General features: G+C 63.9%; 108 protein-coding genes, 1 tRNA gene and 1 pseudogene (2 of these 110 cut by a window edge). 67 read left to right on the top strand and 43 right to left on the bottom strand.

All coding sequences use genetic code 11. The annotated features are described in order from the left end of the window. The 6 genes from rplT to QWY79_RS14575 form a co-directional block, all read left to right on the top strand. A protein-coding gene (rplT, locus tag QWY79_RS14600; protein WP_013332273.1) for a 50S ribosomal protein L20 crosses the window boundary here: on the top strand, positions 1-242 show its 3' portion. 112 nt of this gene lie to the left of the window's left edge; the window shows 242 of its 354 coding nt (coding positions 113-354); its start codon lies beyond the left edge, outside the window; it ends in the stop codon at positions 240-242. Between the two features lie 178 nt (positions 243-420). Continuing rightward, on the top strand, positions 421-1,440 hold the full coding sequence (pheS, locus tag QWY79_RS14595) for a phenylalanine--tRNA ligase subunit alpha (protein WP_141319907.1): 1,020 nt from the start codon (positions 421-423) through the stop codon (positions 1,438-1,440). A gap of 94 nt (positions 1,441-1,534) precedes the next feature. Continuing rightward, on the top strand, positions 1,535-3,928 hold the full coding sequence (pheT, locus tag QWY79_RS14590; RefSeq protein WP_290274332.1) for a phenylalanine--tRNA ligase subunit beta: 2,394 nt from the start codon (positions 1,535-1,537) through the stop codon (positions 3,926-3,928). A gap of 62 nt (positions 3,929-3,990) precedes the next feature. Further along, positions 3,991-4,293, top strand: coding sequence for an integration host factor subunit alpha (gene ihfA / locus QWY79_RS14585; protein WP_290274330.1), 303 nt, complete (start codon positions 3,991-3,993; stop codon positions 4,291-4,293). A gap of 164 nt (positions 4,294-4,457) precedes the next feature. After that, positions 4,458-4,922, top strand: coding sequence for a flavodoxin (locus tag QWY79_RS14580; RefSeq protein ID WP_141319913.1), 465 nt, complete (start codon positions 4,458-4,460; stop codon positions 4,920-4,922). Between the two features lie 2 nt (positions 4,923-4,924). Next, a complete protein-coding gene (locus QWY79_RS14575; protein ID WP_290274327.1) occupies positions 4,925-5,296 on the top strand; it encodes a hypothetical protein in 372 nt (123 codons plus the stop codon). 255 nt (positions 5,297-5,551) lie between these two features. Here the strand turns inward: QWY79_RS14575 and ppnN are convergent, their stop codons facing one another. Continuing rightward, positions 5,552-6,913 (bottom strand): nucleotide 5'-monophosphate nucleosidase PpnN, encoded by a 1,362-nt coding sequence (ppnN, locus tag QWY79_RS14570; protein ID WP_290274324.1) that lies wholly within the window; start codon positions 6,911-6,913, stop codon positions 5,552-5,554. A 190-nt stretch (positions 6,914-7,103) separates the two neighbouring features. Between ppnN and QWY79_RS14565 the strand changes: the two genes are divergently transcribed. Further along, complete coding sequence (locus tag QWY79_RS14565) at positions 7,104-8,000, top strand: LysR family transcriptional regulator (RefSeq protein WP_290274320.1); 897 nt, start codon at positions 7,104-7,106, stop codon at positions 7,998-8,000. A gap of 45 nt (positions 8,001-8,045) precedes the next feature. Here the strand turns inward: QWY79_RS14565 and gcvP are convergent, their stop codons facing one another. Both gcvP and gcvH read right to left on the bottom strand, forming a co-directional pair. Continuing rightward, positions 8,046-10,940, bottom strand: coding sequence for an aminomethyl-transferring glycine dehydrogenase (gene gcvP / locus QWY79_RS14560; protein ID WP_290274316.1), 2,895 nt, complete (start codon positions 10,938-10,940; stop codon positions 8,046-8,048). 101 nt (positions 10,941-11,041) lie between these two features. Next, complete coding sequence (gcvH, locus tag QWY79_RS14555; protein ID WP_290274313.1) at positions 11,042-11,434, bottom strand: glycine cleavage system protein GcvH; 393 nt, start codon at positions 11,432-11,434, stop codon at positions 11,042-11,044. Between the two features lie 568 nt (positions 11,435-12,002). On the opposite strand from gcvH, the gene QWY79_RS14550 reads away from it, so the two are divergent. Both QWY79_RS14550 and gcvT read left to right on the top strand, forming a co-directional pair. Continuing rightward, positions 12,003-13,382 (top strand): alanine/glycine:cation symporter family protein, encoded by a 1,380-nt coding sequence (locus QWY79_RS14550; protein ID WP_290274312.1) that lies wholly within the window; start codon positions 12,003-12,005, stop codon positions 13,380-13,382. 66 nt (positions 13,383-13,448) lie between these two features. Then, entirely contained in the window at positions 13,449-14,558 is a 1,110-nt protein-coding gene (gene gcvT / locus QWY79_RS14545) for a glycine cleavage system aminomethyltransferase GcvT (RefSeq protein WP_290274309.1), read from the top strand. A 100-nt stretch (positions 14,559-14,658) separates the two neighbouring features. On the opposite strand, the gene QWY79_RS14540 is transcribed toward gcvT, so the two are convergent. The 9 genes from QWY79_RS14540 to QWY79_RS14500 all read right to left on the bottom strand — a co-directional run bounded on the left by QWY79_RS14540 (position 14,659) and on the right by QWY79_RS14500 (position 23,619). Next, on the bottom strand, positions 14,659-15,282 hold the full coding sequence (locus QWY79_RS14540; protein ID WP_290274306.1) for an alpha-ketoglutarate-dependent dioxygenase AlkB family protein: 624 nt from the start codon (positions 15,280-15,282) through the stop codon (positions 14,659-14,661). A gap of 37 nt (positions 15,283-15,319) precedes the next feature. Further along, a complete protein-coding gene (locus QWY79_RS14535; protein ID WP_290274303.1) occupies positions 15,320-15,868 on the bottom strand; it encodes a phosphatase PAP2 family protein in 549 nt (182 codons plus the stop codon). Beyond that, complete coding sequence (locus tag QWY79_RS14530) at positions 15,840-16,997, bottom strand: glycosyltransferase family 4 protein (RefSeq protein ID WP_290274300.1); 1,158 nt, start codon at positions 16,995-16,997, stop codon at positions 15,840-15,842. The genes QWY79_RS14535 and QWY79_RS14530 overlap by 29 nt, the downstream gene beginning before the upstream one ends. 106 nt (positions 16,998-17,103) lie before the next feature. Further along, complete coding sequence (locus QWY79_RS14525; RefSeq protein WP_290274297.1) at positions 17,104-18,042, bottom strand: murein hydrolase activator EnvC family protein; 939 nt, start codon at positions 18,040-18,042, stop codon at positions 17,104-17,106. Then, positions 17,991-18,860 (bottom strand): 1-acylglycerol-3-phosphate O-acyltransferase, YihG family, encoded by an 870-nt coding sequence (gene yihG / locus QWY79_RS14520; RefSeq protein WP_290274294.1) that lies wholly within the window; start codon positions 18,858-18,860, stop codon positions 17,991-17,993. The genes QWY79_RS14525 and yihG overlap by 52 nt, the downstream gene beginning before the upstream one ends. A gap of 112 nt (positions 18,861-18,972) precedes the next feature. Then, a complete protein-coding gene (locus QWY79_RS14515) occupies positions 18,973-20,922 on the bottom strand; it encodes an acetoacetate--CoA ligase (protein WP_290274291.1) in 1,950 nt (649 codons plus the stop codon). Between the two features lie 499 nt (positions 20,923-21,421). Continuing rightward, positions 21,422-22,183, bottom strand: a complete 762-nt coding sequence (locus QWY79_RS14510; RefSeq protein ID WP_290274289.1) for a VOC family protein — start codon at positions 22,181-22,183, stop codon at positions 21,422-21,424. 172 nt (positions 22,184-22,355) lie between these two features. Further along, positions 22,356-22,628, bottom strand: coding sequence for a GrxA family glutaredoxin (locus tag QWY79_RS14505; RefSeq protein ID WP_290274285.1), 273 nt, complete (start codon positions 22,626-22,628; stop codon positions 22,356-22,358). A gap of 169 nt (positions 22,629-22,797) precedes the next feature. Further along, positions 22,798-23,619 carry an inositol monophosphatase family protein gene (locus tag QWY79_RS14500; protein ID WP_290274282.1) on the bottom strand — a complete coding sequence of 274 codons (822 nt, stop codon included), beginning with the start codon at positions 23,617-23,619 and terminating at the stop codon, positions 22,798-22,800. Positions 23,620-23,772: 153 nt separating this feature from the next. Between QWY79_RS14500 and QWY79_RS14495 the strand changes: the two genes are divergently transcribed. After that, the gene (locus QWY79_RS14495) at positions 23,773-24,543 is read left to right on the top strand and encodes a 3-hydroxybutyrate dehydrogenase (RefSeq protein WP_290274279.1); all 771 of its coding nucleotides are present in this window, start codon (positions 23,773-23,775) and stop codon (positions 24,541-24,543) included. Between the two features lies 1 nt (position 24,544). Further along, positions 24,545-25,315 (top strand): TatD family hydrolase, encoded by a 771-nt coding sequence (locus QWY79_RS14490; protein ID WP_290274276.1) that lies wholly within the window; start codon positions 24,545-24,547, stop codon positions 25,313-25,315. A gap of 5 nt (positions 25,316-25,320) precedes the next feature. On the opposite strand, the gene ygfZ is transcribed toward QWY79_RS14490, so the two are convergent. Continuing rightward, entirely contained in the window at positions 25,321-26,358 is a 1,038-nt protein-coding gene (ygfZ, locus tag QWY79_RS14485; protein ID WP_290274274.1) for a CAF17-like 4Fe-4S cluster assembly/insertion protein YgfZ, read from the bottom strand. Positions 26,359-26,544: 186 nt separating this feature from the next. Here ygfZ and QWY79_RS14480 point away from each other — a divergent pair, with 186 nt between their 5' ends. The 6 genes from QWY79_RS14480 to QWY79_RS14455 all read left to right on the top strand — a co-directional run bounded on the left by QWY79_RS14480 (position 26,545) and on the right by QWY79_RS14455 (position 33,605). Next, positions 26,545-26,742, top strand: coding sequence for a hypothetical protein (locus tag QWY79_RS14480; protein WP_141319176.1), 198 nt, complete (start codon positions 26,545-26,547; stop codon positions 26,740-26,742). Next, positions 26,743-27,147 (top strand): OsmC family protein, encoded by a 405-nt coding sequence (locus QWY79_RS14475; RefSeq protein ID WP_141319178.1) that lies wholly within the window; start codon positions 26,743-26,745, stop codon positions 27,145-27,147. It begins immediately after the preceding gene. Between the two features lie 79 nt (positions 27,148-27,226). Continuing rightward, positions 27,227-29,248 carry an excinuclease ABC subunit UvrB gene (gene uvrB / locus QWY79_RS14470; protein WP_141319180.1) on the top strand — a complete coding sequence of 674 codons (2,022 nt, stop codon included), beginning with the start codon at positions 27,227-27,229 and terminating at the stop codon, positions 29,246-29,248. Between the two features lie 289 nt (positions 29,249-29,537). Next, positions 29,538-31,043 (top strand): fumarate hydratase, encoded by a 1,506-nt coding sequence (locus QWY79_RS14465; RefSeq protein ID WP_290274270.1) that lies wholly within the window; start codon positions 29,538-29,540, stop codon positions 31,041-31,043. Between the two features lie 121 nt (positions 31,044-31,164). Continuing rightward, on the top strand, positions 31,165-32,583 hold the full coding sequence (gene cls, locus QWY79_RS14460) for a cardiolipin synthase (RefSeq protein WP_290274267.1): 1,419 nt from the start codon (positions 31,165-31,167) through the stop codon (positions 32,581-32,583). A 104-nt stretch (positions 32,584-32,687) separates the two neighbouring features. Continuing rightward, the gene (locus QWY79_RS14455) at positions 32,688-33,605 is read left to right on the top strand and encodes a LysR substrate-binding domain-containing protein (protein WP_141319186.1); all 918 of its coding nucleotides are present in this window, start codon (positions 32,688-32,690) and stop codon (positions 33,603-33,605) included. 14 nt (positions 33,606-33,619) lie between these two features. Here QWY79_RS14455 and QWY79_RS14450 read toward each other — a convergent pair whose 3' ends face one another. After that, complete coding sequence (locus QWY79_RS14450) at positions 33,620-34,714, bottom strand: bifunctional nicotinamide-nucleotide adenylyltransferase/Nudix hydroxylase (protein WP_141319188.1); 1,095 nt, start codon at positions 34,712-34,714, stop codon at positions 33,620-33,622. A gap of 127 nt (positions 34,715-34,841) precedes the next feature. Between QWY79_RS14450 and QWY79_RS14445 the strand changes: the two genes are divergently transcribed. Both QWY79_RS14445 and QWY79_RS14440 read left to right on the top strand, forming a co-directional pair. Beyond that, a complete protein-coding gene (locus QWY79_RS14445; RefSeq protein WP_353960376.1) occupies positions 34,842-35,930 on the top strand; it encodes a YihY/virulence factor BrkB family protein in 1,089 nt (362 codons plus the stop codon). Positions 35,931-35,990: 60 nt separating this feature from the next. Beyond that, a complete protein-coding gene (locus QWY79_RS14440; protein WP_290274262.1) occupies positions 35,991-36,266 on the top strand; it encodes an acylphosphatase in 276 nt (91 codons plus the stop codon). Between the two features lie 14 nt (positions 36,267-36,280). Here QWY79_RS14440 and QWY79_RS14435 read toward each other — a convergent pair whose 3' ends face one another. The 3 genes from QWY79_RS14435 to QWY79_RS14425 form a co-directional block, all read right to left on the bottom strand. Continuing rightward, entirely contained in the window at positions 36,281-37,222 is a 942-nt protein-coding gene (locus QWY79_RS14435; RefSeq protein ID WP_290274260.1) for a nucleoside hydrolase, read from the bottom strand. A 21-nt stretch (positions 37,223-37,243) separates the two neighbouring features. Further along, on the bottom strand, positions 37,244-38,143 hold the full coding sequence (locus tag QWY79_RS14430; RefSeq protein ID WP_290274257.1) for a ribokinase: 900 nt from the start codon (positions 38,141-38,143) through the stop codon (positions 37,244-37,246). Between the two features lie 165 nt (positions 38,144-38,308). Then, a complete protein-coding gene (locus QWY79_RS14425; RefSeq protein ID WP_290274253.1) occupies positions 38,309-39,256 on the bottom strand; it encodes a D-2-hydroxyacid dehydrogenase in 948 nt (315 codons plus the stop codon). A 222-nt stretch (positions 39,257-39,478) separates the two neighbouring features. On the opposite strand from QWY79_RS14425, the gene QWY79_RS14420 reads away from it, so the two are divergent. From QWY79_RS14420 to QWY79_RS14360, 13 genes are all read left to right on the top strand, one after another. After that, entirely contained in the window at positions 39,479-39,739 is a 261-nt protein-coding gene (locus tag QWY79_RS14420; RefSeq protein ID WP_290274250.1) for an FmdB family zinc ribbon protein, read from the top strand. A 108-nt stretch (positions 39,740-39,847) separates the two neighbouring features. Further along, positions 39,848-41,629, top strand: coding sequence for an aspartate--tRNA ligase (aspS, locus tag QWY79_RS14415; RefSeq protein WP_290274247.1), 1,782 nt, complete (start codon positions 39,848-39,850; stop codon positions 41,627-41,629). Positions 41,630-41,716: 87 nt separating this feature from the next. Next, complete coding sequence (locus QWY79_RS14410; RefSeq protein WP_290274243.1) at positions 41,717-42,475, top strand: YebC/PmpR family DNA-binding transcriptional regulator; 759 nt, start codon at positions 41,717-41,719, stop codon at positions 42,473-42,475. 60 nt (positions 42,476-42,535) lie between these two features. Continuing rightward, complete coding sequence (ruvC, locus tag QWY79_RS14405) at positions 42,536-43,078, top strand: crossover junction endodeoxyribonuclease RuvC (protein ID WP_290274239.1); 543 nt, start codon at positions 42,536-42,538, stop codon at positions 43,076-43,078. 145 nt (positions 43,079-43,223) lie between these two features. Beyond that, positions 43,224-43,835 (top strand): Holliday junction branch migration protein RuvA, encoded by a 612-nt coding sequence (gene ruvA / locus QWY79_RS14400; RefSeq protein WP_290274235.1) that lies wholly within the window; start codon positions 43,224-43,226, stop codon positions 43,833-43,835. A 77-nt stretch (positions 43,836-43,912) separates the two neighbouring features. Beyond that, on the top strand, positions 43,913-44,935 hold the full coding sequence (gene ruvB / locus QWY79_RS14395) for a Holliday junction branch migration DNA helicase RuvB (RefSeq protein WP_290274232.1): 1,023 nt from the start codon (positions 43,913-43,915) through the stop codon (positions 44,933-44,935). 28 nt (positions 44,936-44,963) lie between these two features. Beyond that, a complete protein-coding gene (gene tolQ / locus QWY79_RS14390) occupies positions 44,964-45,653 on the top strand; it encodes a protein TolQ (RefSeq protein WP_290274229.1) in 690 nt (229 codons plus the stop codon). A gap of 12 nt (positions 45,654-45,665) precedes the next feature. Beyond that, positions 45,666-46,106 (top strand): protein TolR, encoded by a 441-nt coding sequence (tolR, locus tag QWY79_RS14385; protein ID WP_290274227.1) that lies wholly within the window; start codon positions 45,666-45,668, stop codon positions 46,104-46,106. A gap of 9 nt (positions 46,107-46,115) precedes the next feature. After that, complete coding sequence (gene tolA / locus QWY79_RS14380) at positions 46,116-47,177, top strand: cell envelope integrity protein TolA (RefSeq protein ID WP_290274224.1); 1,062 nt, start codon at positions 46,116-46,118, stop codon at positions 47,175-47,177. Further along, the gene (gene tolB / locus QWY79_RS14375) at positions 47,177-48,466 is read left to right on the top strand and encodes a Tol-Pal system beta propeller repeat protein TolB (RefSeq protein WP_290274222.1); all 1,290 of its coding nucleotides are present in this window, start codon (positions 47,177-47,179) and stop codon (positions 48,464-48,466) included. Before tolA ends, tolB begins: the two co-directional genes overlap by 1 nt. A gap of 28 nt (positions 48,467-48,494) precedes the next feature. After that, positions 48,495-49,049, top strand: coding sequence for a peptidoglycan-associated lipoprotein Pal (gene pal / locus QWY79_RS14370; RefSeq protein WP_290274220.1), 555 nt, complete (start codon positions 48,495-48,497; stop codon positions 49,047-49,049). A gap of 339 nt (positions 49,050-49,388) precedes the next feature. Beyond that, positions 49,389-50,168, top strand: coding sequence for a tol-pal system protein YbgF (gene ybgF / locus QWY79_RS14365; RefSeq protein ID WP_290274218.1), 780 nt, complete (start codon positions 49,389-49,391; stop codon positions 50,166-50,168). Positions 50,169-50,189: 21 nt separating this feature from the next. Beyond that, a complete protein-coding gene (locus tag QWY79_RS14360; protein WP_290274216.1) occupies positions 50,190-50,957 on the top strand; it encodes a YciK family oxidoreductase in 768 nt (255 codons plus the stop codon). Between the two features lie 17 nt (positions 50,958-50,974). Here QWY79_RS14360 and QWY79_RS14355 read toward each other — a convergent pair whose 3' ends face one another. After that, on the bottom strand, positions 50,975-51,652 hold the full coding sequence (locus QWY79_RS14355; protein WP_290274214.1) for an HAD family hydrolase: 678 nt from the start codon (positions 51,650-51,652) through the stop codon (positions 50,975-50,977). After that, complete coding sequence (gene ubiG / locus QWY79_RS14350) at positions 51,649-52,377, bottom strand: bifunctional 2-polyprenyl-6-hydroxyphenol methylase/3-demethylubiquinol 3-O-methyltransferase UbiG (RefSeq protein WP_290274211.1); 729 nt, start codon at positions 52,375-52,377, stop codon at positions 51,649-51,651. The genes QWY79_RS14355 and ubiG overlap by 4 nt, the downstream gene beginning before the upstream one ends. A gap of 140 nt (positions 52,378-52,517) precedes the next feature. Here ubiG and galU point away from each other — a divergent pair, with 140 nt between their 5' ends. Further along, positions 52,518-53,411 (top strand): UTP--glucose-1-phosphate uridylyltransferase GalU, encoded by an 894-nt coding sequence (gene galU, locus QWY79_RS14345; RefSeq protein WP_290274209.1) that lies wholly within the window; start codon positions 52,518-52,520, stop codon positions 53,409-53,411. Positions 53,412-53,414: 3 nt separating this feature from the next. After that, entirely contained in the window at positions 53,415-54,707 is a 1,293-nt protein-coding gene (locus QWY79_RS14340) for a nucleotide sugar dehydrogenase (RefSeq protein ID WP_290274207.1), read from the top strand. On the opposite strand, the gene QWY79_RS14335 is transcribed toward QWY79_RS14340, so the two are convergent. Next, positions 54,708-55,289: a Fe-Mn family superoxide dismutase gene (locus tag QWY79_RS14335; protein ID WP_290274204.1), complete on the bottom strand. Its 582-nt coding sequence runs from the start codon at positions 55,287-55,289 to the stop codon at positions 54,708-54,710. It lies immediately after the preceding gene. A gap of 238 nt (positions 55,290-55,527) precedes the next feature. On the opposite strand from QWY79_RS14335, the gene QWY79_RS14330 reads away from it, so the two are divergent. The 4 genes from QWY79_RS14330 to msrA are packed head-to-tail and all read left to right on the top strand — an operon-like array spanning position 55,528 to position 62,958. Beyond that, positions 55,528-56,337: a hypothetical protein gene (locus QWY79_RS14330; RefSeq protein ID WP_290274201.1), complete on the top strand. Its 810-nt coding sequence runs from the start codon at positions 55,528-55,530 to the stop codon at positions 56,335-56,337. A gap of 32 nt (positions 56,338-56,369) precedes the next feature. Then, positions 56,370-58,226: an autotransporter assembly complex protein TamA gene (gene tamA / locus QWY79_RS14325; protein ID WP_290274198.1), complete on the top strand. Its 1,857-nt coding sequence runs from the start codon at positions 56,370-56,372 to the stop codon at positions 58,224-58,226. Positions 58,227-58,237: 11 nt separating this feature from the next. Then, positions 58,238-62,296 carry an autotransporter assembly complex protein TamB gene (tamB, locus tag QWY79_RS14320; protein WP_290274196.1) on the top strand — a complete coding sequence of 1,353 codons (4,059 nt, stop codon included), beginning with the start codon at positions 58,238-58,240 and terminating at the stop codon, positions 62,294-62,296. Between the two features lie 44 nt (positions 62,297-62,340). After that, positions 62,341-62,958, top strand: coding sequence for a peptide-methionine (S)-S-oxide reductase MsrA (gene msrA, locus QWY79_RS14315; protein WP_290274193.1), 618 nt, complete (start codon positions 62,341-62,343; stop codon positions 62,956-62,958). Here the strand turns inward: msrA and QWY79_RS14310 are convergent. From QWY79_RS14310 to can, 8 genes are all read right to left on the bottom strand, one after another. Further along, positions 62,948-63,943, bottom strand: a complete 996-nt coding sequence (locus tag QWY79_RS14310) for a hydrolase (RefSeq protein ID WP_290274190.1) — start codon at positions 63,941-63,943, stop codon at positions 62,948-62,950. The genes msrA and QWY79_RS14310 overlap by 11 nt on opposite strands. Then, positions 63,940-64,869, bottom strand: coding sequence for a LysR family transcriptional regulator (locus tag QWY79_RS14305; RefSeq protein ID WP_290274187.1), 930 nt, complete (start codon positions 64,867-64,869; stop codon positions 63,940-63,942). The genes QWY79_RS14310 and QWY79_RS14305 overlap by 4 nt, the downstream gene beginning before the upstream one ends. A 161-nt stretch (positions 64,870-65,030) precedes the next feature. Next, a complete protein-coding gene (locus QWY79_RS14300) occupies positions 65,031-66,071 on the bottom strand; it encodes an ABC transporter ATP-binding protein (protein WP_290274185.1) in 1,041 nt (346 codons plus the stop codon). Beyond that, positions 66,071-67,090: an ABC transporter ATP-binding protein gene (locus QWY79_RS14295; protein WP_290274183.1), complete on the bottom strand. Its 1,020-nt coding sequence runs from the start codon at positions 67,088-67,090 to the stop codon at positions 66,071-66,073. The genes QWY79_RS14300 and QWY79_RS14295 overlap by 1 nt, the downstream gene beginning before the upstream one ends. A gap of 5 nt (positions 67,091-67,095) precedes the next feature. After that, a complete protein-coding gene (locus tag QWY79_RS14290) occupies positions 67,096-68,037 on the bottom strand; it encodes an ABC transporter permease (protein WP_290274181.1) in 942 nt (313 codons plus the stop codon). After that, complete coding sequence (locus tag QWY79_RS14285) at positions 68,034-69,080, bottom strand: ABC transporter permease (protein WP_290274179.1); 1,047 nt, start codon at positions 69,078-69,080, stop codon at positions 68,034-68,036. Before QWY79_RS14285 ends, QWY79_RS14290 begins: the two co-directional genes overlap by 4 nt. A gap of 163 nt (positions 69,081-69,243) precedes the next feature. After that, positions 69,244-70,821, bottom strand: coding sequence for an ABC transporter substrate-binding protein (locus QWY79_RS14280; RefSeq protein WP_290274177.1), 1,578 nt, complete (start codon positions 70,819-70,821; stop codon positions 69,244-69,246). Between the two features lie 190 nt (positions 70,822-71,011). Continuing rightward, entirely contained in the window at positions 71,012-71,665 is a 654-nt protein-coding gene (gene can / locus QWY79_RS14275; RefSeq protein ID WP_290274175.1) for a carbonate dehydratase, read from the bottom strand. A 150-nt stretch (positions 71,666-71,815) separates the two neighbouring features. Here can and gorA point away from each other — a divergent pair, with 150 nt between their 5' ends. The 11 genes from gorA to yidD all read left to right on the top strand — a co-directional run bounded on the left by gorA (position 71,816) and on the right by yidD (position 82,199). Further along, the gene (gorA, locus tag QWY79_RS14270; RefSeq protein WP_290274173.1) at positions 71,816-73,177 is read left to right on the top strand and encodes a glutathione-disulfide reductase; all 1,362 of its coding nucleotides are present in this window, start codon (positions 71,816-71,818) and stop codon (positions 73,175-73,177) included. Positions 73,178-73,444: 267 nt separating this feature from the next. Then, on the top strand, positions 73,445-74,023 hold the full coding sequence (gene ectA / locus QWY79_RS14265) for a diaminobutyrate acetyltransferase (RefSeq protein WP_290274171.1): 579 nt from the start codon (positions 73,445-73,447) through the stop codon (positions 74,021-74,023). An 82-nt stretch (positions 74,024-74,105) separates the two neighbouring features. Continuing rightward, the gene (gene ectB / locus QWY79_RS14260; protein WP_290274169.1) at positions 74,106-75,371 is read left to right on the top strand and encodes a diaminobutyrate--2-oxoglutarate transaminase; all 1,266 of its coding nucleotides are present in this window, start codon (positions 74,106-74,108) and stop codon (positions 75,369-75,371) included. 86 nt (positions 75,372-75,457) lie between these two features. Beyond that, positions 75,458-75,847 (top strand): ectoine synthase, encoded by a 390-nt coding sequence (locus tag QWY79_RS14255; protein ID WP_290274165.1) that lies wholly within the window; start codon positions 75,458-75,460, stop codon positions 75,845-75,847. A 98-nt stretch (positions 75,848-75,945) separates the two neighbouring features. After that, entirely contained in the window at positions 75,946-77,151 is a 1,206-nt protein-coding gene (locus QWY79_RS14250) for a DNA glycosylase AlkZ-like family protein (RefSeq protein WP_290274163.1), read from the top strand. A gap of 348 nt (positions 77,152-77,499) precedes the next feature. Beyond that, a complete protein-coding gene (locus tag QWY79_RS14245) occupies positions 77,500-78,348 on the top strand; it encodes an ATP-dependent zinc protease family protein (protein WP_290274159.1) in 849 nt (282 codons plus the stop codon). Between the two features lie 43 nt (positions 78,349-78,391). Continuing rightward, the gene (locus tag QWY79_RS14240) at positions 78,392-79,903 is read left to right on the top strand and encodes an inactive transglutaminase family protein (protein ID WP_290274156.1); all 1,512 of its coding nucleotides are present in this window, start codon (positions 78,392-78,394) and stop codon (positions 79,901-79,903) included. A 4-nt stretch (positions 79,904-79,907) separates the two neighbouring features. Further along, positions 79,908-80,885 (top strand): alpha-L-glutamate ligase-like protein, encoded by a 978-nt coding sequence (locus tag QWY79_RS14235; RefSeq protein WP_290274154.1) that lies wholly within the window; start codon positions 79,908-79,910, stop codon positions 80,883-80,885. A gap of 70 nt (positions 80,886-80,955) precedes the next feature. Next, positions 80,956-81,408 carry a transcriptional repressor gene (locus QWY79_RS14230; protein WP_141319439.1) on the top strand — a complete coding sequence of 151 codons (453 nt, stop codon included), beginning with the start codon at positions 80,956-80,958 and terminating at the stop codon, positions 81,406-81,408. A gap of 16 nt (positions 81,409-81,424) precedes the next feature. Next, positions 81,425-81,862, top strand: coding sequence for a phosphoribosyl-AMP cyclohydrolase (gene hisI / locus QWY79_RS14225; RefSeq protein ID WP_290274152.1), 438 nt, complete (start codon positions 81,425-81,427; stop codon positions 81,860-81,862). 16 nt (positions 81,863-81,878) lie between these two features. After that, the gene (yidD, locus tag QWY79_RS14220) at positions 81,879-82,199 is read left to right on the top strand and encodes a membrane protein insertion efficiency factor YidD (RefSeq protein ID WP_290274150.1); all 321 of its coding nucleotides are present in this window, start codon (positions 81,879-81,881) and stop codon (positions 82,197-82,199) included. A 215-nt stretch (positions 82,200-82,414) separates the two neighbouring features. Here yidD and QWY79_RS14215 read toward each other — a convergent pair whose 3' ends face one another. The 3 genes from QWY79_RS14215 to QWY79_RS14205 all read right to left on the bottom strand — a co-directional run bounded on the left by QWY79_RS14215 (position 82,415) and on the right by QWY79_RS14205 (position 85,745). Further along, positions 82,415-83,812 carry a Fic family protein gene (locus QWY79_RS14215; RefSeq protein WP_290274148.1) on the bottom strand — a complete coding sequence of 466 codons (1,398 nt, stop codon included), beginning with the start codon at positions 83,810-83,812 and terminating at the stop codon, positions 82,415-82,417. Between the two features lie 245 nt (positions 83,813-84,057). Beyond that, complete coding sequence (locus QWY79_RS14210; protein ID WP_290274146.1) at positions 84,058-84,480, bottom strand: SufE family protein; 423 nt, start codon at positions 84,478-84,480, stop codon at positions 84,058-84,060. Positions 84,481-84,509: 29 nt separating this feature from the next. Further along, entirely contained in the window at positions 84,510-85,745 is a 1,236-nt protein-coding gene (locus QWY79_RS14205) for a tyrosine-type recombinase/integrase (protein WP_290274144.1), read from the bottom strand. A gap of 311 nt (positions 85,746-86,056) precedes the next feature. Between QWY79_RS14205 and QWY79_RS14200 the strand changes: the two genes are divergently transcribed. After that, positions 86,057-87,103 carry a DNA-binding protein gene (locus tag QWY79_RS14200; RefSeq protein ID WP_290274141.1) on the top strand — a complete coding sequence of 349 codons (1,047 nt, stop codon included), beginning with the start codon at positions 86,057-86,059 and terminating at the stop codon, positions 87,101-87,103. A gap of 67 nt (positions 87,104-87,170) precedes the next feature. Here the strand turns inward: QWY79_RS14200 and nfuA are convergent, their stop codons facing one another. Continuing rightward, a complete protein-coding gene (gene nfuA / locus QWY79_RS14195; RefSeq protein ID WP_290274138.1) occupies positions 87,171-87,758 on the bottom strand; it encodes a Fe-S biogenesis protein NfuA in 588 nt (195 codons plus the stop codon). 257 nt (positions 87,759-88,015) lie between these two features. On the opposite strand from nfuA, the gene metH reads away from it, so the two are divergent. From metH to QWY79_RS14175, 4 genes are all read left to right on the top strand, one after another. After that, a complete protein-coding gene (gene metH / locus QWY79_RS14190; RefSeq protein ID WP_290274135.1) occupies positions 88,016-91,717 on the top strand; it encodes a methionine synthase in 3,702 nt (1,233 codons plus the stop codon). Then, complete coding sequence (locus QWY79_RS14185) at positions 91,717-93,081, top strand: MATE family efflux transporter (RefSeq protein ID WP_290274131.1); 1,365 nt, start codon at positions 91,717-91,719, stop codon at positions 93,079-93,081. Before metH ends, QWY79_RS14185 begins: the two co-directional genes overlap by 1 nt. A gap of 171 nt (positions 93,082-93,252) precedes the next feature. Further along, positions 93,253-94,905: a nitrite/sulfite reductase gene (locus QWY79_RS14180; protein ID WP_290274128.1), complete on the top strand. Its 1,653-nt coding sequence runs from the start codon at positions 93,253-93,255 to the stop codon at positions 94,903-94,905. After that, positions 94,898-95,413: a DUF934 domain-containing protein gene (locus QWY79_RS14175; protein ID WP_290274127.1), complete on the top strand. Its 516-nt coding sequence runs from the start codon at positions 94,898-94,900 to the stop codon at positions 95,411-95,413. Before QWY79_RS14180 ends, QWY79_RS14175 begins: the two co-directional genes overlap by 8 nt. 92 nt (positions 95,414-95,505) lie before the next feature. Here QWY79_RS14175 and smrA read toward each other — a convergent pair whose 3' ends face one another. Further along, on the bottom strand, positions 95,506-96,099 hold the full coding sequence (gene smrA / locus QWY79_RS14170) for a DNA endonuclease SmrA (protein WP_290274125.1): 594 nt from the start codon (positions 96,097-96,099) through the stop codon (positions 95,506-95,508). A 142-nt stretch (positions 96,100-96,241) separates the two neighbouring features. On the opposite strand from smrA, the gene QWY79_RS14165 reads away from it, so the two are divergent. The 6 genes from QWY79_RS14165 to pdxH all read left to right on the top strand — a co-directional run bounded on the left by QWY79_RS14165 (position 96,242) and on the right by pdxH (position 99,580). Beyond that, positions 96,242-96,664, top strand: a complete 423-nt coding sequence (locus tag QWY79_RS14165) for a gamma-glutamylcyclotransferase family protein (protein WP_290274122.1) — start codon at positions 96,242-96,244, stop codon at positions 96,662-96,664. 107 nt (positions 96,665-96,771) lie between these two features. Then, positions 96,772-97,233, top strand: coding sequence for an MgtC/SapB family protein (locus QWY79_RS14160; RefSeq protein ID WP_290274120.1), 462 nt, complete (start codon positions 96,772-96,774; stop codon positions 97,231-97,233). 84 nt (positions 97,234-97,317) lie between these two features. Next, positions 97,318-97,659 (top strand): arsenate reductase (glutaredoxin), encoded by a 342-nt coding sequence (gene arsC, locus QWY79_RS14155; RefSeq protein ID WP_290274117.1) that lies wholly within the window; start codon positions 97,318-97,320, stop codon positions 97,657-97,659. Positions 97,660-97,700: 41 nt separating this feature from the next. Continuing rightward, positions 97,701-98,318: an NAD(P)H:quinone oxidoreductase gene (gene wrbA, locus QWY79_RS14150; RefSeq protein ID WP_290274115.1), complete on the top strand. Its 618-nt coding sequence runs from the start codon at positions 97,701-97,703 to the stop codon at positions 98,316-98,318. Beyond that, the gene (locus QWY79_RS14145; RefSeq protein WP_290274112.1) at positions 98,315-98,722 is read left to right on the top strand and encodes a DUF2069 domain-containing protein; all 408 of its coding nucleotides are present in this window, start codon (positions 98,315-98,317) and stop codon (positions 98,720-98,722) included. The genes wrbA and QWY79_RS14145 overlap by 4 nt, the downstream gene beginning before the upstream one ends. Positions 98,723-98,938: 216 nt before the next feature. After that, positions 98,939-99,580 carry a pyridoxamine 5'-phosphate oxidase gene (pdxH, locus tag QWY79_RS14140; protein WP_290274109.1) on the top strand — a complete coding sequence of 214 codons (642 nt, stop codon included), beginning with the start codon at positions 98,939-98,941 and terminating at the stop codon, positions 99,578-99,580. Between the two features lie 10 nt (positions 99,581-99,590). Here the strand turns inward: pdxH and QWY79_RS14135 are convergent, their stop codons facing one another. Then, positions 99,591-102,359, bottom strand: coding sequence for a bifunctional acetate--CoA ligase family protein/GNAT family N-acetyltransferase (locus QWY79_RS14135; protein WP_290274107.1), 2,769 nt, complete (start codon positions 102,357-102,359; stop codon positions 99,591-99,593). A 297-nt stretch (positions 102,360-102,656) separates the two neighbouring features. Between QWY79_RS14135 and QWY79_RS14130 the strand changes: the two genes are divergently transcribed. The 5 genes from QWY79_RS14130 to QWY79_RS14110 all read left to right on the top strand — a co-directional run bounded on the left by QWY79_RS14130 (position 102,657) and on the right by QWY79_RS14110 (position 106,451). After that, positions 102,657-103,592, top strand: coding sequence for a histone deacetylase family protein (locus tag QWY79_RS14130; RefSeq protein WP_290274104.1), 936 nt, complete (start codon positions 102,657-102,659; stop codon positions 103,590-103,592). Positions 103,593-103,719: 127 nt separating this feature from the next. Beyond that, positions 103,720-104,352: a helix-turn-helix domain-containing protein gene (locus tag QWY79_RS14125; protein ID WP_290274101.1), complete on the top strand. Its 633-nt coding sequence runs from the start codon at positions 103,720-103,722 to the stop codon at positions 104,350-104,352. A 47-nt stretch (positions 104,353-104,399) separates the two neighbouring features. Next, positions 104,400-104,723 carry a DUF1244 domain-containing protein gene (locus QWY79_RS14120; protein WP_141319313.1) on the top strand — a complete coding sequence of 108 codons (324 nt, stop codon included), beginning with the start codon at positions 104,400-104,402 and terminating at the stop codon, positions 104,721-104,723. Beyond that, entirely contained in the window at positions 104,720-105,241 is a 522-nt protein-coding gene (gene moaB / locus QWY79_RS14115) for a molybdenum cofactor biosynthesis protein B (RefSeq protein ID WP_141319315.1), read from the top strand. The genes QWY79_RS14120 and moaB overlap by 4 nt, the downstream gene beginning before the upstream one ends. Further along, positions 105,234-106,451, top strand: coding sequence for a molybdopterin molybdotransferase MoeA (locus QWY79_RS14110; RefSeq protein WP_290274094.1), 1,218 nt, complete (start codon positions 105,234-105,236; stop codon positions 106,449-106,451). The genes moaB and QWY79_RS14110 overlap by 8 nt, the downstream gene beginning before the upstream one ends. Before the next feature lie 14 nt (positions 106,452-106,465). On the opposite strand, the gene QWY79_RS14105 is transcribed toward QWY79_RS14110, so the two are convergent. From QWY79_RS14105 to QWY79_RS14080, 6 genes are all read right to left on the bottom strand, one after another. Beyond that, positions 106,466-107,020 (bottom strand): acyl carrier protein phosphodiesterase, encoded by a 555-nt coding sequence (locus tag QWY79_RS14105; RefSeq protein WP_290274091.1) that lies wholly within the window; start codon positions 107,018-107,020, stop codon positions 106,466-106,468. Between the two features lie 91 nt (positions 107,021-107,111). Beyond that, positions 107,112-107,468, bottom strand: a complete 357-nt coding sequence (locus tag QWY79_RS14100; protein WP_290274088.1) for a TusE/DsrC/DsvC family sulfur relay protein — start codon at positions 107,466-107,468, stop codon at positions 107,112-107,114. Beyond that, entirely contained in the window at positions 107,468-107,758 is a 291-nt protein-coding gene (gene tusB, locus QWY79_RS14095; RefSeq protein ID WP_141319321.1) for a sulfurtransferase complex subunit TusB, read from the bottom strand. The genes QWY79_RS14100 and tusB overlap by 1 nt, the downstream gene beginning before the upstream one ends. A 102-nt stretch (positions 107,759-107,860) precedes the next feature. Beyond that, complete coding sequence (tusC, locus tag QWY79_RS14090; protein WP_290274085.1) at positions 107,861-108,253, bottom strand: sulfurtransferase complex subunit TusC; 393 nt, start codon at positions 108,251-108,253, stop codon at positions 107,861-107,863. Positions 108,254-108,266: 13 nt separating this feature from the next. Further along, positions 108,267-108,659: a sulfurtransferase complex subunit TusD gene (tusD, locus tag QWY79_RS14085; RefSeq protein WP_141319325.1), complete on the bottom strand. Its 393-nt coding sequence runs from the start codon at positions 108,657-108,659 to the stop codon at positions 108,267-108,269. A gap of 71 nt (positions 108,660-108,730) precedes the next feature. Continuing rightward, the gene (locus QWY79_RS14080) at positions 108,731-109,399 is read right to left on the bottom strand and encodes a Bax inhibitor-1/YccA family protein (protein ID WP_141319327.1); all 669 of its coding nucleotides are present in this window, start codon (positions 109,397-109,399) and stop codon (positions 108,731-108,733) included. Positions 109,400-109,613: 214 nt separating this feature from the next. On the opposite strand from QWY79_RS14080, the gene QWY79_RS14075 reads away from it, so the two are divergent. After that, positions 109,614-109,703, top strand: a tRNA-Ser gene (locus tag QWY79_RS14075). A gap of 543 nt (positions 109,704-110,246) precedes the next feature. Here the strand turns inward: QWY79_RS14075 and QWY79_RS14070 are convergent. The 3 genes and pseudogenes from QWY79_RS14070 to QWY79_RS14060 all read right to left on the bottom strand — a co-directional run. Then, the gene (locus QWY79_RS14070; RefSeq protein ID WP_290274079.1) at positions 110,247-110,753 is read right to left on the bottom strand and encodes a hypothetical protein; all 507 of its coding nucleotides are present in this window, start codon (positions 110,751-110,753) and stop codon (positions 110,247-110,249) included. Between the two features lie 93 nt (positions 110,754-110,846). Beyond that, complete coding sequence (locus QWY79_RS14065) at positions 110,847-111,131, bottom strand: hypothetical protein (protein WP_290274076.1); 285 nt, start codon at positions 111,129-111,131, stop codon at positions 110,847-110,849. 238 nt (positions 111,132-111,369) lie between these two features. Further along, a pseudogene (locus QWY79_RS14060) lies at positions 111,370-111,693 on the bottom strand (integrase core domain-containing protein); the annotation flags it as partial. Between the two features lie 139 nt (positions 111,694-111,832). Between QWY79_RS14060 and QWY79_RS14055 the strand changes: the two are divergent. Beyond that, positions 111,833-112,058 (top strand): IS3 family transposase gene (locus QWY79_RS14055; RefSeq protein WP_290274073.1) (it continues 1,000 nt past the right edge of the window). Within the gene, positions 111,833-112,058 belong to an annotated coding region that runs on past the window's edge; the region does not span the whole gene.

Below are 112,058 nucleotides of genomic sequence, written 5' to 3'. Positions count from 1 at the left end.
CCGTGATCAAGGCCGGTCAGTATGCCTATCGTGACCGTCGCCAGCGCAAGCGTCAGTTCCGTGCCCTGTGGATCCAGCGCATCAACGCCGGTGCTCGTCAGCACGGCCTGTCCTACAGCCGTTTTGTCGGTGGTCTGAAAAAGGCCGGGATCGAGATCGACCGCAAGGTGCTGGCCGACCTGGCCGTCAACGAGAAGGCAGCCTTTGCTGCCATCGTCGAGAAGGCCAAGGCTGCCCAGTAAAGAGGGTCGAGAGGGTGCGCGAGCTGACACGCTCAGCACCGCCCCGATGATCGTCACAGGGGAAGAGCAGCCGCTCTTCCCCTGTTTTTTTGCATGTCACACCCGGCAGCGATGAGCCCCACCATGTGTCGCCTGGAAGCTGCCGCCCTGCCGGGTCCAAGATATGGAGCATCAACGGATGGACCACCTTCCCAAATTGGTCGCCGAGGCCCGCGACGCCATTCAGGCCGCCGACACGATGACGGCGCTGGAGGAACTGCGTGTCCACTACCTCGGCAAGAAGGGCGAGATCACCGCGCTGCTCAAGGGGCTTGGCCAGTTGCCCGCGGACGAACGCCCGGCCGCAGGGGAGCGAATCAATCAGGCCAAGCAGGCGCTGGCCGCCGAACTCGATGAGCGCAAGCAGACGCTCGAGAAGGCCGCGCTGGAAGCCCGTCTGAGCGCGGAACAAGTCGATGTCACGCTGCCGGGGCGTGGCCAGCCCGGGGGTGGACTGCACCCGGTCACGCGGACCCTGGAGCGCATCGAGGGGCTCTTTACGCACGTCGGTTATGATGTGGCGGTCGGGCCGGAAATCGAGGATGACTACCACAACTTCGAAGCCCTCAATATTCCGGCGCATCACCCGGCCCGGGGCATGGCCGATACGTTCTATTTCGATGCCAGCCGCCTGCTGCGCACGCATACCTCGCCGGTGCAGGTGCGGACCATGAAAAGTGGCGAGCCCCCCATTCGTATCGTCTGTCCCGGCCGCGTCTACCGCAGTGATTCCGACCTGACCCATACCCCGATGTTTCATCAGGTAGAAGGCCTGCTGGTCGACGAGGACGTGCGCTTCTCGGATCTCAAGGGCACCATCCAGGATTTCCTGCACGCCTTTTTCGAGCGGGAGGATCTGGCCGTGCGTTTCCGTCCCTCCTATTTTCCGTTTACCGAGCCATCCGCCGAGGTCGATATAGAGTGCGTGATGTGCGATGGCAACGGTTGCCGGGTCTGTTCCCAGAGCGGCTGGCTGGAAGTCATGGGCTGCGGCATGGTGCACCCTGAAGTGTTCCGGCATTCGGGCATCGACAGTGAACGTTACACCGGCTTTGCCTTTGGCATGGGCGCCGAGCGCCTGGCCATGCTGCGCTATGGCGTGAATGATCTGCGGCTGTTCTTCGACAACGATCTGCGCTTCCTGCAGCAGTTCGCCTGATTGTCACCAACACACAGCCAGGGAGCATTGTCGACGGCCCGTCTGCGCGTCGCCGACGGCGATACTCCTGGAGAGCACAGCGATAGGATTTGTCATGAAATTTTCCGAACAGTGGCTGCGTGAATGGGTCTCTCCGGCACTGACGACCCAGGAACTGGCCGATCAAGTCACCATGGCCGGCCTCGAAGTCGATGGCATCGAGCCCGTGGCCGCCGCCTTCCATGGCGTGGTGGTCGCCGAGGTGGTCGAGCTGGCGTCGCATCCCGATGCCGACAAGCTCAGCGTGTGCCAGGTGGATGATGGCGTCGAGCGCCTGCAGGTCGTCTGCGGCGCTCCCAATGTCGCCTCGGGCCAGAAGATTGCCTTCGCGCGCGTCGGTGCCGTGCTGCCGTCCGAGGATGGCAAGGGCTTCACGATCAAGCAGGCCAAACTGCGTGGCGTCGAATCGCGGGGCATGGTCTGTTCTGCCTCCGAACTGGGACTCGACAGCGAAACATCCGCGGGCATTCTGGTGCTGCCCGCTGCGGCACCGGTCGGCGACGATCTTCGGGACTACTTGTTGCTCGACGACAGCACCATCGAGGTCGATCTGACGCCCAACCGGGGCGACTGCCTGAGCGTACAGGGCATGGCGCGCGAGGTCGGCGTGCTCAATCGTCTGCCGATTCAGGCACCGGATCTCGAGGCCGTGCCTGCCGAGCACGACGAGACCTTCACGGTACGCATCGAGGATGGAGACGGCTGTCCGCGTTATCTGGGACGTGTCATCAAGGACGTCGATGTCACCGCCGAGACGCCGTTGTGGATGGCCGAGCGGCTGCGTCGCGGCGGTGTCCGGACCATCGATCCCGTGGTCGACATCACCAACTACGTGATGCTCGAGCTCGGGCAACCCCTGCACGCCTTCGACCGTGACAACCTGAGTGATGCCATTGAGGTGCGTCGTGCGCGACAGGGCGAATCCCTGGTGCTGCTCGACGGTCAGAGCGTCGAATTGAGCCAGGACACCTTGCTCATCGCCGATAGCAGCGGCCCTCTGGCGATCGCCGGGGTCATGGGCGGCGAGCACTCGGGCGTCAGCACCGATACCCGCGATATCTTTCTCGAGGCAGCCCATTTCTCACCCTTGGCCGTCGCCGGTCAGGCGCGTAACTATGGTCTGCACACCGATGCGTCGCACCGCTTCGAGCGCGGCGTCGACCCCGAACTGGTCCGCCAGGCCGCCGAACGCGCCACTGCATTGTTGCGGGACATCACCGGTGGTCGGCCCGGGCCGCTGACCGAGGTCTCGGCGACTGCATCGGGCAGTGCCCCGCACGAAGCCGTGGTGTTGCGCCGTTCGCGCCTCGATCAGGCCCTCGACAAGGTCCTGGCCGATGACGAGGTCAGCGAAATTCTCGAAAGGCTGGGCATGACGGTGGTCGAAGTCGAGCAGGGCTGGCGGGCCGGTATTCCCAGCTGGCGTTTCGATATCGCCATCGAGGAAGACCTGATCGAGGAAGTCGCGCGTATCCATGGCTACAACCGCTTGCCGGCGCGTCATCCGCGTGCGCACCTGGGCCCGCGTCCGGACAACGAGGCGCGTCGCCCGCTGGCCGCGTTGCGCAACCGCATGGTATCGCGTGGCTACTTCGAGGCCGTGACCTACAGCTTCGTTGCCCCCGAGCTGCAGCAGACGCTGCTGCCGGGAGCCGAGTCCCCGGAACTCGCCAACCCCATCTCCAGTGATCTCTCGGTGATGCGGGCGAGTCTCTTCCCCGGCCTGATTCGTGCCCTCGAACACAATCTCAACCGTCAGCAGTCGCGTGTGCGCCTGTTCGAGACCGGTCTGGTGTTTCGCGGCAAGCTCGATGAGCTGGAGCAGATTCCCATGCTCGGAGCCCTGGTCTGTGGCTCCCGTGAACCCGAAGGCTGGAGCAGTGGCAACCAGGATGTCGACTTCTTCGACCTCAAGGGCGATCTGGAAAGCTTGATCGCTCTGGGGGACGATGCCGCTGCCTGGTCCTTCGAAGCGGCCACTCATCCATCACTTCATCCGGGCCAGTCGGCGCGTGTTCTGCGGCAGGGGAAGGAAGTCGGCTGGATCGGCAAGCTGCATCCGGCCGTGCGGGCGCAACTGGGCCTCAAGACCGAAGCGCTGCTGTTCGAAGTGCAGATCGATGCCCTGAGTCAGGGGCATATCCCGGCCTTCAAGCCACTGTCTCGTTACCCGGAAGTGCGCCGGGACCTGGCTTTCCTGGTCGATGCCGGTCAGCCGGTTCAGGCACTGCTGGATATCCTCCATGCTCAGGCCGGGGAATGGCTGGTGGACGCGCATCTCTTCGACGTCTATCAGGGCAAGGGAGTCCCCGAAGGGCGCAAGAGTATCGCCCTGGGCTTGACCTGGCAGCATCCTTCGCGCACGCTTAATGACGATGAAATCAACCAGTTGGTCGATTCCATAGTCGAAGCGTCGCGTTCGAACCTCGGGGCCGAGCTGCGTGGCTGACTCTTGCGAAGCGACTCTCGGTGTTGGCACCGGATCGATCGACAAAGCGTGAGGAAAGCGGCATGGGGGCGTTGACCAAGGCTGAACTGGCGGAACACTTGCACACTGAACTCGGTCTCTCCAAGCGTGAGGCCAAGTCCATGGTGGAGTCCTTCTTCGAGGAGATTCGCGGTTGCCTGCGCGAGAACGAGCAGGTCAAGTTGTCGGGGTTCGGCAATTTCGACCTGCGCGACAAGCGTGAACGGCCGGGCCGCAATCCCAAGACGGGAGAGGAGATACCGATTTCCGCCCGACGCGTCGTCACCTTCCGTCCGGGCCAGAAGCTCAAGACCCAGGTAGAGGCCTATACCGGCGACAGTGGTTGATCGGCCCGGCCTTCCGGCCCCGGCAACATGCGCCACCCTGCGTTCGCGCCGGGTGGCGCTTTGCGTTTGGCTGGCGGCATCCCGTCATGCACGAGCAGGGCGGCGTGCGGCGCAAGGCTTCAGATGTTAGCATCGTGCTGAACTTTTCAGTGAAAAATCATGACATGCCGAAACTCAAGATTTTCGTGGGAACCGTCTACGGCGGTTCACTGGACGTCGCCGAGCAGGTTGCGCCCTTGTTCGAGCAGGCGGGTTACGAGGTAGCGATCTTCGATCAGCCGACGCTGAACGACCTGATCGAATCACCGACCGACCTGGCACTCTTCTGTACCTCGAGCACGGGGAGCGGGGACTTCCCGGGCAACCTGGTGGCCTTCGTGCGTGATCTCCAGGCCAAGAGTCCGGGCCTCGCCGGCCTGCGCTATGGCCTGATTGCGCTGGGCGACAGCTCCTACGTGGATTCCTACTGCGGTGCCGGTCGTCACCTCGACGAGCTGCTGCAGGAGCAGGGCGCCCAGCGATTGGGCGAGCGACTCGAGATCGATGCCATGGAAACCTTCATGGCCGACGACGAGGCCTTGCCCTGGGTCGATGAGTGGATCGAGTCCCAGCAGCTCAAGGTTGCCTGACCATGCACGCCTCATCCGCGCGGTGCAGCCTGCTGGTCGGCCTCCTGGTGCTGATGCTGGCCAGTGCGCCGCGTTATTATCTGGACGGTCACGACACCCACCTGATCATGCTGTCGTTCGGCGGCATCGCCGTGGCCGCCCTGGCATTCTTCCACTGGTGGCAGCTGGCGAGTGAGTGGCGTGCCAATCTGAAGGTACTGATCCGGCGACTCGCGGCCCTGATGATCGGCGGTATCGTCATCATGGGCCTGTGGCACGCGCTCTTCGGCGCCTGGAGCGGCTGGCCCCTGCTGCTCTCCCACGGCGCCACCCTGGGCTTGCTGCTTCACGCCCTGGGGTTGTGGTGGAAACCCCCGGCTGCGCCGGGAGCTTGAAGCCATAAGCTTGAAGCTGGAAGAAAAAACCACCCGGGCTGCGCCCGGAGCTGGAAGATCGTCCGCTTCGCGGCCGTAAGCTTGAAGCTGGAAGAAAAACCCTTGACTCAGGGGCTTTGGGGATCATGCTGCCTTCCAGCTTCCAGCTTCCAGCTTCCAGCTTCCAGCTTCCAGCTTCCAGCTTCCAGCTTCCAGCTTCCAGCTTCCAGCTTCCAGCTTCCAGCTTCCAGCTTCCAGCTTCCAGCTTCCAGCTGGTCAGCCCAACGTATAACAGGGCTCGTATTCGCCGGCGAGCTTCATGCGTCCCTGGGCGACGAAGGATGTCAGCAACTCGTCCAGGCGTGCCATCAGCTGCGGTTCGGCGTTGAGGCGGAAGGGGCCGTGGGACTCGATGCGGCGGATGCCGCGCTCCTTGACGTTGCCGGCGACGATCCCCGAGAAGGCGCGGCGCAGATTGGCCGCGAGTTCGTGAACCGGTTGCTCGCGATGCAGGGCGAGGGCGGCCATGGAAGCGTGGTCCGGCTCGAAGGGTTCCTGGAAGTCGCGGTCGACATTGAGACGCCAGTTGAAGTAGAAGGCATCCTGCCGGTTGCGGCGATAGGCGGTGACATCATTGATGCCCGCCCGCATGGTGCGCGCGACCTCCACCGGGTCGTCGATGATGATGCGATACAGGTTGCGCACGGATTCGCCGAGGGTATAGACGAGAAACTCGTCGATGCGTTTGAAGTAATCCGCGGAATCGGCCGGACCGGTGAAAATCACGGGCAACTCCATGTCGTCGTTGTCCGGATGCAGCAGGATGCCCAGCAGGTAGAGGATCTCCTCGGCCGTGCCGACACCGCCGGGAAAGACGATGATGCCGTGGCCCAGGCGCACGAAGGCTTCCAGGCGCTTCTCGATGTCCGGCATCACCACCAGCTCGTTGACGATCGGATTGGGAGCCTCGGCGGCAATGATGCCGGGCTCCGAGACGCCCAGGTAGCGTCCCTCGCTGCGACGCTGCTTGGCATGCGCCACATTGGCACCCTTCATCGGCCCCTTCATGGCACCTGGACCACAGCCGGTACAGATGTCCAGCTCGCGCAGCCCCAGGTGGTAGCCCACGTGCTTGGTGTAATCATACTCTTCGCGCGAGATCGAGTGGCCGCCCCAGCAGACCACCAGGCTGGGGTCACTGCTGGGCTTGAGGGTGCCGGCCTTGCGCAGTATGTGGAAGACCGCATTGGTGGTGCCTTCGGCCGTGGCGAGGTCGAACCGCTGGCGGGTCTGGATCTCGTTGTAGACATAGACGATATCCCTCAGCACCGATGACAGGTGTTCGCGAATACCGCGAATCATGCGACCGTCGACGAATGCCTCGGCAGGCGCATTCGAGAGCTGCAGGCGCACACCACGGTCCTGCTGGATGACCTCGATATCGAAATCCGGGTAGGTCTCCATCAGGGCCAGGCCGTCATCGGTCGGGTTGCCCGAGTTCAATACGGCCAGGGCACAGCTGCGCAGCAGGTCATGGAGGCCGCTGCGCGAGGTATCGTGCAGGCGATTGACCTCTTGCTGAGAGAGAATTTCCAGGCTGCCTTCCGGCGAAATGGTACTGGAGATGGTATCGGCCATGCAGGGCTTCCGTGTCGCAGAACAAAAGGGCTGTCGATTCGCTCGGTGCCGAGTCGTCATCGCCGGACTCGATCGAAGCGAGAGTTTTCGATGCTACCACGGCCCCCTGGCCTGTGCAGCGCTGCGGCGATCGCGTCGAGCTGATAGAATCCCCATAAAGCCGGATTCCTGTACAGCGATGTCATGCGCCATGTTCAATGCCCAATACTTCCGCACTTTCATCACGCTGGTCGAGACCGGTAGTTTCACGCGTACCGCGCGCCGGCTGGAAATGACCCAACCGGGGGTCAGTCAGCATGTTCGCAAGCTCGAGCAGTATCTGGGGCGCTCCCTGCTGGAGCGGCAGGGCCGGCGTTTCGCATTGACCGAGGCGGGGCGCCGGGCCTATGACTATGCCCTCAAGCTGTTCGCCGAGCATGAGCAGTTCCGTCACTCCCTGGATGACGAAAGCCTGGACAGCGGCGAATGCCGGCTGGCCTCACCGGGCAGCGTCGGCCTGATGCTGTACCCGTTCATTCTCGGTCAGCAGCAGATGTATACCGGCCTGACGGTGAGCTACAGCTTCGCCTTCAACAACGAGATCGTCTCCGATGTCATTGCCGGTCGCCATGACCTGGGCATCGTCACCGAAGCGGTGCGCCATCCGGACATCGATTGCGTGCACTGGCACCAGGAGCCGCTGTGCCTGGTGGTGCCGGCCGACTTTGCCGGCAGCGGGCTCACCGACCTGATGGGCATCGGCTTCATCGCCTATGCCGACGGGGTCTATCACGCGGATAGCCTGCTGCGCGGCAACTTTCCCGACGAATTCCGCTCCATGAGCCACTTCCCGCGTCAGGGCTTCACCAACGAGGTCTCCATGGTACTGGATGCGGTGGCGCGTGGCCTGGGGTTCACTGTGGTCTCGCGGCTGGTACTCGAAACCTCGCCCTGGCGTCGCCAGGTCAAGGAGTTTCCGTTGGCGCAGTCGGTGGACGAGAGCCTCTACCTGGTAACGCGACGCGGCAGTCGCATGCCCAGACGTTATACGCGATTGCTCGATGCCTTCCGTGAACATCGCCATCAGGAACGCTACGGTCACGGCTGAAGGCTGCCTGGCCCCGACAGACGGGGCCAGGCGGGAGGGTGGCGTTCAGTCCCGGTAGGCGTCGATGCTCGGGCAGGAGCAGATCAACTGGCGGTCCCCCTGCACATTGTCCACGCGATTGACCGACGGCCAGTACTTGGCGGCCTTGACCGCGGTGGTGGGGAAGGCGCCGATTTCCCGGGAGTAGGGGCGATCCCAGTGGTCCTGCATGATGTCGGTCATGGTGTGCGGTGCCTTGACCAGGGGATTGTTGTCGGCCGGCCACTCGCCGGATTCGACGCGCGCGATTTCCTCGCGGATATGGATCATGGCGTCGCAGAAGCGGTCCAGCTCATAACGCGACTCGGACTCCGTCGGCTCGATCATCAGGGTGCCGGGCACCGGGAACGACATGGTCGGCGCATGGAAACCATAGTCCATGAGACGCTTGGCGATATCCTCTTCGCTGATGCCCGAGCTGTTCTTGAGCGGGCGAATGTCGATGATGCATTCATGGGCCACCTGGCCGTTGGCCCCCTTGTAGAGCACCGGATAGTGCGCCGACAGCCGACCGGCGATGTAGTTGGCGCCCAGGATGGCCAGCTGCGTGGCTTCGCGCAGCCCCCGGGCGCCCATCATCTTGATGTAGGCCCAGGAGATCGGCAGGATCGAGGCGCTGCCGAAGGGCGCGGCGGCGACAGCCCCGGCGTCGGCTGCCACGCCCTCCAGGCTGCGCACGCAGTGGTTGGGGACATGGGCCGCCAGGTGCGCCTTGACGCCGATCGGCCCCATGCCGGGACCACCACCCCCATGCGGGATGCAGAAGGTCTTGTGCAGGTTGAGGTGGGAGACGTCACCGCCGAAATCCCCGGGGCGTGCCAGCCCCACCTGGGCATTCATGTTGGCGCCATCGATGTAGACCTGGCCGCCATGCTGGTGAACGATCTCGCAGGCCTCCTGGATGCCTTCCTCGAAGACACCATGGGTCGAGGGGTAGGTCAGCATGATCGCCGAGAGGTCGTCGCCATGCGTCTCGGCCTTGTGGCGCAGGTCGGCCAGATCGATGTTGCCATTGTCGTCGCACTCGACGACCACCACCTTCATGTGTGCCATGGCCGCGGAGGCCGGGTTGGTGCCGTGGGCCGAGCTGGGAATCAGGCAGACATGACGCTGGCCTTCCCCCTCGGCCTGTTGATAGCGACGAATGGCGATCAGGCCCGCATACTCCCCCTGGGCCCCGGAGTTGGGCTGCATGGCGATGTGGTCATAGCCGGTGATTTCCTCGAGAAAGGCCGCCAGCTCGCCGATGATCTGCTTGTAGCCGGCCACCTGGTCCTGGGGCGCGAAGGGATGAATGCGCGCCAGTTCGGGCCAGGTGATGGGCATCATCTCCGCCGTGGCATTGAGCTTCATGGTGCATGAGCCCAGCGGGATCATCGCATGCGCCAGTGACAGATCCTTGTTTTCCAGACGCTTCAGGTAGCGCAGCATCTCGGTTTCGCTGTGATAACGCTGGAAGGTCGGGTGGGTCAGAAAGTCGGAGTCGCGCTCACAGGCTGCCGGGATGCCGGCAAGGCCCTGGTTGACGACGGCCTCGTCGAGCACGGCAACGGCCAGCCCGTGTTCTTCGCCGAGCAGTACATCGAAGAGTTCGGCGACATCGTGGGCGGTGGTGGTCTGGTCGAGGCTGAGCCCGACATCGCCATCGGCGAAGTAGCGCAGGTTGACATCCTGCGCCATGGCGCGCCCGTGAATCTTGCCGGCATCCACGCCGGTGAGGCGAAGGGTGTCGAACCAGCTGTCATGGACCAGCTTGACCCCCGCCTGTGCGAGGCCGGTAGCGAGGATGGTGGTCAGGCGATGAATGCGCCCGGCGATGGTGCGCAGGCCCTCTGCGCCGTGGTAGACGGCATAGAAGCCGGCGATATTGGCCAGCAGCGCCTGGGCGGTGCAGATGTTGGAGGTCGCCTTCTCGCGCCGAATATGCTGCTCGCGGGTCTGCATGGCCATGCGCAAGGCGGTGTGACCGTATTCGTCCCGCGACACGCCGATGATACGCCCGGGAATCGAGCGTTTGAGCTTGTCGGTGGTGGCAAAGAAGGCCGCATGCGGCCCACCGAAACCCATGGGTACCCCGAACCGCTGAGCCGAGCCGACTACCATGTCGGCGCCCATGGCCCCCGGTTCCTTGAGCAGCACCAGCGACATGATATCGGCGCTCACGCAGGTCATGATGCCGGCCTGCCCGGCGGCGTCGATCAGCGGCGTCAGGTCATGCACGCGGCCGCTCTCGCCGGGGTATTGCAGCAAGGCACCGAACACCTCGTGCTCGGTAACCTCGGCGGCCGGGCCCACCACCAGTTCGAAGCCGAAGTAGTGAGCCCGCGTGCGCACCACGTCCAGGGTCTGCGGGAAGACATCCTCGGCGACGAAGAAGGCATTCGATTTTGCCTTCTTGTTGGCGCGGCGACACAGGGCCATGGCTTCCGCCGCCGCAGTGGCTTCGTCGAGCAGCGAGGCATTGGCCAGGCTCATGCCGGTCAGATCCATGACCATCTGCTGAAAGTTCAGCAGTCCCTCGAGGCGCCCCTGGGAAATCTCGGGCTGGTAGGGCGTGTAGGCGGTGTACCAGCCGGGGTTTTCCAACACATTGCGCTGGATGACGGCGGGCAGCAGGGTATCGTAATAGCCTTGTCCGATATAACTCTTGGCGACCCGGTTCTGGCGTGCCAGGCGATAAAGGTAGTCGAGGGCCTCGGCTTCGCTGCGCGGTGGGTCGAGGTCCAGCTCGCGCCCCAGGCGTATACCCGCCGGGACAGTGCGATCGATCAGACTGTCCATGCTGTCGATTTCCAGACTTTCCAGCATGGCGGCGATGTCGTCTGCATCGGGGCCATTGTGGCGCTGGAGAAAGGCATCGTGATTGGCCAGCTGGGCCAGGCGGCGATTGTCGAAAGCCATGACATACCTTTTGTGACGTCCGGCACGCGAGCCGTGGCCTCGGGTACCGGTGACGAGAGGAGGGCAGGCCCGGTCGTCTACCGGGCTGCAGGGAAAGCGACTTATTCTTCGGCGGCGGCGATGGCCTGATAGGCATCGGCGTCGAGCAGGTCCTCGAGCTCGGCTGCGTCCTCGAGGCGCAGCTTCATGATCCAGGCATCTTCATAGGGCGACTCATTGATCGACTCCGGAGCATCCTCCAGCGACTCGTTGACCGCCACGACTTCACCGGAGACCGGCGCATACAGATCGGAGGCGGCCTTTACCGATTCGACCACGCCGAATTCGTCACCCTTGGCCAGCGAGGCCCCCACTTCGGGCAGTTCGACGAAGACGACGTCGCCCAGGGATTGCTGGGCATGATCGGTGACGCCGATGGTCACGGTGCCATCACCATTATCCAGGATCCATTCATGGCTGTCGGCGTAGCGTAGATTGGCAGGGATAGCGCTCATGCTGGTTTCCTATATGAAATATGTTGATTGAGTTGCTGCAGATCCTAACGCCATCTCGGCCGTTTGGCGAGCCTGAAGGCGTTCGAGGGTGGCTGGATATCCTCTTTTACTGCCCATCATAGAAAACCCCGCGGGAATTGCCTATGCAAAAGGGCGGAAGAATTTGTCGTTGCGGGTCGAAGCGACTCAGGGGAGTGGCGTGGTGTCGGCCAGGCCCTGGCTGGTTGCCGGAAGCTCGCGCGCCTCGGGGTCATGAGGCTTGTCGACGGGGCAGGGGCTGGCTTAGAGTACATGCTGTTTCTTATAGGAAACACCGGTCTCGGCGGCATGCACACTGCGCCGATGGCGAGATCAGGACGATGCGGTGCTCAGAAGGTCAGTGGCTATACTTTGTCCTGTCTGGATGCAGAATCCCGATATTTTCCCATACGGGGCTGGAGCGCCAACGGAAGGATTCGCTATGGTAGGCGCGTTCGTACCATCGCGGTTCAAGCCGCCATGTCAGGCCATGCATCGGGTACATGACAATACCCCGAGTGCATAACAAGAAATCTGAGGGAGACGTAACGTGGAAACCTTGACCAATATACTGACGTCGATCGAGAGCGTCGTCTGGGGCCCCTTGATGCTGCTGTTGCTGCTGGGGGTCGGCCTCTATCTGCAACTGGGGCTCAAGCTGTTGCCCATCCGCAAGCTGGGCATGGGCTTCAAGTTGTTGTGGGGCGGGCGCACGACACCCGCGGATGACCGCAAGGATGGTGAGGTCTCGCCGTTCAATGCCTTGATGACGTCGCTGTCGGCGACCATCGGTACCGGCAACATCGCCGGCGTGGCGACCGCCATCTTCCTGGGCGGCCCGGGTGCCGTGTTCTGGATGTGGATCACGGCACTGGTGGGCATGGCCACCAAGTTTGCCGAGGCCGTGCTCGCCGTGCGTTATCGCGAGGTCGACGAGGCCGGCGATCACGTCGGTGGCCCCATGTATTACATCCGCAATGGCCTGGGCAAGAAGTGGGGCTGGCTCGGCATGGCCTTTGCGCTGTTCGGCGCCGTGGCGGCCTTCGGCATCGGCAACACCGTCCAGTCCAACTCGGTTGCCGATGGTCTCGGCGAGTCCCTGGGCATTCCCCACTGGGTCACCGGGCTGGTGATCATGGTGCTGGCCGGTGCGGTCATCCTGGGCGGCATCAAGCGTATCGCCAAGGTTGCCGGCAAGCTGGTGCCCGTCATGGCCGTGGCCTACATCATCTGCGGTCTGCTGGTGCTGTTCATCAATGCCGATCAGATCGGCGCGGCGCTCGGCATGATCTTCACCCATGCCTTCACGCCGATTTCCGCTGCAGGTGGTTTCGCCGGTGCGGCGGTCGCCAAGGCCATCCAGTTCGGCGTGGCACGTGGTGTCTTCTCCAACGAAGCGGGTCTGGGCAGCGCGCCCATCGCGCATGCGGCGGCGCAGACCAAGAACCCGGTGCGTCAGGGCCTGATCGCAATGCTCGGCACCTTCATCGACACCATCGTGGTCTGCACCATCACGGCGCTGGCCATCCTGACCACCGCCTGGACGTCCGGCGAGACAGGGGCCGCGCTGACCGCGATGTCGTTCAATGAGGCACTGCCCGGCGTCGGCCAGTACGTGGTCTCCTTCGCGCTCGCCGTCTTCGCCTTCACCACCATCCTTGGCTGGGCCTTCTATGGCGAGAAGTGCTTCGAGTTCCTGTTCGGTGTAGGCGCCATCAAGTTCTATCGAGTGGTCTACATCCTGGCGATCTTCGCCGGCTCCGTGCTGCCGCTGGGCTTTGTGTGGCTGCTGGCCAGTGTCTTCAACGCCATGATGGCGATTCCCAACCTGATCGCTCTGGCGCTGCTGTCACCCGTGGTCTTCAAGCTCAGTCGTGACTACTTCGACGGCAAGGAAGTCCTGCCGGGCGAGGATCTCGACAAGTCATGATGACGACGACATGGCCGGCTCGAAGCCGGCCATCTTCTTTGCGTCACGAAAAAGGTTTGCCAGGCGATGAACGAACAACGCAAGACTCCGCTCCATGACCTGCATGTGGAACTGGGGGCCCGGATGGTGCCCTTTGCCGGCTATTCGATGCCGGTGCAGTTTCCCCTGGGGGTCAAGAAGGAGCATGAACACACACGCCAGGCCTGTGGCCTGTTCGATGTCTCCCACATGGGGCAGGTGGTATTGCGCGGTCCGAACCCGGCCGAGGCCCTGGAGACCCTGGTGCCGTCCGATCTGGTCGGCCTCGCCGAGGGTGGCCAGCGTTACGGCCTCCTGACCAGCGAGCAGGGCGGCATCCTGGATGATCTGATGATCGTCAATGGCGGCGATCATCTCTATCTGGTCGTCAATGCCGCCTGCAAGGACCAGGACATCGCTCACCTGAAGCGCGGCCTGGCGGATCATGACATCGAGGTGCTGGACCGCGGCCTGCTCGCGCTCCAGGGGCCGCAGGCGGCGGCCGTCATGCAGCGGCTCTGCCCGGCGGCCTGTGAGCTGGTGTTCATGCAGCATGCCCGCTGCATGATCGATGGTATCGAGGTCTGGGTCAGCCGTAGTGGCTATACCGGGGAAGACGGCTTCGAGATCTCGGTTCCCGCGGATGCCACCGAGACGCTGGCGAGGCGCCTGCTGAGCGAGCCGGAAGTCGAGGCCATCGGGCTGGGCGCTCGCGATTCGTTGCGGCTCGAGGCTGGTCTGTGCCTTTACGGCCATGATCTGGATACCTCGACCACGCCGGTGGAAGCCGGACTCATCTGGGCCATCGGCAAGCCGCGCCGGCGTGGCGGCGAACGTCCCGGTGGCTTCCCCGGTGCCGATATCATCCTCCATCAGGTAGCCGAGAAGGATCATCGGCGCAAACGCGTCGGCCTGCTGGGTGAGGGCCGGGCTCCGGTCCGCGAAGGGGCCGAACTCTTCGATGATCAGGGGCAGTCGGTCGGCGTCGTCTGTTCGGGTGGTTTCGGGCCGAGTGTCGGCCGGCCGGTGGCCATGGGCTACGTGTCCATCGAGCAGGCCGAGCTGGGGCAGGTGGTGCAGGCGCAGGTCCGCGGCAAGCGCCTGCCGATGACCGTGACGCGGATGCCTTTCGTGACCCCGGGGTATCATCGAGGCTGATTTATACCGTTATCTGGTCTGCGACGGGAAACCAGCAACGGCTGCCTTCGGGCGGCCGTTTTTCGTCAGTGGGGCACTACAGGGCAGACGCCTTCGGCTCCTACAGATGAATGGCGCGAAAGGTCAGGCTGATGCGCAGTCCCCTGTGGCGCCGGTCGGGCAGGCAGTGCTCGAGCAGTGACTGGACCCCCGCGCCCATCAGCAGGAGGCTGTCATCCGGCTGGTCGACGTTGAAGGCGCTCGCCCGCCGGTCCTTCCAGCGAAAGCGCAAGGGCCTGTCACTGCCCAGGCTGACGGCGGCAATGACGGGCTCCGGGCCGAGCTCGGGCTCATTGTCGCTGTGCCAGCCCATGCGATGCTGTCCATGTGCGTAACGATTGATCAGCACGCTGTTGAAGTCGGTTCGAATGCCTTCCTGCTCCAGCCTCGCTTCCAGCGTCCGGCGAATCGCCGTGACCCAGGGGTGCCAGGCCACCGGAGCAAACTCCTGGCCCGAGTAGCGATAACGGGCATCGCCCATCCACACCTGATGGCGCGGTATGGGGTGCTCGCGCCCGAAGAGTCGCAGCCCGGGCTGCTGCCAGTCGAGTTCGGCATCCAGGCAGGCCAGTGCGCGGGCGGCTTCATGCTGGCCCAGCAACCCGGGGTATCTGGTCAGGGGCGGCGAGTCCAGCAGTGACACGCCGCCATGCGCAGGGTCGAGGAGAGACATGTGCGACAGCATGCCATCCGCCCGGGTGGCGCGGCCAGCCGCTGGCCTGTCAGCCCTGACCGGTGAGGCTGAGGCTGGCGAGGGCGAAGGCATAGCCGATGAAGCCGCCGGCGACCACATCACTGATGTAGTGCAGGCCGAGGCCGACCCGGGAAATGGCGATCAGAATCACGATCGGCAGCAACCAGGGGACCAGCCAGGCGCTATGCGTGAGGGTCAGGGTCAGAAACATCACGGCGTGCATGGTATGGCCGCTGGGGAAACTGTAACGATCCCGGGCCGGTTCGTTGCAGGCAATGGTCTGGAAGGTGATGAAGGGGCGCTCGCGACACAGGCGTGTCTTGACCAGACGATAGAAGACGATCGCCACCAGTGCGGTGACGCTGTATTGCAGCATCAGCCGCCAGGCCGCGGACCCTTCATGAAACAGCGGCTGGGCGGCAATCAGGACCACCCAGATCGGCCAGTCGCCGGCGCGGCTGGCCAGGCGCAGGCTGGCCAGCCAGCGGCGATGGATACTGAAGCCGGCCGTCCACTGGCACAGCTGCCATTCGAGCAGGTCGAGTCGTTCAAACACGGCAGTGCTGCGTATTTTCATCACTTGCCTCCCGAGCGAGGTAGAGCGCGGCGAGAAAATCATCGCTGATCGCCGACCAGCGGTACTCCAATGCACGCTCGCGCGCGGCCCGTCCGAGGCGTGCATATCGCGCCGGTTGCTGACTGAGTGCCACCGCGGCATCGCGAAAGCCGTCTTCGTCGCCGACGGCCAGATTGATGCCATTGACGTCGTCGTCGATGAGTTCGCTCCCGGCGGCATGGCGGTAGGCGACCACGGCCAGGCCGCTGGCCATGGCCTCGAGCACCACATTGCCCCAGGTTTCGGATAGCGAGGGAAAGATGAAGATGTCGGCGCTGGCATAATGCTGTGCCAGGCTCCGGGCATCGATGAAACCGGTGAAGTGGACGTCCGGCAGGGCCTTCTCCAGGCTGGCGCGGCCCGGGCCATCGCCGACTACCACGATGCGCATTTCCGGGCGCGCGGCCAGCATGGCGGAAAAGGTGTCGCGCAGCAGGTCGAGGTTCTTTTCCGGCGCCAGACGGCCCACATACAGGGCCACCGGGCGGTGCTCATCGCTGCCCCAGTGCTCGCGCAGGTCGGGGCGGCGGTGGGCCGGCGAGAAGGCATCGCCGTGAATGCCCCGGGCCATGACGCTGACCCGCTCGAAGCCTCTGTTCGTCAGCTCGCCGGCCTGTTGGTGGGTCGGCACGAGGGTGGCGGAACAGCGGTTGTGGAAGTGACGCAGACGACGAATGACCAGTGGCTCCAGCCATCCGATGCCGTAATCCCGGCAGTAATGGTCGAAGTTGGTGTGCCAGCCGCTGACCACCGGGATCGCCAGGGCTTCGGCGATGCGCAGCGCCGACCAGCCCAGGGGCCCCTCGGTGGCGACATAGATGACATCGGGCCGCTCGGCCTGCCAGAACTGCTTGAGGCGACGATCCGCCGGCAGGCCCAGGCGGACATCGCGATAACCGGGCATGGAAAAGCCCCTGACCTGCAGCTCGGCGCTCATGCCCTCGGCGCGATGTGCCTCGCCGGCGGGAGCCGGCCGCACCAGCTGCAGTGTCGTGTCACGCTGCAGGAGTTCGCGACTCAACTGATGGAGCGTATGGGCGACACCGTTGATATCCGGTGACCAGGTTTCGCTGACCAGGCAGATGCGCATGTCGATCCTCGTGCCGACCGGTGCCGGAGTGGCACCCTTCGGCACAGAGGTTGCGCTTCATCGATGACAGTCGCGCGACAAGGTAGTGAACGAGTGATGACACCCGTTAACGCAGTACCCTGGCGGGGTCCATCGGCTTGCCGCCGTGGCGCATGTCGAACAGTAGCTCATGGCCGCCGCTGTTGGCCTTACCCGGCTCGCAGAGGGGCGTTCCCCGGCTGACATCCTGGCCGCTGTCGACCAGCAGGCGCCGGCAGCGGGCGTAGACGCTCTGCAGGTTGTCCGGGTGGTGAACGATCACGACCTTACCCAGTTGGCGCATCTCGCTGGCGAAGCGAACCTGGCCGTCGGCCACGGCGCGGGCGCGTTCATCTGCCCGGGTGGTCAGCAGCATGGGCTGCAGGGTGCCGTGCTCGTCCTTGCCGAAGTGACGGGCAATGGTGTAATCCTCGAGTGGCCAGGGCCAGCTTCTGGACTCTGAACTGGCCTCGGAACTGTCGGAGGCCGTCTGACGAGATGGACTGGCGGGCGCGGGGTCCGACGTCCGGCTCTGGCTCGTGCGGCTATCTTGCCCGCCGTCGATGGGCAGCTGAATCAGGCGGCCGACGTCCAGGTCGGTCGCTTCGACGCCCGGGTTGGCCGCCACCACGGCTTGCGGGTTGACGCCGAAGCGTCGCGCCACCGACGAGAAGGTATCGCCGGGGCGAATCTGGTAGCGGTAGGGTCCACCGGAGGGCGCGCGTTCGCGTTGACCGGGAACCAGCACACGCTGACCCACGGCCAGACCACGCGGGTCGACACCGGGGTTGAAGCGCTGCAGCCTGACCAGGGGCACACCGGCCCGCTGGGCGATCTTGCCCAGCGTATCGCCGCGACGAATGGAGACCCAGTCACCGGCGATGCCCTGCTGCGCCTCGTGCTGGTTCGCGGAGCTGTCTCCCCGGGGGCTATCGGGCTGAGCGGCACAACCGCCCAGCATGACGGTCAGGAGTATCAGGCTGAGTCCAGAGCGGCATCCTTTGCCTGCCACAGCGCATTGAGCCATGAGTGAAAGCGTTCCTTGTAGTTCGAGTCTTGATGGTAATTGCCGGCCTGCATCCAGTCGGGCACCGCGATGTGGCGTGCCTGCAGGCGGATGGTGCCTTCTCGGCCGCAGAGAAAGCGCCAGAAGCTGGGATCGGGGTCATCATAATTCAAGGTGACATCGAGAATGCCGCCGAGCCGGTCGCCCAGCAGGCCGACCACCTGGGCGATGCCGCCGGCTCTCGGCGGCAGCAGGTGTCGATAGGGGCTTTGACGCGCCGCGTGCTTGGCGGGGGTGAAGCGCGTCCCCTCGACGAAGTTGTAGATGGCGATGGGACGCTCGCGGGCATGTCGACACATGCGCTCCGTGGCTTCCTGGTCGCGGCGCGCCAGGTGCGGTCGCTTTTCGCGCTGTTCACGGGTCAGGCGGCGCAGCATGGGAAATTCCAGGGCCCAGAAGGCCAGGCCGACCACCGGGATCCAGATCAACTGGCGCTTGACGAAGAAATGCGGCATCGGAATGCGACGGTGCAGCACCATCAGCAGGGCGAAGATGTCGGTCCAGCTGCGGTGATTGGACAACACCAGCCACCAGTCATCGGATCTAAGATCATCGGGCAGACGCGCCTCGATGCGTGGCGACAGCCACAGGCGCATCCACCACAGATTGACATCCAGCCACCAGCGCGCGATGGCATTGAGTCCCATGAGCACGCCGCGTCGCAGGGGGCGGCCCGGCGTGATCACCTTGACCAGAGTGAGCGCAATCAGCGGCACTCCCCAGAACAGGGTGTTGAGCGTCAGCACCAGCAGGCTGACGATCCCTTTCAGGGTCGACATGCCGATCTCCTTGATGGTTCTTTCCTTGACGAGGCGCCTCGATGGCTCCTGCCGGACGTCATGCTAATGGATCAGCCGGGGTGTGCCCAGTCACCCCGGTCCCGACAAGCTGTCACTCGCGCAGTTCGGGCAGGTCCTCGAAGAGTGCCAGGGCCTCCGGGTTGGCCAGGGCCTCGCGGTTGCGAACCGGTTCACCGTGCACCACATTGCGCACCGCCAGCTCGACCAGCTTGCCCGAGAGGGTTCGCGGGAGGTCGGCGACCTGAAGGATGCGCTGGGGCACATGGCGAGGTGTGGTGTGGGTTCGAATGGTGGACTTGATGCGTTGGCGCAGGTCGTCATCCAGTGTTCGGCCATCGCGCAGCCTGACAAAGAGCACGATGCGCATGTCATCGCCCCAGGTCTGGCCAATGCACAGCGACTCCAGGACTTCTTCGACCTTTTCGACCTGACGGTAGATCTCGGCGGTGCCGATTCGCACGCCCCCCGGATTGAGGACGGCATCGGAGCGGCCGTGAATGATCAGGCCGTCTTCCGCGGTGATTTCGGCATAGTCGCCATGCGCCCAGGTATTGGCGAAGGTCGCGAAGTAGGCATCGTGATAGCGCTCGCCATCCGGGTCATTCCAGAAGCCGATCGGCATGGCGGGAAAGGGCGCGGTGCAGACGAGTTCACCTTTTTCGCCCCGCAGCGGTCGGCCGTCATCGTCGAAGACATCGACGGCCATGCCGAGCCCGCGGCATTGCAACTGACCGCGGTACACAGGCCGGATCGGACAGCCCAGCGCGAAGCAGGAAACGATGTCGGTGCCCCCCGAAATGGAGGCCAGCAGCAGGTCCTGCTTGATGTCGTGATAGACATAATCGAAGGATTCGTGGGTCAGCGCCGAGCCCGTCGAGAGGATGGCACGCAAGGCACCGAGGTCATGGTCACGACCCGGCAGCATGCCTTCCTTCTCGCAGGCGGCGATGTAACGGGCACTGGTCCCGAAGACGCTGATGCCTTCCTGCTCGGCAATCCGCCACAATACACTCGGGTCAGGCGCGAAGGCGGCGCCGTCGAACAGCACCAGGGTCGTGCCATTGGCGAGCCCGGAGACCAGCCAGTTCCACATCATCCAGCCACAGGTGGTGTAGTAGAAGAGCCGGTCCGAAGCATCGAGGTCGGTATGCAGGCGGTGCTCCTTGAGGTGTTGCAGCAGGGTGCCGCCGGCGCTGTGGACGATGCACTTGGGCGTGCCGGTGGTGCCGGAGGAGTACAGGATGTAGAGGGGGTGGTCGAACGGCTGGGCACGAAAGTCGATGTCCCGGGCCTCGTTGTCCAGGTAGTCCTCCCATGCCACGGCACGTGGCAGGCCTTCCAGGGAGGGGGCATCCTCGAGAAACGGAAAGACCACCAGGTGGGTCAGGTCGTCGAGGGAGCGCACGATGTCGGCGAGACGTGACCGGGTGTCGATGGCCTTGCCGTTCCAGGTGTAGCCGTCCGCCGCGATCAGCACCTTGGGACCGATCTGGCCGAAGCGGTCGAGCACGCCCTGGTGACCGAAGTCCGGGGAGCAGGAAGACCACACGGCCCCGAGGCTGGCGGCTGCCAGCATGCCGATCACCGCATGTTCGCTATTGGGCACGAAACCGGCTACCCGGTCACCGGCTTCGACGCCGTCCTTCTGCAATGCCCGGGCCAGTCTGGCGACCTGCTGATAGAGCTCGGCGTGGCTGAGCTCCCGGCGTCGTCCGCGTTCGTCGTGGACGATCAGGGCAGGGGCGTCGTCGCGCCTGCGCAGCAGATTGGCGGCGAAGTTCAGGCGGGCCTGTGGAAACCATCGCGCGCCAGGCATGGCCTCGGCATTGTCGAGTACCGAGTCGCCCTTTTGTTCGCTGATGATGTCGAACTCGTCCCAGAGCAGTGACCAGAAGGCCTCGGGGTGTTCGATGCTCCAGGCATGGAGGTCCGCATAGTCCGTCAGGCGTATGCCGGCCGTTGCTTCGATGCGACGCATCAGGGCGGCCATCTGAGTGGCTTCAACGGTCTCGGGGGCAGGTTGCCAGAGTGGAGCGTTCATGGTGGGGATCTCCAGGTCTGTATCCAGGGTTAGGGAAACACTGCGTAAATGCCTGCGCATGCAAATCGATGCGTTACCCGGTGCTCGAAAGCTCGCCTAACTATTTGTTATGTCTCGCTTTCTGTGCTCCGTGCGCCTTTCGCTTCACTATGCTCGGCAATTTATACAGCGTTTCCTTAGCGAGGCGCCTTGCAGTGACCGATGCGGCGGGTGGGCCCATCGGGGTCCGGCTGTGCTGCCAGTGTAACGTTTTCGCGCCGTACGTCACCCTCTCGGCGGGGCCGTCATACAGCCGGCGCCACTGCGCAGCGGAATCTGCAGGCAAGTTTCGCGGGGTCGGGCGATCGGCCTGTGTCGAAAAACTGACCATTTCGTGACAGGCGGGCGAGCTGCCTGGCCTGAACGGCTTTCTACCGGGATGGTTCACAGCGTTATCCACAGAATCTGTGGATGATCGCCACTGAGCCGATGGAAGGCCTCGAGCCGGCGATGGAGCGCCTCAGCCCAGTTCGCACAGGGCATGCTGGGGCAACAGCAATTCGACGCCGCGCTCCTGATTGGTGTTGACCCGCTGCTGGATGAGCGCCAGGCCGCCCAGGGGGACATCATGGCGGTCTCCGCCGGCGAAACACAGGCGTTGCGGACGCCCCTGGTAGAAGCGATAGTCGAGCAGCGGCGAAACGGGAAAGACTCCATGGCGGCGGTCGGCATTGCCGACGTAGCCGAGCCGGGCAAGCTCACGGTCGAACGCTTCGAGAGGGCCGTCCAGCTGGTGGCAATCGAAACCGGCATGGTGAACGCGGGTGCCCATGATGGCCAGCCAGCCGGCCAGCGGATCCGCCTGCTCCAGCAGTCGATACTCGTTCCAGGCGGGCATGGGCCAGGGGCGCCCGCCGATGGGCAGGGAGTCGCTGCCGGGGGCGGTGCGGTCGACGAGTCGTTGCATCAGATCGCGCGGTCGGCGGGCCAGGGTGGCCACCTGAAACTCTACCAGCACCAGCCAGGTGTCGTGCGGCATGTCGGTTGCCAGCAGGGTCAGCAAGAGGCCGCGTTCCGGCATGGCATAGCGATGCCTGGGTCGGTAGCCGTGCTCGGCCAGGCGCGGCATCATCGCCTTGGCCGAGCATGGGCCCTGACTCAATGTCAGCAGCGTGAGATATTCAGCCCTGATCGTCTCGGGCCAGAGCTTGAGTTCCGCGATATCCGGCTGACGATTTGCATGGTCCAGCCATAGTGCCTGGACGAGGGTGTCCCGTTGCATCCGTGATCCCCAGTGTCGACGCCCTGTGCCGATTTTCCTTTTGTCATATTGTAAACGGGCGGGGTGTGGGCGGATTCAACGAGACGCGCTTCGGTGTGGTGTAGTGCAGGTGGCGAAGAACCAAAAAAACCGCCCGCAGGCGGTCATTTCGGCAGCAGGCTGGCCGCAGGGCTCATTGAGCGGCCGCGGACAACAGTTCGTGATCGGCCACATACTGGTTGAATTCGGTAAAGCCGCCGATGTGCGTCTGGTCGGCGAAGATCTGGGGCACCGTGTGCACCGGCTTGCCGATGGTCTTGGCCATGTCGGCCTTGCTGATGCCTTCCTCGATGATGTCCACGTAACGATAGCCTTCGATGGCGCCGGCGTTTTGCAGTTGTTCGGCGAGTGCTTCGGCGCGCACGCAGAATGGGCAGGCGGGGCGACCGAAAATGACGATGAACATCGGGTATCTCCTTGTGATGGGGATGCCGCAGGGGCGTGAAGAGAGGTGGTGTCAATATCATCATTCTGACCGAGCGCGACGCCCGTGGCCAATAGAGGTCCCAAAGCGCTGTCATTGTCATTGACTATCCAGTGGGGCCCGGGACGCTGTCGGTTCGGCGCGGGCCTGCCTACCAGTCGGCCAGCTCACTGGCGTCGGCACGCCGCAACAGCTCGCCGAGGTCATCATGCAGGCCCGGGCTGGTGACCAGCAGGTTCTCGCCATAGAGATCCTCGGGGATACCGCCGGGCCCGGGATACAGATGACCGGCGCGGGCACCGGCTTCCCGGGCGATCAGCAGCCCGGCAGCGAAATCCCAGGGGGCAACGCTTTCGTAATAGGCGTCCAGACGGCCACAGGCGACATCGCACAGGTCCAGTGCCGCCGAGCCATTGCGGCGGATGTCCTGGCAATGGGTGAGCACCGCCATCAGCCGGCGCATGAGGGGCGGACGGCTGTCATGCCGGTAGGGAAACCCGGTGCCCACCAGGGCGCGGTTCAGGCGGCTGGAGCGGCTGGCCTGGATGGTCTCACCGTTGCGCCGGGCGCCGCGGCCCGACAGGGCCGTGTAGGTCTCGTCGAGGAAGGGCGCGTGCACCACGCCCAGGTGCAGGTGCCCGCCGCTGGCCCAGCCGATGGAGACCGCCACATGGCGAAGGCCGTGGGCAAAGTTCACGGTGCCGTCGATGGGGTCGACGATCCATAGCGCACTGGGGGCTTCCAGACTTTCGCGGTCGGGGGCGAGCTCTTCGCTGAGTCGATGCTCGTCGGGGAAGGCATCCTCGAGGCGTTGCCGGATATAGGTATCGACATCCACGTCGGCATCGGTGACCAGCTCCTGGCCATCCTTGTAGCGCTGCTGAAAATCCTGGTCGGTACGTGCATCGAGAATCATGCGGCCCGCCTGGCGAGCAATGTCCTCGGCGATCTCCAGTCGTTGTTCCGGTGTCATGATGATTCCTCGGCATGGTTGAAGCGACTCCGCCCAGTGTCCGGCATCCGCCTTCCGGTGTCGATTCCTCGGACTGTCGGCGGATAGGCATGGCGACCGGCTTCCCTTATGCTGAAGGCGACTCATCTTTCCGCATCCCACAAGGAGTCGAGAATGAACGACAAGGCTCAACGCCCGCGTGTCGCCCTGGTGACGGGTACCGGCAGCGGCATCGGCGAGGCCGTGATGCGCCACTTCTGCGCGCAGGGACACCAGGTCCTGGCGGTGGACTTTCAGGCGGAGGCTCGCCAGGCCGCGGAGCATGCCGGTGCGGCCTTCTTTCAGGCCGATCTGACCGATGGCGAGGCCTGTCGCGCGGCCGTTCAGGATGCCGTCCAGCGCTTCGGTCATCTGGACATACTCGTCAACAATGCCGGTATCCAGCATGTCTCGCCCATAGAGACGTTCGCGGAAGACAAGTGGCGCCATATCATCGACCTGATGCTGACGGCTCCCTTCCTGCTGACCCAGGCGGCATGGCCGCACATGCGGGCCGCCGGCTGGGGGCGGATCGTCAATATTGCCTCGGTGCATGCCCAGGTGGCCTCCCCGGGCAAGGCGGCCTATGTCAGTGCCAAGCACGGCATGATCGGCCTGACCAAGACGGCAGCCCTCGAGGGCGGCAGCCAGGGTATCACCGCCAATGCGCTGTGCCCGGCTTATGTGAAGACGCCGCTGGTGGACAACCAGATTGCCGATCAGGCGCGCATGCATGACATGCAGGAGCAGCAGGTCATCGAACAGATCATGCTCAAGAATGCCGCCGTCAAGCGCCTCATCGATCCGGATGAGGTGGCCTCGCTGGTCGGCTACCTGGCTTCCGACGCGGCTGGCGCCGTGACCGGGGCAAGCTGGAACATCGACCTGGGCTGGACCGCCCAATAGCATGTCGCGCCTCGTCGACGCCCATTGTCATCTCGATTTCAGTGCCTTTGCCGCTGATCGGGCCGGTGTCTTCGAGCGAGCCAGGGAGGCCGGCGTCGAGGGCTTCGTGGTGCCCGGCACGACGCGGGACCGCTGGCCGGATGTCGTGGCCATGGGGGCGCGAGAAGATGTCGCGGTATGTCTCGGCCTGCATCCGTGTTTCATGGACGCCCATGATGATCCGGGTGACATCGCGGCGCTGAGCGAATGGCTCGACCGCCATCCCGAAGTGGTGGCGATAGGCGAGTGCGGGCTGGATGCTCGCTTCGCGGACAGCTGGCACGCCCAGTGGTCCCTGCTCGAGGCCCAGCTGCGTCTGGCCAGGGCGCGTCGCCTGCCGCTGGTACTGCACTGCGTGCATGCCAATGATGTGCTCGCCCGGCGCCTGCGTCAGCTGGCACCCCCGGCGGGTGGTCTGATTCATGGCTTTGCGGGTTCGCCCGAACAGGCCATGGCCTTCTATCGGCTCGGCTTTGTGCTGGGGCTGGGCGGCGCCACGACCTATCCCCGGGCGCAGCGCCTGCGGCGCACGGTGGCCGCCTTGCCCGATGACGGTTATGTGCTGGAGACCGACAGCCCCGACATGCCGCTGGCCGGCCATCAGGGCGAACGCAACGAGCCGGCACGGGTCGCCGAGGTCTGCCGGATCGTGGCCGAGCTGCGAGGGCAGACGGAGTCGCGGGTGGCGGCGGACAGTACTGCCACGGCCCGCCGCCTGTTCGCTCTGGACTGAGTGGTTTAGAGCGCGCCCGCCAACTGCTCGGGATCCAGTCGTTCAATGGGGTAGGGCAGTTTCAGCAGCTTGAGTTGCTGGCCATCCACGCTGAGCGGCTCGGCCGGCTCGCGGGTGCTCATCACCGCCAGTATCTCGGCCTGGCCGTAGGCGTCGAGTTCGGCGCTGACGACTTCGCCCAGGCGCTTGTCACGGGCATCGACAATGCCGCTTCCGGGGGCGGGCAGCTGTCCGCCCTCCAGCTGGGCCCGCATCAGGCGCTTCTTGACCTGGCCGCGGAAGTGCGCCCGCGCCACGACCTCCTGGCCGGTGTAGCAGCCCTTCTTGAAGCTGATGCCGCCCAGCGCTTCCCAGTTGAGCATCTGGGGCAGGTAGGTGTCGCCCTGACTGGCGTCGAGCCAGGCCAGCCCGGCCTGGATGTCCTGCAGCCGCCAGGTGGCGCTGTCGACCGCCGTCACCTTGTCGGCCAGGCGGGACCACAGGCTACCCGCCTGATCCTCGGGCACGCTGATCAGCAGCCTCGGCGTCGGCCCTGGGTGGCCGAGCAGCTGGCCGGCATCGTGGGCCGCCTGATGCCAGGGGCCGGGCGCCGTGACGCCGAGCAGGGCCTCGGCGACCGCCGGTGCCTCGCGCCCGAACAGGCCAATCAGGGCGAGATCCTGGCGATCGGTGAGCTCGACCTTGTAGAAGGGGGCGAACTTGGCCAGGTGCTGGCGCAGGGAGTCGACCAGCTCATGGTGCATCAGCAGTCGATAGTGGCCTGTATCGACGCGCCAGATCTGTACATTGGCGAGGATCCGCCCCTTGGGCGTGCAGAAGCAGCCCAGTGGCGCGAAGCCGCCATCCACCAGGGACATCTGGGCGCTGGTCTGGCCCTGGAGAAAGCGTTCGGCGCCTTCGCCCGTCACATCGAGCATGCCGAGATGCGCCAGCGGCGTCATCACCGGTCCCTCGAGGGCCTGGCGGGCCGCTTCGGGGGTGTCGAAGACGATGCGTGTCTCGTTCTCGCGGCGACCGCCGGTCTGCGCGATCCAGTCAGTCATGTCGGATCCTTTTGCTCTGCCTTGCCGGATTGGCGTTCACGGGACTCTGTCTGATAGTCAAATGAGGGTGACATGGCCGGAATACAAGTGTCGTGACGGCGTCAGCGGGCCATCATGCTAGACTTGGAACCCTGATGAGGGTGGCCGAGTCCATCGTGTTGCACAGAGGATAAGGGAGCTGCTGGCATGGCGCAGGTATCGCTGAATTTCCAGGGGGTCGACAACGCCGACCAGGTCAATCGTATCACCACGGCGCTGATGATGATGGATGGTGTCGAAAGCGCCGAGGTGGGGCGTCATGGTGCCGAGGTGGATGGCAAGGTGCCCCGGCAGGCGCTGATCGAGACCATCCAGTCCCTGGGGCTGGATATCGAGGTGAACTGAATGAGCATACAATTGCGCAGCGAGCGCGACGGCAAGTTGCGTCAGCGCGCCATGATCGAGTCCTTCGAGGATCTGCTCGTCGATGTGCCCGAGGCCTATGGCGGGGATGGACAGGCGCCGGATCCGCATGATTATTTCGACCTGTCGCTGGGCGCCTGCAAGGCCATCACGGCCCAGATGTATGCGCGTCGCAAGCAATGGCCGCTGGAAGGCGTCGAGGTCAGGATCGTGCGCGACGAGCAGGACGAACCGCGCGGCGTCTATTGCCTGGAGGTCATCATGACCTTCCTGGGAGACCTGGATGACGCCCAGCGCGAGCGACTCGAGGAAATCAGTCACAAGTGCCCGATACATCGTCTGATGACGACCTCCGAGGTCCGCATCAACACCCGTCAGCCGTCCTGATGCCGGCAGAGGCGGCGCCGATCACCAGCTTTCGTCACCGCCGTCGTGGCTGTCGGCCGGGCCACAGCAGGGAGAACCCATGAGCAAGTCGTTTCGCCTGGAGTCCAGGTTCCAGCCCGCCGGCGATCAACCCTCGGCCATCGAGGGCCTGGTGAACGGTCTTGAAGCCGGCCTGGCCCACCAGACGCTGCTTGGTGTCACCGGCTCGGGCAAGACCTTCACCATGGCCAACGTGGTCGAGCGCCTGCAGCGACCGACCATCGTCATGGCACCCAACAAGACTCTGGCCGCTCAGTTGTACGGCGAGTTTAAGGCATTCTTCCCCGACAATGCGGTGGAGTATTTCGTCTCCTACTACGATTACTATCAGCCCGAAGCCTATGTGCCGTCCTCGGATACCTTCATCGAGAAGGATGCCTCGATCAACGATCACATCGAGCAGATGCGGCTGTCTGCCACCAAGGCACTGCTCGAGCGTCGCGATGCCCTGATCGTGGTCTCGGTGTCGGCGATCTATGGCCTGGGCGACCCGGATGCCTACCTGAAGATGCGACTGCACTTCAATCGTGGCGAATTGATCGACCAGCGCGCCTTCCTGCGGCGACTCGCCGAGCTGCAATACACGCGCAACGACATGGACTTCAAGCGCGGGACCTATCGGGTGCGCGGTGACGTCATCGATATCTTCCCGGCGGATGCCGAGGATGAGGCCGTGAGGGTCGAGCTGTTCGATGACGAGATCGACAGCATCAGCCTGTTCGACCCCCTGACCGGCGAAGTGCGCGGCAAGGTGCCGCGCATGACCATCTACCCCAAGACGCACTATGTGACGCCGCGGGAAACCATCATGGGCGCCATCGACTCGATCAAGGAGGAACTGGCCGAGCGCCTGGCGTGGATGCGGCAGAACGACAAGCTGGTCGAGGCCCAGCGTCTCGAGCAACGCTCGCTGTACGACATCGAGATGATGCTGGAACTGGGCTACTGCAACGGCATCGAGAATTACTCGCGCTATCTGTCGGGGCGCGAACCGGGCGAGCCACCGCCCACCTTCTTCGATTACCTGCCGTCGGATGCGCTGCTTTTCATCGATGAGTCCCACGTCAGCGTTCCCCAGGTGGGGGGCATGTACAAGGGGGATCGCTCACGCAAGGAAACCCTGGTGGAATACGGCTTTCGTCTGCCTTCGGCCCTCGACAATCGCCCCATGAAGTTCGAGGAGTGGGAACGCATCTGCCCCCAGGCGGTCTTCGTCTCGGCCACGCCGGGGCCCTACGAGGCCGAGCATGCCGGCCAGGTCGTCGAGCAGGTAGTACGTCCCACCGGCCTGCTCGATCCCGAAATCGAGGTCCGGCCGGCCTCGACCCAGGTGGATGACCTGCTTTCCGAGGTACGAACCCGGAGCGCGGCCGAAGAGCGCGTGCTGGTGACCACCCTGACCAAGCGCATGGCCGAGGATCTCACCGAGTACCTGGATGAGCACGAAGTGCGGGTGCGCTATCTGCACTCGGACATCGACACCGTGGAGCGTGTCGAGATCATTCGTGACCTGCGCCTCGGCAAGTTCGACGTGCTGGTCGGCATCAACCTGCTCAGAGAGGGCCTGGACATTCCCGAGGTGTCGCTGGTGGCCGTGCTGGATGCCGACAAGGAAGGCTTCCTGCGCAATGAGCGCTCGCTCATCCAGACCATCGGCAGGGCGGCGCGCAACGCGCATGGCAAGGCCGTGCTCTATGGTGACCGGGTCACGGACTCGATGCGCCGTGCCATGGACGAAACCGAGCGACGGCGGACCAAGCAGTTCGCGCATAACGAAGCACATGGCATTACCCCCGAAACGATTTCCCGCTCTGTGGCGGATATCCTCGAGTCGGCCCAGACTCCGGGCCGCAAGAGCAAGGGGCGCAAGGGCGAGCGCAAGGTGGCGGAAGATTCGGGCCTTTATGATCCGCAGACCCTGTCGCCGGAAGAGATTCGCAAGGAAATCTCGCGACTCGAGGATGCCATGCTCGAGTCGGCGCAGAACCTCGAGTTCGAGGAAGCCGCTCGCTTGCGTGACCGCTTGCATGAACTCAAGGAACGCCAGCTTGCGCTGGGCTGAGTGGCAATGCGGCGCAGAGGCGTTGCCTTGTGCCGAGAACAGACTCGTTTTTTATACCGTTATCCAGCATCGAATCGAACACCCGCGAACCGAAGCGTGAGCCTTGACCTGTTCGGCCAAGCGATGCAGGAGTCGCGGCACTCGGCAGGCCCGGGGCAACTCGAGCTGCCCCGGGCGCTCGGGTGCGCTATGATGGTCGACCTGGTAGCCCGCCGCCGGCCAGGACCGAATTTCGGAGCCCTGGTCGGAAAAGAAGCGGGACGTCGATCCACCAAGGAGCTCGCTGCTCATGACCGTGATTCGCCAGGACGACCTCATCCAGAGCGTCGCCGATGCCCTTCAGTATATTTCCTATTACCACCCCAAGGATTTCATCGATGCCATGGCCGAGGCTTACGAGCGGGAGGAAAACCCCGCCGCCCGCGATGCCATCGCCCAGATTCTGATCAACTCCCGCATGTGCGCCATCGGCCACCGTCCGATCTGCCAGGACACCGGTATCGTCACGGTCTTCGTGCATGTCGGCATGGATGTGCGTTTCGAGGCCGACATGAGCCTCGACGACATGGTCAATGAAGGCGTGCGCCGCGCCTACCTGCTGCCCGACAACGTGCTTCGCGCCTCCGTGCTGTCCGATCCCGATGGCAAGCGTCAGAACACCCGCGACAACACCCCGGCGGTGATTCATCACAAACTGGTCCCCGGCGACAGGGTCGAGGTCCATGTTGCGGCCAAGGGAGGCGGCAGCGAAGCAAAATCGAAGTTCGCCATGCTCAACCCCTCGGACAATGTGGTCGACTGGGTCCTCGAGCAGCTGCCGAAGATGGGCGCCGGCTGGTGCCCGCCGGGCATGCTGGGCATCGGCATCGGTGGCACGGCCGAAAAAGCCATGGAGCTGGCCAAGGAATCGCTGCTGGACCCCATCGACATCCAGGATCTGCAGGCACGCGGTGCGGCAAACCGGGCGGAAGAGCTGCGCCTCGAACTCTATGACAAGGTCAATCGTACCGGTATCGGCGCCCAGGGGCTTGGTGGCCTGACCACCGTGCTGGATATCAAGGTCAAGGATTACCCGACCCATGCGGCCAACAAGCCGGTGGCCATCATCCCCAACTGCGCGGCCACTCGCCACGCACACTTCACGCTGGATGGCTCCGGTCCGGCGGCATTGCCGGCCCCGAAGCTCGAGGACTGGCCGCAAATCACCCGTGAAACCGGCGACAACGTCAAGCGGGTCGATCTGGACGCCATCACCGCCGAGGAAATCCGCAGCTGGCAGCCGGGGGACACCCTGTTGCTCAACGGCAAACTGTTGACCGGTCGGGATGCGGCGCACAAGCGCATGGTCGAGATGATCGGCAAGGGTGAGTCGCTGCCCGTGGATCTCAAGGGGCGCTTCATCTATTACGTCGGGCCGGTGGACCCGGTCGGCGATGAGGTGGTCGGACCCGCCGGACCGACCACTGCCACCCGCATGGACAAGTTCACGCGCACCATGCTCGAGGAGACGGGGCTGCTGGGCATGGTCGGCAAGGCCGAGCGCGGCGAGGCGGCCATCGAGGCCATTCGCGACAATCGCGCCGTCTACCTGATGGCCGTGGGCGGTTCCGCCTACCTCGTCGCCCAGGCCATCAAGCAGGCTCGGGTGGTCGGCTTCGAGGATCTCGGCATGGAGGCCATCTATGAGTTCGAGGTCGAGGACATGCCGGTCACCGTGGCCGTGGACAGTGCCGGCACCTCGGTGCATCAGACCGGCCCGGCCCAGTGGAAGGAAATCATCGCCGAGCGCGTCTGAAGGCAGTGATGCGTTCCGGCCGGTTGACGACGCCCCTGCCTCTGGCGGGGGCGTCGGCGTTACCGGTATGCTGGCCCGCATTCATTATTTGCCGACGCTTTCATCTTCAAGGAAACAGTGCATGGCATCCTGGCTCTTCGGCCTGCTGATACTGGTGATTCACGTGCTCGGCGTCCTGTCGGCGGTCCAGGCCCTGATGTCGAGCCGTACCTCCCAGGGGGCCATCGCCTGGATGATCTCCCTGGTGACCATTCCCTATCTGGCCGTGCCGCTTTACTGGGTTTTCGGGCGGCCGCGCTTCTATGGTTATGTATCCGCCCGGGGCGAGCGGGATACCGTCCTGCGGCGGGTTCTGGCACGCTACCGCAACCTGGTCGAGCCCTATCTGGCCGGCGCCAAGGAAGCGGACGTCAAGGCCGTGGAAAAGCTGGCCATGATGCCCTTGACCAGTGGCAACAGTACCCGGCTGCTGGTCGATGGCAGGGCCACCTTCGACAGCCTGTTCGCGGGAATCGAACGGGCCGAGGAATATATCGTCGTCCAGTTCTTCATCGTCCGCGAGGATGCCCTGGGGCGCGAACTCAAGCAGCATCTGCAGGATGCCGCCCAGCGTGATGTGCGCGTCTACTTTCTCTACGACGAGATCGGCTGCCACCAGCTATCCGAGCGTTACCTGAATGACCTGCGCGAGGCCGGGGTGCTGGTCACTGCTTTCCATTCCTCCAAGGGCTTTCGTCACCGCTTTCAGTTGAATTTTCGCAATCATCGCAAGGTGATGGTCGTCGACGGCCGGGAAGGCTGGATCGGTGGTTCGAATGTCGGCGTCGAGTATCTGGGCGAGAGTCCGCGGCACGGACACTGGCGGGACACCCATCTGCACCTGATCGGTCCCAGCGTGCTGGGTCTGCAGGAAGCCTTCTGGGAGGACTGGCACTGGGCCACCGGCGAGGTGATCAGCCTCTCCTGGAAGCCCTGGATTCACCCCGATGAATCGCGCAATGTGGTCATCGTGCCCTCCGGGCCGGCCGATCCCCAGGAGACGGCCAGCCTGCTGGTACAGCACGCCATTCATAGTGCGCATGAGCGGCTCTGGGTCACCAGCCCTTACTTCGTGCCCGACCACAGCGTGCAGGATGCCCTGCGACTGGCGGCCATGCGGGGCGTGGACGTGCGTATCATGATCCCCGAGCGACCCGATCACCTGCTGGTCTTCCTGTCGGCCTTTTCCTTCCTGCCGGACATGCTGCGTGCCGGGGTCAAGGTCTATCGCTACCAGCCGGGGTTTCTCCACCAGAAGGTCATCCTCATCGATGACGTGGCGGCCAGTGTCGGCACCGTCAACCTGGATAACCGTTCCTTCCGACTGAACTTCGAGATCACGGCCTTCGTGCCGGATCGACGCTTTGCCGCCGATGTTCACGACATGCTGGAGCGTGACTTCCAGGCATGTCGCGACGTCACCCTGGAGGAAATCCAGTCACGGGCGCTGTGGCGTAAACTCTTGTCACGTGCCGCCTATCTGCTGGCGCCGGTGCAATGATCGGCTTGGGCAGAATCCATGGCTGCGGTACATTACGGCCTCGACTAGGCGGTTACATGGCTCCTTGAGGGAGCCACTCCATGCATTCATGAGTCGGAGCTCCGGTGAACCTCGAAACCAAGTGGCTGGAAGACTTCGTGGCCCTGGCCAACACGCGCAGTTTCTCTGCATCGGCGCGTCAGCGCCATGTCACCCAGCCGGCTTTCAGCCGGCGCATCCGCGCCCTCGAGCAGGCGGTGGGCATCACCCTGGTGGACCGCTCGACGACGCCTGTCGGGCTGACCCCGGAAGGCCAGTTGTTCCTGGTCACCGCGCGCAGCATGGTCGAGCAGCTCAATGAGAGCCTGGGGCATCTGCGCGGACTGTCCATGGCCAACGAGGCCCTGGATATCGTCGCCGCGCATTCGCTGGCGCTGAGCTTCTATCCGCAGTGGATCTCGCGACTGCAGAAGGGCGTGGGCGAGCTGCCGACGCGGCTGGCGGCGATGAACGTGGGGGACGCCATCCATGTGCTGCGCGAGGGCAACTGCGACCTGATGCTGGCCTACTATGATCCCTATGCCAGCATGCAGCTCGACCCGGAAGTCTTTCCGTCCTTTGCCATCGGCCAGGTCAAGATGCTGCCCGTGAGTGTGCCGGATGAGCGCGGGCGCCCCCGCTTTTCGCTGGAAAACGGCGATGCCATTCCCCATCTTGCCTATACCCAGGGCGCCTTCCTGGGGCGTAGCGTGCGCATGCTGCTGAAGAACGACCCGCTGCGCATGCGCCTGCGCACGGTCTACGAAACCGCCATGGCCGAGGGGCTCAAGGGCATGGCCCTGCAGGGCGTGGGAGTCGCCTGGATCCCGGATTTCTGCATTCGTCAGGAGCTCGATGACGGGCGGCTGGTTCGCGCCGGCGAGGCGAAGAACGACGTACCGCTGGAAATCCGCCTGTATCGCTGCTCGCTGGTGCACAAGCCCGGCGTCGAGAAGCTGTGGCGGCAGATGATGAAACTGCCGCGCGACTTTCTGGAAGCGTGAGGCCGGACGACGCTTCAGGGGCTGCTGAAGTCGGCGGGCAGGCCGAGGAAGTTCTGGATGATGAAGAAGTGGTCCTCGAAGAGGCCGTCGGGCTCGAGGTCGGCGAGCGGCACCCAGCGCGCATGATCGCCGCCCTGGACGGGCTTGAGGCGGGGCAGTTGCTGATCCGGGCGCAGGGCGAAATAGAAGGCCTCGGCCAGGGTCCGACCACGCCAGCTGCGATGGGGCTCATCGAAGAGCCGCTGGCCGCGCAGCGAGCCCTTGAGCACCGGCTCCGGGACTTTCAGGCGTACCCGTTCGCGCAGTTCACGCAGGCAGGCATCCAGCAGGCGTTCCTGGGAATTGATGAAACCGCCGGGCAGGGCATAGAGTCCCTTGCCCGGCGCGGCCGTGCGCTTGACCAGCAGGATGTGCCCGGACTGCACGACGACGGCGTTGACGGTCACGAAGATGGGCGGGTAGGGGGCCTGGGCCCAGGCCTGGCGATACTGGTCGAGCAGTCCCTGCTCCTCGACCAGCTGGGCGTAGGCTTCGGTCTCCAGGAACCCCTGAATGCCGTCGATCACGCCGGGCGGCAGTTCGTGAGCGGCTCCGGCACTGGTATAGTCGGCGGCCGCCAGGGGCGAGCGGAACAGGCGTTCGCGAATCTGGCTGGCGGAAATGCCCTCGACCATGGGCACGCTCACCGACTCCCACTGCGGAAACAGCGACAGATAATAGCTGGACTGGCCGCGACTGGCGCCGATCAGGCCGATACGCGGCAAGCGGGCATGGCGCGGCGAGGTGAGGTCGCGCACCTTGCGTTGCACATCGCGCACCCAGACATCATTGTTGTAGAGCGCATCCAGCAGCGGTTCGATCTCGAGGCGCTGGTTGTCGTCCTCGTCGAAGGCACTGCGCAGCATGCGGCGACGCTCGTCGAAACGCCAGGGATTGCGCAGTGAGCGCGCCTGCCAGGCCGAGCCCACCAGCACGATGACCTGCCGGGCCCGCTTGAGGGCCTGATGGATGACCGCCAGATGCCCGAGGTGAGTCGGCTGGAAACGACCGATGAAGACCAGACAATCGAAATCGGGGTCGTGTGATTCGGCGTCCGGCATGTCGCTCATCGTGTCGCTCCGGGCAATTAAAGGACCATTATGGTGGCCTGCCGGATGCCACGCAATGCGCATCCCCCTGCACCTCATCGGTGGCCTCCGGTATGCTGTCAAGCGACAAGGAATGTGAGGAGCTGACGTGATCAAGCAAAGCGTGATGAGTGCCTGGACCCGGTTGAGGGATTTCGTGGTCTTCTGGTGGCAGGTGGTGCGCGATGCCGTGAAACTCTGGCTGGACCGCAATGCGTTCAGTTATGCCGGTTCACTGGCATTCTATACCCTGTTTTCCCTGGCTCCCACGGTGATCATCGCCGTCACCGTGATCGGCGTGGTGCTGGGTGAAGAGGCCGCCCAGGGGCAGATCGTCGCCCAGCTCGAGGGCACCATGGGGGCGAGTGCGGCCGAGCTGGTGCAGAACGCGGTGACCCAGTCACGCATCCAGGAGTCGGGAGTATTACCGACTCTGCTGGGTGTCGGTGCCCTGCTGGTGGGTGCCACCACCGTCTTCGGACAGATGCAGTTTTCCCTGAATACCCTCTGGGGCGTGGCCGCGCGACCCAGCACCAACAGCCTGTGGATCTTCATCAAGAACCGCATGCTGTCGCTGACCGTGGTGCTCTCGATCGGCTTCATCCTGTTGGTCTCCCTGGCCCTCGGCGTGATGGTCAAGGCGATGCTCAAGGCGGCAGACGGGCTCCTGCCCTTTGTCGGCCTGTTGACCAACGGCGCGGAATTCCTGGTCTCGCTGGCTCTGGTCACGGCGCTGTTTGCCACCATCTTCAAGGTGTTGCCCGATGTCGTGTTGCGCTGGCGGGATGTCATGGTCGGCGCCGTGGTGACGGCCCTGTTGTTCGCGGTGGGACGGACGGCAATCGCCATCTACCTGACCTATACAGCGACGGCTTCGACCTACGGCGCGGCCGGTTCGGTGGTGATCATCCTGCTGTGGGTCTACTACTCTTCCCTGATCCTGCTGTTCGGGGCCGCCTTCACCAAGTGCCATCTGGTCGGCCGGGGCAAGGCCGTCGTGCCGCGCAACAGTGCCGTACTGGTCAAGCATGAGCTGCTCGATGAAGCAGCCGGCAAGGCCGTCAAGGGGGGCAGGGTGCCCGGCTGGCTGAAGAAACGGGGCAGGTCGCGTTCAGCGACCGACGCGGACCCGGCGGAAGAGACGCACCAGCCGGAGACGGCTGAGGATGCCGAGAACGAGGCGTCCGGCCAGCGCTGAGCCGGCGCCTCGACGCAACCCAGGCCCGGGCCTGCCGGGCCGTGTCCGGGAGGAGTCCTGATGGGACAACAGCAATGCATGAAGGCAATCGTCAGTGGCCGGGTACAGGGTGTCTGCTTTCGACGTTCGACCCAGCAGCAGGCCGAGGCACTGGGCATTGTCGGTTACGCACGCAATCTGGCCGATGGCCGTGTGGAAGTCCTGATGTGCGGTGAGGCCGAGCGGCTCGCAGCACTCCGTGAATGGCTGGCGCAGGGGCCGCCCGGCGCCGAGGTGACCCATCTGGAATGCCGGGATGTCGAGGCGGTGCCGCCCGATGGCTTCACCACCGGGTGACGAGGTCCCGGGTCTCAGGCAAGGGTGTCCGTGATCCATTCGACCACGGCATCGCCGTCGACGCCCAGACAGACATCCGCCAGTGGTGTCCGCGACCAGCGCTCTTCGATAAAGCCACGCCCCTGCGGAGCAAACAGCGTCTGCCCCTCGGCCAGGCCCGAGGTGGCGACGCCGAGATGGCCACGCTGGGTGGTGAAGAGCTCCGGGCGCACCAGCCAAGCCAGGGCGCAGCTGTCGTGTGGGCAGCAGCCATCGATGCCCAGCATCTGCTGATAGAAGTCACGGTAGAAGGCGTAGCTCCCGGCCAGCACCTGACCGAGCCGGCCCTGGCCGGCCTCGATACGTGCCATCTGGTCCGGCCCGAGAACGCAGCGGTGGGTCACGTCCAGGCCGACCATGACCAGCGGCCAGCCCGCCGTCAGGACTCGGGCGGCTGCGTGCGGGTCATTGAAGATGTTGGCCTCGGCGACCGGCGTGACGTTGCCGCCTTCCCGGATGGACCCGCCCATGACGATGACCTGCTTGACCTTGTCGATCAGCGCCGGGTCCAGCTGCAGCGCCGTGGCCAGGTTGCCCAGCGGGCCCACGGCCACCAGCGAGACTTCCCCGGGGCGCGCATTGACGGTTTCGACGATGAACTGCGCGGCACTGCGCGGGTCGGCCCGGCCCTGCACCTCGGGCAGCGCGATATTACCCAGGCCGTTGTCGCCATGGATATGCGTCGGAGCCGGATGGCGTGGCTTGACCAGCGGGGCCGCAGCGCCCTGGGCCACCGGAATCTGGCGATCGGCCAGCTCGGCCAGCAGCAGGGCGTTATGGGTGGCGGTCGTGATGTTGACGTTGCCGAAGGTGGTGGTCATGCCCAGCAGGTCGATGTCGGGGTGCGCCAGCGCGATGGCAATCGCCTGGGCGTCGTCCACGCCGGGGTCGGTATCGAAGATGATCGGGTGTGCCATGATGGCTCCTGGTCGGGTGTGTCAGGTGTGGCGGGCCAGCTCGGCGTCGACGTCCGCGCGTTCGGGGATGCTCTCGGTGGCGCCGAGGCGTTGAACCCCGAGGGCGGCGGCCGTGGCAGCTCGTTTCAGACAGCTCTCGGCGGACTCGCCGGCCTGGCGGGCGGCCAGGTAGTAGCCGATGAAGGTATCGCCTGCGGCGGTGGTATCCCGGGGGGTGACCGGCAGGGGCGCTTGAAAGACCCGTTTGTCGGCGCACTGATACCAGGCGCCTTCACCGCCGAGCGTCAGCACGGTTTCGCTTTCCGGCAGCTGGTCGGACAGGGCATCCAGCAGCTCGCTGGCCTCCGAGCCGGCCGGCATGCCGGTCAGGGCCTCGGCCTCGCCGCGGTTGACGAACAACAGCTGGCAGTAGTGCAAGGGCAGTGCCGTGATGTCCATGGTCATGGGCGCCGGATTAAAGGCGATCCTGAGCCCCCGGGCATGTGCTAGCTCGAGGGCCTCGGCGAGACCGCTGCACTCGTTCTGGACCAGTAGCCAGTCTTCGGCTCGGGTAGCCTCGAAGAGGTCGGCGAGATTGTCCCCATCGAAACCGTGATTGGCCCCGGGGAAGAGCAGGATGGCGTTCTCGCCTTCATCATCCACCTGAATGATGGCATGACCGCTGGGGCCATCCACCAGCTGGACGCTGGCGGTATCGACGCCGGAAGCCTGCAGCAGCTCCCTGGCCCAGCCGTCCTGACGACCCAGGCGCCCCCAGTGGCACACTCGACCGCCGGCGCGAGCCATGGCGATCGACTGGTTGGCTCCCTTGCCGCCCAGGCCGATGCGGTAATCCCGGCCTGCCAGGGTCTCGCCGGGGCGGACCAGGTGGGGGACGCGGTAGAAATGGTCGAGGTTGATCGAGCCGAGATTGTACAGCATGCCGTTTTCCGAATTGGTGTCAGTGACTGATCGAGGGTTCCGGGCCAGAGTATCCAAGGGGTAGCGGAGTAGCGCAAGCGAGTCGGGTGTCGAGAGCTTCGGTTTTATACCGTTATCTTTTACAGGAAACCCTCAGCTAATGTGCTTTCCCAGAGTCATCAACTATCAGGAGGCTGAACCACCGGCCTGCCAAGCATCCAGATTGTCGGCCGTCAGTTCGACAATTCGTTGCCTGGCCTGCGGGGAAATCCACGCATTGTGGGGGGTCACCATCAGGTTCAGGGGTTCCGCGAGAGCCTCCAAAAGGGGATGGCCGTCTCTGGGGGGTTCGACGGGCAACACGTCAACGCCGAGTCCGCCCAGCCGACCCTGTCGCAGGGCATTCAGGCAGGCCTGTTCATCGATGACCCCGCCTCGCGCACAATTGATCAACAGCGTCGAGGGTGGCAGGCGTTCGAGCATGGCCTCATCGACCAGGTGGCGAGTGGCATCGGTAAGCGGGCAGTGCAGGCTGACAACATCGGCCTCGGGTGCCAGCCGGGCGAGGCTCGGGCGCGAATCACTGGCCTCGCTGCCGGGTCGCGCGGCATAGCTGACGCGCATGCCGAATCCCTGGGCCAGGCGTCCGACGCGACTGCCGAGTTCTCCCTGACCCACGATCACCAGATGGCGGTCCTCGACTTCCATGGTGCGGTGATCCATCAGGCAGAAGAAGGGGCTGTCATTCCAGCGTCCGGCGGCCACATCCTTCTGATAGAGCGGCAGGCGGGCGGCCAGTGCCAGCATCATCAGCATGGTGTGCTGGGCCACGCTGGCTGTACCATAGGCGGCCACGTTGCGCACCTCGATGCCCAGGCGCCGTGCCGTCTGCATGTCGATATTGTTGGTCCCGGTCGCCAGGACGCAGATCAGACGCAGTTGGGGTAGCGCTTCCAGAGTCTCGGCCGTCAGGACGACCTTGTTGACGATGGCCACCTCGGCGTCCGCGAGTCGTTGCGCCGCCTGCTCGGCGTGGGTGAAGTCATGGCAGGTGAGTCGGGTGACGCGGTCCTCGATGGGCGAGAGGTCGACATCCGGGCCCAGGCTGGCGGCATCGAGCACGACGGCTTGCATGGCAGAATCCTCATCGGTGGCGCCGCGAGTCGCGGCGGGTCAACATTCGGGCACCCGCAGGGCTGGGCCTGAAGGCCTCGGCCGGGCTATAATATGGCCCCTTTGTGCCAGCCTTGGAATGGCATCGGGCTGCCCCCATCTAGCTGGCAAGACTACATCGCGACAGCGCCAGGTTGCACCGTCGCGCCCTCATGGGATTTCGTCATCGGGAGAATCACGACAATGCCCATCTACGAATATGCGTGCAAGGCCTGCGGCCATCGTCTGGAAAAGCTTCAGAGGCTCTCGGCCGAGCCCTTGACGGATTGCCCGGCCTGCAGCCAGCCGGCGCTCGATCGTCTGATATCGGCGGCGGGCTTCCGCCTGGCGGGTGGCGGCTGGTACGAAACGGATTTCAAGACCGGCAGCAAGAAGAACCTGGCCGGCAGCAGCGAGGGCGCCAAGGCCCCGGAAACATCGGGCAAGGACGGCACGGCAGCCTGATCCCATTGCGGCTTGCCGACCGGCGATGACGGCAAGCTCGACGAGCGCAGACAGCTTCCGGACATTGCCCAGTAAACTTCACGGATCACGAAACAGACAGGATACGACATGCGCAGCCATTATTGCGGCCAGTTGAACGAGACCATGGTGGACCAGACGGTCACCCTGTGCGGTTGGGTGCATCGCCGCCGTGACCACGGCGGGGTGATCTTCCTCGACATGCGCGACCGCGATGGCATCGCCCAGGTTGTGGTCGACCCGGATACCGCCGAGGCCTTTGCCAACGCCGACCGTGCTCGCAGCGAGTATGTGCTGCGCATCACCGGGCGCATTCGCCTGCGTCCGGAAGGCACGCAGAATGCCAACATGCCGACCGGCATGATCGAGGTGCTGGCTCGAGACGTGGAAGTCCTCAACACGGCGGTCACGCCGCCTTTCCAGCTCGACGAGCACGGCAAGGTCGGCGAAGAGGTGCGCCTCAAGCATCGTTACATCGATCTGCGTCGCCCCGACATGATCGACAAGCTGCGTCTGCGCTCGCGGATTTCGCATACCGTGCGTGCCTACCTCGAGAACCAGGGCTTCCTCGACATCGAGACGCCCATCCTGACCCGGGCGACCCCGGAAGGCGCACGGGATTATCTGGTGCCCAGCCGGACGCATGCCGGTAACTTCTTCGCGCTGCCCCAGTCGCCGCAGTTGTTCAAGCAGCTGCTGATGGTGTCCGGTTTCGATCGCTATTATCAGATCGCCAAATGCTTCCGCGACGAGGATCTGCGCGCCGATCGTCAGCCGGAATTCACGCAGATCGATATCGAGGCTTCGTTCGTCGAGGAAGACGATATCATGGCCATCACCGAGGACATGATTCGTCAGCTGTTCCAGCAGGTGCTCGACGTCGAGCTGCCCGAATTTCCGCGCATGCCCTATGCCGAGGCCATGCAGCGCTATGGTTCCGACAAGCCGGACCTGCGCATCCCGCTGGAGCTGGTCGACGTCGATGACCTGATGAAGAACGTCGACTTCAAGGTCTTTTCCGGCCCGGCCAATGCCGATGACGGCCGTGTGGCGGCACTCAGGGTCAAGGGCGGGGCCTCCTTGACGCGCAAGGAGATCGACGCCTACACCGATTTCGTCGGCATCTACGGGGCACGCGGTCTTGCCTGGATCAAGGTCAACGACCGTGCCAGTGGCATCGATGGCCTGCAGTCGCCGATCGTCAAGTTCATGGATGGCGTGGTGGAGCCCCTGCTCGACCGCGTGGGGGCCGAAGATGGCGACATCATCTTCTTCGGCGCCGACAAGGCGCGCATCGTCAACGAGGCACTGGGGGCGCTGCGTGTACGCCTGGGCGAGGACCTCGACCTGTACACGGCCGAATGGTCACCGCTGTGGGTCGTCGACTTCCCGATGTTCGAGGCCGATGATGAGGGCCGCCTGCAGGCGCTGCATCATCCGTTCACGGCGCCGTCCTGCGATGCCGAGACCCTCAAACAGCAACCGGACCAGGCGCTATCGCGCGCCTACGACATGGTGCTCAACGGCACGGAACTGGGCGGTGGCTCGATCCGTATCCACGACCAGGCCATGCAGCAGACGGTACTCGAGACACTGGGCATCGGCGAAGAAGAAGCGCGCGAGAAGTTCGGCTTCCTGCTGGATGCCCTGCAGTACGGGGCGCCGCCCCACGGCGGACTGGCCTTCGGTCTGGATCGTCTGGTCATGTTGATGGGTGGCGCGCGAACCATTCGCGAAGTCATCGCCTTCCCCAAGACCCAGAGCGCGGCCTGTCTGATGACCGATGCTCCCGGGGATGTCAGCAGCCAGCAGCTCAAGGAGTTGAATATCCGCCTGCGTCACAAGGCCAAGGCGGACAACGCCGGCGAGTAACGGCCCCGATGCCCGACGTCACGCGAACCGGCGCCCAGGAGGCGCCGGTCGTGTTTGCAAGCCCCAAGTTTTGCAGCAAGGAGTCTTATGGCGGGACACAGCAAATGGGCGAATATCAAGCACCGCAAGGCGGCCCAGGACGCCAGGCGCGGCAAGATCTTCAACAAGCTGATTCGTGAGCTCAGCGTCGCGGCGCGTCATGGCGGTGGCGACCCGGCGGACAACCCGCGCCTGCGCGCCGCCATCGACAAGGCCCTGTCCAACAACATGACCAAGGACACCATTCAACGTGCCGTGGACCGTGGTGCGGGCAATGTCGATGGCGACGCCATGGAGGAGGTCGTCTACGAGGGCTATGGCCCCGAAGGCGTGGCAGTGATGGTCGAGGCCATGACCGACAATCGCAACCGCACCGTCTCCGAAGTACGCCACGCCTTCAACAAGCAGGGCGGCAACCTCGGCACCACCGGTTCGGTGGCCTTCATGTTCCACCGCCAGGGGCGCTTGACCCTGCCGGACGGTGCCAGCGAAGAAGCCGCCATGGAGGCCACCCTGGACGCCGAGCCGGAAGAAATCGAGACGCTCGACGACGGCCGCCTGGAGGTCGTGACCTCACCGGACAGTTTCGGGACCATCAAGGATGCCCTGGTCGAGGCGGGCCTGGAGCCCTCGGCCAGTGACGTGGGCCTGTTTCCCGACAACTATACCCGCATTGCCGATGCCGACCTCGGACGACGCATCATCAAGCTGGTGGACCGCCTGGAGGACCTGGATGATGTGCAGAATGTTTTCACCAATGCCGACTTTGATGATGCCATCCTCGAGTCATTGCACGATGAAGGCTGAGGCCGTGTCGTCATTCACGGACGATGCCATGTCAGGACATCGCCGGCGGGGCGTGCTCGCATGCTGATCCTGGGCATCGACCCCGGGTCGCGGATCACCGGCTATGGCGTGCTGGATGTCAGCACGTCCCAACCGCTGTATGTCGCCAGCGGCTGCATCCGCACCCGCGGCGAGGACCTGGCACAGCGTCTGGCGCAGATCTACGCCGGCATCAGCGAAGTGATCGGCATGCACGCCCCCGGCGAATTCGCCATCGAGCAGGTGTTTCTGTCGAAAAACGCCGACTCGGCCCTGAAACTGGGGCAGGCGAGGGGCACGGCGATTGTCTGTGCTGCCAATCATGGCTTGCCGGTCAGTGAATATGCGGCTCGCCAGATCAAGCAGGCGGTGACCGGCAAGGGCGGCGCCGACAAGGCGCAGGTCCAGCACATGGTCACTGCCGTGCTCGGGCTGGATGGAGCCCCTCAGGCCGATGCCGCCGACGCTCTGGCCATTGCGCTGACGCACGCCCACGCCCGCCTGGGACTGATCCAGCAGGGGCGTTATGGTGGCGGTCGGGGACGTGGCCGGGGAAGTTCCTGGCGGGATTTTCGGCCCTCCTGATGTCGCCCTGCGGCGACGCGGCAACAGATTGTCGAACACCGTTCAGAGAGGCTGGCAAGCTGTCCTGGCGACCAGTATAGTGGGCCGCAAGGTGGCATGCTCCGCCATGCCCCGGGCTTTTGATGACCAAGGATGTTGATACACCATGATCGGACGCCTGAGAGGCACACTGCTGGAAAAACAGCCCCCCTGGCTGGTGGTCGACGTCGGCGGCGTCGGCTATGAACTGGAAGCCTCGATGACCACGCTGCTGGCATTGCCGGAGTCCGGGGAAGAGCTCGCGCTGTACACCCATCTCAGCGTACGCGATGACGCTCACCTGCTGTACGGCTTTGCCCGGGAGCAGGAACGCTCGCTGTTTCGGGCCCTGATCAAGGTAAATGGCATCGGGCCCAAGCTGGCATTGGCGATTCTCTCCGGCATGGATGAAGACGCCTTCATTCGTTGCGTGATGGATGACGACATCAAGTCGCTGACCCGCCTGCCGGGTGTCGGCCGCAAGACGGCCGAGCGGCTCGTCATCGAGATGCGTGACCGCTTTCCGCACTGGCAGGCTGACCCTCAGGACGCTGTCGACAGCGTCGGCGCCACGCCGGGTCAGCCTGCCGCCAAGGAGCCCCTGGCGGATGCCGAGGCCGCACTGATCAGCCTGGGGTACAAGTCGACGGAAGCCAGCCGCATGCTCTCGGGTCTCGAAGGCGAGGGCAGCACCGAGGCGATCATCAAGGCGGCGCTGGTGCGCCGCATGGCGGGTTGAAGCTTGCCGAGCGGGGCGGCTGTCCCGACCGCAAGCCTAGCGACACGCCCATCGACGTTGCCTGAGGAAGAGGGCCCATGCTCGAAACCGACCGATTGATTGGCGCCGAGACCCGGGACGGCGAGGGGAAGCTGGATCATGCCATTCGGCCACGCCACCTGACGGACTACATCGGCCAGCCACGCGTTCGCGAACAACTCGATATCTTCATCAGTGCGGCGCGTGGGCGTGGCGAAAGCCTGGACCACACCCTGGTATTCGGGCCGCCGGGGCTCGGCAAGACCACCCTGGCCAACATCATTGCCACCGAGATGAACGTCGGGCTCAAGTCGACCTCCGGGCCGGTACTCGAGAAGGCCGGTGACCTGGCGGCCATGCTGACCAACCTGCAGCCCGGGGATGTGCTCTTCATCGACGAGATTCACCGCCTGTCCGCGGTGGTCGAGGAAGTCCTCTATCCCGCCATGGAGGATTTCCAGCTCGACATCGTGATCGGCGAGGGGCCGGCGGCACGTTCCATCAAGCTCGATCTGCCGCCCTTCACCCTGGTGGGCGCCACGACCCGCGCCGGGCTGCTGACCTCGCCCTTGCGCGATCGCTTCGGCATCGTCCAGCGACTGGAATTCTATTCCGTCGAGGAACTGACACAGATCGTCACGCGCTCGGCCGGACTGCTGGACGTGCAATGCGACGCCGAGGGCTCCATGGAAGTCGCGCGACGCTCGCGCGGCACCCCGCGCATCGCCAACCGGCTGCTGCGTCGCGTGCGCGATTTTGCTCAGGTACGCGGCAGCGGCCACATCAATGCCGAGGTGGCGGATCAGGCACTGAACATGCTGCATGTCGACCACCACGGGCTCGACCACATGGATCGCCGCCTCTTGCTGGCCATGCTCGACAAGTTCGATGGTGGGCCGGTCGGCGTGGATTCGCTGGCCGCCGCCATCGGCGAGGAACGCGACACCATAGAAGATGTCATTGAACCATACCTCATCCAGCAGGGGCTGATGATGCGCACCGCGCGAGGCCGGGTGGTGACCCGCCAGGCCTGGCAGCACTTAGGCCGGGCCCCGGATGATCAGGCCCCGCGCAACGATTGACCGATCTGCCAAGACCGAGAGGATTGCCGTGAACGACGCCATGTCCATTCCCCACCTGATCATGAACGCCAGTGGCGTAGTCCAGGCCGTCATGCTGCTATTGCTGATCGGCTCGCTGCTGTCCTGGGTGGTGATCTTTCAACGCACCTTCGTGATGCGGCGTGCCCGCAAGGCGCATCGTGAATTCGAGGACCGGTTCTGGTCCGGAGTCGATCTCAACGAGCTGTATCGCGAGACCCCGGCGGAGCAGGAACCCCAGGGAACCGAGCACCTGTTCCGCGCCGGTTTCCGTGAGTTCAATCGCCTGCTGCCCAAGACGCGCAGTCCCCAGGCCATTCTGGACGGCGTTCAGCGCAGCATGCGCGTGGCCTGGTCACGGGAAGAGGATCGCTTGAATCTGCACCTGGTGTTCCTCGCCACGGTGGCCTCGTCGAGCCCCTATATCGGCCTGTTCGGCACTGTCTGGGGGATCATGGGTTCCTTCCAGTCGCTCTCGATGGCCCAGCAGGCCACGCTATCGACGGTCGCTCCCTGGATCGCCGAGGCCCTGATCGCCACGGCCATGGGCCTGTTCGCGGCCATTCCGGCGGTGATCTTCTACAACCGCCTGTCCGCGGAGTCTTCCCGGCTGCTGGGCAAGTACGAGGATTTCGCCGAGGAATTCCATTCCATTCTGCACCGCAACCTCCAGGGTCGCGGCGAATCCGGCGAAGGCTGAGGGAGAGGCGTCATGCACGGACCCTTCAATCGCATGGGTCGGCGCAAGCCGATGAACGAGATCAATGTGGTCCCCTTCATCGATGTCATGCTGGTCCTGCTGGTGATCTTCATGATCACGGCGCCCATGTTGACCCAGGGCGTTCAGGTGGACCTTCCCCAGACCGCTTCCGAACCCATCGAGGACACGCAGGACCAGGAACCGATCATCGTCTCGGTGGATCGCGAGGGGGAGTATTTCGTCAGCCTGGGCGGCGATGAAACCCGGGTGTCCCTCGATGAGCTCAGCCAGCGAGTGCTGGTCCTGCTGGAACGAGAGCCGGGCACTCGGGTGCTGGTACGCGGTGACCGCAATGTGGCCTATGGCCAGGTCGTGACACTGATGAGCACGCTGCAGAATGCCGGTGTCGCCAATGTGGGGCTGATTTCCGAGCCGCCGCCCGGGGAGTCCTGAGGAAGCATCATGGCCAGACAGCAACGACGCGTAGGCTATGGAATACCGGCGCTGCTCGCCATCGGGCTGCACCTGGGCCTGCTGGTGATCAGCGTGCTGCGCTTTCCCTCGGCGGAAAGCGAGCCGCCGAGCCAGTCGATCGTCCAGGCGACCCTGGTCAGCACCCGGACGACGACCGATCAGGCACAGCAGGCCAGCCAGCCCGAGGCTTCCTCGCCGGCCGACGAGGCCGCGGAACAACCGGCCACGGCCGAGGCCGACGACGCCGAAGCACAGCGCCAGGCGGCTGCGGAGGCCGAACGCCAGGCCGAAGCCCAAGCAGAGTCTGAAGCCGAAAGGGAGCGCGCCGCCGCGCTGGAAGCCGCGCGCGCCGCCGCGGAAGAGGCCCAGCGACGCGAGGCACAGGCCGAGGCAGAGGCCCGCCGCCAGCGCGAAGCCGAAGAGGAAGCTCGTCGTCAACGCGAGGCCGAAGCCGAACGCCAACGCCAGGCCGAGGAGGAGGCCCGCCGCCAGCGCGAGGCCGAAGCCGAGCGCCAACGCCAGGCCGAGGAAGAGGCGCGCCGCCAGCGCGAAGCCGAAGAGGAAGCGCGTCGCCAACGCGAGGCCGAAGCCGAGCGCCAACGCCAGGCCGAGGAAGAGGCCCGCCGCCAGCGCGAAGCCGAAGAGCAGCGACGCCAGGAAGCCGCCGCACAGCGGGCGGCCGAGGCGGCCCAGAGCAGCCTGGAGCGCGCCATCGAAGGCGAGGCGCAAGCCGCCGCCAATGCCGAGCAGGCGCGCGAAGCCGCCAATGGCTTCATCAATCTGGTACGCCGCTCCGTCGAACAGGCCTGGGTGATTCCGCCCAATGTGAGCGACAATGCCAATGCACTGGTGGCGATTCGCCTGGGCCCCTCCGGCGCCGTGATTTCCGCCAGCATCGCCCGCAGCAGTGGCAACACCGCCTTCGACCGCGCCGCCGTCCAGGCAGTGGAGTCGGCCGCACCCTTTTCCGAATTGCGTGACTTGCCCGCATCGGTACAGCGGGACCATCGTGAGTTCAATCTCAACTTCCGTCCGGGGGACATACGCTGATGAGAGTCTTGTTAACTAGCTGGCTGGCCGCGCTGGTGCTGCTCTGCGCACCACTGGCCCAGGCCGAACTGACCATCGATATCACGCGTGGCAATGAACAGGCCACGCCCATCGCCGTGGTGCCCTTCGCTGAAGACGGGACCGACCTGCCGCAGGACATCGCCCAGATCGTCGCCGATGATCTGCGTCGCAGCGGCTATTTCACGCCATTGGCACGCCAGGACATGTTCGCCCAGCCTGCCAGCAGTGATGACGTGACCTATGGTGACTGGAAGGCACTGGATACCCGCTACCTGGTCGTGGGCCGTGTTTCGCAGGAAGGCGGCAACGTCAGCATCCGTTATGAGCTCATGGATGTCTCCGGCGAGTCACGCATGCTGGGCGAGACGGTGACGACCCGGCCGGACCAGCTGCGGGCGGCGGCACATCATGTCAGCGACCAGGTCTTCGAGGCCATCACCGACATTCGTGGCGCCTTCTCGACGCGCATCGCCTACGTCACTTCCGAAGGAGTCGGCGACAACATCCAGTACCGCCTGATGGTGGCCGATGCCGATGGTCACAACAGCCATCAGGCCCTGACGTCGAATGAACCCATCATGTCGCCTGCCTGGTCGCCGGATGGCAACAAGCTCGCCTACGTCTCCTTCGAGGGCGGTCGCCCCGGCATCTATGTGCAGGAAGTCAGCAGTGGCCGGCGCGTCAAGCTGACCTCCTTCGAGGGCCTGAACAGTGCCCCCTCCTGGTCGCCGGATGGGCGCAAGCTGGCCCTGGCCCTGTCGCGCGATGGTCAGCCGGAAATCTATACCATCGATATCGCCTCCCAGGAGCTGACGCGCATCACTCGCAACCCGAGCATCGAGACAGAACCGTCCTGGGCACCGGATGGCCAGAGCCTGATCTATACCTCGGATCGCAGCGGGGGCCCTCAGATCTACCGCCAGGCACTGAATGGCGGATCCGCCGAGCGGCTGACCTATACCGGCAACTATAATGCGCGCGCCCGCTTTGCTCCCGATGGTGAAGCCATCTTCCTGATCCACAAGGGCAATAATGGCTATCAGGTGGCGCGACAGGATCTCGATAATGGTCGCCTCGTCGAGCTCAGCGATGCCCGGCAGGCCGAGTCGCCGAGTGTTGCGCCGAATGGCACCATGGTAATCTTCGCCACCCAGCAGGGAAGTCGTGGTGTGCTGGGGGCTGTATCCGCGGACGGGCGCGCTTCGTTCCGACTGCCCGCGGCCCAGGGTGATGTACGCGAACCCGCGTGGTCCCCGTTTCTGAACTGATCGAACCAGTAGCGCAAGGAGTCCTACGATGCAACTCAAGCCCTATGCCCGGTCTTTGGCCGTTGCCTTTTCCCTGGCCCTCGTGGCCGGTTGTTCCAGCACAGGTGGTACACAGGATGGTTCCATGTCCGGCGATGGTTCGGGCAGCGGCAGCGGTGCCGGTGGTACCAGCGGTGTCGGCACCGGCCAGGTGAGCGGTTCCGGCAATGGCAGCGGACTCAATGGAGGGGCGGGTCAGATGTCCGACTCGCGTATTCCCGAGACACGCACCATCTATTTCGCCTTCGACAGCGATTCCATACGCTCCGAGTTCCAGTCGGTGCTCAATGCCCATGCCAGCTTCCTGCGCAACAACAGCAATGCCAGTGTCGTGCTCCAAGGCCACACCGACGAGCGTGGTACCCGTGAATACAACCTGGCGCTGGGCGAGCGTCGTGCCGGGGCCGTCGAAGAGTTCCTCAGCGTGCAGGGAGTCTCGCCGTCACAGGTGGAAGTGGTCAGCTATGGTGAAGAGCGGCCCGCCGCTCGCGGCAGTAACGAGGAAGCCTATGCCCAGAACCGTCGCGTGGTTTTTGCCTACTGATCAGCCCGAGCGAGCCGCCTCCCGGCCATAACAGCTTCACCACGGCCTGAAGCCTCGCGCCGTGGTGATGGCGGTTCGGGAACGACACGGCCAAGGAAAGGAAACGCTGCATAAATCGACGAGCATGGTTAAGCGCAAGGCGCACGAAGCACAGAAAGCGAGACATAACAGGTAGTTAGGCGAGCTTTCGAGCACCGCGCACAAATTCGCCTGGAGCGAATTTGAACCGTCTTTAGACGGGCCCGAAGGGTAGCCGCCAAGGATGGCGGCTATAGCGAAGCGATTTGCATGCGCAGGCATTTAAGCAGTGTTTCACAACCACGCAAAGAGGGATACGTGATGAACAAGGGCATCCAACGACTCTGCGCCATCGGTCTGTTCAGCATGCCGATGGGCATCATCCCGGCCGCCGTTGCCCAGCAGCCGTCGGTCACCGACCTGTCGGGCGGTGGCGGCAGCGGCGGCACCTTTTACGATCAGGCGGCCACTCGCGAGGAAGCGGGCGGTAACCTGGTACTCTTCAACCGCCTGCAGCAGAACCAGGAAGAGTTGCGGCGCCTGAGGGGCCAGGTCGAGGAACTGCGTCACCAGCTGGAGCAGCTGCGTCAGCAGACGCGCCAGCAGTACATGGACATGGACGACCGCCTGAGCTCACTGTCTTCCAGCGGTGCTGGAGGCAGCGCCTCGTCTTCGGCCTCGTCCGACACGGCATCATCCGGCGGTAACACGACAACGGACAGCAGCGCCGGACGTGAAGCCTACCAGGCCGCCTTCGCCAAGGTGCAGGACCGCGATTTCGCTGCCGCTCGTCAAGCCTTCGAGGCCTTCATCGCGGATTATCCCCAGAGCGAGCTGGCCGCCAATGCCCACTACTGGCTGGGCGAACTGCACTCCGCTGAATCCGATCTCGAGGCTGCCGCCGGAGCCTTCAGGAAGGTGATCGATGCCTTCCCCGACAGCACCAAGGTGCCGGACGCCCTCTACAAGCTGGGACTGCTCAAGGCACGCCAGGGGGATGTCGAGGCCAGCAACGAGCTGCTCGACCGGGTCCAGTCGCAATACCCGGACAGCAATGCCGCCGGCCTTGCCCAAGACTTCCAGCAGCAGTCGGGCAGTTGATTTTCGATCGGGAGAGACATCATGGTTGCCTGCAAGATCGACTATGCGCCATCCCCGGACCTCCTGGCCGGCCGCATCATCCTGGTAACCGGGGCCGGAGACGGTATCGGGCGCAGTGCCGCCCTGAGCTATGCGCGACACGGTGCCACCGTGATTCTGCTGGGGCGTACCACCGCCAAGCTCGAATCCGTCTATGACGAGATCGAAGCGGCAGGCGGCGCCCAGCCGGCGATATTCCCGCTCAACCTGGAAGGCGCGACGCTCAAGGACTACCAGGACATGGCGGTTACCCTGAACAATGCCTTCGGGCGTCTCGATGGCATACTGCACAATGCCGGTCTGCTGGGGCGCATCACGCCCTTCGAGCAATATGACCCGGCGCTCTGGGAACAGGTCATGCAGGTCAACGTCAACGGTCCGTTGTGGATGACCCAGGCGTTGCTCCCCCTGCTGCGCGCCTCACCGGATGCCTCGGTGATCTTTACCTCCTCGAGTGTCGGCCGCAAGGGGCGCGCCTACTGGGGCGCCTACTCGGTGTCCAAGTTTGCCACCGAAGGCTTCGTCCAGTTGCTGGCCGACGAGGTGGAGCATGAAGGCAGGCTACGCATCAACAGTCTCAACCCGGGTGCCACCCGCACCGCCATGCGCAAGTCGGCCTACCCCGGCGAGGATCCCATGACCCTGCGCCCGCCGGATGCCATCATGCCAACCTATCTGTGGCTGATGGGGCCGGACAGCCATGGCCACAATGGCGAGACCTTCGACGCTCAGCCACCACGCCGGACCTGAGGGCCCGGCCGTTTCGATCAGGGCGACAACTCGTCCACCGTCAGTTCCCGCATCAGGTCAGCAGCGCTATCCAGGCACAGGTCCGCCGCCCATCGGCGGTGGTCATCGGCGCTGTCCATGTAGCCATAGCCGACGGCCACCGCCAGCATCCCCGCGGCATGAGCGGCCTGAACATCCCGATGGTGATCGCCGATGTACCAGCAGTCCCCGGGAGCCACGGCCAGCCGGCGCGCGGCTTCCTGGAGAGGCGCCGGATCGGGCTTCCTGACCGGCAGGTCATCCGCGCACAACAACACATCCGGCTCGAGCCCCAGGGCCAGGACCAGTGGCTCGGCATAGGCGCGCGGCTTGTTGGTGACAATCCCCCAGGGACGTCCGGCACTCACCCAGCGTTCCAGCAGTTCGCGCAGTGGCGGAAAGACCTCGCTCTCGACCGCGACGGCCTCGCTGTAGCGATCGAGCAGATACTGTCGCGCCTGATCATGCTCGGCATGCTCGCGCTCCAGACCGAGCGCCAGTTGCACCAGGGCACTACCACCATTGGAGACCTGGGCCCGGATCGCCGGGTAGGGCAGCGCCTCCAGGCCATGATGCGCCCTCAGGGCATTGGTGGCACGCGCCAGGTCCGGGGCCGTGTCGACCAGGGTGCCATCCAGGTCGAACAGCAGTGCCTGGGGGCAGGGCCAGCCGCTCATGAGGATGCCTCACGCCGACAGTGCATCAGATAATTGACGGAGACATCACGCGGCGCCAGGCGATAGCGACGCCACACCGGCTGATAGACGAGACCGCTCTGTTCGCACACCTCCAGCCCCGCCTCGCGGGACCAGGCAGCCAGCTCGGAAGGGCGGATGAAGCGGGCATAATCATGGGTACCCCGCGGCAGCATGCCCAGTACGTACTCGGCACCGATGATGGCCAGGGCATAGGCCTTGGGGTGGCGATTGATGGTCGAGAAGAAGACCTGACCGCCCGGCTTGACCAGGCGGGCACATGCCCGCACCACCGAGGCCGGATCGGGTACGTGTTCGAGCATTTCCAGGCAGGTCACCACGTCGAAGGAGGCCGGCTGCTGCTCCGCCAGCTGCTCGACACTGAGGCACCGGTAATCGATCTCGACGCTCGATTGTTGTGCATGCTGCCGGGCCACGCTCAGCGGTGCCTCGCCGAGGTCGATGCCGGTGACATGGCCGCCGCGATGGGCCATGGCCTCGGCGAGAATACCGCCACCGCAGCCGACATCGAGAATGTCGCGCCCCGCGAGGCCGGCGCGGGTATCGATGAAGTCGAGACGCAGCGGGTTGATGTCATGCAATGGCTTGAACTCGCCGCCGGTATCCCACCAGCGGTCGGCCAGGGTTTCGAACTTGGCGATTTCGGACGCATCGACATTGTCGCTGCGGGAGTGACGTGCCGTCATGGCTCTCTCCATCAGAGGTGGCGAATTCGCCCCGGTGGCGAACTCGGGCGCATTCGGTATCATGGGGCCATGATACCCGTTCCGGGGAACCCATTCACAATGGCGCTTCACATTCATTCGATCTCGACAGGGACTCCTTCATGATTCGCAAGGCTGTATTGCCCGTCGCCGGTTTCGGCACCCGTTGTCTGCCTGCCTCCAAGGCGATCCCCAAGGAAATGATCACCATCGTCGACCGACCGGTGATTCAGTATGTCGTGCAGGAGGCCGTCGAAGCCGGTATCCGCGACATCGTGCTGGTCACCCATGGCAGCAAGGGCGCCATCGAGAACCACTTCGACAAGCACTTCGAGCTGGAAGCAGGGCTCGAGGCCAAGGGCAAGTGGGAGCTGCTGGAAGAGTTGCGCGCCATTGTGCCGCCGGACGTCAACATCATCAGCATACGCCAGTCGGAGCCGTTGGGGCTTGGACATGCCGTGCTGTGCGCTCGGCCGATCGTCGGTGACGACGAGCCTTTTGCCGTTCTGCTGCCGGATGTCCTCGTGGACGGCAGCGATCTGGAGGGCGACAACGACCTCGCCGGCATGCTGGCCTCGTACGAGGCGCGTCAGCGCAGCCAGTTGATGGTCGAGTCAGTGCCTCATGACATGGTGCACAAGTACGGTATCGTCGCCCCCGAAGGAGCGCCCCCGGCGGCAGGCGAGGCCGGTGCGCTGAGCGGAGTCGTCGAGAAGCCCGCCCGGGAAGAAGCACCGTCGGATCTGGCCGTGATCGGACGTTATGTGCTCCCCGGACGCATCTTTCCGTTACTCGCCGAAACCCCGCCGGGCGCCGGCGACGAAATCCAGCTGACCGATGCCATAGAACGCCTGCGCGATGCAGAAGGGGTCGATGCCTGGCGGATGCGTGGCCGAACCTATGACTGCGGACACCAGCTCGGCTACCTGGAAGCCATCCTCGCCTATGGTCGCCGACACGCTCGCTACGGCGAAGGCTTCCGCGAGCTCATCGGTCGTTACGCCGGCGAGGAGTAAGTCATGCGCGTCGTTATCATCGGCAGCGAACTGGCGGCCGCGACTGCCGCGGCAGCACTCGCCTGGGTGGGGCATGAGGTCACCTGGCGCCCTCATGCCTCCCTGGACTGGGCCCGTCTTGCGACCAGCGCCTGGCTGACCAGTGAGCCACAACTCACGGCGCATCTCCAGGAGGGCCGCGACCAGGACAGGCTGACGATTCTTGATGCCGATCAGACGCCCGATCAGGCGGCCGCCTTCGATGTGGTCTGGCTGTCCCTGTCCCCGGAACAGCGGGACGAAGCGGGTGAACTGATCGCCGAGCACAGCCGCTGGCTGTCGGACACGGCCGTGCTGGTCAACAATTCGACCTTTCCGGTAGGCGAGACCGAGGCCCTGGAGTCACGACTGGGCGCGGGTCGCAGTGCCGTGACGCTTGTCGACCTGCTGGAGGAGGGGCGCGCCTGGGACACCTTCACGCGCCCCTCGCGCTGGCTGCTGGGTTGCGACGATGATCACGCCGAACAACGGGTGCGCGAACTGTTGCGTGCCTTCAACCGCCGGCGTGAGGTCTTTCAGCGCATGCCCCGGCGAGCCGCCGAACTCAGCAAGCTGGCCATCAACGGCATGCTGGCGACGCGCATCAGCTACATGAACGAGATCGCCGGGCTGGCCGATACCCTGGGCGTGGATGTCGAGTATGTACGCCAGGGCATGGGCGCCGATACCCGCATCGGCTACGAGTACCTGTATCCGGGGTGCGGCTTCGGTGGCCCCAGTTTTTCACGGGACCTGATGCGGCTGGCGGATGTGCAATCGGCCAGTGGACGGCACTCGGCCCTGCTCGACCAGGTCCTGGACATCAACGAGCACAAGAAGGAAACGTTGTTCCGCAAGCTCTGGGCGCATTATCACGGCTGCCTGGAAGGCCGTACGGTGGCGATCTGGGGGGCAGCCTTCAAGCCGGGTACGGCGCGCATCGATCATGCCCCGGTATTGACCCTGCTGCGGGCACTCTGGGCTCAGGGCGTACATGTCAGGCTTCATGACCCGGCAGCCGTATCGGCGCTGCAGGAGCGGCTGGGAGCCCATCCGTTATTGCACTGTTTCGACGCCGATCCGTTCGAAGCCACCGAGGGCGCCGATGCCCTGATGCTGGTCACCGAATGGAAGGCCTACTGGAACCCGGACTGGCAACGCCTGGCCTCACAGCTCGACGGCCGCCTGTTGCTGGACGGACGCAATATCTATGATCCCGACTATGTGGCGGCCATGGGGCTGCATTATCGCGGCATCGGCCGGCGTGCCGATCCCTGATCAGCCACCGACATCGGCGTGCTGGCGGGCCACGAAATCCCAGTTGATCACCTTCCAGACCGCTTTCAGATAGGCCCGGTGGTCAGGCGTCTGTGGAGAATGAGCCCCGGGCCCCGAGGCCTCGATCGCCAGCAGCGGGAAATGGCCACTGGCCAGGGGGCATGGGCTGTCGATCACGACCAGATTGCCGTTGGCGTCCTGAACCAGCCAGCTCCAGGCCGATGTCCGGTTGTCGCGTGCGGCGGCCGTCATGTTGCGTTCGAACTGATCGAATGAGCCGAAGGCTGCCTCGATGGCCCTGGCCATGGCGCCAGCGGGCTTGCCGCCACCGCGCGGGGCCAGACAATGCCAGTAGAAGGTCAGGCTCCATGCCTCGGCTGCCAGCGAGAAGGTCTCCCCGAACGCACTGTGAAGCAAGTCCTCAAGGGACGCATCCGCCAGGGGCGAGTCGGCCACCAGGCTGTTGAGACGCGCCAGGCACTGCCGGTGGCGGCCGTCATAGCGCTCACTGATCCAGTCGACCGACAGCTGGGGCTCCAGGGCATGTTTCTCGTAGGGCAGGGCAGGCGGCAGAAAGGCCATGGGAAAGCTCCCTTGATTCGCTGGGTGGCATGCACCGCTCGTGGGTTTCGTCGGGCGATATCAGTGGAAGTGGCAATGTATCGAGCTTGCCCGTTCGCTACGACGGTAAAAAACTTTACACTATTCAGCATGCTGTGACTGTTCGGCGGCGGCATCCTATCATTCCGGCCCGGGTGGGTAACGCCTGACGCCTGGTTGTCGGCCTCCGAAACCCGTTTCATCGCCCAAGGAGATCACCATGGCAGAGCGCCCGGAAGACAGCCGGTACCAGCGACCCATCGTACCGGACCCGGATGCCAGCCTGGCGGGCCACCGTCCCGCCAGTGCCCCCAGGGTGCGTCTCTGGCCGCTGTGGTGCCTGACCCTGTTGCTGTTGATCATGCTGACGGGGCTGGCTGCCGCCGGCTGGTGGTATCATCAGGATGTCCAGCAACGCCTGACACAACTGCAGGGCGAGCTTTCCAATGTGCATGCCCGCTTCGATGCCGAGCAGGGGCGGGGCGATGCCCTGGACTCCCTCCAGCAACGGGTCGCGGACGTCGAGGACGACCAGGCCGCGGTGGGCCAGCAGATCGAACAGCGCCTGTCCGAATGGGCAGAGCAACACCTCGTGCCGGTGGCAGAAGGCCTCGACGAGGCCAGCCGCAACCTGGCCAGCCTCGAGGAGGACGCCCGGGTGCGTGACGAGACGCTGTCGGCCGTTCGCAGTTCGCTGGATGCGCTGGAGCAAGCCGGTGAGGAAGGGCGCGCCGCCCTCGAGGAGCGTCTCGTGAGCCTCGAGAACGCCCTTGAAGCGAACGAGTCCCGGCTGTCGGAGTCGAATGAAGGTGTTCAATCCCGCCTTGCGTCACTCAGCGATGACCTGGAGACCATGCAGGGACGTCTGTCGGGCATGCAGGACGACATTGAAGCCCATGACGGTTCGCGAGAAGATACCCAGTCTCAGGTCGAAGACTTGTCTTCGCGCCTGAATGAAATGCAGACGGAGCTGCGAGACCTGCGTCAGGCTCAACTGGCGTTGAGCGCTCAGCTGGAATCCTTGCGCTAGTCGCGAGACGTCGGTCAGGAAATCTGCGTATTATGGATAATCGTCAGTTCATGCGCCTGGGAAGCGGCGCACTGTGTCTGGTCGCGGTCACGCCGAGCCTGGCACTCGATGCCTCGATCAGCGGTGTAGAGGAGGAGCTTGCCGGCAACATCGAAGTCTATCTCGATGGGCTCGATGCCTCCCAGTATCAGGCCGAACGCCTGGAAGACGAGGTGCGTCGCCTGGTCGGTGAGGCCCTGCGCCCCTTCGGCTACTACGCGCCCGACATGACCCTGAGCTTCGATGACCCGGCATCCCCGTCGCGGGTCAACCTGGATGTCGACAAGGGTGAGCCGGTGCGCATCGAACGCCTCGATTTCGTGCTGGAAGGCGCCGCCGCCGAGGACCCGCCGTTCACCGACGCCATCGAGGCCTATCCCCAGGAGAAAGGCGATATCCTGCGCCATGCCCCTTATGACAGCCTGCGCAGCAAGCTCTCGGGGCTGGCCATGCAGCGCGGCTACTTCGACTGGGGGTTCAGCCAGCGGCGCCTGGAAGTGCGTCCCTGGTCACATAGTGCCCACCTGTCGCTGAGCCTCGACAGCGGCCCTCGCTACCATTTCGGCGAGGTCAATTTCAGCGGTCAGCACATCGAGTCCGAGCGGCTGAGCAACCTGGTGCCCTTCGAACCGGGGAGCCCCTATCTCGCCGGCCAGGTGGCCCGCTTGAATCAGAACCTGGGCCAGACCCAGTGGTTCGGCTCCGTCAGTGTGCGGCCGCGCCTCGATGCCGGTCCCGAGAGTCTGGCCATCCAGGACGCCGGGCCCGGCTGGTGGTATGCGCTGGATGTCGAAGGCATCCCCGCGGCACCGGCACAACCCGCCGCTCTCGACGCCCGCGCGCTCGGCGCCGCCGGCGCGGTGAATGCGCCCGATGTGCCGCAGGTGCCGATCGACGTGCTGGTCACGCCGGCGGACCGCCACCAGTTCGAGACCGGCATCGGTTTCTCCACCGATGTGGGGCCACGGGCCCGACTCAGCTGGGATCAGCCCTGGGTCAACCGCTATGGCCACAGCTGGGATCATGATCTGTATCTTTCCGGTCCCGAGCAGAAGTTCACCGGCGTCTACAGCATGCCGCTCGAGGACCCCTTGAATGACAGCTACGAGCTGCAATACGGCCTGCGCAACGAGGACAAGGATGACACCAAGTCCACGGAAGCCAGTGTCGAATTCGGGCGTCGCTGGAAGTTCGAGAACGGCTGGGAACAGTACCTCTATGTCCGCTCGACCTTCGAAGACTTCACCCAGGCCGGGGTGTCCAACGAGGTCCTGCTGCTGTATCCCGGGGTCCGCTGGTCACGCACCCGCACCCGTAATCAGACCTTTCCCACCTGGGGCGACCGTCAGCAGCTGACGCTGCAGTACGCCAATCCCGCCTGGGGGTCGGATGCCGAATTCCTGAGGGTCAACGGCGATACCCAGTGGGTGCGCATGCTCGGCGACAGCAACCGCTTCGTGGGGCGGCTCGGCGTGGGCAGTATCACCACCGATGACTTCGACGATATCCCGCCGTCCTTGCGTTTTTTCGCCGGCGGTGACAACAGCGTGCGCGGCTATTCCTACGAGAGCCTGGCGCCCAGGGATGCAGAAGGGCGGCTGGAAGGCGGCGAGCAGCGTTTCGTGGCCAGCGTCGAGGCCCAGCGCAAGGTTGCCGACAAGTGGTGGCTGGCCACCTTCGTCGACACCGGGGACGCCTTTTCCGACTGGTGGCCTGGCCAGTTGAATACCGGTGCCGGCCTCGGCGTCAGGTGGATCTCGCCGGTCGGGCCGATCCGCTTCGATGTCGCCCATCCCTTCGATCACGACGACAGCTTTCGCATCCACTTTTCCATCGGACCGGAATTCTGAGAGGCCGCCACGTGAGACTACGTCGCTTGACCTGGGCGCTGACCCGCCTGTTGTTGCTGATCCCGCTGTGGTTGTGCGGACTGGTCTTTCTGGTGCTGGGCCTGGCCCTGTCGCCCTGGGGCACCGGACTGCTCCTCGATCAGGGCAAACGCATGGGGCTCTACGACTTCGCCAGCGCCGAGGGCGCGCCACTGGATACACTCATTGTCGAGGAACTGAGTCTCGAGGCCGGCCCGGCCCAGGTGGCCGTGCAGCGGCTGGAACTCGCCTGGGCCGAGGATTGCCTGCTGGACGGGCGCCTGTGTCTCGACCGACTGGATGTCGAGGGCGCACGCATTCGCCTCTCGGCCAGCGACGCGCCACCTCCCGAGCCGGAACCGGCCGGCGGCGAGGGCGGCATGCCAGGCCCCATCCAGCTGCCGTTGCCCATCGAGTTACGCGAACTGGCACTGGATGATGTGGAGGTTCGGCTGGCCGATGGCACCAGACTCTATTGGTCGTCCTTTGCCACCGGGGCGGTGGCAAAGGACGATACGCTCGAGCTCCTGCCCACCCGACTGGATGGACTGCGCCTGACCCTGCCGCTGTCGGCCGGCAATCAGCTCGCCCTCAGCGCAGGCGAACACGAAGGCCCCATCCTGGCCGCTGCCGCCATTGATGCCTCGATCGCCGCGAATTCACCGTTGCCCGCCGAGGCGGCCCCCGAGGCCGCGGGCATGGCCGGCCAGTCGCTGGAAGACAAGCCGCGTATCGAGCTGCCGGACATCACCCTGCCCATCAATGTGGAAGTCCCGGAGCTCAAGGTCACCGATACGGCCGTGGAAGGCGCCTTTGCCTATCACCTCGAGGAGTTGCTGCTGAGCGTCACGGCTCGGGGACAGGACATCACCATCGAGCCGCTGCAAGTGGCGAGTTCGGCCGCGGATGCCCGCCTCGAGGCCGAGGTCACCCTGAGCGGCGACTACCCGCTGAACGCTCGCCTCGAAAGCGATCTCTACCTGCCGCAACGCATGCCGGCGCTTGACGGCGAGCGTATCGAGCTCGCCGTGAGCGGTGACCTGGCGGATCTCCAGGTTGACCTGACCACGACCGGGCCCATCGAGACCCGCTTCAGCGCCACCCTCGATGCCCTCGACCCGACACTGCCGTTTCAGGCGTCACTGCAGAGCCCCGGCCTGCAATGGCCACTGCCTGGCATGCAAGCCGCCACCCCACCGGCCACCGCACAAGCGGATACCGACACCGGGAACGGTCAGGAAGAGGACGACACCGACGCCTCCAGCACGGACCCGGAAGCGTCGGAGACGACCGAACCCTGGCGGGTCGAATCGCTCAGTCTCGAAGCGGAAGGCAGCCTGACCGATTACCGCACCCGGCTTTCACTGGCGGCACAGGGCCCGCAGGTACCGCGTACCCGGGTGGAGCTGAGCGGGCGTGGCGATCTGGCGCATTTCATCTGGGAACCATTGGCCCTGCACATGAATGACGCCCGCGTGACCACCGAGGGGCGCATCGACTGGGCCGAGGGGCTGGCGGTGGAAGCCAGCCTCGCGCTCAACGACCTGAATCCCGAACCCTTCGTCGAGGGCTTGAGCGGTAACCTGGATGGCAGTGCCGATGTCGCCTTCACACAGGATGCGGATGGCTGGCGGGTAGAGGTACCCGGCCTGGCGATCAATGGCACCCTGGCCGATTATCCGCTCAGCCTCGAGGCCCAACTGGCCGGCGATAGCCGCATGAACTGGCAGATCCAGACCCTGGCTTTCCGCCAGGGCGATAATCGTCTCGACGCCAGCGGCGAGGTGTCCCCCGAGCAGCTCGATGTGGCAGCCGAGCTGGACATGCCGGCCCTCGACAGTCTCTACCCGGAGCTGAACGGTGCCCTGAGCGGCAGCATCGATGCCTCGGGCAGTCTGGAGGCACCCCAGCTGCAGCTCGATCTTGCCGGCGATGGCCTGGCCTTCGCCGACAACGCCCTGACACGACTCGAGCTGACCGGAGAGGTGGCCGGCCTCGAGGATCCACGCCTGGATGTGGCACTCAATGCCGAGGGTATCGACGCGGCGGGCCAGGTGTTCGACAGCGTCGACCTGAACCTCGACGGGCGGTTGTCGCAGCACCGCCTGACGCTGGATGTGAGTGGCCCGACCGAAGGCCTGCTGTCCTCACTGAATCTGGCGCTGGAAGGCGGGCTGGATCAACAGGCACAACGCTATCAGGGCCGCCTGACACCCCTCGAGGCCAGTACCGGGTATGGCGAGCTGGCCCTCGATGATGCCCTGGTGGTCGAGGCCGACCTGGCCAGCAGCGCGGTCACCGCGCAGCCATTCTGTCTGCGCCGTCGCGAGGGCGGTGCGGTCTGTCTCGAAGAGCCGCTTGCCGCCTCGGCCGACAGCGGCAATGCCGTGCTGACTATCAATGAGCTGCCCATGGACCTGATCAATGACGCCATGCCCGCCGGTTGGCAAATGGCGGGCGAGACCCAGGCCCGCATGACCGCCCAGTGGTCCCGAGGAGGTAGCGCCTGGCAGGCTGAAGCCAACCTGGAGAGCAGCCTGGATATTGCCGGACAGGATGCCTATGGCAAGGCCTGGACGGTGCCCGGCACCGGACTGACGCTGGACCTACAGGCCGATCAGGGGCGTGCCGATGTCGATCTGGGGCTCACGCTGGGCGAGAGTGGTGCGCTGCGCCTCGATCTGGGCATCGACGACCCCATGGGGGCCGGCAATCTCTCCGGCACCCTGGCGGTGGAGGAGCTCGCCTTGAGCCCGTACCGGCCGCTGGTGGCCGACGTCAAGACCCTCGAAGGGGCGCTCGGCGGACGCATCGAGATCAGTGGCGATCGTCAGCAACCCCGACTCGATGGCAACCTGGAACTGGGCGGACTCCAGGCAGTCGGCCTGGGGCTGCCGCTTTCCGTTACCGACGGGCGCCTGAACGTCGCTCTCAATGGCGATCGCGCCCTGCTCGACGGCTTCGTGGCCAGCGAACAGGGCAGGCTAGAGATAGAAGGTAATGCCAGCTGGCCGTCCGCCGATGCCTGGCAGGCAGCCATCGATCTCAACGGCGTCGAGCAGCCCTTGCAGGCCTCGCTGTCCGGTTTCGGCCGCCTGCGCCTGGCACCCGAGCTCAGTATCAGTGCCAATCCGGAAAGACTGCGCCTGCGCGGCGATGTCGGCATTCCCTGGGCCCGGCTCGAAGTCGGTGAAGTACCGGCCTCGGCACAGTCGGCCAGCCCCGACGAGGTCATCGTCAGCCGTGAAGAAGTCGAAGCCCGGGAAACCGCGCAGGCCACCGGTGAATCGACGGCCGAGGCCATGTCCGACGCCGGCATGGCCATGGACATGCGCATCACCCTGTCGCTGGGCCCGGACATGCGGCTCTCGGCCTATGGGCTGGAGACCGGTCTGGCCGGCAACCTCGAGGTTCGCCAGCAGGGCGGGCCGGTGCAGATCTTCGGTGACGTCAACCTCGTGGACGGTCGCTTCCGAGCCTTCGCCCAGGACCTGATCATCCGCGAGGGCATCCTGTATTTCAGCGGGCCTCCCGGCGAGCCTCTGCTCGACTTCGAGGCCATCCGCAATCCGGACAGTACCGAGGACGATGTGATTGCCGGCATTCAGGTTTCCGGACCGGCCTCCAGTCCACGCCTGCAGATCTTTTCCGAGCCGGCCATGGATGAGTCACGGGCGCTGTCCTATGTGCTGCGTGGCCGCGCACCGGATGCCAGCGGCGGCGCCGACGGCGCCTTGACCTCGGCACTGATCGGCGTGAGTCTGGGGCAGGCTGGCGGAACCGTGGGGGCCATCGGCGAGGCCTTCGGCATTCAGGACCTGCAGCTGGATTCGGCCGGCAGCGGCGAGGATAGCCAGGTGGTGGTCCGAGGCAACCTCACCGACCGCTTGAGCGTCGGTTACGGCGTCGGGGTCTTCTCGCCCATCGCCGAGCTGAGCCTGCGCTACAAGCTGTGGCGCAACCTCTATGTGGAAGCGGTCTCCGGTGCCTCCCAGGCGGTGGACCTGATCTATACCTTCAGCCTGCCGGGCGATCCGCCGGACCTGGAATAGGCTCGTCAGACACGCCATATTCGCGCAACAACGAGGAAAGCGTCATGAACGTACAGGCTGCAAGCGCGCCGCAGGGGCGCAGCACGCCACTGGAAATTTCCGGCCGGCATCGGGTGTCCGGACGCAGCATGCTGCCGCCCTGGCCGGAAGGCATGCATGAAGTCGTGCTCGGCCTGGGGTGTTTCTGGGGTGCCGAGCGGCTGTTCTGGGAACTTCCCGGCGTGCATGTCACGGCCGTGGGCTATGCCGGAGGCGTCACGCCCAATCCGAGCTATGACGAGACCTGCACCGGTCGCACCGGCCATGCCGAAGTGGTGCGGATCGTCTTCGACCCCGAGGTGATCTCGCTGGAGACGATACTGCGCTATTTCTGGGAGGCCCACGATCCGACCCAGGGCGATCGCCAGGGTAACGATATCGGCCCCCAGTATCGCTCGATCATCCTGACCCTCGATGAAGCTCAGCAGGAACGGGCCCGACACAGCCGCGAGGCCTACGCCGGGGCGCTGGCGGAGCAGGGCAGGGGCCCGATTACCACCGAGATTATGCCGTTGGAAGTTTTCTATTATGCCGAGGAATATCATCAGCAATACCTCGACAAGAATCCCGGCGGCTATTGCGGCCTGAAAGGCACCGGGGTGAGCTGCCCGATCAGCGCATGACGGTGGCCCAGTGATCGAGCTGCTGTGCGACGCGGCGCGCCAGCCAGCTGGCGAGTCGCCCGTCCCGCCACTCGACATAGCCCACATGACCGCCGTGACTGGCCCGTTCCAGGCGGACCCCGGTCCCCAGTGACAGGCGGTCGTAGAGACCGGGCGGCATGAAGGGATCATCCGCGGCGTGCAGGATCAGGGTCGGCAGCTCGATCCGGCCCAGCAGGGGGCCGGACGAAGCACGCCGATAATAGTCTTCGGCCCCCGTGAAGCCGTGCAGGGGGGCCGTCACCGCATCGTCATAGGCCCGCAGGGTCGCGAGATGGGGGAGATCGGCCGGCTGCAGATCCAGCGGCAATTCCCTGTCTGCCAGTCGCGGCGCCACCTTGCCTTTCAGGGCATCGAGCAGGTGGCGTTGGTAGATCCTCGCCATGCCCTGCTCCAGGGTGTCGGCACAGGCGGCCAGATCCACCGGCGGTGCCACCGCCATGGCGCCCCGCAGCTGAAGCCGGTCGTCGGCTTCCTCGGCGACCAGCTTGAGCAGCATATTGGCGCCGAGCGATACGCCCAGTGCCGCTATGGTGGCGTGCGGATAGCGATGGCGTAGTGTCTCGAGCAGATAGCGGGCATCCGCGGTGTCGCCACTGTGATAGGCACGCGGCAGTCGGTTCGGCCATTGCCCGCAGCCTCGGAAGTGCATCAGCAGCGCTCGCCAGCCCGATTGTTCGGCGCTGGCCATGACATGACGCGCATAGGGCGAGTCCACCGAACCTTCCAGACCGTGAAACATCACCAGCAGCGGGGCCCGCTCGGAGGTCGCGGACCGGCCGCACCAGGCGAGTTCGACGAAGTCGCCGTCGGGCAGTTCGAGAGTCTCCCGGGTCATGTCCGGCGCGGGCCGTGGCAGCACGCGCGGTAACAACGTCTGCAGATGCGCATTGGCCAGCCCGGGTGCCGGTCGAAAGTCGGCGGAGAAGTCGCCTGCCTGGATCACGTACCGACGTCCCGCTTCGACGTGACGCTGTCATCCAGCTCCTGCCACAGCGCATCGACGGCAGACTGGGCGACATGGCGACGATAGAGTCGGATGTCCAGTGGCAGGCACCAGGAGGTGTTGCCGGCCAGCACCAGCCTGCCCGAGGCCAGCGCTTGCGTGACGCTGCGTTCCGGCAACCACCCGATACCATAGCCCAGCCCGACCAGCTCGCGGATATTGCCGCTCTGGATGCTTTCGTTGAGCACATTGAAGGTGGGAGAAGCCCCTCGTGCGTCCAGATGGCGGCGAAGCGCCGCATTGACCATGGAGCGCGGATGATAGGCAATCAGCGGCAGGGGCTGATGGCTCGGCGGATCCAGCGCAAAACGCGGGACACCATCCTCGGTTGGCAGCGATACCGGTACCAGGCGTTCCGTCCCCAGTCGACGATAATCGAAGTCCGCAGTATCGAATTCCATCGGCACCTCATCCACCGGCCAGTAGCACATCACCAGGTCACACTCGTCGCGACCCAGCGCCTGGAAGTAATCCGGCGTCAACCAGCCGGTGGCGCGCAGGTAGGGCGAGATATCAGGGGGACGCGACCAGCCGGCCAGCCACTCCGGCAGAAAGTTGGCCAGCAGGCTCTGGGACGCGGCCAGCCGCATGCCAGCGGCCTGGTGCTCGGCCAGGCTGCCCAGGCGTTGACGCGTATCGGCGACGCGCCGCGTCACGTCCTGACACAGACCGAGGAACTCCTCGCCTTCGGGGGTCAGGGAAAGCGGCAGGGTCTGACGGTTGATCAGGGTCGCCCCCATGTCATCCTCGAGCAACTTGATGCGTCGCGAGAAGGTCGGTTGGGTGACATTCTGCTCTTCCGCCGCCCGCGAGAAGTGCCGCGTCCGGGCCAGGGCAATGAAATCTTCCAACCAGCGTATTTCCATGACAGCTCTCTTGCCGCGGTTCCCCGGATGGGATCAGCCACCAGGCAACCACTGCATCGATAGATGACGAAGCACACGCCGCAACGCAAGAGAGCCCGGATCATCGGGCTCCCTGCGGCACGCTTTGCTAATGAATGCATTATGCCAGCAAACCGGCACACTCAGCCAATGCGCCCTTCCTCGACCGCATGACAGGCCACCTGGCCCCCGTCATCCGTGGCGATCAGGGCGGGAATTTCATGGCGACAGCGTTCATCGGCATGCGGGCAGCGCCCGTGGAAGACACAGCCCGAAGGCAGGTTGACCGGCGTCGGCACCTCGCCTTCGAGGCGAATATGCTGCGGGCGGTCATCCTCGAGTCGCGGAATGGCCGACATCAGCGCCTGGGTATAGGGATGGCGAGGGCGGGAGAACAGGGTCGCGGTAGGCGCCACCTCGCAGACCCGGCCCAGATACATCACCGCAACCCGGGTGCCGAAATGCTCGACCACGGCCAGGTCGTGAGTGATGAACAGATAGGTCAGGTTGCTGCGCTGTTGCGCTTCCATCAGCAGGTTGAGCACCTGGGCCTGAATCGACACATCCAGCGCCGAGATCGGTTCGTCGGCGACGATGAATTCCGGATCCACGGCCAGTGCCCGGGCGATGGCAATGCGCTGGCGTTGACCACCGGAGAACTCGTGGCCGTAGCGCGGCCCCCAGTCCGCGCTGATGCCGACGGACGTCATCACCTCGCTGACCTTGTCCTTGACGGCCTGGTTGGACCAGTCCGGATGATGCAGCCGGATCGGCTCTTCCAGCGTCTGTTGAATGGTCATGCGAGGGTTCAGCGACGCATAGGGGTTCTGGAAGATCATCTGCATGCGGCGACGATAGGGCAGCAGCTGTTTGGTGCTCAGGTCGTCGATGCGTTCCCCGTCATAGTGAACCTCGCCCGCCGAGGGCGTGATCAGACCCATGACGGTACGCGCCACCGTGGACTTGCCGCAGCCGGACTCGCCGACGACGCACAGGGCTTCGCCACGTTGAATGTCCAGGTCCACGCCATTGATGGCGTGCACGTGTTCCTGGTGGCGCACCAGCTTGCCGCCCTTGAACTGGAGTTGTTCGAGAAAATCCCCGGAAAGCGAGAAACGCTTCTCGATCCCCTTGAGGCTCAACAGCGGCCGTGAAGATTCCGGGCTTGTCGCGGTCGAATTCATCAGTCTTGCTCCTCGGCCGGAATGCGTTCGCTTTCGATCATCTCCGCCACCATGTGGCAGGCGGCCTGACAGTTGCCGGAGGTCACGAATGCCGGCACTTCCTCGTGACAGGCAGAACGATGGCTGCCGTCGGCGCGTTCGACGAAGCCACAACGCGGATGGAAGGCACAGCCGCTCGGCAGGTTGGAAAGCGACGGCATGCTGCCGGGAATCTGGTTGAGCCGCTCGCCCGGGGTGGCCATCTGCGGCAGGGCATTGATCAGCCCCTGGGTGTAGGGGTGTTGCGGATCATTGATGATCTCCCGGGTCGGTCCCTGCTCGATGACGCGACCGGCATACATGACCAGCATGCGCTGGGTGACCTGGCTGACCACCCCCAGATCGTGGGTGATCAGTATCAGACCGACATTGTGGGTCTCGCAGAGCTCGAGCAGCAGCGCCATGATCTCGGCCTGAATGGTCACATCCAGTGCCGTGGTCGGTTCATCGGCGATGATGATGTCCGGGTCGAGCAGCAGGGCGATGGCAATGATCACCCGCTGTCGCATGCCACCGGACAGCTCGTGCGGATACTGGTCCAGTCGCGCCTCGGGCGAGGGGATCTGGACCTGCTGGAGTCGGTTGAGCGAAATGGTGCGCGCCTGACGGGTACTGATGCGGCGATGTGCCTTGAGGCACTCGACCATCTGTTCGCCGATGGTCAGTACCGGATTGAGGGTCATCATCGGGTCCTGGAAGATCATCGACATGCGATGACCGCGCACCTTGCGCAACTTGCGATCGCTGAGGCCGATCAGTTCCTGGCCATCGAACTCGATACTGCCGCCGGCGATATAGCCGGGTTTGGCGATCAGGTTGAGCAGCGTGAAGGCCGCCACCGACTTGCCGGCACCGGACTCGCCGACGATGCCCAGGCGCTCGCCGCGATCCAGACTGAAGCAGACATCGCGCAGGGCCCGCACATCGCCGCCACGCAGCGCGAAGCGCACATCGAGGTGGTTAACGTCGAGTAGAGACATGAGATTCAGCCCTTGTAGAGTCGCGGATTGAGCACGTCGCGCAGCCAGTCGCCCAGCAGGTTGATCACCAGCACCAGCATCACCAGCACCAGGCCGGGAATCAGGGTGATCCACCAGGAGCCGGACTGCAGGTAGTCGAAGCCGGACTTGATCAGGGAGCCGAGCGAGGGCTGCGTTTCGGGCATGCCGAGGCCGAGGAACGACAGGGCGGCTTCCGAGATGATGGCGTTGGCCACCTGCACCGTGGAGATGACGAAGATCGGCGACAGCGTATTGGGCAGAATGTGGCGGAACATGATGCGCCGACTCGGCAGCCCCATGACGCGTGCCGCATCGACATACTCCTTGCCTTTCTCGGCGAGTACCGAGGCCCGCACGGTGCGCGCATACTGCGGCCACTCGGCCAGGCCGATGATCAACACCAGCAGGGGAACGGCATAGTCGCTGAAGGTGGCTCCGCCGAAGATGGCCTTGAACAGGGCACCCACGATAATGGCGACCATCAGGGTCGAGAACGACAACTGGATATCGGCCAGTCGCATCAGGAAGGCATCGACGCGGCCCCCCAGATAGCCGGCCAGCAGGCCGAAGCAGACCCCCAGGGTCGCCTGCATGGCGACGGCGCCGAAGCCGATGATCAGCGAAACCCTCAGGCCATAAAGGATGGTCGACAGCAGGTCACGGCCCTGGGCGTCGGTGCCCATGAGATACATGGGGTCGCTGCCATCCACCCAGAAGGGCGGCAGCTCTGAGGCCAGGATATCGATCTGGGCCAGATCGTAGGGATTCATCGGCGCCAGCCAGGGCGCCAGCACGGCGGCGGCGACCAGAACGATGAACACCAGCAGGCTGACCTGGGCAATCAGGTCGCGCTTGAAACTGTAGAGCAGATAGGAGTCGCGGAAGCGTTCCCAACGGCTCGTGGGTCGGGTCGTCAGCGAGGTCATGCGGGTTTCCCTGTCAGCTTGACGGTGGGATTGATCAGGCCATAGATCAGATCGACCAGGGTGTTGGTGATCACGAAGATCAGCCCGACGATCATCAGATAGGTCACGATCAGTGGTATGTCGGAGCGCTCGATGGCATCCAGGAACATCAGCCCCATGCCGGGCCACTGGAAGACCGTCTCGGTCAGGATGGTGTAGGCCACCAGGGTGCCGATCTGCACACCGCCCACGGTGATCACCGGCAGCATGGTGTTCTTGAGCGCATGCAGGAAGTAGATGCGCCGCGGCGAGATGCCCTTGGCGCGGGCGAACTTGATGTAATCCGACTGCAGCACCTCGAGCATCTCGGCACGAATCAGGCGGATGAACAGCGGCAGCATGATCGAGGCCAGCGAAATGGCCGGCAACAGGATATAGGTCAGGCCTTCCAGGGTGGCGAAGTTGGTCTCCCAGGTGCCGAAGACTGGCACCGGATCGCCTCGGCCATAGGCCGGCATGCCACCCTCGGTAGTGACCAGGTCGTTCAGCCAGCTGCCCCAGCCGGTATCGACGGGGAAGGGCGTCCAGCTGACGCCGATGGCGAAGATCTGAATCAGCACGATGGCGGTGAGAAAGACGGGAATCGAGATGCCGATGATCGACACACCCATGAAGAAGCGTGACAACCAGGCCCGTGGCTTGATGGCACTGTAGACCCCGATGGGCACCGACAGCGCAATGATCAGGAAGGTCGTGGCGGCCACCAGCTCCAGCGTCGCCGGCAGGTGTCGCATGATGACCTGGGTGGTCGGCTCGTTGAAGATATACGAGTAACCGAAGTCGAACTGGGCGGCATTGGCGGCGAAGCGCAGGTATTGCACAACGAAGGGATCATTGAGCCCCAGTTCTTCCCGCAGGGCCTCGCGTTCGCTTTCCGGTACCGATTGGCCGACCATCTGCTGAATGGGGTCGCCCAGATTGTCCTGGATGGCGAAGGCGATCACGCTGATGACGAACATCACCAGCAGCGCATGAAAGAGGCGCTTGATCAGAAAAGCGATCATGTGTGGCGTTCCATAGTTTCCGGGCCTGCTGCCGAGCCTCGGCAAGAGGCCCGGGGGTCAGGATCCCTGGCACGCGGGGACACGCCCCTCGAGCGAAGGGAGTGTCACGCAGTGGGGTTCGAATGGCCGGCCCGGCAGGCCTGCGCGGACCGGCTGAGTGGTGTTACTCGTCTGTGTCGACGACGAGGTCCCCGAGATAGGGGAAGTTCATGACGTTGACCACCGGCTCGATGTCGAGGCTCTTGTCGCCTGCCCAGGCCAGGTCCTGCCAGTGCAGGGGAATGAAGGCCGCTTCGTCGTAGAGCGTCTTCTCCATCTGCTGCAGCATTTCCGCGCGCTTGGCCTGGTCGAGCTCGAGATTGGCCTCGGCCACCAGCTCGTCGACCTCGGGGTTGCAGTAGATGCCGGCGTTGTACTGACCGGCACCGCTCTCGGCATCCGGGCAGGCCGTGAGGTACTCGTGGAAGTTGGCCGAGTCCTCGGTATCCGCATGCCAGCCGATCATCATCATGTCGGAGACGCGGTCATCGTACTCGCCCCAGTACTGGGCCTTGGGCAGCGTCTTGAGGTCCACCTCGACATTGATGCGCGCCAGCATGGCCGCCACCGCCTGGGCGATCTTGGCATCGTTCACGTAACGATTGTTGGGCGCCATCATGGAAATCGAGAAGCCGTCCTCGTAACCGGCTTCGGCCATCAGCTGCTTGGCCTTTTCCACGTCGTAGCGCGGTTCGAGATCGCTGTTGTAGCCGGCATAGCCCTCGGGCGACATCTGCGCCGCCGGGGTGGCGAAGCCCTTCATCAGACGATCGGCGATGCCTTCTTGATTGATGGCATAGGCAAATGCCTTGCGAACCCGGGGATCCTGGAAGGCCTCGACGCGTTCCTGGTTCATGTGGAACAGGATGATGCGCGTGCCGGACATGGTGACCAGCTTGGCGTTGTCGTCCTGGCGGACACGCTCCAGATCGTTGGGCGGCACCGGCGCGATGAAGTCGACATCGCCGGAAAGCAGGGCGGCGACACGGGTGGCATTCTCGCCGATCGGCTTCAACACGATCTTGTCGACGTTGCCCGGTGATTCCTCGTCCCAGTAGTCATCATGGCGCTCGAAGACCACGCGCACGCCTTGCTGGCGTTCGGTGACCTCGAAGGGTCCGGTGCCGGACATGTTGCGCGAGGCAAAGGAGTTGCCGTTCTTGACGATCTGGTCCTTGGCATCGCCGTCGCTGTCTTCCCCGGAGTAGAACTCGCTGTCCATGGGGAAGATGTAGGTCGCCAGGTTGAGCAGCAGCGGATAGGGCTTCTTGGTCTTGATCTCGAGCGTGTGTTCATCGATGGCCGTGGCAGTCTCGATGGGCTCGAAGATGGCCTTGAAGTCCGGGCTGCGCTTGAGGCGCTCGATGGTCCAGACGACATCCTCGGCGGTGAAGGTGTTGCCGCTGTGGAATTCCACGCCTTCACGCAGCTGCATGCGCAGGGTGGTGTCATTCACCTGTTCCCAGGACGATGCCAGGCGTGGCTCGATATCCAGGTCCTTGGTCCAGCGCACCAGCGGGTCGAAGGTCATGTGTGACAGTTGCAGGATGCCTCCCGACAACTGTTCGTGGATATCCAGTGACACCGGATCGGCATCGTAGGCCATGCGCAGGGTATTTTCCGCCAGAGCGGCCGGGGCAATAGCAGCGGAGGTCATGGCGGTGCCGATGACGCTAGCCAGCAGAGTCTTCTTGATTGTCATGTCTCGTTCCATGCCGGATGGATTGTTATCGGTCTCGCGGCTCGGGTCCGGTGAACCTCGAGCATTTCGACCATTATGGTCCAGTCATCAACATAGAGAGGTCGGCGGGAAAAGGACAATCGAAATTATGAGACGCCGCCATGCGTCCGACGAATAGCCGTGCCGGACGCAGGGGCAGTGGGGCAGGGATTCAATCCTCACTGGCCGGCGTGGCGCGGTCGATGCGATACAGGGTGGAAACCTGGTCGAGTCCCGTCACGCTGCACTCCAGGTCGGTGGCGAGGCCATCACTTAGACCGTAGACCCAGCCGTGCACGGCCAACGGCTGGCCCCGCTGCCAGGCGCGTTGCAGGATCTTGGTGCGACACAGGTTGTTGACCTGGGCCTGAACGTTCAACTCGCACATGCGATCTACCTGCTGGTCCAGCGGCAGATGCTCTAGGTCGGGACGATTCAGGCTGTAGAGTTCACGCACCGAGTGCAGCCAGTAATCGACGATGCCGCACTCGCCGCCGGTGACGGCCGCCTTGACCCCGCCACAGCCGTAATGACCGACGACCATGATGTGCTTGACCTTGAGCACGTCGACGGCGAACTGCACCACCGAAAGCGCGTTCATGTCATTGTGATGAAGCAGGTTAGCAACGTTGCGGTGAACGAAGACCTCGCCTGGCGGCAGGTCGATGATCTGGTTGGCCGGGACTCGCGAGTCGGAGCAGCCGATCCACAGATAATCCGGATTCTGCTGCTCGGAAAGGCGCGCGAAGAAGTCGGGATCCTCGCGGTTCACGCTTTCCGCCCATTGGCGATTGCGCTCGAGGAGCTGCTTCATTTCATTTTTCATGTGGGGAGAGTCTCTTGTGATCAGGCTGACTGACGCGGAATATTTTTTATTACCGGCATAGTGCCGGTCAATGGCCGAGCCCCTCCCGGGGCCTGTCGGGCGCTGGTATCATCGTGGCATCTTCACTCTCGCATCCTTCAGGAGAAACCTGTGTCCGAGTTCGATTATGATCTCTTCGTCATCGGGGCGGGATCCGGTGGCGTGCGCGCCGCCCGCACGGCCGCTGCCCAGGGCGCCCGCGTGGCCGTGGCCGAGGACCGCTATCTGGGCGGCACCTGTGTCAATGTCGGTTGCGTGCCCAAGAAGCTGTATTCGCATGCCGCGCATTTCCACGAGGCCTTCGAGGATGCCGGCGGCTTCGGCTGGCAGCTCGGCGAAGCGCCACGCTTTGACTGGGCCACCCTGCGCGACAATAAGATCGGCGAGATCAAGCGCCTGAACGGCATCTATGGCCGACTGCTCGACAATGCCGACGTTCGCCTGATCAATGGCCGCGCCAGCGTCGTCGACGCTCATCATGTCGAGGTCGGCGGCGACACCATCAGTGCCGACAAGATCCTGGTGGCGGTCGGTGGCTGGCCCTGGGTGCCCGACTTTCCGGGCAAGGAGTTGACCGTCAACTCCAACCAGGTCTTCGATCTGGACGAATTCCCGCGACGCTTCCTGGTCCTCGGCGGCGGCTATATTGCCGTCGAGTTCGCCAGCATCTTCAATGGCCTGGGCAGCGAGTCCCACCTGGTCTACCGCGGCGATCTCTTCCTGCGCGGTTTCGACAACGAGGTGCGCGAATACACGCGCAACGAAATGGCCAAGAAGGGCGTCAACCTGCACTTCGACACCAATATCGAAGCCATCGAGAAAGTAGCGAGCGGCCTCAGGGTCACGCTGACCGACGGCCGCGTGCTGGAGGTCGACGCCGTGCTGGCCGCGACCGGCCGGCGGCCGCATCTGGCCGGGCTGGGTCTCGACCGGCTCGACGTGGCCACCCACGACGATGGCACACTCAAGGTCAACGAGCGCTTCGAGACCTCCGTGCCTTCGATCCTGGCACTGGGCGATGTCACCGGCGGCCCCGAGCTGACCCCGGTGGCGCTGGAAGAGGCCATGAAGCTCGTCGAGCACCACTTCGGTGAAGCCACTCCCGAGCCGCTGGACTATGCGCGCATCGCCACGGCGGTATTCTGTCATCCCAATATCGGCACCGTCGGCCTGTCCGAGGAAGCGGCCCGCGAGACGTATGCAGCGATCCGGGTCTACAGCGCCGATTTCCGTCCCATGAAGCATACGCTCTCGGGCAGCAGCGAGCGCTGCCTGATGAAACTAATCGTCGATGACGCCACCGATGTCGTGGTCGGTGCGCACATGGTCGGCGAGGAGGCCGGGGAGGTCATCCAGGGCATTGCCATCGCCGTGCGTGCCGGGCTGACCAAGGCACAGTTCGACCAGACAGTGGGCATCCATCCCACCGGGGCCGAGGAATTCGTCACCATGCGCACTCCCAGCCGCCACTGAAGATCGGCAGCCCCGACGTCACCTTCACGTCATCTCGGCAAGCCACCCTCAGGGGTGGCTTTTCACGTTTACGGCCAGGCATTCAAGCCCCCTGACGAACGCGGGCGCTCGAGTCGCTGCCCAGGTCCCGAGGCCGATCCGGGAAAGGGCTGCATGCAGGTCATAATTCTGCATTATGGATATTTGGAAGCTGGATAAACCAGCTTTTGAAATAAGATGAAGCGGTTGTTATGATGGCTAACGAATTCGCTACAGCGAACCCTGAACATGAACGCACCTACAGAGCCGTTTACCCCCTCATCCGACCTGGCAAGGCCCAGCGTCTCGGATGCCGTGGTCGGCCATGAAGCCTCGTCACTCTTCATCCGCAAACCCAACCCGGATGATGGCTGGGGCATCTACGAGCTGGTCAAGTCCTGCCCGCCACTGGACGTCAATTCCGCCTATGCCTATCTGCTGCTGGCCACACAGTTCCGTGACAGCTGCGCCGTGGCCATGAATGAAGAGGGCACCATCGTCGGTTTCGTCTCCGGCTATGTGAAAAGCAATGCGCCGGATACCTATTTTCTCTGGCAGGTTGCCGTCGGCGAGAAGGCGCGGGGCACCGGCATGGCCCGCCGCCTGGCCGAAGCCATCCTGACACGCCCGGAGATGCGCGACGTCCACCATCTCGAGACCACCATCACGCCCGACAACCAGGCCTCCTGGGCGCTGTTCCGTCGACTGGCCGAACGCTGGCAGGCGCCCTTGAACAGTCGCGAATACTTCTCTACCGATCAACTCGGCGGTGAGCATGACCCGGAAAACCTCGTTCGCATCGGCCCGTTCCAGACCGATCGGATCTGATCCGCAACGCCGCCTTGCCGGCCCGCTGCCGGCCGGCAACCCCGCTTCCCGATTCATTCAATTCATTGCAGAGGAGTTTCCCATGCAGACCCAGACCCTCGAGCGCATGGAGTCCGAGGTACGCACTTATTCCCGCTCTTTTCCGGTCGTCTTCACCCAGGCCCGGAATGCTCGCCTGACCGATGAAGAGGGGCGCGAATACATCGATTTTCTGGCCGGTGCCGGCACCCTCAACTATGGCCACAACAACCCGCATCTCAAGCAGGCGCTGCTGGACTACCTGGATAGCGACGGCATCGTGCATGGCTTGGATTTCTGGACCGCCGCCAAGCGGGATTACCTGGAAACGCTCGAGGAAGTGATCCTCAAGCCGCGCGGCCTGGAGTACAAGGTTCACCTGCCGGGGCCGACCGGCACCAACGCCGTGGAAGCCGCCATTCGTCTGGCCCGAGTGGCCAAGGGCCGTCACAACATCGTGACCTTCACCAATGGCTTCCACGGCGTGACCATGGGAGCACTGGCCACCACCGGCAATCGCAAGTTTCGCGAGGCCACGGGGGGCATTCCGACCCAGGGCGCTGCCTTCATGCCGTTCGACGGCTACATGGGCAACAGCATCGACACCCTGGATTACTTCGAGAAGCTGCTGGGCGACCAGTCCGGCGGCCTGGACGTGCCCGCCGCGGTCATCGTCGAGACGGTGCAGGGCGAGGGCGGCATCAATGTGTCGGGGCTCGAATGGCTCAAGCGCCTCGAGAGCATCTGTCACGCCCACGATATCCTGTTGATCGTCGATGACATCCAGGCGGGTTGCGGGCGTACCGGCAAGTTCTTCAGTTTCGAGCATGCCGGTGTCACCCCGGACATCGTGACCAATTCCAAGTCTCTGTCCGGCTATGGCCTGCCATTCGCCCATGTTCTCATGCGGCCGGAACTCGACAAGTGGAAGCCCGGTCAGTACAACGGCACCTTCCGCGGCTTCAACCTCGCATTCGTGACCGCCACGGCGGCCATGCGCCAGTACTGGAGCGATGACAGCTTCGAGCTTGACGTGCAGCGCAAGGGTCGTATCGTCGAGGAACGCTTTGCCAGGATCGCCGGCTGGCTGGCCGACAATGGCATCGAGGCCTCCGAGCGTGGCCGCGGCCTGATGCGCGGCATCGATGTCGGGGCCGGTGATATTGCCGACAGGATCACCCATCAGGCCTTCGAGAATGGTCTGATCATCGAAACCAGTGGCCAGGACGGGGAAGTCGTCAAGTGCCTGTGTCCGCTGACGATCCCGGATGAAGACCTGATCGAGGGGCTGGATATTCTCGAGTCCAGCACCCATCAGGCGTTCAGTTGATCGCCATGAAGCTGCCTTGATGGCATGCTACCCGAAGCCGGCCGTAGCTTGCGGCCGGCTCGTCCACGAATCACCGGAGAGCCGACATGATCGTTCGTAACCTAGAGCAGGCCCGCCAGACCGAGCGCCTCGTCACCGCCGAAAACGGCAACTGGGACAGTACCCGTTTATCGCTGGCAGAAGACGGCGGCAACTGTTCCTTCCACATCACCCGTATTTTCGAGGGTACCGAGACCCATATCCACTACAAGCATCACTTCGAAGCCGTCTACTGCATCGAAGGCGAGGGCGAAGTGGAAACCCTGGCCGATGGCAAGATCTGGCCCATCAAGCCGGGTGACATCTACATCCTCGATCAGCACGACGAGCACCTGCTGCGAGCCACCAGGACCATGCACCTGGCCTGTGTCTTTACGCCGGGCCTGACCGGCAATGAGATGCATCGCGAGGACGGTTCCTACGCACCTGCGGAATAATCCGCCAGTGGGGAAGCCGATCCCGCCGACGCCACCGTGTTGCGCTATCCGAGCCCCTGGCCATAAGGCCCGGGGCTCCGTTGCTTCGGAGGATCCTCATGGCCCACAGCAAGCGCCTGGGCTTGACCCGGGCGGATGCCCGGCGTGTCTTGAGTCACCTGCATGGTCAACAGCAATGTCTCGATCGAGTGATCGAGCGCCTGGGTACCATTCAGTTCGACCCCCTGGCACCCGTGGGCACCAATCCGGACCTGGTATTGCAGTCAAGAGTGCCCGGATATCGGCAGGGCGACTGGCAGTCGGCAGCCTATGAGCGTCGTCTGCTGGTGGATGGCTGGGACAAGCAGGCCAGCCTGATCGGTGCACAGGACTGGTGGGCCCAGGCGCCATTTCATGAATGGTTCGCCGCGCGCTGGCGGCGGCGCGGCATCGATGTCGAGTCGCGCGAGGCCGGCGAACTGGTCGAACAGGTAGTACGCCAGGGGCCATCCACCAGTCTCGAGCTGGGGGATCAGCGTTCGGACCCGGCATTGCGTGGCCACTGGTACGGGCCCAGGCGCTCGCGACACCTGCTCAAGGCACTGTGGGACACCGGCCGCCTCATGACCCATCATCGGGTCAAGGGGCGCCATGCCCACGACCTGCCACAACGCGTCCTGCCGCAGCCATCCAGCCATCAGCCCGGCGATACCGATGACGCCCTGGAACGCCTGATTACCCGCCGCGTTCAGGCAGTCGGACTGCTGCGGCCGGCCGCCGATGCAGCCGTATGGTTGCTGCCATGCGCGCGCAGCGAACGCGACCGAATCGCCCGCCGGGCCATCGACAAGGGCCGGCTGATCGAGGTCGATATCGAGGGGGAAGCCTTCTGGGCCAGCCCGGGGCTGATCGCGGAGCTCGATGACGCCGGCACGGCGCCGGATCCGCCGCTGCGCTTTGTCGCGCCGCTCGATCCCTTGATGTGGGACCGCAAGGCAGTGTCCCGGTTGTTCGGTTTCGATTATGTCTGGGAGGTCTACAAGCCGGCAGCACAACGCCGCTGGGGCTATTACGTGCTGCCGGTGCTGTGGGGCGAGCGCTTCGTGGCTCGCTTCGATGCCGACTGCCGGGGCGGCGTGTTCCAGCTTCACGCCTGGCACTGGGAGCCGGACATTCGACCAGCGAGTTTGCCGTACGGCCTGGCCGAAGCCCTGGAAGCGACGGCACGACACTTCCTGGCGTATCTCGGGGCGCAGCGCGTGATCCTGCCGCGAGGCCTCGGGCAGGCTGCCAGACGCGCCTGGCAGCGGGCCGCGCGATATTAATCGACGCTCTGATAAGTCCATGGACAGGCTACGCACAACGAGAAACGAGCAGAGTATAGCCAGCAGCTCCTGACTTCATGCACGGCCAATCAGCCTGGCGGGTTCGACATTTGCATTTCTTTGCATTCCTTTATTTAACATAATATACATTCTACGAAATTCTACTCAGCGCGGCTGTCCCGTCGATTCAGTGTCTCCGCCATCGCACGTCATGAGCGATACTGTAGTATCGACGTCAGCTTCACGGCACATGCTGGACACTCCGGCGTGGACACCACTTGATCGCCTCCTTATCATCCATGCAGCTTGAGCATTTTGTACTCCCTCAGTGCTAAGGACACCCTCACCATGCCGAAACGCCCGTCCCTGATGTTAACGCTACTCGGCGCTGCGGCATTGCTTGGTGGCTGCGCCTGGCTGCCATCCCAGCAGGAGCCTGCGCCACCGCCCGTCACCTCGGCCGAATTCCAGGTCGGCCTGCAGCAACTCGAAAGACGGGTCATGGCGCAGTGCGACGATCACTCCGAGCGCCTCGCCCAGCAGCGCCAGGGGCAACGCACGCTGACGGCGGATGTGCGTGAGGTCGGCCGGCTGGTGCGCGACTTGAGCACCGACATCGAGCAGCTCGAGCGTGACAGCCGCCAGCAGAACACCACACGCGTCGTCACCGAGTGCCGCGCGACGGATGACCGCCTGGCCAACAAGGAACTGCTGGGCCGCACCGAATGGGTCGGCTTGCCCGATATCGGCACCTCCCTGAAAGCACGGGTCGATTCGGGGGCCGATACGTCCTCGCTGAGCGCCCGCGACATCACGCCTTTCGAACGCGATGGCGAAGACTGGGTACGCTTCAAGCTGGGAGTCACGAAGGACGATGCGGTCGCCGAGGTCGCGCGCGACAGCTGGCAGGAGGCACCCATCGAACGACGCGTGCGCGTCATCCAGGCGGCCGGCGAAGAGTCGCGACCGGTCATCGAGCTGCTGATGACGCTCGGGCCCATCCGCGAGCCCGTGCAGTTCACCCTGACCGATCGCCGCGATCTGGCACATCCGGTGCTGCTGGGACGACGCTTCCTGATGGACATCGCCATCATCGATGTCGCCAGGGAATTCGTGCATGACCAGCCCGAGATGCCCGGCACCGAAGCTGACTCCGCGGACGGCGAAGAAGACGCGACCAGCGACGAGTCGTCCTGATCCCACAAGGCTCGCCTCTCCATGATTCTCCCAGGAAGTTGACATGTCCCGACTGCCCTTCTACTTGATCGTCGTGCTGTTGCTGGTAACCGGCATCGGCATGAGCCTGCACCGTCATGTCCAGTTCGAGGTTCCCTGGACACCCGGCGAACAGCGGCAGGTCTGGGAAATCGAGGCACAGGTCAATTTCGTTGCCGACGGCGGTCCGGCCAAGGTGGAAATGGCCCTGCCTTCCACTCAACAGGGTTTTCGCCTGCAGGATGAGCACACCGCCTCGCCGGGCTATGGTCTTTCCTTCATCGAGGAAAACGGCACTCGACGAGCACTGTGGTCGACACGCGAGGCCACGGGCAGCCAGCAGCTGTACTACAGCGCCCGCATGCAGGTCACGCCTCGGGCCCAGGCTTCCCGGGTGCCACCGCCCTCGCCGGCCGACGACACCGTCTGGGAACGCCCCTATGACACCGCGGCCAGTCAGGTCATAGAACGCGCTTGGTCACGCAGTGCCGACGCCTTCACTTTCGCCCGGGAACTGATACGTGACTTCAGCGATGAGCGTCAGGGAGAAAACGCGCGCCTGTTGTTGACCCAGTTCGACCGCGTGCCCCTGATGGTTCGCCTGCTTAACCAGGCCGGTGTCGCGGCACGCGCCGTCAGCGGCCTGGAGCTCGATCACGGGCGCCGTCGGCAGACCCTGACGTCGTGGATTCAGGTATACGACGGCGACGAGCAGGCCATCTTCAATCCCCACAGCGGTCAACAGGGCCGACCGGACAATCTGTTGCTCTGGGAAAGTGCCGGACAATCGGTGCTCGAGGTTCAGGGCGGCACCAACTCCGGCGTCACCTTCTCGATGCTGTCGCGCACCCAGCCTGCCGAAGCCCTGGTGCGTGAGCGGATCACCGAAACCTCGGACACCCTGCTCAACTTCTCCATTCACAGCCTGCCGCTGGAAGAACAGGCGCTCTTCCAGACCATTCTGCTGATTCCCATTGGCGCCCTGGTGGTGGTCTTGCTGCGCGTCCTGGTCGGCATCAAGACCTCCGGCACCTTCATGCCGGTGCTGATTGCCCTGGCCTTCATCCAGACCACCCTGGCGACCGGCCTGATCGGCTTTTTGCTGGTCGTTGCCGTCGGACTGGTGATCCGCAACTATCTGTCGTACCTCAACCTGCTGCTGGTGGCCCGGGTCACGGCGGTGATCATAACGGTGATCGCGATCATCTCGCTGTTCTCGGTGCTTTCCTACCGGATGGGCCTCAATGCCGGCCTGACCATCACCTTCTTCCCGATGATCATCCTGTCCTGGACCATCGAGCGCATGTCGATCCTGTGGGAGGAAGAAGGCCCCAAGGAAGTCCTGATCCAGGGTGGCGGCAGCCTGGTGACCGCCGTGCTCGCCTATCTGGCGATGAACAATCCGTGGATTCGCCATATCACCTTCAACTTCCTGGGGGTACAGCTGATCCTGATGGCCCTGATCCTCATGCTCGGCAATTACACGGGCTATCGTCTGCTCGAATTGCGTCGCTTCAAGCCGGTCACGGAGGATTGACGCGATGAACTGGACGACCCCCGGCAAGCTGCGCACCAAGGGCATCATCGGCATGAATCGGCGCAATATCCACTATATCGGCCGCTACAACGATCGGCGGCTTTATCCTCTGGTCGACGACAAGCTGCAGACCAAGCTGTTGGCCCAGCGTTACAACATCACTACCCCGGCCTTGATCGGCACGGTCTCGACCCAGTTCGGCATCAAGCACATGCGTCGCATCCTCGACGGCCACAGCGGCTTCGTCATCAAACCGGCCAAGGGCAGTGGCGGCAAGGGCATCCTGGTGATCGAACGCCTCGAGGGCGAGCACTACGTCAAGCCCAGTGGCACGCACTTGACGCTGCGTGACGTGGAGCGCCATGTCTCCAACATCCTGTCGGGGCTGTATTCCCTCGGCGGCTCTCCGGATGTGGCACTGGTCGAGGGCTTGATCGATTTCGACGAATCCTTCAGTGCCTACACCTATGAGGGCGTACCCGACATTCGTGTCATCGTCTTCAAGGGCTACCCCGTGATGGCCATGATGCGGCTCTCCACGGCGGCCTCGGACGGCAAGGCCAACCTGCATCAGGGCGCCGTCGGCGTGGGCATCGACATTGCCTCGGGACAGGCCATTCGCGGCGTCCAGTTCGATCGCTCGCGCCACGATCATCCGGATACCGGCCATGAACTCGCCAGTCTGCATATCGACAACTGGCGGACCCTGCTGGAACTGGCCGCCAGTTGCCATGAAATGACCTCGCTGGGCTATCTGGGAACCGACATGGTGCTCGACCGCCAGCATGGCCCCATGCTGCTGGAGCTCAATGCTCGCCCCGGCCTGGCCATCCAGATGGCCAATGGCGAGGGGCTGCGCAATCGCCTCGACCTCATCGAGCAACAGGCCGACGGCGTTCCCCCGGCGCAACGTGTCGATTTCGCCCAGCATCACTTCGCCCGCCGCAGCGAACTGGAGAGCACCCGGGAGGCCTCGGCTTGAGGCCGCGCCTGGCAGTGCAGGCATGCGACGCGTAGAATGAGCCCTTTACTCCAGAGAGCGCATGGCTAGCATGACCGATTCCCGAGCTCTGATGGATCAGGCCGAGCGCCAGTGTCGCCAGCGCGGCGTACGCTTCACGCCGATCCGACAACGCGTGCTGCAGATGATCGCCGACACCCGGGGGGGCCTGAAGGCTTATGACCTGCTCGACCGCCTGACCACCGAACACGCTGCGGCCCGCCCGCCGACCGTCTATCGCGCCCTGGAATTTTTGATCGACCAGGGGCTGGTACATCGCATCGAATCGCTGAATGCCTATGTCGCCTGCCCCTGCCCGGAACATGCCCATGGCTTTCAGTTATTGATCTGCCGCGACTGCGGCCGTGTCGAGGAACTCCACCTCGACACCATCAATGAGCAGCTCGGCCGCCGGGCCCATGAGCTGGGATTCACGGTCCAGCGCCAGACCATCGAGCTGCTGGGCCGCTGCGATAGCTGTCACCAGCAGGCCCAGACCTCCTGACCGTCACGGAGCCCTCATGTCAGACGTGTTCAAGGCGCTGGAAGGCGCCACTGCCGACAGTACTCGGCCGCTGACCGATATCCTCGCTGCCGCGCGTTTCAACGACGCCGGCCTGATGCCCGCCATTGCCCAGCAGCACGACAGCGGCGAGGTCCTGATGATGGCCTGGATGAATCGCCTGGCACTCGAGGAGACCCTGAGTACCGGGCGTGTCTGCTACTGGTCGCGTTCCCGGGACCGCCTGTGGCGCAAGGGGGAATCCTCCGGCCAGCAACAGCATCTGGTCAGCGCGGCGTTCGATTGCGATGGCGACACCCTGCTGCTGCAGGTCGACCAGACCGGGCCCGCCTGCCATACCGGGCGGCGCAGCTGCTTCTACGTCGTGCTGGAAGGCGAGCAGGCCAGGATCGCCTCGGCGCCACTGCTCGACCCGGATAGCCTCTACTCGCGATGAGCCTGCTGGCTGCCTTATGACCGCCCTGCTCTCCGGCATCAGCCGCCTGTGCCGATATCTGCTGACTCTGACGCTCGTCGGCCTGGTCAGGCTCTATCAGTGCTGCCTGAGCCCCCTCCTGGGGCCGAGATGTCGTTACTGGCCGAGCTGCTCGCAATATACACTGGAGGCCCTGCGAGTACAGGGGCCGTTCAAGGGCGGCTGGCTGGCCATCAAACGCATCCTGCGCTGCCATCCCGGCGCGTCCGGCGGCATCGACCCGGTGCCCGGCGGCCCCAGCGAGCGGCTGTGCAGGGAAGACCCTGAGCTGGATGACGACTTCCGGTGTCGCCATTAAGGAAACACTGCTTAAATCCCTACGCATGCAAATCGATGCGCTATGGCCGCCATTCTTGGCGGCTACCCTGCGGGCCCGTCTAAACACGGTTCAAATTCGCTCCTGGCGAATTTGTGCGCGGTGCTGGTGCGCCAGCTCGGTCGAAAGCTCGCCTAACTAATTGTCATGTCTCGCTTTCTGCGCTCCGCACCCTGATGTCTGGACATCAGGGTTAACTAAATATTGCCCTTCAGGTCATGAAACCCGTTTTCGACTTCCTGCACCAAGCGTTCCGCTAGTTCCTCGTCCTGAATCACGGGAAACTCCTTGATCAGCTTGCCACTGATGCCACCGCTCTGTCGTACCGAGCGAATGATTCGGTCGATATGCTCATCGGGACCTTCCAACCAATCCTTGATGGCCAGCCGGGTCCGATACCAGGCACGCTGGAAAGCCGCCTGTTCATGCATCTCATGCTCCAGCGTATGCTGGACCACTTCCTGAAGATACTCGACTTGGCGGGTCAGGTCAGGATACCTCCATGTTGGAGCTGCTTGATCATACGCAGAAAATTGGAAATCGGACGCAATGCCATCAGCGTAGCGGTGACGCTTTTCCGAGAAGCTCACCGCTTCAGTGAAAACTTGCATCAGGGGTTTTGAGTAGCATTCAAGAATACGGTCATACTCGGCTCGCCGAATCGCTGTCGACGTGATGGTCGCCGATACGGGGAGGATAAATGGCTCGGGGATCTGGCCGTCCCTACGCAGCACGTCATTGACCAGAAAGCGCGATACTCGTCCATTGCCATCGGCGAGAGGATGTAGAAAGACAAAGCCAAAGCTGGCGACAGCTGCCCGAATCAGCGAGGATTCCTTCTCGGTAGCTGCGAGGAAATGGCGTAGTCCATCGAGCATCCCGGCGAGCCATTGCCAGTGCGGGCAGACATAGTGAACCACCGAGCCGTGCTGAAGCGAATTGCTCCCAACGAAAACCGGCGATTGCCGCAAGCCTGGTTGTATCGTGGAAAGCCCGAGGATGGCACGCTGGAGTTCGGAAAGCGCATGTGAATCCAGAGAGTCATCCAGATTGCCGCAATAGTGCTCCATGGCTTGCGCAAAACGCTGAATCCGGTCCCGGCGCTGCCCTTCATGTTCGATCACGAAGCTTGCCCGACTTTCCTCGATAGTCAGCCAGACCGCACTCCTGAGCAAAATATCAGCACCGAATTCGCCTTCCATGGTGTCGAGTTCGGCGCTGATATCAAAATGCCGGAATGCCTCGACAATTTCGGTTTTGCGCACCAACGGGCAATACTCCGGTGTTCCCGGTAAATTGTCATTGATGCGCCATCGCCTGTTTCGAACCGGGTGGCTCCTTGTCACATAGTAGCGAGCATCAAGGGCATCACGGTAATTGCCGCCGACTTCAGCGATATCCAGCTCACGACGAGTCAACCACTCATAGAAGAACCCCGCTCGACGGGCATATTGCCCGGTCGGTTCGCGGTGCACCCACGCCGTCAACTCCTGTTCGGACATGACGCCAAACAGACGGGCCAGGAACTCCAGGTGCAGCCCTTCATGTTTCATGGCAAAGGCGAGATGGGCTGTCGGCGTATCGGCAGGACGCATGGCCTCCAGATACGTTTCCTGGCGTCCACTCTCATGCTCGTGGGTATGCCGCGTGCGCCCGATACAGCTCACCACATGAAATGGCTGAACCACTCGTATGTTGAAGTATCGGGCAAGCCAGCCATAGCCGATTACATCCTGCTCTTGAGCCGTCAAAATGATTATCTCACCGATAAAATGATTATATCTTCGAGCGTTGAATCAAAAATGATTATGGCAGGATGCCGGGCTGGCGGCTAGCCGACTCAGGCGGCTTCCTGTTCGGCCACCCGATAGATGCGTTCGAGCATGGAATGCAGGCCATTGCTGCGGGTCGGTGACAGGTGCTTGTCCAGGCCCAGGTCCGTCAGGAAATGCGGACTGGTGTCACGAATGTCCTGCGGGCGCCGATCATTGTAGATGCGCATCAGCACCGCAATCAGGCCGGAGACGATGGCCGCATCGGAAATGGCCTGGAAATGCAGGCTGTCGCCATCGCGCTGATGGTGCATCCAGACATTCGACTGACAGCCCTGGATCTTTCGCTCTTCGGTCTTCCACTCGTCGGGAAAGGTCGGCAACTGCTTGCCCAGGTCGATAATGTACTGGTAGCGATCCATCCAGTTATCGAACATGTCGAATTCCTCGACGAGTTCCTGTTGAGCCTGCTCGGCGGTCATGGTCGTCATGCAAGTCTCCTCGATTCGGTTGACGCCCATTATAACGGTTGCGCCCCGCCGTCGTCCGCCCCCGATGTGCCCTCAGGGCCGGGCAGACCATGGCCGGACTGCTGACGATGCCACTCCTCGGCCTCGGCATGCAGGTAGCGGGCCGTGGTGTCGAGTCGTGAATGGCGGGCCGTCTCTGCCAGATAGCGCAGCTCGATGCCCGCTTGCGCCTGGTGTGTCAGCGCCGTATGGCGCAGCCAGTGCGGTGTGGCACGACGCAGCTGGTGCGCCTCATGCAGGGCCTCGCCACCCGTCGACAGTTCGCGGGCATCGGCCGCCCGGGCGAAGGTGGCGCGCATCAGTCGATAGACCTGGTTCTCCCCCAGGCCACGCCGACCATCCAGACCACGCAGCACCGGTGTCTCCTCGTCCGCCGCCGGTCGTGGCGGCAGGCCCAGCCCCTGTCGCCAGTCGGCCAGCAGCTGCAGCATGTCCGGCGGCACGGGTATGCTCGCCAGCTTGCCGCCCTTCCCCGTCACCTGCCACCACCAGCGCCCCTCGCGGCGCTTGAAATCATTCATGCGCGCCGCTGCCATCTCGCCGATACGCGGCGCAAGCAGATAGGCAAAGCCGAACAGCAAACGCTGACGACACCACTCGAACTGCCGGCGTCGGGAGGCATCATCCTCCGGCGCCTGATTCAGCCACTGCCATAGCCACTGCCACAGGGGCCGCTCCAGATAGCGCTCCACGGTGGATTGTCGATTATCCAGACGGCGGCGCTTGTCGCGCATCAGCCGAAAGGGGTTGTGCTCCAGCCAGCCCGCCTCGACCAGCCAGGCAAACAGCCCCTGGAGGATCACCAGGCTCTGGCGACGGCTGGAGGGCGACAAGGGGCCACGAAAGGGACGCCAAGCGGGGTCGTGGCGCGGCCTGGTCGGCCCGACCCAGCGCTCGCGGGGTCGCGGGTCCGCCAGAAAGGCCTCGAAGTCATCCAGGTCGCGACGTTGCAGGCCCTGCAGTGACCGCCCTGCTTCGCGCAGCCACAGCAACAGCCGCTCGGCTTCGCGTCGATAGGCACGCCGGGTATTGGGGCTGGCGCGGTACTCGGCCAGCCAGCAGGCCACCGCTTCGGCATCGCTGGAGGCCTGGATGCGTCCGGATGACGACACAGGCAGCGCCGCGCTGTCCGCAGACGCATACAGCAGACTACCGATCTCCTCGGCGGCCGGCCTACTGGCCGCCGCATCGGGCGCTGAATCGGCAGGCAACGAGTCGTCTTCCATGGGCCATTCCTGTGGGTCGCGATCCTGGGTGGCGGCCGTGCCTCGGACTGGTCGGCGCATCGGCTCGCTCAGTGTGGCGCTACGCGTGCAGAAATTCAAGATAAGGCGCGTAATCTTGAATTTATCGACAATAGTGTAAATATAATTACGTAATACAGTTTTATGTAAATCACTTTATTTCAGCACCGGAACGCGCTATCCTGCGCCTGCCAGGCAGGCAACGGACACACGCCGAAGAGGCCTGCACATGCCAGCCATGGCCGGCTTCGGCAACCGTGGAAAGCAACAACGGGCCTTCACGAGGAGATCACATGGCACGCAGCGGTGTGCGATACGAGGATGTACAACGCGCCATCGACGCCCTGATGGCACGCGGGGAAGCCCCTAGCGTGCACAAGATTCGTGAAGCCCTGGGCACGGGCAGCTTCACGACCATCAGCGAACACTTGCGCGAATGGCGCCGGCTGCGCGAGGAAAACCGCGATGTTCCGCCTCCTCAGGGCATGCCCACCGAGCTCCAGGCACTGGCCGAAGCGCTGTGGAGCCAGGCCCAGGAAGCCGCCAATGACGCCCTGGTCCATTATCGACAGGAAGCCGATACCCGCGTGGCAGAGGCCCATCAGCAGGTCGAAGGGGCCGAGCGCCGTGCCGAGGACGCCGAACAGCGGGAAGCCGCCCTGTCCTCGCGCCTGACGGAGCTCGATCAGCGTCTCGATGAGCGGACCCGTGAACAGGCGCAGCTACAGGCCGAACACGATGCCCTGCAGGAGCGGCTGGCCCGCGCGCAACAAGAGGTCGAGACCCTCCAGTCGCGACTGGAAGCCGCCAGACAGGAAGCCCGTGAGCAGGAACAGGCCCACCAGCAGGCCCTGGAAGCGCAGCAAACGAACCTCGAGCAACGCCTGCGGCAGGAAGAGGAGCGCAATGAAAGCGCCGAGGCGCGCCTCATGGGCCTGCTGGATGAGGCCCGACAGGAGCGCCAAGCGGCCGAGAAGGCCCATGCCGGGCGCGAACAGCGGCTCGAGCGTCAGCTGGAAGATGCCCGGGCACAGCACAAGGCCCGCGAACAGGAGCTGTCCGAGGCCCAGCAGGCGCGACACGAGGCCGAACGGGCCCGAGCCACGACACAGGAAAGAGAAACCGAGCTGCAGCGGCAGAATGAAGAACTGGCCGCGCGTATTACCGAACGCGATCGCCAACTGGCCGAGCAGGCCGAACACTGGCAACAACGCGAGCAGCAGATGGAAGAGCGGCTATGGACTTCGCTGGAAGCCTTGCGCAGCGAGTGGCGGGATGCGCGGGAGCGAGCCGAGGATACAACGGACTCGCCTGCTCCGGACCGCGAGAACCCCGCCTGAACGGGACCGGCTCGCGCGAGCGGATGGATGACTGCCGCGGCCAACTGGCCACGGCAGTCACCGGGTCTCAGTAGTAGGCGTTGGTGGTGTCCGAGTGGTCGGTGATGTCCCGGATGCCACTGAGCTCCGGAATACGTTCCTTCAGGGTCTTCTCGACGCCATCCTTGAGCGTGATGTCCACGGCGGCACAGCCCTGGCACCCGCCGCCGAAGGACAGCACGGCGACCTGCTCCTCGGTCAGCTGCACCAGGCGGACCTCACCGCCATGCGCCGCCAGACCGGGATTGATTTCGCTGTGCAGGACGTAATTGACCTGATCCTCGAGCGGGCTGTCGGCATTGACCTTCGGCATCTTGGCATTGGGCGCCTTGATCGTCAGCTGGCCGCCCATGCGGTCGGCGTTGAAGTCGACCACGGCCTCTTCGAGGAAGGGCACGCTGTTGCTGTCGAGATAGACGGCAATCTTCTCGAGTTCGAGCCGCTCATCGCTGGGCTCTTCCTCGCCGGGCCGGCAATAGGCCAGGCAGGTCTCGGCGTAGGGCGTACCCGGTTGGGTGATGAAAATACGCACAGCGATACCTTCGACGTTCTGCTTGGCCAGCAGCTCGGCAAGGTAATCTTGGGCACTGTCGGTGATCTGGATGCTGTCACTCATGATGCTCTCACTGGTCTGGCCCCGACCCGGGACGAAGTGGACGGATGCGAGTCAGGATATCGGTGTTTTCCCTCATGGTAAGCGAGCCTCGCCGCCAAGACAATCCCGAGTGTTTTGGTGGGTCTTTCCCACCCTGCCGCTGACGGCCGGCATTTGCTACCATGTAGCCCCATCCGGCTCCCCGCACAGGGCGGATGCCGCATGACACAGCCCATAACAACGCTCGATTCACGACTTCCCGGAGATCTTCCCGACTCATGGCCGACGTTTCCGTATCCTCGCTTGCGACGCTTACCGATAGCCTCTCCAGCCGCATCCTGATGCTGGATGGCGGCATGGGCACCATGCTGCAGAATGCCGACCTCAGCGAAGCGGAATTCCGCGGCGAGCGCTTCAGCGACTGGCCGACCGACCTCAAGGGCAACAACGACCTGCTCGGCCTGACCTGCCCGGACCTGGTCACGCGCATCCATCGGGAATACCTGGAAGCCGGCGCCGACATTGTCGAGACCAACACCTTCAACAGCACGCGCCTGTCCCAGGCCGACTACGGGATGCAGGAACTGGTGGTCGAGCTCAACCGGGAATCCGCCCGCCTCGCCCGCCAGGTCTGCGACAGCGTGGCGCGGGAAACCGGCGTGCCACGCTATGTGGCCGGCGTGCTGGGGCCGACATCGCGCACCGCCTCACTGTCGCCGGATGTCAACGACCCGGCCATGCGCAACGTCACCTTCGATGAGCTGCGCGACAACTACCGCGAGGCCGCCGAAGCGCTGGTCGAAGGTGGCAGCGACCTGATCCTGATCGAGACCATCTTCGACACCTTGAACGCCAAGGCCGCCATCTTCGCCCTGGAGGAACTCTTCGAGGCGCGCGGCGAGCGCGTACCGGTGATGATTTCCGGCACCATCACCGATGCCTCCGGCCGCACCCTGTCCGGCCAGACCACCGAGGCCTTCTGGAATTCGGTGCGCCATGCCCGGCCCCTGTCGATCGGCCTCAACTGCGCGCTGGGTGCCGCCGAGCTGCGTCCCTATGTCGAGGAGCTGGCGCACAAGGCCGATACCTTCGTGACCGCTCACCCCAATGCCGGGCTGCCCAACGAGTTCGGGGAATACGATCAGACCCCGGACGAGATGGCGGCGATCGTCGCCGAGTTCGCCACCAGCGGGCTGGTCAACATCATCGGCGGCTGCTGTGGCTCCACTCCGGAGCACATCGCCGCCATTCACCGCGCCATCCAGGGCGTCGAGCCGCGCCGGGTTCCCCAGCGCGACCGGGCGTGTCGCCTGTCGGGCCTGGAGCCCTTCAACATCCAGCACGACTCGCTGTTCGTCAATGTCGGCGAACGCACCAATGTCACCGGTTCGGCGCGCTTCAAGCGCCTGATCAAGGAAGAAGACTTCACCACCGCCCTGGAAGTCGCCCTAGAGCAGGTCGAAAACGGCGCTCAGGTCATCGACATCAACATGGACGAAGGCATGCTGGAGTCCGAGGAAGCCATGGTGCGCTTTCTCAACCTGATTGCCGGCGAACCCGACATCGCCCGGGTGCCCATCATGGTCGACTCCTCCAAGTGGGAGATCATCGAAGCGGGCCTCAAGTGCATCCAGGGCAAGGCCGTGGTCAACTCCATTTCCCTGAAGGAAGGCGAGGACGCTTTCCGCGAGCAGGCCACCAGGTGCCGTCGCTATGGCGCCGCCCTGGTCATCATGGCCTTCGACGAACAGGGCCAGGCCGATACCTTCGCGCGCAAGACCGAAATTTCTCAGCGCGCCTATCGCCTGCTGGTCGACGAAATCGGTTATCCGGCCGAAGACATCATCTTCGACCCCAACATCTTCGCCATCGCCACCGGCATCGAGGAACACGACAATTACGCCGTCGACTTCATCGAGGCCACGCGCTGGATCCGCGAGCACCTGCCGCATGCCATGGTCTCCGGCGGCGTGTCCAACGTGTCCTTTTCGTTCCGCGGCAACAACGCCGTGCGCGAGGCGATCCACTCGGTGTTTCTCTATCATGCCATCCGTGCCGGCCTGAGCATGGGCATCGTCAATGCCGGCCAGCTGGCCGTCTACGATGACCTGCCCGATGAGCTTCGCGAAGGCGTCGAGGATGTCGTGCTCAATCGTCGCCGCGATGCCACCGAACGGCTGCTGGAACTGGCCGACCGATACAAGGATGACGGCAGCGGCGCCACCCAGAAGGAAGACGCGGAATGGCGCAGCTGGGAAGTCGAGAAGCGCATCGAGCATGCCCTGGTCAAGGGCATCACCGCCTACATCGAGGATGACACCGAACTCGCTCGTCAGCGGGCGCAGCGCCCGATCGAGGTCATCGAAGGCCCGCTGATGGATGGCATGAACGTGGTCGGCGACCTGTTCGGCGACGGCAAGATGTTCCTGCCCCAGGTGGTCAAGTCGGCCCGCGTCATGAAGCAGGCCGTGGCCTACCTGATTCCCTATATCGAGGCCGAGAAGAGCGAGGACACCCAGGCCAAGGGCAAGATCGTCATGGCCACCGTCAAGGGCGATGTCCACGATATCGGCAAGAACATCGTCGGTGTGGTCCTGCAATGCAACAACTACGAGGTCATCGACCTCGGCGTGATGGTGCCGGCCGAGAAGATCCTGCAGACCGCGCGCGAGGAGAATGCCGACATCATCGGGCTGTCCGGCCTGATCACGCCCTCCCTGGACGAGATGGTGCATGTCGCCAAGGAAATGCAGCGCCAGAACTTCGACATCCCCCTGCTGATCGGTGGCGCCACCACGTCCAAGGCGCATACCGCGGTCAAGATCGAGCCGGGTTACGAGCACCCGGTGATCTATGTCACCGATGCCTCACGCGCCGTGGGGGTCGCCGGCAAGCTGCTGACTCCGGGGCTCAAGGCGGATTACATCAATGACATCCGCGACGAGTACGAAAAGGTGCGAGAGCGCAACGCCAAGCGCCGGCCCAAGGCCGCCGAAATCAGCTACGCTCAGGCCCGCCAGCACAAGCCGGACTTCGACTGGCAGGCGTATACGCCGCCGCGCCCGGCCCTCTCCGGCCTGCAGACCTTTGCCGACCAGCCCCTGGCGCCACTGATCGAGCGCATCGACTGGACGCCCTTCTTCATGAGCTGGCAGCTGGCCGGCAAGTATCCCCAGATACTCGAGGATGCCAAGGTCGGCGAAGCGGCCCGCAACCTCTTCGATGATGCCCAGGCCATGCTGCGGTACCTGGTCGACGAGCGACTGATCCAGGCTCGCGGGGTGATCGGCATGTGGCCGGCCAACAGCGTGGATGACGATACCATCGAGGTCTACGCCGACGAGTCACGGACCCGGGTGGTCGAGCGGCTGCAGCATATTCGTCAGCAGACCACCAAGAATCGCGAAGGCGTCTGCTACAGTCTGGCCGATTTCGTTGCGCCCCGGAGCACGGGACAGCCCGACTGGATCGGCGGCTTTGCGGTGACCGCCGGCCACGGGGTGGAAGCGCTGGCCGAGCGTTACAAGGCCGCCGGCGACGACTATAACGCCATCATGGTCCAGGCCCTGGCCGACCGCCTGGCCGAAGCCTTCGCCGAGTACATGCACGAGCGCGTACGCACCGAGTACTGGGGCTATGCGCCCGAGGAGGCACTGGACAACGAGGCCCTGATCGCCGAGCAGTATCGCGGCATCCGCCCGGCGCCCGGCTACCCGGCCTGCCCGGATCATACCGAAAAGGCCACCCTCTTCCGTCTGCTCGAGGCCGAGCAGCACACCGGGCTCTCCTTGACCGAGAGCTTCGCCATGTGGCCCGCGGCGGCCGTCTCCGGGTGGTATTTCGCGCATCCGCAGTCGAAGTACTTCTCCACCGGCCGCATCACGCGCGACCAGGTCGAGTCCCTGGCCGAGCGCAAGGGCATGACGCTGGGCGAACTGGAACGCTGGCTGATGCCGGTGCTCTCCTACGACCCCAGTTGATGGCCGGGAGTGCCACCAGGCGTGATACGACCCGCCTGCTCCCCGAAGGCAAGCGGCGGCGTACCATCCTGCGCATCGCCCTGCCGATCATTGGCGGCATGCTCAGCCAGAGCCTGCTGAATCTGATCGATGCCGCCATGGTCGGCATGCTCGGTGAGGTCCCGCTGGCCGGCGTGGGCATCGGCGGCTACGCCATCTTTCTGGTCACGGCCGTGGTCTTCGGCCTGTCATCCGGTGTGCAGGCTCAGACGGCTCGGCGGCATGGCGAACAGGCCTGGCGCGATCGCGGGCAGGCCCTGAATGCCGGGCTGCTGATAGCCCTGGCGATCACCCTACCCTTGACCCTGCTGTGTCTGTGGCAGGCGCCCCGCCTGCTGGCGATGATCAACCAGGATCCGGCGGTGCAGGCCGATGCCGTGGCCTACTTCCGCTGGCGAGTGCTATCGCTGGCGCCCGTGGCCTTGATCTTCTGCTTTCGCGGCTTCTGGAACGGCATTCAGCGCACCGGCCTGTATCTGCGCATCATGCTGGTAATGCATGTGATCAATATCGTGACCAGTGCCGGCTTGATCTTCGGCCTGTTCGGACTGCCCGCCATGGGGGCGTCCGGTGCCGGTGCCGGTACCACGCTGTCGCTGTTCGCGGGACTGGCCCTCTGGGCCGCCTACAGCCTGCGCCATGCTACCGCGAGCGGTTTCCTGGGCGGCTGGCCCCCGCTCGGCACCCTGACGACCACGCTGAGGCTTGCCGTGCCGCACTCCTTCCAGCAGATCTGGTTCGCGGCAGGCTATGCGGCGCTGTTCTGGATTCTCGGACAGATCGATACCGCCAGCGTGGCGGTCGGCCATGTGCTGGTCAATCTGTCCTTGATGCTGATACTGCCCGGCGTCGGGCTCGGCATGGCCGCCATGAGCCTGGTCGGCCAGTCACTCGGTCGCCAGGATCATCGGGACGCCACGCGCTGGGGCTGGGACGTGGTGCGCGTGGCCATTGTCTGTCTGCTCGTCCTCGGGGGGCCGCTGGTGGTGTTTCCCGAGCGCGTACTGGGCTGGTTCCTGCATGACCCCGCCCTGATCGCCATGGGGCATCTGCCGCTGCAGTTGACGGCCCTGATGATCGTCATGGATGCCGCGGCCCTGGTGCTGGCCCAGGCCCTGCTGGGCGCCGGTGCCAATCGCACCGTCATGCTGACCACCCTGGGGCTGCAGTGGCTTCTCTTCCTGCCGCTGGCATGGTGGGTCGGGGTCCAGCAGGAATTCGGCCTCATCGGCATCTGGTGGCTACAATTGGCCTATCGTGGCCTCCACTCCCTGTGGTTTGCCATCATCTGGCAACGCCAGCGCTGGACGACGGTGGTGGTATGAGGGACAGCGTCGGCCGCCGCACGCCGATGACGGCGCCACCCGGCCATGACCGGGCAGACACTCTCATTCCATTTCGAATATGAAATATGCACATTTATTCTTTTATCGTATAAAGCTCGGCCGGTAGACTAGTCGCAACCGTGCCACTTCCCTATCGAAGGAAGGCGTCGAATGTATCGCTATGACAACCATGATCAGACCCTGGTAGATGAACGCGTCGCGCAGTTCCGCGATCAGATGCGCCGCTACCTGGAAGGCAAGATCAGCGACGAGGAGTTTCTGCCGCTGCGCGTGCAGAACGGCCTCTATGTGCAACGCTATGCGCCCATGCTGCGTATCGCCATCCCTTACGGCATGCTGGCGTCCTACCAGCTGCGCAAGCTGGGCGAGATCGCCGCACGCTATGACCGTGGCTACGGGCACTTCACCACGCGCACCAACCTGCAGCTGAACTGGCCGAAGATGGAGGATGTTCCCGACATCCTCGCCGACCTGGCGAGCGTGCAAATGCACGCCATCCAGACCAGCGGCAATGATATCCGTAACACCACCACCGACCAGTTCTCCGGCATTGCCGCCGACGAGGACGTCGATCCGCGCCCCTGGTGCGAGCTGATCCGTCAGTGGTCGACCTTCCATCCGGAGTTTGCCTACCTGCCGCGCAAGTTCAAGATTGCCGTCACCGGCGCCGAGGAGGACCGCGCGGCCATCCAGGTACACGATGTCGGCCTGCGTTTCTGGCGCAACGAGGACGGCGACGTGCGGGTCAAGGTACTGGCCGGCGGCGGTCTCGGTCGCACGCCGATGATCGGCAGCGTGATCCACGAGGATCTGCCTTGGCAGCATCTGCTGACCTATCTGGAGGCCCTGGTCCGGGTCTACAACCAGTTCGGACGCCGCGACAACAAGTTCAAGGCGCGCATCAAGATTCTGGTCAAGGCGCTGGGCGCCGATGAGTTTCGCCGCCGGGTCGAGGAAGAATGGGCCCACCTCAAGGACGGCCCTCAGACCCTGACCGACGAGGCCATCACTGCCGTGGCCGACCACTTCGTCGAGCCGCCGCGTCGCGCGGTTGCCGAAACGGCCATCCAGCACTATGAACAGATGCGCGCGGACAACCGTGCCTTTGCCCGCTTCGTCACCAACAACGTGACGGATCACAAGGTGCCCGGCTACAAGGCCGTGACCCTGTCGCTCAAGCGCCATGATCACTCGCCGGGTGACGTCACCTCGGACGACATGAGTGCCGTCGCCGACCTGGCGGATGAGTTCGGCTATGGCGAGCTGCGCGTCACCCACGAGCAGAACCTGGTGCTCACCGACGTGCCCGTCGACCAGATGGAGGCACTCTGGCAACGCCTGGAAGAGCTCGACATGGCCAACCCGACCGTGGGCACGCTCGCCGACCTGATCTGCTGCCCCGGCGGGGACTACTGCTCGCTGGCCAATGCCAAGTCGATCCCGGTGGCGCAGGAAATCCAGCAACGCTTCGAGGACCTGGACTTCCTCTACGACCTGGGCCCGCTGGAACTCAATATCTCGGGCTGCATGAATGCCTGTGGCCACCACCATGTGGGCCACATCGGCATCCTCGGGGTCGACAAGAAAGGCGAGGAGTACTATCAGATCTCGCTGGGCGGCAGTCAGGGCAATGAGTCGTCCCTGGGCAAGATCCTCGGTCCCTCCTTCTATCGTGAAGATGTGACCAATGTCATCGACAAGCTGCTGAAGGTCTATGTTGGCGAGCGTACCCCGGACGAGACCTTCCTCGACACCTATCGACGCATCGGAATGAAACCCTTCAAGGAGCATGTGTATGCCTGAACAGCAACGCAGCCTGATCGTGGATGGCTCGGTCGTGCCGGATGAGTGGACACGACTCGATGCAGACGCCGAACGTCCGGCCGACGCCGCCGTGATCGTGCCGCTGGCCGATTGGCAGGCGGCGCGGGGACCGGCCGTCGCGCCCCTGCTGGCCAGCGACACGGAGCTGACACGCGAACTCGCCGCCGAGTTGCTCGAGGCCCCCTTGATCGCCATCGACTTTCCGAAATTCACCGATGGCCGCGGCTACAGCATCGCCCGTCTGCTGCGCGAGCGACATGGCTATGCGGGGCAGATCCGCGCGGTAGGTGACGTCCTGATCGACCAGCTGTTCTACATGTCGCGTTGCGGCTTCAACGCCTTCTCCCTGCGCGAGGACCAGATCGTCGAGGACGCCTTGAACGCCCTGGACACCTTCAGCCGCAGCTATCAGCCGGGTACCGACACCGGCGAGCCCTTGTTCCGCCGGCGCATGCGCGAAGCCGCCAGGCAACGCGACGTGGCCTGAACGCGAGCCAGTAACCGCAGGTTGCAGGCCCGGAAGCCGGTCCACGAGGATCGGCTTCCGGCTTTTCACGGCTGCACGTCACCAGCCACTGCCTAACCCCGCCGCTTTTGTTGGCGCTCCCGATTGGCCGCTCTGGCCCGCTCGCTCTTGCGCAGCATCACCCAGGTCGCGCCGATGCCCCCATCGCCCTGGCCGGCCGACGTATAAGCCTGCACCTCCTCGAGGGCCGCCAGCCACTTGGCCAGATACGAACGCAGCACATTGGCTGCACTGTCGATCTCCCTGCCACGACCATGCACGATCAGCACCGAACGCAGATCACTCTCGCGCGCTTCGCGCACAAAGACCGGCAAGGCACGGCGACACTCTTCCAGTGGCCGGCGCAGTAGATGCAAGCTGGCCTGAGCCGGATAGCCGCCATGGCGAAGGCGCTCGACGACACCTCGCTGAATGCCGTCGCGCCGCCACTCCAGGGGATCGAAGGGCGGCACCAGATCGACGAAATCATCGGACAGCCCCCAGTGCGTCTCATCCTCCGCCTCGGCACTCTGGCGTCGCGCCAGTTGGGCCTCACTGGGATCGGTTCGCGGCCGGCCGGGATCGGCGCGATCCGTGCCGCTGCGCAATGGCTGAACGTCATCCATCAATGCCCGAAAATCCAGGTCTTCATGCTGTGACTCGGTCATGGGACACCTCCGACGGGCACGGAACTGAAAGGTCGATCGCATCATGTTAGCGTCAGCCTCCGATGGATCAAAGCCGCCCGATGAGGGAAATATGCCACGCATGAACCTCTGCTCCCCGGCTTCACGTTACAGGGACGTCTAGATGCGTAAAGCGCTCCGCTATGGTGTCATCGCCGGACTCGTCGTACCGCTGGTCATGGCTGCCGGATTCTGGCTGGTGTGGCTGAGCCCCTGGACCTATGACCGCCCGTCCTCATTGCCCGAGGTGTCCGAGGGCCCGCACCAGGTCTTCGTCTATGGCACCCTGCGCTACGCCAGCGTGCGCTGGATCGTCTATGGTCGCGCCGGGTCTCCGACACCCGCCGAGCTGAAGGGGTATGCGCGCAACGATCTGGACCTGACCCGCGCCGAGGGCGCCAGCGTCGACGGTCTGCTGCTGACGGTCGATCGCCGGGAACTTCAGCGGCTGGACCGCTACGAACGCCTGGGCATCCGCTATTCGCGTGAACGGCTGGAGCTTGCCGATGGGCAGCAGGCCTGGGTCTACGAACGTCTGGATGATTAACGACCAGGATATCGGCACCGTCCAAGATGGTTTTTGTAAGATAGATAACGGTATAAACTCCTGTTAGCGGCATGACGTCAAGGCGTCATCCCTGTAGGCTGATGCCCATGGCTAACGAACTGACATTGCTCGAGATGTTCACCCGTCTTTGCGCCGCCGCCGGACTGGCTCTGGTGCTGGGTTGCGAGCGGGAGTTCCGCCGCAAGCCCGCCGGCCTGCGCTCCCATATGCTGGTGGCCCTGGGGGCCGCGGCTTTCCTGCTGGTCGGGCTGGAAATCCTGTATGCGACCGGCGAAGGCGACCCCTCGGCACGCATCGATCCGACGCGTATCGTCGAGGGTGTCATCGGTGGCATCGGCTTCCTCGGGGCCGGCAGCATCATTCGCAGTGGCACCAATGTGCAGGGCATCACCACCGGCGCCTCGATATGGCTGGCCGGTGCCATCGGTATCGCCGCCGGCGTGGGCGATCTGGCGCTGGCCGCCATGGTCACGCTGCTGGCCTTGATCATCATGACCGTACTGGGTGCCATCGAACGCGCCCTGCCCTGGCACAAGCGCGATGAATGAGCCTCCCGACAGGCTGTTGTGGGCCTCTGTGCCCCCGGCCTACAATGTCCGCATGCTGTTCGTCATCACCCATGAGGCCCTTCGATGCTGACCCTGCTGCATAATCCACGCTGTTCGAAATCCCGCGAGACGCTGGCCTTGCTCGAGGAGCGCGGCCTCGACATCAGGGTACGCCGCTATCTCGAGGAACCGCTCGATGAAGCCGAATTGAGAGCCCTGCTGTCCCGTCTCGAGGCGGGCTCGGCCGCCCTGGTGCGCACCAACGAGTCCGAGTGGAAGACGCTGGGTGCTGACCGCGACGATCCCGAGCAGGTCATTCAGGCCATCGTTGCGCACCCGCGGATCATGCAGCGTCCGATCGCGGATGACGGACAGCGCGCCATCATCGGCCGGCCTCCGGAAGATGTGCTGAGCCTGCTCGACTGATCCTCACCGCCCCGATTTGTTTCTCGACTCCAGGAACCTGCATGTCTGCCCAGCCCTACGTCCTGATTCTCTACTACTCGCGTCAAGGCGCCACGCGCGCCATGGCGGAGCGCATTGCCGCCGGCGTCGAGTCATTGCGTGGCATCGAGGCACGCTTGCGCACCGTGCCTCCCGTCTCGCCCACCTGCGAGGCCGTGGACCCGGAGATCCCCGCCGAAGGGGCCATCCATGCCGACCTCGATGACCTGCGCAACTGCGCCGGCCTGGCCCTCGGCAGCCCGACACGTTTCGGCAACATGGCCGCTCCCTTGAAATACTTCATCGACACCACCAGTGAATTATGGCTGGGTGGCGCGCTGGTCGACCGTCCCGCCACGGCGTTCACCTCCACCTCCAGCCTTCACGGCGGACAGGAAACCACCCTGATCTCGATGCTGCTGCCCCTGCTGCACCATGGCATGGTCTACGCGGGACTGCCCTACAGCGAGGTCGAGCTGACACGGACCCAGTCCGGGGGAACGCCCTACGGCGCCAGCCATGTCGCCGGGACACGCAGCGACCGCCCACTGGACGATCATGAACGCCAACTGGCGTTCGCTCAGGGTCAGCGCCTCGCCCGTCTGGCGCTGGCCCTTCAACGAGCCGGGGAGAACGCATGAAGCGCTGGCTGAACGATCTCGAGGCCCGCGAGGGACTGGACCGACTGGTGGCCCGATGCCGCAAGCTGGTCATCGGCAGTTATGCGATACTGATACTCTTGATGGCCTATCGAGGCATGCTGGTCGACAGCGAAACCAGCCGCGTCGGCCCATTGATCGCGTTCGTGCTGCCCCTGGCGCTGTTCCTGCCCTCGATTCTGGCACAGCGCGCCCGTGGGCATGCCTGGCTGGCCTTCGTCAGTCTGCTCTACTTCGCCCAGGGTATCATGGTCGCCACCCTGCCGGGCCAGGTCACACGCGGTGTCGCGGAAGCCCTGGTGGCCCTGGCGCTGTTTGCCGGTTGCACAGGCTATGCTCGCTTCCGCAGTCGTCAGGTCAAGCATGCCGGGACGGGCGCCTCTTAGCGTAGCGCTGCTGCATGGTCGTGAACAAGGCGCGGCTGGCCGGCGCCGGCATCCGGACCACAGCGGGGAAGATGCCCGAACACGGCCAAGACACTATACATCCGAGTCCATGCGGATCTTGATCGGACTCGCGGCTGATTCAACACCGCCTGGGCAAGCACAGTCGTTTATCAATACCCTCTTAGCCCATTCGTTTACAGCTGTCAGGAGAACACCATGACACGAGATATTGCCGACATTAGGCGCGACTACGAAGGTGGTCGGCTTGAAGAAGATCAGGTGCCCAACGAGCCCATGCCGTTGTTCGACGAGTGGCTGACCCTGGCACTGGATAGCGAAGGCGATGATGGCAATGTCATGACCCTGGCCACGGTCGACAGCCAGGGCATGCCGCATGCCCGCATCGTGCTGTTGAAGCAGGTCAGCGAGGCCGGTCTGGTGTTTTACACCAACTACCAGAGCCACAAGGGTAGCGAGCTGGCCAACTCGCCGCATGCCGCCCTGGTGTTCTGGTGGCCATCCCTGGGCCGCCAGGTGCGTGTCGAGGGGCCGGTCGAGAAGGTCAGTGCGGAGGAGTCCGACACCTACTTTGCCGGCCGCCCGCGTGCCAGCCAACTGGGCGCCTGGGTGGCGACCCAGAGCGTGGTGATTCCCGGCCGCAGCTGGCTCGAGGAACGCGAGCAACGCTTCCAGCACGCCTATCAGGGCCAGGATATCCAGCGCCCCGGCCACTGGGGCGGTTATCGGGTCAAGCCGCAGATGATCGAGTTCTGGCAGGGTCAGCCCAGCCGGCTGCATGATCGCCTGCGCTTCGAGCGGCGTGGCACCGGGTGGCAATGCTTCCGTCTGGCTCCCTGACGCCCGACGCTCACTGCGCCGCCATCGCCTCCAGGCGGTGGCGCTGCCACTCGTTTTGCGGCTCATTGAGCCTCAGCACCGCATCCACCACCTGCTCTTCCATGTTGTAGCGCTGGCGAAAACCGAGGTATTTCATCAGCGCGCGCATGGGGCGATTATCGGCCATGATCTGGCCCACCATCTCCAGGGTGCCGACGCTCTTGCTGTAGCGAATCATGCGCTCCATCAGCAATTTGCCGATTCCCAGCCCCTGCAGATCATCACGAATGATGATCGAGAATTCGGTGCGGATATTGTCCGGGTCGTTCCACACGCGCACCACGCCCAGCATTTCCTTGCTGCCATCCGCCCGGGGATGCTCGGCGATGAAGGCCATCTGGCGGTCATAATTGATGTGGGTCAGCATCGACAGGTCACGCTGGGAGAGATCGGCCTTGTGGTGGAAATACCGGAAACGGATGCTCTGCTCGGACAGGCGCCCGTGGAAACGCTCGATGAGGGGCGCATCCTCGGCGCGTACCGGGCGCACCTCCACGTCCCAGCCATTGCGCAGTGTCACCCACTCACGCAGTTCCTCCGGATACGGCATGATGGCAAAACGAGCCGGCTTGCCGAGATCCATCGCGTAGTCCACGGCCAGGACGCCGTCACGATTGAGCAACACCGGGTTGAGCTCGACCCCCTGCAGCTCGGGCAGGTCACTGGCCATCTGGGACAGCTTGACGAGCAGCTCGCAGATGCGCGTGATGTCCCGCTGCGGGTCACTCGAGTGTTCCCGGATCAGCCGTGCCGCATGCGTCCGTCCCACCACATCGGCGGCCAGCGACATGTTGAGAGGTGGCAGGGCTACCTGGCGGTCGGCCAGGACATTGACCTTGTAGCCCCCGATGCCGAAGACGATCAAGGGGCCGAACACCGGATCACGCGTTACCCCGGCACACAGCTGCATGGAGTGCTTGCCACGCTGCATCGCCTGAAGGCAGTACTCACGCACCTCGAGCCCGGGAAACTTCTCCCTGACCTTGTCGCCCAGCCGATCGATGCCCTCGGCGACCTGCTCTGCCGTCATCAGGTCCTGCAGCAGGCCGGCCGACAGCTTGTGCGGATGGCGTCGATAGCGAAAGGGGCGACAGTTGGCTTCATGCACGATCTTCAGTGCCATGGGCCCCTGGAAGTCACTGGCGGCCTCGCAGGCCTCCTCCGGACTCGCCAGATAGCGACTGTGGGCCGATGCAATGCCATAGGCCTCGAGTACCTGAGCCACTGACGAATGGTTCAGTGTCTCGCGCCCCTCTGCCTGCGCTCGGTCGATGAGCTCCCGGCATTCGCGGCGGATGGCCGGGGTCGTGGCGAATGGCAGGCTGGGCGGCGTTTCCTGAAGCAGGGACTGCACACGTTGATAGTCGACCATGTGCATGAATGCCTTGACGGCCTTTTCGGGCGAGATATAGGTGGGAATGCCGGCCTGGTTGCACTCGTGGCGCGCCGACAGCGCCTCGCCGAGCCCCATCCAGCTGGTCAGCAGATTGCGCCGGAAGCGCTTGCGGGCGTCGATGACCGCCCTGGCCGTCTCCAGCGATGGCGCCAGCCGCGTCGGCGCATGCACCACCAGCACGGCATCGACACCGGGATCGGCGGCTACCAGCTCGATGGCTTCGACGAAATGCCGTGGCGTCGCCAGACCTCCCAGGTCCACCGGGTTTTCGCCGGGCTTGGTGCGATCCTGATGTTCCTGCTGCAAGCGCGCCTGGGTGCTCGGCTCGAAGGCCGCCAGGCGCCCCCCGGCACTGATGAGCTTGTCGATGGCCAGCATCGCCGGTCCCAGCCCGTTGGATACCACCGCCAGGCGATCGCCGCGCAGGGGCTTCATGCGTGACAGGGTTTCCAGGGCATCGAAGAGTTCATCGGAATCATCGACCCTGACCACGCCTGCCCGGGCAAAGGCGGCATCGAAGATCTGGTCACGGTTGGCGATGCCCGGCGTCGGCGGCAACCCGGACATATCCGACTCGGCCGTGCGCCCGCTCTTGATGGCCAGCACCAAGCGATGACGCGAGGCATCACGCAGGGCCGTCATGAAATGCTGGGCGTCGAGAATGCGCTCCAGGTGCAACAGGATGGCCTTGGTCGGCGCATACTGGTTGATGTAGTCGATCAGGTCCGGCAGCAGCACATCCACGCTGTCGCCCAGTGTCAGCAGATGCGAAAAGCCGATCCCGCGGCCCGCCGCCCAGTCGATCATGGCATTGCCGAGCATGCCCGACTGGCCGAGATAGGCCACTCGGCCGCGCTTGACCGGCTGGCTGGAATAGGAGGCATTGAGCCGCCGGCCCGGCACGATCAGCCCCATGCATTCCGGCCCCAGGACACGCAGGCCCGATGCGCGGGCCGCGCCGAGGATGCGCTGGCGAATCGAGGCCTGGCCCTCGGGCGCAGCATCCAGCTGGGCCCCACCGGACAGCACCAGCGCGGCGCGCACGCCATGCTGGCCCAATGCCTCGATCCAGCCCGCCACGGCCTCGACCGGCGAGCAGATCACCGCCAGGTCGGGAATCGCGGATAGGTCGCTGACATCATCGAGGCAAGGCTCGCCATACACCCTGCCGTGATTCGTTGCCGTGTCTCCTTCCTGGTCATGCATGGCCCAGATCGGCCCGCTGAAGCCGCCATCGCGCAGGTTACCGATGACCATTCCACCCATGGAATCCGGCTGTTCGGATGCCCCGACCACGACGATGCTGTGGGGCTCGAAGAAATAATCCAGAAAGCGGGTGCTCATCGGCGACTCCAACGGCTAAGGAAACACTGCTTAAATGCCTGCACATGCAAATCGCTTCGTTGCGCGGTGCTCGAAAACTCGCCTAACCAATTGTTATGTCTCATTTTCTTTGCTCCGTGCGCCTCGCGCTTTACTATGTTCGGCGATTTATTCAGCGTTTCCCTAAGGGGACAAACATGGCAATGCCTGGCGCCACTTGCGATGGCGACAGCATACCCTGCTTGTTTACGACTTATGGCCACTTTCATGCAAGGGGCGAAGGCCTCTAGGGTAGTGGTTCGCCAGCGGAGGGCCGACATGATCACCGCCTATATCACGCACCCGGACCACCCCAGGCACTTCATGGGCCCCGGGCATCCCGAGTCGCCCGAGCGCCTGGATGCCATCCGGGCACGCCTGCAGCTCACGGGCCTGCTGCAACAGACCATGCAGTGCGAAGCCGTCGAGGCCACGCAAGCCCAGCTGTGTCGTGTTCACCCCGCCGCCCATCTTCACCACCTGGAAGGCTGTGCCCCCGTCGAGGGAATCCGGTCACTGGATGGCGACACCCTGATGACCCCGGATAGCCTGCGTATCGCCCGACTGGCCGCTGGTGCGGCCATCAAGGGCGTCGATCGCGTCTACCGCCAGCAGGCCGACAACGTCTTCTGTGCCATGCGTCCGCCCGGTCACCATGCCGAGGCCAGTGACGCCATGGGCTTCTGCTTCTTCAACAACGTGGCCGTCGCCGCCGCTCATGCACGGTGGGAACATGGTGCGCAACGCGTGGCGATCCTGGATTTCGATGTTCATCAGGGCAACGGCACCATCGATATCTTCCAGAATGATCCGGATGTGCTGGTCTGCAGCAGCTACCAGTCCCCCTTCTACCCGTGGCGCTACCTCGAAAGCAGTGCCCCCAACATCGTCAATACCCCCTTGCCGGCCGGCACCGCCGGGCCGGCATTCCGGCGCGCCATCGAGCGCGACTGGCTGCCCGCCCTGCATGATTTTCAGCCGGACCTGGTGCTGCTCTCCGCCGGTTTCGATGCCCATCGTGAGGACCCGTTGGGCGAGCTCTGCCTGGAAGACGAGGACTTCTACTGGGTCACCCGCCTGGCCATGGAGGTGGCCGAGCGCTACGCCGAACGTCGCCTCGTGTCAGTGCTCGAGGGCGGCTATGCCGGTGCTGCCCTGGGACGCTGCGCCGCCGCCCATCTCAAGGCCCTGCTGGGACTGCCCGAAGCAGCATGAAACCCCGGCAACCCTGGTCGCGGATGGCGTCATGTCGTCGGGCCGCAACCGCGCGTCGTCGGGACTAGCCGATGCCTCGGGACGATATGCTAGTCTGGCGCTTATTCGTTTCCTATAGTGAACTCACATGACCGCCAGCCATGATCAGGACGCTGCCCTGCGCATTGCCTCGGGGCGCAAGCCCTTTGTCGAACCCCTGCGCCTGGGCGAGCGACTCAAGGAGATTCGCCTGGCCAACGAGTGGACCCTGAGCGATGTCAGCCAGCGGACCGGCCTGGCGCGCTCGACCCTGTCGAAGATCGAGAATGGGCAGACATCGCCCACGTTCACTGCGGTCCAGAAACTCATCGGCGGGCTGGACATCGATCTGCCGCAGCTGCTCAGCCAGCCTCAGACCCGGACCCGCACCATGGGCCGTCGTGACCTGACGCGCCGTGGTTCGGGGCAACTGCACCCGACACCCACCTATGAGCATGAGCTGCTCAGCTGCGAGTTGGCGCAAAAGCGCATGATCCCCTTCAAGACGATCGTTCGCGCTCGCCGTTTCGAGGAGTTCAGCGAATGGGTACGCCACGACGGGGAAGAGTTCCTGATGATTCTCGAAGGCGAGATCCAGCTGTATTCCGAATTCTACGAGCCCCTCCAGCTGACCGCTGGCGACAGTATCTACTTCGACAGCGATATGGGCCATGCGCTGGTCTCGGTCAGCGATGAAGATGCCGTGGTGCTGTCGGTATGCACACCCCGCGATGGTGCCTGAACCGGTCCCACCGTTCGGGGTTCTGAAGACCAATACGGAGCCATATCATGCAGGATCTAGACGACACGACCCGCACCGAACTGGAAGCGGCGGCCTTTCGCCGTCTCCTGCGCCACCTCGACGACAACAAGGACGTGCAGAACATCGACCTGATGATCCTCGCCGACTTCTGCCGCAACTGTCTTTCCAAATGGCTGGTTGCCGAGGCCGAGGCACGTGGTGAGTCCCTGGATTACGAAGCGGCACGCGAGTATGTCTATGGCATGCCCTACGCGGAGTGGAAGGCGCTCTACCAGCCCGAGGCCACGCCGGAGCAGCTGGCCGCACTGGAAGCCCGTCAGGCCGGGAAGCAGCGCGGAGAGGGCGAATGAGCGAACCGCTGATACCGCTCCAGGTGGCCGTGTTGACCATTTCCGACACACGCACCGACACCACCGACAAGAGCGGTGAATGGCTGGTGCAGTCCCTGGAAACCGCGGGTCATCGGCTGTACGAAAAGGCCATCGTCCGCGATGATGTCTATTCGATCCGCGCCCGGGTGGCCACCTGGATCGCCGATCCACGGGTTCAGGTGGTACTGACCACCGGCGGCACCGGCTTCACCGGCCGTGATTCGACGCCGGAGGCCGTCGCGGTGCTCCTCGACAAGCAGATCGAAGGCTTCGGCGAGCTTTTCCGGCACCTTTCCTGGCAGGAAATCGGCAGCTCGACCGTTCAGAGCCGTTGCCTGGGGGGGCTGGCCAACCATACCGTGATCTTCTGTCTGCCGGGCTCCACAGGGGCCTGTCGTACCGCCTGGCACGGCATTCTGGCCGAACAGCTGGACAGCCGGCACCGTCCGTGCAACTTCGCCAACCTGGTCATACCACAACGAGGCCAACATGGCTGATGCAAGCACACTGCAATCCGTGGAAGCGGGACTGGCCGCCCTGCTCGAGCATGTGGACCCGGTCCCCGCCGAAACGCTCGCCTGCGACGCCGCCATGAACCGCGTCCTGGCCGATGATGTGCCAGCAGTCCTGGACGTCCCCCCCTTCGCCAACAGTGCCATGGACGGTTACGCCCTGCGGCGCGCCGATGCAGGCCGCATACTGCCGGTATCCCAGCGCATCACCGCCGGTGTCTCCCCCGAGGAGCTGGCAGCGGACAGCTGCGCCCGGATTTTCACCGGCGGACAACTGCCCGAGGGCGCCGACGCGGTGGTAATGCAGGAAAAGGTGGAATCGACCGCGGCGGGCATACACTTCCCCGATCGCATCGACCTCCACAACAATGTGCGTCCACGCGGCAGCGATGTCGAGGCCGGCAGCCGGCTGCTCAAGGCAGGCATGCGGCTGGATGCCGCCGCCCTCGGGCACCTCGCCGGCCAGGGCATCACCCGAGTCGCGGTGCGTCAGCGCCCCCGCATCGCCCTGCTCTCCACCGGTAATGAAATCGTCGCACCGGGTCAGCCGTTGCGCGCAGGGCAGATCTACAACAGCAACCGCCCCATGCTCAGGGAACTGCTCGAGAGCTTCGGCGCCGACGTCACGCAACTGACATCCGTACCCGATGATGCCGAAGGCACTCGACGCCATCTGCGCGAGGCCGCCGAGCATGCCGATGTCGTCATCACCACCGGGGGCGTCAGCGTCGGCGAGGAAGACCACGTCAAGGCCGCCGTCGAATCCCTCGGCCAACTGGATGTCTGGCGACTGGCCCTCAAGCCGGGCAAGCCGCTGGCACTCGGCCGACTGCCCGACAGTCGCGGCGGCACGGCCGTCTTTGTCGGCCTGCCGGGCAATCCGGTCTCCAGTTTCGTCGGCGCCTGGCTGTTCCTGCGCCCCCTGATGGGCGCCATGCTCGACTGCCCGCATCTGCGCGAGCTGCCCCGCATAAGGGCCACGGCCGATTTCACCACAAGCACCGGCCCCAGGCGCCACTACATGCGAGTCTCGCTGACCTTCGAGGCCGGTGGCATCCGGGCGCAGGCCTACCCGGATCAAAATTCCGGCGTACTCTCGTCCTGCGTGGGAGCCGACGCCCTGGCGGTGATCCCGCCGGATGCCAGTATCGAGAACGGCGACGTCATCGACTGCCTCTGGCTCAGCGCCAATTGAAACGCGAGGCGGGCTCAGCCGAGCGCCGCCTCGAGATCTCCCCAGAGGACCCGGAAATCCGCCGCCAGTCGGGCGTAATCGGCCTGCATCCACGGAATCAGCCGAGCCAGTTGATTGGGCCCTGTCAGACGCCTGCCGATCCCGGACACCGCCCGGCAGGTAAAGTCGAAATCGGCATAGCCGCGTAACCAGTCCTGCCGGATCATCACGGGCATCATGGGCTCCAGCCTGTCCGGCGCCTCACGCGCGTCGAGCAGGCGATAACAACGCTCGATCAGCTCATCCCGCGCCGCCAGGTCCAGTTCGTTGGCCAGAAAGTGATCCCAGACCAGGTCCAGCGCAATACCGGCATAACGGCGTTGCGGAGATGGCGCCCGCGCCCTGGCCCCGCTTACCGCGGGATGTCCGTCGACGAAGGCATCCACACGCCGATGGTGACGAATCCCTTGGGCGACCCTGTCCGGCCAGGATGCCAGGTCGGCGCCCTTGACGCCGTCCGCAATCAGATTGCCGTACAGGAAATCATTCGAACCGGCTCTGGCCAGCCATCCATGCGCAAGAAAATTCATCGCGCTCGTCCTATGGACCCTGCCGGGATGGTCAACTGCACGCGATTGGGTCTCGGGAGGTTGCCTGGGGCCGGTGTCGACAGGCAGGCGATCACAGGCAGTTCGCCGGCTTGGGCAACCCCGCCAGCCGTGCGGCCACCTTGGCGGGACTGCCCGGGAAAAGCCGCATCAGGTAGATGGAGCGGCCCTTTTCAGGCCCCAGCGCCTTGCCGACCGCCTTGACCAGGGGACGCATGGCCGGCGCCATTTCGTATTGGCGATAAAAATCCCGCAACACCTCGATGACCGCCCAATGGTCGTTTTCGAGACTGATGGACTCTTCTGCGGCCAGGCTGCGCGCCACCTCCGGCGACCACTGCCCCATGTCGACAAGGTACCCTTCTGGATCCAGCGCTACTCGATGATCTTGTGCCACACATAGATAACGGTATATTTCAGCGGTTGCCATCAGTACCAACTCACGGTTTTATCCGCCTGCTCGGTGAGGCTGACGAAGCCCTCGATATCCACCACAGCAAAACGTTCATCCTGCCGGGCCAGCAGGCCGCGCGACTCCAGATCCTCGCGGAGCACGTAACAGCGTCCCGGCAGCCCCGCACAGCGGTCCGCCAGGGCCGGCAAGGACCCCAGGACGCCATCCTCTATCAACAGCAGACTGTCATCGCCCGACATGGCGGTCAGCACCTGCTCCAGCGTCTTGCCGGTGTCCGGGGCTTTATTGACAACATGCAGTATCACGATTGTTTCACCACCAGTTCCTCTTCCGCGCCATCTGTCGCGCTCCATCATGATCCGCTGGCCACGGAATCATCGCGACACCCTCAGTGTCGACCAGCGCGACTAGAACGTCAGCACCAGGTCATGATGTTTCAATAAGTCGGCGATCGCTGTTTCACCCACCCGCTCGGGCGTCAGCAGAAGATCGGCCTCTGCCACAGCGAAACGGGACATGGCAGCAGACTCGGCATAGAGAGCATCGACATCATACATCTCCAGCATCTGCAGCGTCGGGTGAGTCCCCTTCTGCCCCAGTGCCCCGCTGGTCTGGCCACTCAGCAGCGCCAGCACCCCTTCCCCCATGAACAGCAGCGACACCTTGCGATCGAAGGCCGCCCCTACCAGGGCGATATCCAGACCCTCACGAAGCCAGCTGCTGCCATGCGGGGCATGACGCAACACCAGCAGAATGTCGCCCTCTCGTTGGTTGGCCTCGATTGCCTCTGTGCTTTCCATCACCCACCTTCCTTCAGGGACCGAAGGTCACCAGCCGATCACAATCGAGCCCCAGGTCGACAAGCTGACCGAGACCGACAAGTTCAAAGGGTGCTTCCACACTATAGCCCGCTTTGCCATGCCGGCTGGCTTCACGCTGGTCCATCAAACCTCGACGCAGGGCTGCTGCTATACAGACCTGCAGGCTGACGCCATGTTCCGTGTGCAGGGCTATCCAGCCGTCGACGAGATGGGGCTCATCCTGGGGAGGCGCGGCCAGTCGGGCGGCGTTGTGCACCCCATCGTGGTAGAAAAAGACACACTCGAGACGATGTCCTCTGGCTACCACGGCCCTTGCAAACCTGAGCGCCGAGTGGCTCGCCTGAGTGCTGTAGGGAGCCCCCATCAACAGGATCGCATAACGCATGAAACCACTCTCCCAACAAACTGGCCCCGCCGAAGCGGGGCCAGCTGGACCTCGATAGTTCGCCGCCCGGATCAGTCCTGGCTCATGATCCCCAGAATGGAGAGCAGGCTGACGAAGAGATTGTAGATCGATACATAGAGGGTAATGGTGGCGAGAATGTAGTTGGTCTCGCCGGCACGGTGGATGATCTCACTGGTCTGGTAGAGGATGGCAGCGGAAGAGAACAGCACGAAGCCGGCAGACACCATCAGCGAGAGGCCGGGGATCTGCAGGAAGATGCTCGCCACCATGGCCAGGACCAGCACGATGGCACCTGCCAGCAGAAAGTTGCCGAGGAAGCTGAAGTCCTTGCGGGTAATCAGCGCCACGGCCGAAAGCCCGAGGAATGTCAGCCCTGTCATGCCCAGCGCCGTCATGATCAGCTGCGCCCCGTTGGGCAGCGTCAGATAGGCGCTGAGCAACGGCCCCAGGGTGAAGCCCATGAAGCCGGTGAAAGCGAAGGTGGACAACAGCCCCCAGGCCGAATTGGCTGTCTTGTGCACCAGGAACATCAAGCCATAGGCTCCGATGAAGAACACGAAGATGTTCAATTGCTGAACGCCCATTGCCATGGCGGCACCCGCTGTCACGGCCGAGAACAGCAATGTAAGCGACAGCAGCCCATAGGTGTTACGCAGCGTCTTGTTGGCACTGACGCCTTGTGACGACTGCTGTGTCACATGAGTATCTTGATAAGCCATTGATCTAGCGCTCCTGTATAAGATGATCCAGGCAATTCCCACAGAATGCCCCTTCAAGGTTCTCGACGCAAGCATTCGCCCTTTCGACCAGCCACCGTCGTGCCGGATCCTCCCACACAGTATATGCCATTCCCCGGGTGCTGCGGATAACATCTTGATCGGCCGAGGCTCTTGACGTCGCGTCAAAAATTGATAAGATACATCGCCGTGAGCCGGAGGGATGGCAGAGTGGTTGAATGCACCGGTCTTGAAAACCGGCGAAGGTGCGAGCCTTCCCAGGGTTCGAATCCCTGTCCCTCCGCCACCTTCTTCTTAGAAACCAGCCACTTACGGCTGGTTTTTTACTTGGTCCACCATCCAGCCCACCAAACCCTGAGTGGTTACAGATTGATCAGGTGCCGGGCTGTGCAAGGCCCCCTTTCTTGCTACTTCTTCTACCACCACGGTTTCCAGGCGCCAAGATGAAAGAGCGACTGAACGTAGAAGCGCGAGGATGATGGGGCGCAGGTACGTGAAGACGCCCAAGCGGCGACCCCCACCCCCTTTTTTTAACGCTTTATGCATGTATTTCATGTCTAGGGATGACGCGCAAAATTTCCGATTTCTCTGTATGAGGAACGTGGGTGTGCGCAATTTGGGCGGTTTGTGCGCTTTACCCGCCGTCGGAAAGTTTTAGTGGTCCCTTCTAGTATGTCTCACTGCGCGCCAGTGGCGCCCACTCAACCGCATATACCGTACAAACTGCATATGCCGCCCCTCTCGCAAAATGCTCGCAAGTGAATAAACAAAAATAACCGCCCTCCAGACAGATTGGCAGGGCGGCGGAGTGGTCAAAGTGGCCAGCAGCCTATTCAGTGTTTTCCTGCAAGCTTCGCACGGCATCCTCAAAGCCAGTCAGCGGTATCTCAGCATAAAACTCGGAGCCTTGCTCCACTTTTAGCCGTAGAACATCACTATTTCTCAGCTCGCTCAGAATTCTCTCCGCTTCTGAAACTGGTAACGACACTTCGAAGGTATGAAGCGGGGAGTAACTAGCACCTCCATCATAATTGTATACATTGTCTGTCGATCCCAGCTCTTGGACCTCCCTGTCGTCTAACCTGAACCTGACTGGAGCCCCCTCCGAAAACTCAATACTGTTAGAGGTGGTCTTATAGAAAAAATCGTATTCGTCCTCTCCGGAGCGGTAACCTATCCCAAAGCCAGAATTATCAGATGCTTCACGCTGAGTAACCTCGCAGTACCGAGTGTCTTGATCAAATGAGCCGTACTTACAGCCCACATCCCATGCAATCGCATGTGAAGCCACTGTCAGCATGAGGGTGCCAATACCTAAAGTCATTTTTCCCTGCATAATAAAATCCTTTCACTACTCTTTGTTTAATACGTGCCGGGCAGTTTTCAGTCAGGCTTCAATGCAAAGCGCCATTAAAGATGTTCGTCCCCTTCAACGATACTTACTTAAGTATCTATCTCTCCTACTATCGCAATAATCTACGAGGGAAGTATCTTGCCTATCTATAGCCGCAATGAGGTCATCCATGCCGCTATAGTCCTCTACTACTGCATACTCCATGTAATAATCAAAAAACGCCTGGCACTTCCCATCCATTGAGGACTTTGCTACTACTGCCTGCGCCGCGACCTGAGGTGAGGTGGCGTATGTGATGCTTGAAAAGAGGCCAGCCCCGAGTAGTACGACGACCGCACCAAGCTTGAACCGTTTCTGCATGCAGTTTATCTCCTTGCGAACTGCTGTTCTAAGGGCAACGTGAGCTCTTCAAATCGTCCTGCCCTTCCAATGTAAGGCGCCGTCTGGCATGCCCGACGGCGCCTCTCGCGCACCACACTTATACAAAGTTTACTTATGTTTGCCCCCCCCCCTCCATCTGAATGGGCCTCTCGCCACTCTCTTTTGGTCATCGATGGGGCAGCGACGTACCCATCCTCGAGCGTCCAGGTTGTAGTGGTCAAGCGTTTTTGGCCATTGAGTTTTGAGCATTCCAGTAGTTCTTTTCTGCTACATTCGGCGGTAGCCCATCGTTATGCTTATGCGGTCTAAGACTGCTGTAGTAACCGATCATGTAATCAGTGACAGACTGCTTCGCCGCAGCAACACCGGGATAGCCAATCACTGGCATCCATTCCGACTTCAAGCTCCTGAAGAAGCGTCCTGTCGGGGCGTTATCCCAGCAATTACCACGGCGACTGAGACTCTGCACCATCTGGTAGCGCCAGAGCATCTGTCGGAATGCCAGGCTGGTGTACTGGCAGCCTTGGTCTGAATGAAACAGGAGGCCCGTAACCGGTCCATAAACCCCATCTTCTTGAGCTAAGTCCGGTACTTCACACTGGTGACCTCGATCGCATCGGAGGACTGAACTGAACCGTCCCGGGATTCCCGGAGGCTCCAAACCTTGAGAGGATGGAGCCATGAACACTTCCAAACGATATGCCCCTGAGGTCCGTCAACGGGCCGTCCGCATGGTCTTCGACCACGAGGCCGACTACCCCTCCCAATGGGCGGCCATCGGCGCCATTGCCCCTAAGATCGGCTGCACTCCGGAGACGTTGCGCAGTTGGGTCCGGCAGGCCGAGCGTGATGCGGGTCGGCGTGAAGGCACCACCACCTCCGAGCGTGAGCGGATCAAGGCACTGG

It is taken from the genome of Halomonas sabkhae (genome assembly GCF_030409265.1).
GTDB classification, from domain to species: domain Bacteria; phylum Pseudomonadota; class Gammaproteobacteria; order Pseudomonadales; family Halomonadaceae; genus Halomonas; species Halomonas halmophila.
The sequence above is the reverse complement of the archived record's forward strand: the minus strand, read 5'-3'. Positions and strand labels throughout refer to the sequence as shown.

Excerpts from the sequence above, each read along its gene's own strand:
- QWY79_RS14160 (WP_290274120.1), top strand. The coding sequence starts at position 96,772 with ATGGCTAACGAACTGACATTGCTCGAGATGTTCACCCGTCTTTGCGCC.
- QWY79_RS14280 (WP_290274177.1), bottom strand. The coding sequence starts at position 70,821 with ATGACAATCAAGAAGACTCTGCTGGCTAGCGTCATCGGCACCGCCATG.
- QWY79_RS14100 (WP_290274088.1), bottom strand. The coding sequence starts at position 107,468 with ATGGCAACCGCTGAAATATACCGTTATCTATGTGTGGCACAAGATCAT.
- QWY79_RS14330 (WP_290274201.1), top strand. The coding sequence starts at position 55,528 with ATGGCAGAGCGCCCGGAAGACAGCCGGTACCAGCGACCCATCGTACCG.
- gcvH (WP_290274313.1), bottom strand. The coding sequence starts at position 11,434 with ATGAGCGCTATCCCTGCCAATCTACGCTACGCCGACAGCCATGAATGG.
- QWY79_RS14480 (WP_141319176.1), top strand. The coding sequence starts at position 26,545 with ATGGCGCAGGTATCGCTGAATTTCCAGGGGGTCGACAACGCCGACCAG.
- QWY79_RS14515 (WP_290274291.1), bottom strand. The coding sequence starts at position 20,922 with ATGAACGCTCCACTCTGGCAACCTGCCCCCGAGACCGTTGAAGCCACT.
- QWY79_RS14305 (WP_290274187.1), bottom strand. The coding sequence starts at position 64,869 with ATGGAAATACGCTGGTTGGAAGATTTCATTGCCCTGGCCCGGACGCGG.
- aspS (WP_290274247.1), top strand. The coding sequence starts at position 39,848 with ATGCGCAGCCATTATTGCGGCCAGTTGAACGAGACCATGGTGGACCAG.
- arsC (WP_290274117.1), top strand. The coding sequence starts at position 97,318 with ATGCTGACCCTGCTGCATAATCCACGCTGTTCGAAATCCCGCGAGACG.
- wrbA (WP_290274115.1), top strand. The coding sequence starts at position 97,701 with ATGTCTGCCCAGCCCTACGTCCTGATTCTCTACTACTCGCGTCAAGGC.
- pheS (WP_141319907.1), top strand. The coding sequence starts at position 421 with ATGGACCACCTTCCCAAATTGGTCGCCGAGGCCCGCGACGCCATTCAG.
- cls (WP_290274267.1), top strand. The coding sequence starts at position 31,165 with ATGGCATCCTGGCTCTTCGGCCTGCTGATACTGGTGATTCACGTGCTC.
- QWY79_RS14575 (WP_290274327.1), top strand. The coding sequence starts at position 4,925 with ATGCACGCCTCATCCGCGCGGTGCAGCCTGCTGGTCGGCCTCCTGGTG.
- ruvA (WP_290274235.1), top strand. The coding sequence starts at position 43,224 with ATGATCGGACGCCTGAGAGGCACACTGCTGGAAAAACAGCCCCCCTGG.
- ruvB (WP_290274232.1), top strand. The coding sequence starts at position 43,913 with ATGCTCGAAACCGACCGATTGATTGGCGCCGAGACCCGGGACGGCGAG.
- nfuA (WP_290274138.1), bottom strand. The coding sequence starts at position 87,758 with ATGAGTGACAGCATCCAGATCACCGACAGTGCCCAAGATTACCTTGCC.
- QWY79_RS14435 (WP_290274260.1), bottom strand. The coding sequence starts at position 37,222 with ATGGCACACCCGATCATCTTCGATACCGACCCCGGCGTGGACGACGCC.
- tolR (WP_290274227.1), top strand. The coding sequence starts at position 45,666 with ATGCACGGACCCTTCAATCGCATGGGTCGGCGCAAGCCGATGAACGAG.
- metH (WP_290274135.1), top strand. The coding sequence starts at position 88,016 with ATGGCCGACGTTTCCGTATCCTCGCTTGCGACGCTTACCGATAGCCTC.
- QWY79_RS14125 (WP_290274101.1), top strand. The coding sequence starts at position 103,720 with ATGACCGCCAGCCATGATCAGGACGCTGCCCTGCGCATTGCCTCGGGG.
- QWY79_RS14510 (WP_290274289.1), bottom strand. The coding sequence starts at position 22,183 with ATGCAACGGGACACCCTCGTCCAGGCACTATGGCTGGACCATGCAAAT.
- QWY79_RS14410 (WP_290274243.1), top strand. The coding sequence starts at position 41,717 with ATGGCGGGACACAGCAAATGGGCGAATATCAAGCACCGCAAGGCGGCC.
- QWY79_RS14135 (WP_290274107.1), bottom strand. The coding sequence starts at position 102,359 with ATGAGCACCCGCTTTCTGGATTATTTCTTCGAGCCCCACAGCATCGTC.
- QWY79_RS14250 (WP_290274163.1), top strand. The coding sequence starts at position 75,946 with ATGGCCCACAGCAAGCGCCTGGGCTTGACCCGGGCGGATGCCCGGCGT.
- QWY79_RS14285 (WP_290274179.1), bottom strand. The coding sequence starts at position 69,080 with ATGATCGCTTTTCTGATCAAGCGCCTCTTTCATGCGCTGCTGGTGATG.
- QWY79_RS14245 (WP_290274159.1), top strand. The coding sequence starts at position 77,500 with ATGCCGAAACGCCCGTCCCTGATGTTAACGCTACTCGGCGCTGCGGCA.
- ubiG (WP_290274211.1), bottom strand. The coding sequence starts at position 52,377 with ATGACGGCACGTCACTCCCGCAGCGACAATGTCGATGCGTCCGAAATC.
- QWY79_RS14205 (WP_290274144.1), bottom strand. The coding sequence starts at position 85,745 with ATGGAAGACGACTCGTTGCCTGCCGATTCAGCGCCCGATGCGGCGGCC.
- QWY79_RS14490 (WP_290274276.1), top strand. The coding sequence starts at position 24,545 with ATGTCGCGCCTCGTCGACGCCCATTGTCATCTCGATTTCAGTGCCTTT.
- QWY79_RS14580 (WP_141319913.1), top strand. The coding sequence starts at position 4,458 with ATGCCGAAACTCAAGATTTTCGTGGGAACCGTCTACGGCGGTTCACTG.
- QWY79_RS14440 (WP_290274262.1), top strand. The coding sequence starts at position 35,991 with ATGGGACAACAGCAATGCATGAAGGCAATCGTCAGTGGCCGGGTACAG.
- QWY79_RS14565 (WP_290274320.1), top strand. The coding sequence starts at position 7,104 with ATGTTCAATGCCCAATACTTCCGCACTTTCATCACGCTGGTCGAGACC.
- hisI (WP_290274152.1), top strand. The coding sequence starts at position 81,425 with ATGTCAGACGTGTTCAAGGCGCTGGAAGGCGCCACTGCCGACAGTACT.
- tusC (WP_290274085.1), bottom strand. The coding sequence starts at position 108,253 with ATGGAAAGCACAGAGGCAATCGAGGCCAACCAACGAGAGGGCGACATT.
- tolA (WP_290274224.1), top strand. The coding sequence starts at position 46,116 with ATGGCCAGACAGCAACGACGCGTAGGCTATGGAATACCGGCGCTGCTC.
- QWY79_RS14500 (WP_290274282.1), bottom strand. The coding sequence starts at position 23,619 with ATGACACCGGAACAACGACTGGAGATCGCCGAGGACATTGCTCGCCAG.
- QWY79_RS14450 (WP_141319188.1), bottom strand. The coding sequence starts at position 34,714 with ATGAGCGACATGCCGGACGCCGAATCACACGACCCCGATTTCGATTGT.
- tusD (WP_141319325.1), bottom strand. The coding sequence starts at position 108,659 with ATGCGTTATGCGATCCTGTTGATGGGGGCTCCCTACAGCACTCAGGCG.
- QWY79_RS14070 (WP_290274079.1), bottom strand. The coding sequence starts at position 110,753 with ATGCAGGGAAAAATGACTTTAGGTATTGGCACCCTCATGCTGACAGTG.
- QWY79_RS14540 (WP_290274306.1), bottom strand. The coding sequence starts at position 15,282 with ATGCTGTCGCACATGTCTCTCCTCGACCCTGCGCATGGCGGCGTGTCA.
- QWY79_RS14200 (WP_290274141.1), top strand. The coding sequence starts at position 86,057 with ATGGCACGCAGCGGTGTGCGATACGAGGATGTACAACGCGCCATCGAC.
- tamA (WP_290274198.1), top strand. The coding sequence starts at position 56,370 with ATGGATAATCGTCAGTTCATGCGCCTGGGAAGCGGCGCACTGTGTCTG.
- msrA (WP_290274193.1), top strand. The coding sequence starts at position 62,341 with ATGAACGTACAGGCTGCAAGCGCGCCGCAGGGGCGCAGCACGCCACTG.
- ruvC (WP_290274239.1), top strand. The coding sequence starts at position 42,536 with ATGCTGATCCTGGGCATCGACCCCGGGTCGCGGATCACCGGCTATGGC.
- QWY79_RS14175 (WP_290274127.1), top strand. The coding sequence starts at position 94,898 with ATGCCTGAACAGCAACGCAGCCTGATCGTGGATGGCTCGGTCGTGCCG.
- gcvP (WP_290274316.1), bottom strand. The coding sequence starts at position 10,940 with ATGGCTTTCGACAATCGCCGCCTGGCCCAGCTGGCCAATCACGATGCC.
- QWY79_RS14505 (WP_290274285.1), bottom strand. The coding sequence starts at position 22,628 with ATGTTCATCGTCATTTTCGGTCGCCCCGCCTGCCCATTCTGCGTGCGC.
- ygfZ (WP_290274274.1), bottom strand. The coding sequence starts at position 26,358 with ATGACTGACTGGATCGCGCAGACCGGCGGTCGCCGCGAGAACGAGACA.
- QWY79_RS14465 (WP_290274270.1), top strand. The coding sequence starts at position 29,538 with ATGACCGTGATTCGCCAGGACGACCTCATCCAGAGCGTCGCCGATGCC.
- QWY79_RS14065 (WP_290274076.1), bottom strand. The coding sequence starts at position 111,131 with ATGCAGAAACGGTTCAAGCTTGGTGCGGTCGTCGTACTACTCGGGGCT.
- QWY79_RS14525 (WP_290274297.1), bottom strand. The coding sequence starts at position 18,042 with ATGGCTCAATGCGCTGTGGCAGGCAAAGGATGCCGCTCTGGACTCAGC.
- QWY79_RS14105 (WP_290274091.1), bottom strand. The coding sequence starts at position 107,020 with ATGAATTTTCTTGCGCATGGATGGCTGGCCAGAGCCGGTTCGAATGAT.
- uvrB (WP_141319180.1), top strand. The coding sequence starts at position 27,227 with ATGAGCAAGTCGTTTCGCCTGGAGTCCAGGTTCCAGCCCGCCGGCGAT.
- QWY79_RS14495 (WP_290274279.1), top strand. The coding sequence starts at position 23,773 with ATGAACGACAAGGCTCAACGCCCGCGTGTCGCCCTGGTGACGGGTACC.
- ppnN (WP_290274324.1), bottom strand. The coding sequence starts at position 6,913 with ATGGCCGATACCATCTCCAGTACCATTTCGCCGGAAGGCAGCCTGGAA.
- QWY79_RS14120 (WP_141319313.1), top strand. The coding sequence starts at position 104,400 with ATGCAGGATCTAGACGACACGACCCGCACCGAACTGGAAGCGGCGGCC.
- QWY79_RS14210 (WP_290274146.1), bottom strand. The coding sequence starts at position 84,480 with ATGACGACCATGACCGCCGAGCAGGCTCAACAGGAACTCGTCGAGGAA.
- QWY79_RS14235 (WP_290274154.1), top strand. The coding sequence starts at position 79,908 with ATGAACTGGACGACCCCCGGCAAGCTGCGCACCAAGGGCATCATCGGC.
- QWY79_RS14255 (WP_290274165.1), top strand. The coding sequence starts at position 75,458 with ATGATCGTTCGTAACCTAGAGCAGGCCCGCCAGACCGAGCGCCTCGTC.
- ectA (WP_290274171.1), top strand. The coding sequence starts at position 73,445 with ATGAACGCACCTACAGAGCCGTTTACCCCCTCATCCGACCTGGCAAGG.
- pal (WP_290274220.1), top strand. The coding sequence starts at position 48,495 with ATGCAACTCAAGCCCTATGCCCGGTCTTTGGCCGTTGCCTTTTCCCTG.
- QWY79_RS14295 (WP_290274183.1), bottom strand. The coding sequence starts at position 67,090 with ATGTCTCTACTCGACGTTAACCACCTCGATGTGCGCTTCGCGCTGCGT.
- QWY79_RS14080 (WP_141319327.1), bottom strand. The coding sequence starts at position 109,399 with ATGGCTTATCAAGATACTCATGTGACACAGCAGTCGTCACAAGGCGTC.
- QWY79_RS14420 (WP_290274250.1), top strand. The coding sequence starts at position 39,479 with ATGCCCATCTACGAATATGCGTGCAAGGCCTGCGGCCATCGTCTGGAA.
- QWY79_RS14240 (WP_290274156.1), top strand. The coding sequence starts at position 78,392 with ATGTCCCGACTGCCCTTCTACTTGATCGTCGTGCTGTTGCTGGTAACC.
- QWY79_RS14215 (WP_290274148.1), bottom strand. The coding sequence starts at position 83,812 with ATGCGTCCTGCCGATACGCCGACAGCCCATCTCGCCTTTGCCATGAAA.
- QWY79_RS14145 (WP_290274112.1), top strand. The coding sequence starts at position 98,315 with ATGAAGCGCTGGCTGAACGATCTCGAGGCCCGCGAGGGACTGGACCGA.
- QWY79_RS14230 (WP_141319439.1), top strand. The coding sequence starts at position 80,956 with ATGACCGATTCCCGAGCTCTGATGGATCAGGCCGAGCGCCAGTGTCGC.
- QWY79_RS14340 (WP_290274207.1), top strand. The coding sequence starts at position 53,415 with ATGCGCGTCGTTATCATCGGCAGCGAACTGGCGGCCGCGACTGCCGCG.
- QWY79_RS14355 (WP_290274214.1), bottom strand. The coding sequence starts at position 51,652 with ATGAGCGGCTGGCCCTGCCCCCAGGCACTGCTGTTCGACCTGGATGGC.
- QWY79_RS14530 (WP_290274300.1), bottom strand. The coding sequence starts at position 16,997 with ATGCGCATCTGCCTGGTCAGCGAAACCTGGTCACCGGATATCAACGGT.
- QWY79_RS14290 (WP_290274181.1), bottom strand. The coding sequence starts at position 68,037 with ATGACCTCGCTGACGACCCGACCCACGAGCCGTTGGGAACGCTTCCGC.
- ectB (WP_290274169.1), top strand. The coding sequence starts at position 74,106 with ATGCAGACCCAGACCCTCGAGCGCATGGAGTCCGAGGTACGCACTTAT.
- QWY79_RS14185 (WP_290274131.1), top strand. The coding sequence starts at position 91,717 with ATGGCCGGGAGTGCCACCAGGCGTGATACGACCCGCCTGCTCCCCGAA.
- QWY79_RS14335 (WP_290274204.1), bottom strand. The coding sequence starts at position 55,289 with ATGGCCTTTCTGCCGCCTGCCCTGCCCTACGAGAAACATGCCCTGGAG.
- QWY79_RS14165 (WP_290274122.1), top strand. The coding sequence starts at position 96,242 with ATGCGTAAAGCGCTCCGCTATGGTGTCATCGCCGGACTCGTCGTACCG.
- pdxH (WP_290274109.1), top strand. The coding sequence starts at position 98,939 with ATGACACGAGATATTGCCGACATTAGGCGCGACTACGAAGGTGGTCGG.
- gcvT (WP_290274309.1), top strand. The coding sequence starts at position 13,449 with ATGAACGAACAACGCAAGACTCCGCTCCATGACCTGCATGTGGAACTG.
- can (WP_290274175.1), bottom strand. The coding sequence starts at position 71,665 with ATGAAAAATGAAATGAAGCAGCTCCTCGAGCGCAATCGCCAATGGGCG.
- QWY79_RS14430 (WP_290274257.1), bottom strand. The coding sequence starts at position 38,143 with ATGCTGTACAATCTCGGCTCGATCAACCTCGACCATTTCTACCGCGTC.
- QWY79_RS14475 (WP_141319178.1), top strand. The coding sequence starts at position 26,743 with ATGAGCATACAATTGCGCAGCGAGCGCGACGGCAAGTTGCGTCAGCGC.
- galU (WP_290274209.1), top strand. The coding sequence starts at position 52,518 with ATGATTCGCAAGGCTGTATTGCCCGTCGCCGGTTTCGGCACCCGTTGT.
- pheT (WP_290274332.1), top strand. The coding sequence starts at position 1,535 with ATGAAATTTTCCGAACAGTGGCTGCGTGAATGGGTCTCTCCGGCACTG.
- QWY79_RS14110 (WP_290274094.1), top strand. The coding sequence starts at position 105,234 with ATGGCTGATGCAAGCACACTGCAATCCGTGGAAGCGGGACTGGCCGCC.
- tolB (WP_290274222.1), top strand. The coding sequence starts at position 47,177 with ATGAGAGTCTTGTTAACTAGCTGGCTGGCCGCGCTGGTGCTGCTCTGC.
- ybgF (WP_290274218.1), top strand. The coding sequence starts at position 49,389 with ATGAACAAGGGCATCCAACGACTCTGCGCCATCGGTCTGTTCAGCATG.
- QWY79_RS14130 (WP_290274104.1), top strand. The coding sequence starts at position 102,657 with ATGATCACCGCCTATATCACGCACCCGGACCACCCCAGGCACTTCATG.
- QWY79_RS14300 (WP_290274185.1), bottom strand. The coding sequence starts at position 66,071 with ATGAATTCGACCGCGACAAGCCCGGAATCTTCACGGCCGCTGTTGAGC.
- QWY79_RS14535 (WP_290274303.1), bottom strand. The coding sequence starts at position 15,868 with ATGAAAATACGCAGCACTGCCGTGTTTGAACGACTCGACCTGCTCGAA.
- moaB (WP_141319315.1), top strand. The coding sequence starts at position 104,720 with ATGAGCGAACCGCTGATACCGCTCCAGGTGGCCGTGTTGACCATTTCC.
- smrA (WP_290274125.1), bottom strand. The coding sequence starts at position 96,099 with ATGACCGAGTCACAGCATGAAGACCTGGATTTTCGGGCATTGATGGAT.
- QWY79_RS14360 (WP_290274216.1), top strand. The coding sequence starts at position 50,190 with ATGGTTGCCTGCAAGATCGACTATGCGCCATCCCCGGACCTCCTGGCC.
- yidD (WP_290274150.1), top strand. The coding sequence starts at position 81,879 with ATGACCGCCCTGCTCTCCGGCATCAGCCGCCTGTGCCGATATCTGCTG.
- QWY79_RS14425 (WP_290274253.1), bottom strand. The coding sequence starts at position 39,256 with ATGCAAGCCGTCGTGCTCGATGCCGCCAGCCTGGGCCCGGATGTCGAC.
- QWY79_RS14180 (WP_290274128.1), top strand. The coding sequence starts at position 93,253 with ATGTATCGCTATGACAACCATGATCAGACCCTGGTAGATGAACGCGTC.
- yihG (WP_290274294.1), bottom strand. The coding sequence starts at position 18,860 with ATGTCGACCCTGAAAGGGATCGTCAGCCTGCTGGTGCTGACGCTCAAC.
- ihfA (WP_290274330.1), top strand. The coding sequence starts at position 3,991 with ATGGGGGCGTTGACCAAGGCTGAACTGGCGGAACACTTGCACACTGAA.